General features: G+C 34.7%; 90 protein-coding genes, 2 tRNA genes and 1 pseudogene (1 of these 93 cut by a window edge). 30 read left to right on the plus strand and 63 right to left on the minus strand.

The genetic code is table 11. The annotated features are described in order from the left end of the window. The 8 genes in view from ACYQ3X_RS09580 to pheA are tightly spaced (at most 11 nt apart) and all read right to left on the minus strand, a layout consistent with a single transcriptional unit that may run on beyond the window. Nucleotides 1–2197, minus strand: the 5' end (the start) of a protein-coding gene (locus ACYQ3X_RS09580) for an Eco57I restriction-modification methylase domain-containing protein (protein WP_460181584.1). It extends 2213 nt beyond the left edge of the window; the window shows 2197 of its 4410 coding nt (coding positions 1–2197); the start codon lies at nucleotides 2195–2197; its stop codon lies off the left edge, out of view. A 6-nt stretch (nucleotides 2198–2203) separates the two neighbouring features. Further along, nucleotides 2204–2536 carry a HepT-like ribonuclease domain-containing protein gene (locus ACYQ3X_RS09585; RefSeq protein WP_460181585.1) on the minus strand — a complete coding sequence of 111 codons (333 nt, stop codon included), beginning with the start codon at nucleotides 2534–2536 and terminating at the stop codon, nucleotides 2204–2206. Next, nucleotides 2533–2826 (minus strand): nucleotidyltransferase family protein, encoded by a 294-nt coding sequence (locus ACYQ3X_RS09590; protein WP_460181586.1) that lies wholly within the window; start codon nucleotides 2824–2826, stop codon nucleotides 2533–2535. The genes ACYQ3X_RS09585 and ACYQ3X_RS09590 overlap by 4 nt, the downstream gene beginning before the upstream one ends. 5 nt (nucleotides 2827–2831) lie before the next feature. Beyond that, on the minus strand, nucleotides 2832–6173 hold the full coding sequence (locus tag ACYQ3X_RS09595; RefSeq protein WP_460181587.1) for a helicase-related protein: 3342 nt from the start codon (nucleotides 6171–6173) through the stop codon (nucleotides 2832–2834). 2 nt (nucleotides 6174–6175) lie between these two features. Beyond that, on the minus strand, nucleotides 6176–7027 hold the full coding sequence (locus ACYQ3X_RS09600) for a prephenate dehydrogenase (RefSeq protein WP_460181588.1): 852 nt from the start codon (nucleotides 7025–7027) through the stop codon (nucleotides 6176–6178). Further along, nucleotides 7027–8052, minus strand: a complete 1026-nt coding sequence (aroF, locus tag ACYQ3X_RS09605) for a 3-deoxy-7-phosphoheptulonate synthase (protein ID WP_460181589.1) — start codon at nucleotides 8050–8052, stop codon at nucleotides 7027–7029. Before aroF ends, ACYQ3X_RS09600 begins: the two co-directional genes overlap by 1 nt. 3 nt (nucleotides 8053–8055) lie before the next feature. Further along, the gene (gene hisC / locus ACYQ3X_RS09610; RefSeq protein ID WP_460181590.1) at nucleotides 8056–9165 is read right to left on the minus strand and encodes a histidinol-phosphate transaminase; all 1110 of its coding nucleotides are present in this window, start codon (nucleotides 9163–9165) and stop codon (nucleotides 8056–8058) included. Between the two features lie 11 nt (nucleotides 9166–9176). Next, nucleotides 9177–10250, minus strand: coding sequence for a prephenate dehydratase (gene pheA, locus ACYQ3X_RS09615; RefSeq protein ID WP_460181591.1), 1074 nt, complete (start codon nucleotides 10248–10250; stop codon nucleotides 9177–9179). Nucleotides 10251–10289: 39 nt separating this feature from the next. Between pheA and ACYQ3X_RS09620 the strand changes: the two genes are divergently transcribed. The 9 genes from ACYQ3X_RS09620 (at nucleotide 10290) to ACYQ3X_RS09660 (ending at nucleotide 19433) form a co-directional block, all read left to right on the plus strand. Next, on the plus strand, nucleotides 10290–11402 hold the full coding sequence (locus tag ACYQ3X_RS09620; protein ID WP_460181592.1) for a type III PLP-dependent enzyme: 1113 nt from the start codon (nucleotides 10290–10292) through the stop codon (nucleotides 11400–11402). Nucleotides 11403–11411: 9 nt separating this feature from the next. After that, nucleotides 11412–12248 (plus strand): polyamine aminopropyltransferase, encoded by an 837-nt coding sequence (gene speE / locus ACYQ3X_RS09625; protein ID WP_460181593.1) that lies wholly within the window; start codon nucleotides 11412–11414, stop codon nucleotides 12246–12248. 69 nt (nucleotides 12249–12317) lie between these two features. After that, nucleotides 12318–13364 carry a heat-inducible transcriptional repressor HrcA gene (gene hrcA / locus ACYQ3X_RS09630; RefSeq protein ID WP_460181594.1) on the plus strand — a complete coding sequence of 349 codons (1047 nt, stop codon included), beginning with the start codon at nucleotides 12318–12320 and terminating at the stop codon, nucleotides 13362–13364. 9 nt (nucleotides 13365–13373) lie between these two features. Beyond that, complete coding sequence (gene grpE, locus ACYQ3X_RS09635) at nucleotides 13374–13985, plus strand: nucleotide exchange factor GrpE (protein WP_460181595.1); 612 nt, start codon at nucleotides 13374–13376, stop codon at nucleotides 13983–13985. Between the two features lie 3 nt (nucleotides 13986–13988). Then, nucleotides 13989–15884, plus strand: a complete 1896-nt coding sequence (gene dnaK, locus ACYQ3X_RS09640) for a molecular chaperone DnaK (protein ID WP_460181596.1) — start codon at nucleotides 13989–13991, stop codon at nucleotides 15882–15884. Then, on the plus strand, nucleotides 15881–16978 hold the full coding sequence (gene dnaJ, locus ACYQ3X_RS09645) for a molecular chaperone DnaJ (RefSeq protein WP_460181597.1): 1098 nt from the start codon (nucleotides 15881–15883) through the stop codon (nucleotides 16976–16978). Before dnaK ends, dnaJ begins: the two co-directional genes overlap by 4 nt. Nucleotides 16979–16987: 9 nt before the next feature. Beyond that, nucleotides 16988–17929 (plus strand): metal ABC transporter substrate-binding protein, encoded by a 942-nt coding sequence (locus tag ACYQ3X_RS09650; RefSeq protein ID WP_460181598.1) that lies wholly within the window; start codon nucleotides 16988–16990, stop codon nucleotides 17927–17929. Then, entirely contained in the window at nucleotides 17920–18633 is a 714-nt protein-coding gene (locus ACYQ3X_RS09655; RefSeq protein WP_460181599.1) for a metal ABC transporter ATP-binding protein, read from the plus strand. The genes ACYQ3X_RS09650 and ACYQ3X_RS09655 overlap by 10 nt, the downstream gene beginning before the upstream one ends. Nucleotides 18634–18635: 2 nt before the next feature. Further along, entirely contained in the window at nucleotides 18636–19433 is a 798-nt protein-coding gene (locus ACYQ3X_RS09660; RefSeq protein WP_460181600.1) for a metal ABC transporter permease, read from the plus strand. A 3-nt stretch (nucleotides 19434–19436) separates the two neighbouring features. Here the strand turns inward: ACYQ3X_RS09660 and ACYQ3X_RS09665 are convergent, their stop codons facing one another. Further along, on the minus strand, nucleotides 19437–21845 hold the full coding sequence (locus tag ACYQ3X_RS09665) for a Lon protease family protein (RefSeq protein WP_460181601.1): 2409 nt from the start codon (nucleotides 21843–21845) through the stop codon (nucleotides 19437–19439). A 100-nt stretch (nucleotides 21846–21945) separates the two neighbouring features. Here ACYQ3X_RS09665 and ACYQ3X_RS09670 point away from each other — a divergent pair, with 100 nt between their 5' ends. Together ACYQ3X_RS09670 and ACYQ3X_RS09675 are read left to right on the plus strand one after the other, a co-directional pair. Beyond that, nucleotides 21946–23553, plus strand: coding sequence for a phosphohexomutase domain-containing protein (locus ACYQ3X_RS09670; RefSeq protein WP_460181602.1), 1608 nt, complete (start codon nucleotides 21946–21948; stop codon nucleotides 23551–23553). Then, complete coding sequence (locus ACYQ3X_RS09675) at nucleotides 23544–25109, plus strand: bifunctional aminoglycoside phosphotransferase/ATP-binding protein (protein ID WP_460181603.1); 1566 nt, start codon at nucleotides 23544–23546, stop codon at nucleotides 25107–25109. Before ACYQ3X_RS09670 ends, ACYQ3X_RS09675 begins: the two co-directional genes overlap by 10 nt. On the opposite strand, the gene ACYQ3X_RS09680 is transcribed toward ACYQ3X_RS09675, so the two are convergent. From ACYQ3X_RS09680 to mqnE, 12 genes are all read right to left on the minus strand, one after another. Next, nucleotides 25098–25883: a menaquinone biosynthesis protein gene (locus ACYQ3X_RS09680; protein ID WP_460181604.1), complete on the minus strand. Its 786-nt coding sequence runs from the start codon at nucleotides 25881–25883 to the stop codon at nucleotides 25098–25100. The two genes, ACYQ3X_RS09675 and ACYQ3X_RS09680, sit on opposite strands and share 12 nt — an antisense overlap. After that, nucleotides 25880–28615, minus strand: a complete 2736-nt coding sequence (locus tag ACYQ3X_RS09685; protein WP_460181605.1) for an RtcB family protein — start codon at nucleotides 28613–28615, stop codon at nucleotides 25880–25882. Before ACYQ3X_RS09685 ends, ACYQ3X_RS09680 begins: the two co-directional genes overlap by 4 nt. A gap of 41 nt (nucleotides 28616–28656) precedes the next feature. Next, the gene (locus tag ACYQ3X_RS09690) at nucleotides 28657–29067 is read right to left on the minus strand and encodes an archease (RefSeq protein ID WP_460181606.1); all 411 of its coding nucleotides are present in this window, start codon (nucleotides 29065–29067) and stop codon (nucleotides 28657–28659) included. Then, nucleotides 29064–29480: a HEAT repeat domain-containing protein gene (locus ACYQ3X_RS09695; protein WP_460181607.1), complete on the minus strand. Its 417-nt coding sequence runs from the start codon at nucleotides 29478–29480 to the stop codon at nucleotides 29064–29066. Before ACYQ3X_RS09695 ends, ACYQ3X_RS09690 begins: the two co-directional genes overlap by 4 nt. Continuing rightward, on the minus strand, nucleotides 29477–29872 hold the full coding sequence (locus tag ACYQ3X_RS09700) for a HEPN domain-containing protein (protein WP_460181608.1): 396 nt from the start codon (nucleotides 29870–29872) through the stop codon (nucleotides 29477–29479). Before ACYQ3X_RS09700 ends, ACYQ3X_RS09695 begins: the two co-directional genes overlap by 4 nt. Then, complete coding sequence (locus ACYQ3X_RS09705) at nucleotides 29859–30176, minus strand: nucleotidyltransferase domain-containing protein (RefSeq protein ID WP_460181609.1); 318 nt, start codon at nucleotides 30174–30176, stop codon at nucleotides 29859–29861. Before ACYQ3X_RS09705 ends, ACYQ3X_RS09700 begins: the two co-directional genes overlap by 14 nt. A gap of 4 nt (nucleotides 30177–30180) precedes the next feature. After that, nucleotides 30181–31122 (minus strand): NAD(P)/FAD-dependent oxidoreductase, encoded by a 942-nt coding sequence (locus ACYQ3X_RS09710; protein ID WP_460181610.1) that lies wholly within the window; start codon nucleotides 31120–31122, stop codon nucleotides 30181–30183. Nucleotides 31123–31132: 10 nt separating this feature from the next. Continuing rightward, nucleotides 31133–31681, minus strand: coding sequence for a nucleotidyl transferase AbiEii/AbiGii toxin family protein (locus ACYQ3X_RS09715; RefSeq protein ID WP_460181611.1), 549 nt, complete (start codon nucleotides 31679–31681; stop codon nucleotides 31133–31135). Continuing rightward, nucleotides 31660–31911, minus strand: coding sequence for a hypothetical protein (locus tag ACYQ3X_RS09720; RefSeq protein ID WP_460181612.1), 252 nt, complete (start codon nucleotides 31909–31911; stop codon nucleotides 31660–31662). The genes ACYQ3X_RS09715 and ACYQ3X_RS09720 overlap by 22 nt, the downstream gene beginning before the upstream one ends. Continuing rightward, a complete protein-coding gene (mqnC, locus tag ACYQ3X_RS09725) occupies nucleotides 31901–32953 on the minus strand; it encodes a cyclic dehypoxanthinyl futalosine synthase (protein ID WP_460181613.1) in 1053 nt (350 codons plus the stop codon). Before mqnC ends, ACYQ3X_RS09720 begins: the two co-directional genes overlap by 11 nt. A 64-nt stretch (nucleotides 32954–33017) precedes the next feature. After that, nucleotides 33018–33281: a hypothetical protein gene (locus ACYQ3X_RS09730; protein WP_460181614.1), complete on the minus strand. Its 264-nt coding sequence runs from the start codon at nucleotides 33279–33281 to the stop codon at nucleotides 33018–33020. 10 nt (nucleotides 33282–33291) lie between these two features. Then, on the minus strand, nucleotides 33292–34368 hold the full coding sequence (gene mqnE, locus ACYQ3X_RS09735) for an aminofutalosine synthase MqnE (protein WP_460181615.1): 1077 nt from the start codon (nucleotides 34366–34368) through the stop codon (nucleotides 33292–33294). Nucleotides 34369–34447: 79 nt separating this feature from the next. Here mqnE and accC point away from each other — a divergent pair, with 79 nt between their 5' ends. The 10 genes from accC (at nucleotide 34448) to proB (ending at nucleotide 43767) form a co-directional block, all read left to right on the plus strand. Further along, nucleotides 34448–35863 carry an acetyl-CoA carboxylase biotin carboxylase subunit gene (gene accC / locus ACYQ3X_RS09740; protein WP_460181616.1) on the plus strand — a complete coding sequence of 472 codons (1416 nt, stop codon included), beginning with the start codon at nucleotides 34448–34450 and terminating at the stop codon, nucleotides 35861–35863. 21 nt (nucleotides 35864–35884) lie between these two features. Beyond that, the gene (oadA, locus tag ACYQ3X_RS09745) at nucleotides 35885–37708 is read left to right on the plus strand and encodes a sodium-extruding oxaloacetate decarboxylase subunit alpha (RefSeq protein WP_460181617.1); all 1824 of its coding nucleotides are present in this window, start codon (nucleotides 35885–35887) and stop codon (nucleotides 37706–37708) included. Further along, nucleotides 37708–38364, plus strand: coding sequence for a site-2 protease family protein (locus ACYQ3X_RS09750; RefSeq protein ID WP_460181618.1), 657 nt, complete (start codon nucleotides 37708–37710; stop codon nucleotides 38362–38364). The genes oadA and ACYQ3X_RS09750 overlap by 1 nt, the downstream gene beginning before the upstream one ends. Nucleotides 38365–38373: 9 nt before the next feature. Next, complete coding sequence (gene trpS / locus ACYQ3X_RS09755) at nucleotides 38374–39360, plus strand: tryptophan--tRNA ligase (protein WP_460181619.1); 987 nt, start codon at nucleotides 38374–38376, stop codon at nucleotides 39358–39360. Next, entirely contained in the window at nucleotides 39348–40076 is a 729-nt protein-coding gene (locus ACYQ3X_RS09760; RefSeq protein ID WP_460181620.1) for a HesA/MoeB/ThiF family protein, read from the plus strand. Before trpS ends, ACYQ3X_RS09760 begins: the two co-directional genes overlap by 13 nt. 84 nt (nucleotides 40077–40160) lie before the next feature. Further along, a complete protein-coding gene (hisG, locus tag ACYQ3X_RS09765) occupies nucleotides 40161–41039 on the plus strand; it encodes an ATP phosphoribosyltransferase (RefSeq protein WP_460181621.1) in 879 nt (292 codons plus the stop codon). A 13-nt stretch (nucleotides 41040–41052) separates the two neighbouring features. Continuing rightward, nucleotides 41053–41367, plus strand: a complete 315-nt coding sequence (gene rplU / locus ACYQ3X_RS09770; RefSeq protein WP_460181622.1) for a 50S ribosomal protein L21 — start codon at nucleotides 41053–41055, stop codon at nucleotides 41365–41367. A gap of 1 nt (nucleotide 41368) precedes the next feature. Further along, the gene (gene rpmA / locus ACYQ3X_RS09775; RefSeq protein WP_460181623.1) at nucleotides 41369–41638 is read left to right on the plus strand and encodes a 50S ribosomal protein L27; all 270 of its coding nucleotides are present in this window, start codon (nucleotides 41369–41371) and stop codon (nucleotides 41636–41638) included. 36 nt (nucleotides 41639–41674) lie between these two features. After that, nucleotides 41675–42673: a GTPase ObgE gene (gene obgE / locus ACYQ3X_RS09780; protein WP_460181709.1), complete on the plus strand. Its 999-nt coding sequence runs from the start codon at nucleotides 41675–41677 to the stop codon at nucleotides 42671–42673. After that, the gene (proB, locus tag ACYQ3X_RS09785) at nucleotides 42670–43767 is read left to right on the plus strand and encodes a glutamate 5-kinase (RefSeq protein ID WP_460181624.1); all 1098 of its coding nucleotides are present in this window, start codon (nucleotides 42670–42672) and stop codon (nucleotides 43765–43767) included. The genes obgE and proB overlap by 4 nt, the downstream gene beginning before the upstream one ends. On the opposite strand, the gene ACYQ3X_RS09790 is transcribed toward proB, so the two are convergent. Further along, nucleotides 43754–44830: a DUF763 domain-containing protein gene (locus ACYQ3X_RS09790; protein ID WP_460181625.1), complete on the minus strand. Its 1077-nt coding sequence runs from the start codon at nucleotides 44828–44830 to the stop codon at nucleotides 43754–43756. The two genes, proB and ACYQ3X_RS09790, sit on opposite strands and share 14 nt — an antisense overlap. Nucleotides 44831–45061: 231 nt before the next feature. Here ACYQ3X_RS09790 and ACYQ3X_RS09795 point away from each other — a divergent pair, with 231 nt between their 5' ends. Together ACYQ3X_RS09795 and ACYQ3X_RS09800 are read left to right on the plus strand one after the other, a co-directional pair. Next, complete coding sequence (locus tag ACYQ3X_RS09795) at nucleotides 45062–45172, plus strand: hypothetical protein (RefSeq protein WP_460181626.1); 111 nt, start codon at nucleotides 45062–45064, stop codon at nucleotides 45170–45172. 61 nt (nucleotides 45173–45233) lie between these two features. Beyond that, nucleotides 45234–45307: transfer RNA gene (locus ACYQ3X_RS09800), tRNA-Met, on the plus strand. 4 nt (nucleotides 45308–45311) lie between these two features. On the opposite strand, the gene acsB is transcribed toward ACYQ3X_RS09800, so the two are convergent. From acsB to ACYQ3X_RS09820, 4 genes are read right to left on the minus strand one after another with little or no spacing between them, the layout of a single operon-like run. Beyond that, a complete protein-coding gene (gene acsB, locus ACYQ3X_RS09805) occupies nucleotides 45312–47459 on the minus strand; it encodes an acetyl-CoA decarbonylase/synthase complex subunit alpha/beta (RefSeq protein WP_460181627.1) in 2148 nt (715 codons plus the stop codon). Further along, entirely contained in the window at nucleotides 47456–48799 is a 1344-nt protein-coding gene (gene acsC / locus ACYQ3X_RS09810) for an acetyl-CoA decarbonylase/synthase complex subunit gamma (RefSeq protein ID WP_460181628.1), read from the minus strand. Before acsC ends, acsB begins: the two co-directional genes overlap by 4 nt. After that, nucleotides 48771–49730, minus strand: coding sequence for an acetyl-CoA decarbonylase/synthase complex subunit delta (locus ACYQ3X_RS09815; protein ID WP_460181629.1), 960 nt, complete (start codon nucleotides 49728–49730; stop codon nucleotides 48771–48773). The genes acsC and ACYQ3X_RS09815 overlap by 29 nt, the downstream gene beginning before the upstream one ends. A 9-nt stretch (nucleotides 49731–49739) precedes the next feature. Beyond that, on the minus strand, nucleotides 49740–50522 hold the full coding sequence (locus ACYQ3X_RS09820) for a dihydropteroate synthase (RefSeq protein ID WP_460181630.1): 783 nt from the start codon (nucleotides 50520–50522) through the stop codon (nucleotides 49740–49742). Nucleotides 50523–50927: 405 nt separating this feature from the next. On the opposite strand from ACYQ3X_RS09820, the gene ACYQ3X_RS09825 reads away from it, so the two are divergent. From ACYQ3X_RS09825 to ACYQ3X_RS09835, 3 genes are all read left to right on the plus strand, one after another. Further along, nucleotides 50928–51143, plus strand: coding sequence for a hypothetical protein (locus ACYQ3X_RS09825; protein ID WP_460181631.1), 216 nt, complete (start codon nucleotides 50928–50930; stop codon nucleotides 51141–51143). A gap of 109 nt (nucleotides 51144–51252) precedes the next feature. Beyond that, entirely contained in the window at nucleotides 51253–54654 is a 3402-nt protein-coding gene (dnaE, locus tag ACYQ3X_RS09830; RefSeq protein WP_460181632.1) for a DNA polymerase III subunit alpha, read from the plus strand. Beyond that, the gene (locus ACYQ3X_RS09835; protein WP_460181633.1) at nucleotides 54651–55637 is read left to right on the plus strand and encodes an acetyl-CoA carboxylase carboxyltransferase subunit alpha; all 987 of its coding nucleotides are present in this window, start codon (nucleotides 54651–54653) and stop codon (nucleotides 55635–55637) included. Before dnaE ends, ACYQ3X_RS09835 begins: the two co-directional genes overlap by 4 nt. Here the strand turns inward: ACYQ3X_RS09835 and ACYQ3X_RS09840 are convergent. After that, the gene (locus ACYQ3X_RS09840; RefSeq protein ID WP_460181634.1) at nucleotides 55617–56207 is read right to left on the minus strand and encodes an RNA ligase partner protein; all 591 of its coding nucleotides are present in this window, start codon (nucleotides 56205–56207) and stop codon (nucleotides 55617–55619) included. The genes ACYQ3X_RS09835 and ACYQ3X_RS09840 overlap by 21 nt on opposite strands. Beyond that, the gene (locus tag ACYQ3X_RS09845) at nucleotides 56204–57517 is read right to left on the minus strand and encodes a tetratricopeptide repeat protein (RefSeq protein WP_460181635.1); all 1314 of its coding nucleotides are present in this window, start codon (nucleotides 57515–57517) and stop codon (nucleotides 56204–56206) included. The genes ACYQ3X_RS09840 and ACYQ3X_RS09845 overlap by 4 nt, the downstream gene beginning before the upstream one ends. 107 nt (nucleotides 57518–57624) lie before the next feature. Here ACYQ3X_RS09845 and ACYQ3X_RS09850 point away from each other — a divergent pair. Then, nucleotides 57625–57697, plus strand: a tRNA-Ala gene (locus ACYQ3X_RS09850). Between the two features lie 38 nt (nucleotides 57698–57735). On the opposite strand, the gene ACYQ3X_RS09855 is transcribed toward ACYQ3X_RS09850, so the two are convergent. The 6 genes from ACYQ3X_RS09855 to ACYQ3X_RS09880 form a co-directional block, all read right to left on the minus strand. Further along, entirely contained in the window at nucleotides 57736–58812 is a 1077-nt protein-coding gene (locus ACYQ3X_RS09855; RefSeq protein WP_460181636.1) for a tyrosine-type recombinase/integrase, read from the minus strand. Between the two features lie 109 nt (nucleotides 58813–58921). Beyond that, nucleotides 58922–59119: a helix-turn-helix domain-containing protein gene (locus tag ACYQ3X_RS09860; RefSeq protein ID WP_460181637.1), complete on the minus strand. Its 198-nt coding sequence runs from the start codon at nucleotides 59117–59119 to the stop codon at nucleotides 58922–58924. Between the two features lie 605 nt (nucleotides 59120–59724). Then, nucleotides 59725–60051: a hypothetical protein gene (locus ACYQ3X_RS09865; RefSeq protein ID WP_460181638.1), complete on the minus strand. Its 327-nt coding sequence runs from the start codon at nucleotides 60049–60051 to the stop codon at nucleotides 59725–59727. A 140-nt stretch (nucleotides 60052–60191) separates the two neighbouring features. Continuing rightward, complete coding sequence (locus ACYQ3X_RS09870; RefSeq protein WP_460181639.1) at nucleotides 60192–60461, minus strand: helix-turn-helix domain-containing protein; 270 nt, start codon at nucleotides 60459–60461, stop codon at nucleotides 60192–60194. Further along, a complete protein-coding gene (locus tag ACYQ3X_RS09875) occupies nucleotides 60449–60979 on the minus strand; it encodes a hypothetical protein (protein ID WP_460181640.1) in 531 nt (176 codons plus the stop codon). Before ACYQ3X_RS09875 ends, ACYQ3X_RS09870 begins: the two co-directional genes overlap by 13 nt. After that, nucleotides 60973–63420, minus strand: coding sequence for a bifunctional DNA primase/polymerase (locus ACYQ3X_RS09880; protein ID WP_460181641.1), 2448 nt, complete (start codon nucleotides 63418–63420; stop codon nucleotides 60973–60975). The genes ACYQ3X_RS09875 and ACYQ3X_RS09880 overlap by 7 nt, the downstream gene beginning before the upstream one ends. A gap of 110 nt (nucleotides 63421–63530) precedes the next feature. Here ACYQ3X_RS09880 and ACYQ3X_RS09885 point away from each other — a divergent pair, with 110 nt between their 5' ends. Continuing rightward, complete coding sequence (locus ACYQ3X_RS09885) at nucleotides 63531–64502, plus strand: hypothetical protein (protein ID WP_460181642.1); 972 nt, start codon at nucleotides 63531–63533, stop codon at nucleotides 64500–64502. 750 nt (nucleotides 64503–65252) lie between these two features. Here the strand turns inward: ACYQ3X_RS09885 and ACYQ3X_RS09890 are convergent. The 15 genes and pseudogenes from ACYQ3X_RS09890 to ACYQ3X_RS09960 form a co-directional block, all read right to left on the minus strand. Next, a pseudogene (locus tag ACYQ3X_RS09890) lies at nucleotides 65253–65501 on the minus strand (transposase); the annotation flags it as partial. Nucleotides 65502–65761: 260 nt separating this feature from the next. Beyond that, nucleotides 65762–66649, minus strand: coding sequence for a DNA-methyltransferase (locus ACYQ3X_RS09895; protein ID WP_460181643.1), 888 nt, complete (start codon nucleotides 66647–66649; stop codon nucleotides 65762–65764). Next, a complete protein-coding gene (locus ACYQ3X_RS09900) occupies nucleotides 66633–67226 on the minus strand; it encodes a hypothetical protein (RefSeq protein WP_460181644.1) in 594 nt (197 codons plus the stop codon). Before ACYQ3X_RS09900 ends, ACYQ3X_RS09895 begins: the two co-directional genes overlap by 17 nt. A gap of 412 nt (nucleotides 67227–67638) precedes the next feature. Continuing rightward, nucleotides 67639–67926, minus strand: a complete 288-nt coding sequence (locus ACYQ3X_RS09905; protein ID WP_460181645.1) for a hypothetical protein — start codon at nucleotides 67924–67926, stop codon at nucleotides 67639–67641. A gap of 347 nt (nucleotides 67927–68273) precedes the next feature. Next, nucleotides 68274–69575 (minus strand): DUF512 domain-containing protein, encoded by a 1302-nt coding sequence (locus tag ACYQ3X_RS09910; protein WP_460181646.1) that lies wholly within the window; start codon nucleotides 69573–69575, stop codon nucleotides 68274–68276. Beyond that, nucleotides 69556–70104, minus strand: a complete 549-nt coding sequence (locus ACYQ3X_RS09915) for a CDP-alcohol phosphatidyltransferase family protein (RefSeq protein WP_460181647.1) — start codon at nucleotides 70102–70104, stop codon at nucleotides 69556–69558. The genes ACYQ3X_RS09910 and ACYQ3X_RS09915 overlap by 20 nt, the downstream gene beginning before the upstream one ends. A gap of 10 nt (nucleotides 70105–70114) precedes the next feature. Then, nucleotides 70115–71137 (minus strand): tetratricopeptide repeat protein, encoded by a 1023-nt coding sequence (locus ACYQ3X_RS09920; protein ID WP_460181648.1) that lies wholly within the window; start codon nucleotides 71135–71137, stop codon nucleotides 70115–70117. Continuing rightward, the gene (gene rpe / locus ACYQ3X_RS09925; RefSeq protein WP_460181649.1) at nucleotides 71127–71786 is read right to left on the minus strand and encodes a ribulose-phosphate 3-epimerase; all 660 of its coding nucleotides are present in this window, start codon (nucleotides 71784–71786) and stop codon (nucleotides 71127–71129) included. Before rpe ends, ACYQ3X_RS09920 begins: the two co-directional genes overlap by 11 nt. Continuing rightward, the gene (locus tag ACYQ3X_RS09930) at nucleotides 71783–72280 is read right to left on the minus strand and encodes a PASTA domain-containing protein (protein ID WP_460181650.1); all 498 of its coding nucleotides are present in this window, start codon (nucleotides 72278–72280) and stop codon (nucleotides 71783–71785) included. Before ACYQ3X_RS09930 ends, rpe begins: the two co-directional genes overlap by 4 nt. Further along, complete coding sequence (gene rsmB / locus ACYQ3X_RS09935) at nucleotides 72277–73554, minus strand: 16S rRNA (cytosine(967)-C(5))-methyltransferase RsmB (RefSeq protein WP_460181651.1); 1278 nt, start codon at nucleotides 73552–73554, stop codon at nucleotides 72277–72279. The genes ACYQ3X_RS09930 and rsmB overlap by 4 nt, the downstream gene beginning before the upstream one ends. Beyond that, nucleotides 73524–74066: a DUF116 domain-containing protein gene (locus tag ACYQ3X_RS09940; RefSeq protein WP_460181652.1), complete on the minus strand. Its 543-nt coding sequence runs from the start codon at nucleotides 74064–74066 to the stop codon at nucleotides 73524–73526. Before ACYQ3X_RS09940 ends, rsmB begins: the two co-directional genes overlap by 31 nt. Then, nucleotides 74041–74967, minus strand: coding sequence for a methionyl-tRNA formyltransferase (gene fmt, locus ACYQ3X_RS09945; protein WP_460181653.1), 927 nt, complete (start codon nucleotides 74965–74967; stop codon nucleotides 74041–74043). The genes ACYQ3X_RS09940 and fmt overlap by 26 nt, the downstream gene beginning before the upstream one ends. Nucleotides 74968–74974: 7 nt before the next feature. Further along, nucleotides 74975–75475 (minus strand): peptide deformylase, encoded by a 501-nt coding sequence (gene def, locus ACYQ3X_RS09950; protein WP_460181654.1) that lies wholly within the window; start codon nucleotides 75473–75475, stop codon nucleotides 74975–74977. Nucleotides 75476–75487: 12 nt separating this feature from the next. Continuing rightward, nucleotides 75488–76303: an MlaD family protein gene (locus tag ACYQ3X_RS09955; RefSeq protein WP_460181655.1), complete on the minus strand. Its 816-nt coding sequence runs from the start codon at nucleotides 76301–76303 to the stop codon at nucleotides 75488–75490. A 134-nt stretch (nucleotides 76304–76437) separates the two neighbouring features. Then, the gene (locus ACYQ3X_RS09960; protein ID WP_460181656.1) at nucleotides 76438–76908 is read right to left on the minus strand and encodes a flavodoxin family protein; all 471 of its coding nucleotides are present in this window, start codon (nucleotides 76906–76908) and stop codon (nucleotides 76438–76440) included. 175 nt (nucleotides 76909–77083) lie between these two features. On the opposite strand from ACYQ3X_RS09960, the gene ACYQ3X_RS09965 reads away from it, so the two are divergent. Continuing rightward, on the plus strand, nucleotides 77084–78379 hold the full coding sequence (locus ACYQ3X_RS09965; RefSeq protein WP_460181657.1) for a TIGR02710 family CRISPR-associated CARF protein: 1296 nt from the start codon (nucleotides 77084–77086) through the stop codon (nucleotides 78377–78379). Nucleotides 78380–78573: 194 nt separating this feature from the next. Here the strand turns inward: ACYQ3X_RS09965 and ACYQ3X_RS09970 are convergent, their stop codons facing one another. The 5 genes from ACYQ3X_RS09970 to ACYQ3X_RS09990 all read right to left on the minus strand — a co-directional run bounded on the left by ACYQ3X_RS09970 (nucleotide 78574) and on the right by ACYQ3X_RS09990 (nucleotide 81915). Then, nucleotides 78574–79800 (minus strand): hypothetical protein, encoded by a 1227-nt coding sequence (locus tag ACYQ3X_RS09970; protein ID WP_460181658.1) that lies wholly within the window; start codon nucleotides 79798–79800, stop codon nucleotides 78574–78576. Nucleotides 79801–79805: 5 nt separating this feature from the next. Further along, entirely contained in the window at nucleotides 79806–80645 is an 840-nt protein-coding gene (locus ACYQ3X_RS09975; RefSeq protein ID WP_460181659.1) for a tyrosine-type recombinase/integrase, read from the minus strand. Continuing rightward, nucleotides 80642–81229, minus strand: coding sequence for a hypothetical protein (locus tag ACYQ3X_RS09980; protein WP_460181660.1), 588 nt, complete (start codon nucleotides 81227–81229; stop codon nucleotides 80642–80644). The genes ACYQ3X_RS09975 and ACYQ3X_RS09980 overlap by 4 nt, the downstream gene beginning before the upstream one ends. Next, a complete protein-coding gene (locus tag ACYQ3X_RS09985) occupies nucleotides 81204–81569 on the minus strand; it encodes a hypothetical protein (protein ID WP_460181661.1) in 366 nt (121 codons plus the stop codon). Before ACYQ3X_RS09985 ends, ACYQ3X_RS09980 begins: the two co-directional genes overlap by 26 nt. A gap of 85 nt (nucleotides 81570–81654) precedes the next feature. Next, nucleotides 81655–81915, minus strand: a complete 261-nt coding sequence (locus ACYQ3X_RS09990; RefSeq protein WP_460181662.1) for a hypothetical protein — start codon at nucleotides 81913–81915, stop codon at nucleotides 81655–81657. Between the two features lie 423 nt (nucleotides 81916–82338). On the opposite strand from ACYQ3X_RS09990, the gene ACYQ3X_RS09995 reads away from it, so the two are divergent. After that, nucleotides 82339–82656, plus strand: coding sequence for a hypothetical protein (locus ACYQ3X_RS09995; RefSeq protein ID WP_460181663.1), 318 nt, complete (start codon nucleotides 82339–82341; stop codon nucleotides 82654–82656). A gap of 2 nt (nucleotides 82657–82658) precedes the next feature. Here the strand turns inward: ACYQ3X_RS09995 and ACYQ3X_RS10000 are convergent, their stop codons facing one another. From ACYQ3X_RS10000 to ACYQ3X_RS10040, 9 genes are all read right to left on the minus strand, one after another. After that, nucleotides 82659–82982, minus strand: a complete 324-nt coding sequence (locus tag ACYQ3X_RS10000) for a hypothetical protein (RefSeq protein WP_460181664.1) — start codon at nucleotides 82980–82982, stop codon at nucleotides 82659–82661. 16 nt (nucleotides 82983–82998) lie between these two features. Then, entirely contained in the window at nucleotides 82999–85977 is a 2979-nt protein-coding gene (locus ACYQ3X_RS10005; RefSeq protein ID WP_460181665.1) for a conjugal transfer protein TraG N-terminal domain-containing protein, read from the minus strand. Nucleotide 85978: 1 nt separating this feature from the next. Beyond that, complete coding sequence (locus ACYQ3X_RS10010) at nucleotides 85979–87418, minus strand: conjugal transfer protein TraH (RefSeq protein WP_460181666.1); 1440 nt, start codon at nucleotides 87416–87418, stop codon at nucleotides 85979–85981. 85 nt (nucleotides 87419–87503) lie between these two features. Then, nucleotides 87504–88382: a conjugal transfer protein TraF gene (traF, locus tag ACYQ3X_RS10015; RefSeq protein ID WP_460181667.1), complete on the minus strand. Its 879-nt coding sequence runs from the start codon at nucleotides 88380–88382 to the stop codon at nucleotides 87504–87506. 2 nt (nucleotides 88383–88384) lie between these two features. Next, a complete protein-coding gene (locus tag ACYQ3X_RS10020; RefSeq protein ID WP_460181668.1) occupies nucleotides 88385–89209 on the minus strand; it encodes a hypothetical protein in 825 nt (274 codons plus the stop codon). A gap of 23 nt (nucleotides 89210–89232) precedes the next feature. Next, nucleotides 89233–91533 (minus strand): conjugal transfer protein TraN, encoded by a 2301-nt coding sequence (gene traN / locus ACYQ3X_RS10025; RefSeq protein WP_460181669.1) that lies wholly within the window; start codon nucleotides 91531–91533, stop codon nucleotides 89233–89235. Then, nucleotides 91499–91699 carry a hypothetical protein gene (locus ACYQ3X_RS10030; RefSeq protein WP_460181670.1) on the minus strand — a complete coding sequence of 67 codons (201 nt, stop codon included), beginning with the start codon at nucleotides 91697–91699 and terminating at the stop codon, nucleotides 91499–91501. Before ACYQ3X_RS10030 ends, traN begins: the two co-directional genes overlap by 35 nt. Continuing rightward, complete coding sequence (locus ACYQ3X_RS10035; RefSeq protein WP_460181671.1) at nucleotides 91684–92229, minus strand: hypothetical protein; 546 nt, start codon at nucleotides 92227–92229, stop codon at nucleotides 91684–91686. Before ACYQ3X_RS10035 ends, ACYQ3X_RS10030 begins: the two co-directional genes overlap by 16 nt. 236 nt (nucleotides 92230–92465) lie before the next feature. Continuing rightward, a partial coding sequence (locus ACYQ3X_RS10040) for a hypothetical protein (RefSeq protein ID WP_460181672.1) occupies nucleotides 92466–92680 on the minus strand: 215 nt, incomplete at its 5' end.

A 92680-nucleotide genomic window follows, 5' to 3' on the forward strand; every position in this document is an offset into this window, starting at 1 on the left:
AGTATGCACTCGCTCCTTTTATACCTTTTAAAATTTCAGATAAAGAATATCCTGAAGCTGGTTCTATTAATAAATGAACATGATTTGGCATTATGACTACTGCATGCACTAAATATCTCTGTTTGTCAAATTTGAAAAGACACTCTATCAGTTTTTCGCGCACATCTGGCCTGGCTAAAATGCAAGAACCATACCCACTATCCAACCATTCCTCAAATCGTTTGCCAAATTTTTCATTATACTCCTTCCATTGTTTTTCATTCCATGGTTTAGGATTATGTTTTAACCATATTTGATATTCCTCGTTCCATTGATTAATTTTCTCTTGCGGTATGGAATCTGCAAGACGAAAGGTAACCCAGTAAATAGAATCTGATTTGGTCCAATGGGGAAGATTACGACGAGTAATTTTGAAATCACTGGCAAGAGTGTCTGTGTTACTTTCACAGATAGGAGTGTCTGTGCTACTTATATAAACAGCAAGTAGTTGTCTTAATTTTACTATCTCATGCATCATTCCAATAGGAAAAGCACCAGAACCAACAGCTGGGTCGCAAATTTTAATATCAGCAAGAAGTTTATCAATAAGTTGTGCATTTTTAATTATACTTTCTGGCATTTTATGCTTATATGTCTTTGTTTCTTTTCTTTTATTTATAACTGTTCTTTCATTCTCTAAAATTAAATCAGCATATCTTACAAATATTTCTATATCTTCTCTTTTCCAACCAGGCGTGTTACTTTCACAGGTAGGAATGTCTGTGTTACTTCCACAGACAGGAGTGTCTGTGCTACTTCCACAGACAGGAGTGTCTGTGCTACTTCCACAGACAAGAATGTCTGTGTTACAAAGATATTCAATCAAACTTTCCTGGCACATATAATGGACAATTTCTCTTGGCGTGTAATAAACTCCATATTCTTTATTAAACTTTGTTTCTTCACCTTTTTTACCAGATTTTAGAACTCTTACATATTCATCAAAGTTATCCGGTCTTATGGCATTTAGTTTTTCATAAATTTTTCCAAGAAGCTCAGGATCAAGGGCAACCTCTTTTTCAAGTGGTTCTTCTTCATTCACTGTGAAATTATATCTATCAAAGACATCAAGAATACCATCTCCAATATCATCTTCTTTTGTTCTATTTTTATTTGAGAAAAGCTCATTAGGTAAAAGAATATCAACATTTACCCAGTCAAAATCATTAATAGGGTCAAAAAGTCCACCATTTAAGAAAGGAATTTTGCAATTAAATCTACTGTAATAATGGTCATCCACGCTTCTATCTGTTCTTAATGCTTCATAAAAAAGTGGTTCAAGTATATCGTTGTAAAAGTTTTCATAATCTCCAAATTCTTTGTTAAACAATCTCCTTATAAAGTCTTTTGGACCTGTTCCCCAGGGTTTTCCTTTTTCAACACCGAACCAACCCTTCTTTTGAAGGAAATAGAGAAATACAATTTGACCAAGGAGTTTTTTGGCAAAATCAACGGTATTTATATTTTTATTTTCAAATTCTTTACTTACTTTTTCATCTTTTTTAACAATTTTATCAAGTTCAAGTTTTGTTCTTATGAAGAGGTCTCTATATTTTTCAAAGAATTCTTTTGTTACAACTTCTACATCAAAGGCTTTTTCCAAATCTTCAAGGGTTGGCTTAAAGTCGTCATTTTCAAGTATTGGTATAACTCTTGATTGGGCAGTGTGGCTTTTCTCATTTTTGCCAACTAAGAATGACCATCTTTTAGCGGGCGTAAATTCTTCTTTGGCTTTAATTCCTTCAAAGCGATAATCTAATTTAACAAGGGAAAATCGCCAGTCTTCTAAATCTGGTGATATAAAAGCTACAAGGGCTGCATCTTTCTTTGTAGTAGTTCCAAGGGTTCCTTTTAAATATTCAGCAACGAAATTTCTCTGAGCAGTTCGGGCACGATATAAAGAAGTTTCCTTTCTTAGCTTCACTACTAAAATATCTATCTTTTTACCATCTTTATCTACATATCTACCAATTCTTTCCCAGGATGCAATAAAATCAAGATATCTTTCAGTTATCCCTTGAATTCCGCTTCTTGGTTCAAGAGCTTTATTTCTATCATAAGTTTTTAGTAAATTAGTGATAAATTTAATAAATTTATCTTTATCAAAAGAATTTTCAAATGTTTCAATTATCAAGTTTTTTGCTTGTTCCCTATTCATTTTTGTTTACCTCTTCAAGCATATTTTTATCACTTCATACAACTCTGGTATTTTTTCTTTAATGACTTTCCACAAAACCATGTAATCAACTCCAAAATATTCATGAATCAAAATGTTTCTCATTCCTATAACACTTTTCCATCTGATTTGAGAGTATTTTCTTCTTAACTCTTTTGGAATGTGCTTACTGGCTTCTCCAATGATTTCGAGGCTTCTTACAAATGCTCTTTTCAGTTCCTCATTTACGATAAAACTTTCATAGTCTAAATTTTTACTTTTGCTCATTAAATATTCACATTCAGTTTTTATGTCTATCAGATAATCTCTTATTTCTCTCATATATAAATTACCTCTTGTAAGATAATTTTTCCTATATATGGCTTAAGGGCGGATTTCATAACAAGGTCAACTTTAACTTTTAATTCTTTTGATAGAAAATCTTGAAGTTCAATGAATGACCACAGGTCAGGCACTTCATAAAAATCAACAAGGATATCAAGGTCGCTTTTCTTTTTCTGCTCTCCTCTCACATAAGAGCCAAAGATGCCTATCTCTCTAACTTTATATTTTTCATGAAGCACAGGTTTTAGTTCTCTTATTTTTTCTTTAATCTCTTCAATTTTTGTCATATTTATCACCTTGCTAAATAAAGTGATAGTATAACTTCCCTTTTCCCTTCTGTTATTGCTGAGGTTTCTGCATAATGGCTTTTAAGAAAAGCAGGAGATATTTCTCTCTGAAGAATTCCAATAACCTTTAAGGGATTTTGAATCTCTGTTTCTAATTTATTTAGTTCACTGAGTATCCTCTTAACTGTCTGTTTAGGTAAGGAACCTTCTTCTAAACGGGCTATTACTTTTTTAAGATATTCTTCTTGTTCTTCTGTCAGTTGCTTACTATTCTTTTGTGTTGCTTTTAAATTTTTTAGAAGTTTAACAGAACTACTTCCACCACCTCGTCTACCAGTCGTCTCAATCATTTCCTCTTCCATAGTTGCATTAAAGAAAGCATTTTTATTCTTATCAAGCAATTCATAATAACTTTCAAGGGGTAGCTTTACTCTTTTTTCATCCTGTGTGCTTTCAAGAATTTTTGCCGAAGTGAGAAAATCAAGTTCAACAGTTTTTTCTTCATCTGACAAAAAGAATTTCATAAGCTTTCCTTTTCTGAAAAATGTAAGTAAGGCATCAGTAGTAGCACAGACACTCTTGTCTGTGTTACTTTCACACACAGGAGTGTGTTTTACTTCCACAGGCAGGAATGCCTGTGTTACTTTCACACATGAACATGTGTTACTTTCACAGGCAAGAGTGCCTGTGTTACATCCTGCCTTTGCAGAGCGAGCTTTCTTCGGGAGCCGTTTTATTTTTTCAAAAAGTTCTGGATTTTTATCACGAATATCTTCAATAATTCTTAAGTATTTCAGCTCACTTTCTTCCTCTTCATCTTCCTCAGTGATGATTTTCTTTGAAAGAAGCTTATCAAAGAGTTCATGAGAAGAGACTGGTTCTCCTTCTGTTAAAATGGCTGAATCACCACCAAGCAATGTCAAAAATGCCTCTATTTTTGAGCGAGCAATATTTGTAAGTTCAATTTCAGAATCCGCTTGCCTTGTAGGGAAAAAGTTAAAAATGTAAATTCTATCATGCGGCGTGTCTATCCTGTTAATTCTTCCAACTCTCTGCATCAGCCTTGTAGGATTCCAGGGTATATCATAATTTATTACAATGTTTGACTGATGAAGATTAACTCCCTCTGAGAGAACCTCAGTTGTAACAAGAATTCTATAATCACTCCTCTTATTTCTTGCCCTTGCATCAAAATTTTCTATAACTTTATCTCGGATACTTTCAGAAGAGCTACCATGAAAGAGCAAAGCTATTTCTCCAATTTCGCTGTTTATATGCTTAGTTAAATACTCTGCCGTTTCTTTAGATTCAGTAAAAAGAATTATTTTTTTGTTTTTAAAAATAGGATTATTTTTTAGCTCATAGATTAACCTTTGAATTTTTGGATCTCTTTTTATATTCTCCCACATTGATTTTATTTTTAATAAAATTTCAAGATCATGCATTAAATCGTTTTTAAAATCAGGACTGAAATCTTCACTATTATATCTTTCTGCCTTTCCCTCATCTATTAATCTTTGAATTGCTTCATCATCTCCTTGTTCTAAAAGCTCAAAAATTTTGTTTATGTATCCTTTGCTTATATATACATTCCCATTTTCATATTCTTTGATAAACATCTCGTATGAATGCATAAATCTATCAATGCTTTTTCTAAATGCATAAAAACTACTCTCCAAACGTTTTACAAGAAGCACTTTCATGAAGCCACCCATATTTCTTTGAGACTGCGCTTCAAGTGGAGAAATTGATTTCTTTAAATAAAGTAATGGTTTATAACGAGCATAGTTGAAATCTTGTGTTATGAGTTTAACAGTTTCCATGAAAATTCTATCTTCATCATCATTTAACTGATAATAAAAGGGCTTTGGGTCTTCTACCTCTGGGAATTTAACATTGTTCCTCTTTAAATCCTCTGCAAAATATTTTTCAATTTCACTTCTTGTTCTTCTAACCATTAAATATTTCAAAACTTTATCACGTATTTCTTTTGCATTAATTTTTGTTATCTCAAGAAATTTGTTATAATCTTTCTGCCTGTCAACTTTCTTTAATCTTGCCTCAAGTTTACTAAAGAAATCTTCAAGGTTCGGGACACCAGGGATAGTGCTTTTTCTCGGATTCTGAAAGAGCTTGATCTGGGCAAGAATGTCCGTTGGTGAGTTATTATAAGGGGTTGCTGAAACCAATATAACTCTTTTTCCACGACAAATTTCAGCAATATCTTCATAACTAATTGTTGTTTCATTTCTAAAACGATGTGATTCATCTATAATTATGTTTTTTACAGGATGATCTGTATTTTCATATCTTTCTATAAATGCTTTTGCTTCATCAAGTTTGCCTATTGAACAACATTTAGCAGGTATATGAAAGTCACGAATAATATTTATCCAAGCCCCTGGATTATTTTCATTGAGAAGCGCTGGTGGTGCTATAACAAGTGTTCTTCCATCAAGTTGTCCTGCAAGCATAGTTGCAACATAGGTTTTCCCAAGCCCCACTACATCGGAAATAAAAACCCCTCCATATTCTTCCAGTATCTTTTTAGCATTTAAAATTGCTTGCTCTTGATATTCAAATCTTTTAAAATTTTCTGGCAAATATTTTGTAAAAACCTCATCAACCCTTGATAATTCATCTTTGAAATACTCATAAAGAAATTTAAGATAAAGCTCATAAGGGGTAATAGTTTGATTAAGCCATGTTTTTTCATTTATTGTTTGAATAAATTTTTCATTTACATCAACTGAATCTCTCCATAATTCTTCAAATTTAGTTTTTGCAAATTCATAATCAGCACGGTTCTTTAACTCAACATTAAATTCAAGGTTGTCAACGAGTCCAGATTGAGTAAAATTACTTGAACCTGTAATTACCCTTCCTACATCTCGGTCCCCTTCTCTAAAAGTCATTATGTATAGTTTTGCATGAAGATTTTGAAAAGGATAAGCCCTTATTTGTAATTTCTCTGACTTTATCCATTCAATAAAATTTTTAACTCCCTCTTCAACATTTAGACTATCTTCTGATTCAGCCATCTCATCTTCTATTGCCTTTTCAATGATTCCTTTTGTTTCTGAATGAGAGAGTTGACATAAATTTTGAGGTCTATCTTTTGCGCTTTTAACTAACTCATAGGCTTCTTTATTTATCCCAAGCCCAATAAGAATTCTTATTCTCTCAGTTTTTTCAAGTGCTTTGGATATGGCGTGAAACCCGCTTATATAAAAATAAGCAACCAAACAATCAAAAAATTTGCAGTCTTTTACGATTTGTTCAAATCGGTCTTTGAGGGTCTTACCATCTTCATTTACTATGAATGTAAGGTCAAGACTCCTTTCCATTATTAATCAATCTCTTCTCTTAAATCTTTTGCTTTTTTTATGAATTTTTTGACTCCTTCAATCTCTTTTTTAGAAAGCATCTGCTTAATCTCATCAAGCTTTTTTACGAAAATTTCAAGGCAGTGTAAGATGTTTTTATCATTCATTGTAAAAATATCAGCCCAAAGTTCTGGAGAGCTTTTGGCAATTCTTGTTGTATCTTTAAATCCAGAACCAGCGTATTTTATAAACTCTTTATTTATATCTCCTACGGTATTTACAAGGCAGAATGAGACTAAATGGGGAAGATGACTTATAATGGCATAAATTCTGTCATGCTCATGAGGAGTCATGAATGTAACATGGGCTCCTGTTTTAGTCCATAGTTTCGCAACTTTCTCTACTACAGATTTTTCAGTGTTTTCTGTAAGAGTAATGATGACCTTTGATCCCTCAAAAAGCTTAGCTCTTGCATGCTCAAATCCTGTTCTGTCTGAACCAGCAATAGGATGTGTCCCAACAAAGTAAACTCCTTGTGGCATCAATCTTTCAAGCTTATTAACCACTGCCTCTTTAACACTTCCTACATCAGTAACCACTGTGCCTTTTTTAAGATAAGGAGCCATTTCAGAGGTAATTCTCTCAAATACTCCTATGGGAGTTGCAAGAACAATGAGCTCTGCCTCGCAGACTTCTTTAAGAGAGTCAGTATAGCTATCTATTATGCCAAGCTTAATAGCTTTCTTGAGCCTTTCCTCATTTTTTCCATAACCAATAATTTTGTCTGCTAAGTTTTTTTCTTTTAATGCTAAGGCTAATGAACCTCCAATTAATCCAACTCCAATAATTGAAACAGTTTTAAATCCATCCTCCATTACACTTCCCTGCCAATAGCCTCTGCCACAGCTTTAACTTTTTTCATCATTTCTTTAAACTGCTCTGGAGTCAAGGATTGCTCACCATCAGAGAGAGCTTCCTCTGGATTTGTATGGACTTCAATTAAGAGCATATCAGCACCTGCTGCAACTGCACTAACTGCCATTGGAGCAACAAGCTCACGCTTTCCAACTCCATGACTGGGATCTACTGCCACAGGAAGATGGCTCAAAGACTTCAACAGCGGAACTGCGCTCAAATCAAGAGTATTTCTTGTAGCAGTCTCAAATGTTCTTATACCTCTTTCACAAAGTATGACCTTTTCATTACCTCTTGAAAGAATATACTCTGCTGCCATAAGAAGCTCTTTTATTGTGGCAGACATTCCTCTTTTAAGCAAAACAGGCTTGTCAACTGAACCAACTTCCATAAGAAGCTTAAAATTCTGCATGTTTCTTGTGCCAATTTGAAGAATATCTACATAATCAAGCATAACATCAATATCTCTTGGATCCATTATTTCGCTTATCACAGGAAGACCTGTTCTTTCCTTTGCTTCTTTTAGATATTTAAGCCCTTCAATACCAAGTCCCTGGAAAGAATAAGGAGATGTGCGGGGCTTAAAGGCACCTCCTCTTAAGAAGGTTGCTCCTGAAGCCTTGACTTTTTCAGCAATATCAAGAAGAGTAACTCTGTTTTCAACAGCACATGGACCTGCTGCAACATGAACTCTCTTGCCTCCAATCTTTAGCTCATCAACCTGAATTACTGTGTCAGTCTTTTTGAAGTCCCTGCTTGCCAGTTTGTAGGGTTTAAGAATTCTTACAACATCCTCAACTCCCGGGATAGCTCTTATAGCATTTTCTTCATCTTCTGTTACCTTTGATGTGTCTCCAATTACTCCGATAATTGTTCTTTCTGTTCCCCTTGAGACATGGGGTTTAAGTCCTTTTGCTTCAAGTTTTTTTAAGATTTTTTCAATCTGCTCATCAGTTACATCAGGTCTTAATACAATAATATCCATGCTTTAACCTCCAAAAAATTTTTTAAAATTATCAATAAAAGCCTTATTTTCTTCAGCTAAGCCAATTGTGACTCTTATCTGCCTGGGGCCTACAGCTCTTACAATAACTCCCTGTTTGAGAAGATAGTCAAAAACTTCCTTAGATGAGATAGTCTCTGGCAGTATTATATAAATGAAGTTTGTTTGAGTGGGAAGATATTGAATTTGTTTGATTTTATCAAGCTCAGAATAAAGATATTGTTTACCCTTTTCGTTAATTTCAAGCACTTTTTTTAGATGCTCCTCATCTTTTAATGCAGCTTCAGCAGCAATCTGAGCAATTGTGTTTGTATTAAAAGGTTCTCTTATTCTGTTCATCTCTGTGATGATCTCTTTTTTTGCAATTCCATAACCAATTCTTAAGCTTGCCAATCCATAGGCTTTTGAAAAGGTTCTTAAAATCAATATATCTTTGCCATCTTTAAAATATTTTAAAGTATCAGGATAGTCTGGCTCTGTAACATATTCATAATAGGCTTCATCTACAACAACGAGTATATTTTCTGGAAGAAGTTTCATGAAGCTGTCAAATTCTTCCCTGTAGTTTATTGTGCCTGTTGGATTATTTGGATTGGCTATGAATACAATTTTTGTTCTATCTGTTATTTCATTAAGCATTCCTTCAAGGTGATGCTTCCAATCTTTAAGTGGCACTTCCTTCGCAATTCCACCATGGGCTATTACACTCATTGCATAGACAATAAAAGAAGGAGTAGCCAACACTGCCTCATCACCAGGACCAATATATGTTTTTACAGCAATATCAATAAGTTCATTTGAGCCATTGCCAAGAATGATTTCATCATGTGTAAGATTGATTCCTCTTTTTGAAAATAGTTCACATAAAGCGTTTTTAAGATAATATCCGCTTCCTTCAGGATATCTTGCAAGCTCTGCTGGATTTGATAAAAATTCCATGATGCTTTCTACCACCTTTGGTGAAGGACCAAGAGGATTTTCATTAGAGGCGAGTTTAATACATTGTTTTATGCCGAGCTCTCTTTCAACCTCTTTAATTGGTTTCCCTGGAATATAGGGCTGAATCTTTTGTACATATGGCAATGGTTTAATCATAAAGCCTCCCTTTATTCAAAAATTGGATATGAACCAAGATGCACAAGCTCTATGCAGTAATCCTTTACTTTTTCAAGAGTTTTTTTCACTTCTTCATCTTCTATATGTCCTATGAAGTCAACAAAAAATATGTATTCCCACTTGCGCATTTTTGCTGGTCTGGATTCTATTTTGGTAAGATTTATGCTGGCATCCTTAAAAGGCTTTAAAGCATTATAAAGAGCTCCTGGCTTGTCTTGAAGGGAAAACATTATAGAAGTTTTATCATAACCTGTTTTACCCGGAAAGCTTCTCCCGATTATAAAGAATCTTGTATAGTTATTTTTATAATCTTCAATATGTTTTGCAACAAATTTGAGTCCATAAATCTGTGCTGCAAATTCACTCGCAATAGCTGCAATCTCCTCATTAACATAGGCTTGCCTTGCTGCCTCAGCTGTTGATGCAACATCATACACAGCAATATTGGGCATATTTTTGCTAAGCCATTCTCTGCATTGAGCTCTTGCATGGGGATGGGAGTAAATTTTCTTTATTTTTTCTTTTTGCCCTGTAAGGGAAAGAAGATGAAGTGCTATGGGAATTATTATTTCACCAGAGATTTTTACTGAATACTGCATGAACATATCAAGAGTATAGGTTACAGTTCCTTCATTTGAGTTTTCTATTGGAACAACACCAAATCTGGACAATCCTTTTTCAACGGACTCAAAAATAGATTTAATGCTATCCTGAGGTTCAAACTGAGCAAAGCTACCAAAATACTTTATTGCAGCAAGATGAGTGAATGTTCCCTCTGGACCAAGATAAGCTACTTTCTGTGATTCCTGAAGTGCCAGTGTGGCTGAAACAATTTCCCTGAAAAGAGTTTTTATAACATCATTAGAAAAAGGTCCTTCATTTATTTTTACAACTTTATCAATTATATTTTTTTCTCTTACAGGATCATAAAAGGAAAGTCCCTTAGCTCTTTTTATTTCTGCTATTTCTATAGCAATTTTCGCTCTTTCATTCAAAAGTTTAAGAATTTCTCTGTCAATTCTGTCAATTGCATCCCTGAGATTTTTTAGTCTTTCATTTTCCATTTCTTATTCTATCATAGAATATGATAAAATTTTAAAATTATGAGAAAACAAAATCTTATGGACAGAGTTTTAAACTGGATAGCTTCTCATGATGATGAACCTCCTTATCTTCTTATTGATAGAGAAACTCTGAAAGAAAAAATTTCCCTCATCGGAAAAAGAATAAAAAATTCAAAAGTTTTCTATGCGGTCAAAGCCAATCCAGATGTGGAAGTTCTCAGATATTTAAATAATTTTAATGTGGGCTTTGAAATAGCATCAGAGGGAGAACTGGCAATCCTTAAACAGCTTAATGTAGAGCCTGAGCGAATAATAACAAGCAATCCAGTAAAAACCTTTAAATTTCTTAAAGAGGCAGTGGAATATGGAATTAATTACTATGCTTTTGACTGTCAAGCAGAAGTTGAAAAAATGGCAAAATATGCACCAGGGAAAAAAGTTTATGTAAGATTGTCTGTTCCAAATGAAGGAAGTGAATGGCCACTGAGTAAAAAATTCGGTGTGGAGATGGAAGAAGCTTTGCAGTTACTTATTTATGCAAAACAGAAAGGACTTAATCCTGTAGGCATTACCTTTCATGTGGGTTCCCAATGTAGCAATATATATAACTGGCACACTGCCATAGATAAAGCAAGACAGGTAAAGGAGCTTGCCAAAAAGGCTGGAATTGAAATAAAAATGCTTAATATTGGAGGTGGATATCCTATTGAATACACTAAAAGAGTACCTCCAATAGAAACAATAGAGGCAAAAATCAGCTCACTTCTTGAAGAATATTTTCCTGATACTGAGATTTTTATAGAGCCTGGCAGAGCAGTTGTGGGAGATGCAGGAGTTTTTGTTTCAAGAATTATTGGCAAAGCTCAAAGAGGAGAGGAAAACTGGCTTTACATAGATGTAGGCGTTTTCAATGGATTGATGGAAAGTATAGGAGGCATTAAATATCAGTATGTTGTTGGAAGCAGAGGAGAGCAAAAACATTGGACAATTGCAGGACCAAGCTGTGATAGCTTTGATGTCATAGACAGGGAAGTCTTGCTTCCTGAACCAGATGTGGGAAGTCTTATACTTATTCTTTCTGCTGGAGCATATACCATATCCTATGCTTCAGAATTCAATGGATTTTCCATACCGAAAACATTTTTAATTTAGGAGGATGCTATGATTAAATTTTTTGAGAAGGACCCATATGCACCAATACAGTATGTATATGATGTAGAAAAGGTTCTTTATAAGGCGAAAACTAAGTTTCAGGAAATAATGGTTTTTGAAAATCCTTATTTTGGAAGAATTCTTGTTCTTGATGGTGTTGTTCAGCTTACTGAAAGAGATGAATTTATATATCATGAAATGTTAACACATGTTCTTATGCACTCTCATCCAGAACCAAAAACAGTGGCTGTTATAGGAGGTGGAGACGGTGGCGCAGTAAGAGAAGTTCTCAAGCATGACAGTGTGAAAAAGCTATATTTTATAGAAATTGATGAAGAAGTGATTAATGTTTCAAAGAAATTTTTTCCCACTGTATCCTGCTCCATAGATGATCCAAGAGTAGAAGTAAGATGTATGGACGGAGCAGAGTTTATAAAAGAGATGAATAATGCTCTTGATATTATAATTGTTGACTCTACTGATATAATCGGTTTTGCTAAAAGCCTTTTCACAGTTGAGTTTTTTAAATCAGTAAGAGATGCCCTTACTCAGCATGGAATGTTTGTAACCCTCTCAGAGTCCCTTATCTTTCATAAAGAGCTTGTTTATGAAGTTCAAAACTCAATGAAGCTTATTTTCCCCATTGTTGACCTTTACACAGCTTCTATTGCAACTTATGCTGGAAACTGGTGGAGCTTTTCTGTTGGCTCAAAATCTTTGGATCCAAGGGAGATAAGAAAGCCTGTAAAGGTGCCAACAAAACTTTATACAGAAGATTTACACAGAGCGTGTTTTCTTCCTCGTGATATTTATGCAAAACTTCTTAATAAAGAACTTAACTGGTAAGATATTTGACTTTTTTAAAGTTTTCATGATAATTTTAAATGTTAGCACTTAAAGATGGAGAGTGCTAAAATGAAAGATACAATGCTTGATGAAAGAACTAAAAGAATACTCTGTGCAGTTGTAGAGAGTTACATTGAGAAACCAGAACCTGTTGGTTCCCGTTATATTATGAAAAAATACGGATTTGATGTTTGCTCTGCAACCATAAGAAATATAATGTCCGATTTAGAAGATGCTGGTTTTCTTTTCCAGCCCCATACTTCAGCAGGAAGAGTACCAACAGACAGAGCATATAGATTTTATGTTGACTACATATTTCAGGAAACCATGGTTACCCATTCAGCTGAGATTAAAAAATTCATAGAAGATTTAACGAAAAGATTGAGAAAACTGAAACACAATATGAATTCACTCTTTCTTGAAGCAACTCAGAGTTTATCTCAGGCTACCCACTATTTAGGGCTGGCTGTTTTACCTGCTACTGAAAAAACTGCACTTCACCGGGTGGATTTTATAAAATTTAAAGATGATCTTGTAATTGCCGTTGTTGTAAATGACAAAGGTATTGTTAAAAATAAAATTATAAAAGCTTATCCTGAAATAACTCAGAATGAACTTAACAGTCTTGCTGATTTTGTCAATAGAAACTATCATGGAAAAACTATTGATGAGATAAGAGAAGACCTTCTTACAAGAATAAAAAAAGAAAAAATTTTCTGGGATAAACTGATTGCAAAGATTTTAAAGATGTGTCAGGAAGCATTGTATTTTTCAATAGAAGATGTCTATGTATCAGGATTGTATTACATAATGCATTTACCTGATTTTTCCGATATAGAAAAGCTTAAAGAGGTTGCAAAAACAATTCAGAACAAACATCTTTTGCTCAAGCTCTTTGAAAATATCTCTGAAGATGATGATGTAAAGGTTATAATAGGAGAGGAAAATCCTGTGGAAGAATTCAGAAGCTTCAGTATAATTGCTTCACCATATAAAGAAAAAGATAAGTCACTTGGTGTTATTGCTCTTGTTGGTCCAAAGCGAATGAACTATCAAAGAGCAATCATGTTAGTGAATGCCTTTGCAAGGGTGTTGACAAGAACACTTTCAGATTAGGAGGAGAAAATGGAGGAGATAAGAAAGGAAGAGATGCCTGAAAATAAAGAAACTGAAGAAATTTCTTGTGAAAGCTCAGCCATTGAAGACAAACCAAGGGATATTATTGAAAATCTTCAAAATGAGTTAAATCAGCAAAAAGAAAAGTATTTAAGACTGTATGCTGAGTTTGAGAATTATAAAAAGATGGTTCAAAAAGAAAGAGAGGAAGTGATAAATTATGCCAATGAAAAACTGATTAAGGATCTGCTTCCAGTTATAGATAATTTTGAACTGGCTATTAAACATGCTGGGAGTGAATTGAATTCCCAGTGGCTTGAAAGTATGAAACAGGGTGTTGAAAATGCTTTGAAAGAGTTTTTACGCATATTAGAAAAGTATGGAGTAAAGCAGATGGAAACAGTGGGACAGGCTTTTAATCCTGAACTGCATCATGCAGTCTCTACAGTTGAGACAGTAAACATGGATGATAACATTATTGTAGAAGAATTGCGAAAAGGATATATGTATAAAAATAAACTTTTGAGAGAACCTCTTGTGGCTGTTTCTCGCAAATCTAAGCCCTCAGAAGAGGGTATGCACCCATCGGGTGCTCAAGACACAACAAAAAAGGAGGATTAAACAATGGGAAAAGCAATAGGAATAGACCTTGGCACAACAAACTCTGTTGTTGCAGTAGTTATTGGTGGTGAGCCAGTTGTAATACCAAATCAGGAAGGGCAGAGAACAACACCTTCTGTGGTTGCTTTTACTGATAAAGGTGAAAGATTAGTGGGACAGGTGGCAAAAAGGCAGGCTATAACAAATCCTGAAAATACAATATTTTCCATAAAAAGATTGATGGGAAGAAAATATAACTCTCCAGAAGTTCAGGAGGCAAAAAAAAGACTTCCTTATAAAATTGTTGAAGCTCCAAATGGAGATGCTCATGTGGAAATCATGGGCAAAAGATACTCTCCGCCTGAAATCTCTGCTATGATTCTTCAGAAACTTAAACAGGCTGCTGAGGACTATCTTGGAGAACCTGTTACAGAAGCAGTAATTACAGTGCCTGCCTATTTTGATGATAGCCAGCGTCAGGCAACAAAAGATGCAGGCCGTATTGCAGGATTAAATGTTTTGAGAATTATCAATGAACCAACAGCCGCAGCACTTGCATACGGACTTGACAAGAAAAAAGAAGAAAAAATCGCTGTTTATGACCTTGGCGGTGGAACTTTTGACATCTCCATACTTGAGATAGGAGAAGGTGTAATTGAAGTAAAAGCTACCAATGGAGATACCTATCTTGGTGGTGATGACTTTGATATAAGAATTATGGACTGGCTTATAGAAGAATTTAAAAAACAGGAAGGTATTGATTTAAGAAAAGACAGAATGGCTCTTCAAAGACTTAAAGAAGCTGCTGAAAGAGCAAAAATAGAGCTAAGCTCAGCAATGGAAACAGAGATAAATCTTCCATTTATAACAGCTGATGCATCAGGACCAAAACACCTTCTTATGAAGTTAACCAGAGCCAAACTTGAACAGCTTGTTGATGATTTGATACAGAAAAGCCTTGAACCATGTAAAAAAGCTCTTTCTGATGCTGGACTTTCTCAGCGTCAGATAGATGAAGTAATACTTGTTGGTGGGCAGACAAGAACTCCCAAGGTTCAGAAAGTTGTTCAGGATTTCTTCGGAAAAGAGCCTCACAAAGGTGTAAATCCTGATGAAGTTGTTGCCATAGGAGCTGCAATTCAGGCAGCAATTCTTAAGGGAGAAGTAAAAGAAGTTCTGCTTCTTGATGTTACACCTCTTTCCCTTGGCATTGAAACCCTTGGCGGTGTGTTTACAAAGATTATTGAGCGTAATACAACAATACCAACCAGAAAGTCTCAGATATTTACAACAGCAGCTGATAACCAGACAGCTGTGACAATCAAGGTATATCAGGGCGAAAGAGAAATGGCAGCTGATAACAAGCTTCTTGGAGTATTTGAACTGGTTGGCATTCCTCCTGCACCAAGAGGAGTTCCTCAGATAGAGGTTACCTTTGATATAGATGCAAATGGAATTCTTCATGTTTCTGCAAAAGACCTTGCCACAGGCAAGGAACAGTCAATCAGAATTACTGCTTCAAGCGGTCTTACAGAGGAAGAGATTAAGAGAATGATCAGAGAAGCTGAAGCTCATGCAGAAGAAGACAGACGTAAAAAACAGCTTGCTGAGGCAAGAAATGATGCTGACAACATGATATACACTGTGGAAAAAACATTAAGAGACATGGGGGATAGGGTTTCAGAGGATGAAAAGAAAAGAATACAGGAAGCAATTGAAAAATGCCGTAGAATTAAAGACACAAGCAATGACATAAATGAGATAAAGGCTGCTACAGAAGAGCTTGCCAGAGCTTCACACAGAATAGCAGAAGAGCTTTACAAGCGGGCAGGTACATCACAGGCAGGTAGCCATGCTTCTTCAGGCAGTAAAGAGGAAGATGTAATAGAAGCTGAAGTAGAGGATAAAGATAATAAATGAAGGACTATTACAGTATTCTCGGAGTAAGCCGGGACGCCTCTCAGGAGGAGATAAAAAAGGCGTTCCGGCGTCTTGCAAGACAGTATCATCCTGATTTAAATCCTGGGAATAAAGAGGCTGAGGAAAAGTTTAAAGAGATAAATGAAGCTTATGCATGCCTTAGTGATCCAGTAAAAAGAGCGAACTATGACAGATATGGAACAGCAGAAGGAGTTTCTACAGGATTTGGATACGAGACTTATACAAACTTTACAGACATATTTGAAGATATATTTGAAGGATTTTTCGGTAGCTTTGGATTCAGGAAAAACAGACCTAAAAAAGGTGCTGATTTAAGATATGATATTACAATTACCCTTGAAGAAGCTGCTAAAGGTGTTGAAAAAGAAATTAAATTCTTTCGCTGGGAAATATGTGAAACCTGTAATGGCTCTGGAATAAAGCCAGGCAGTGAGCCAATTATATGCTCATCCTGTGGTGGAACTGGATATATCAGATACAATCAGGGATTTTTCTCAGTATCAAAGACATGTTCAAAGTGTGGGGGAACTGGAAGAATTATTAAAGAGCCATGTCTTGATTGCTCTGGAAATGGTAAAGTAAGGATAGAAAGAGAGTTAAAAATTAAAATTCCTCCTGGTGTTGATACAGGTACTAAATTAAAGGTTACGGAAGAGGGAGAAATTGGAGAATTTGGTGGTCCCCGTGGTGATCTCTATATCTATGTGAATGTTAAAGAGCATGAGTTTTTCAAAAGAGAAGGAATAAATCTTTACTGTTCCATTCCTATTTCATTTGTCAGGGCAGTCTTTGGTGGAGAAGTAGAAGTTCCAACAATTGATGGTAAAGCAAAGATAGAAATACCTCCAGGAACACCTTCTGGGAGAGTTTTTAAACTCAGGGGTAAAGGGCTTCCAAGAGTAGGAGGTACTCATAAAGGAGATCAGATTGTAACAGTTTACATTGATGTTCCAAAGAAACTTAATGAAAGGCAGAGAGAACTTCTTGAAGAGTTTGCAAGAGTCTCAGGAGAAGAAATCAGGAAAACTTCAAAGGGATTAAAAGATAAAATAAAAGACATTTTTTCAATGTAGGATGTGTGTATGAAAAAAAGTTCAAAGTTTAAAGTTCAAAGTTCAAAATTCAAAGTTCAAAATTCAAAGTTCAATTTTATAGTTTTCCTTGTTCTAATCTGCTTTATGATAATTTTTTCATCATGCAGTCAAAAGCCTGAGAAAATCTCAAAATCTATTGTAGTTTATACAAGTCTTTATCCCCTTGCAGAGTTTACAAAATGGATAATTCCAGAGGCTTATGTTGAAAGCTTAATGCCTCAGGGAGTTGATCCACATCATTTTGAGCCTTCTTTAAAGGATATCCAAAAAATGTATAAGGCAGACATGATAATTTATCTTGGAGATACAGATATAGACCGATGGATTGACAAAATAAAAGACGAACTCAATCAAAAGAAAGTAAAAGTAGTAAGACTTCAGGATAGCATTCAGTTTAAAAAATACTCTTCTGGTAATGAAATAGACCCTCACATATGGTTAGACCCTGTTTTAGTAGCAGAAATTATAAAACTCATAAAAAATGCAGCCACAGAGATTGCACCAGAAAAAAAAGAGTTATACGAGAAAAATTTCTTCATTTATGAATCAAAATTAAAAGAGCTTGATAATTCTTATAAGCATGGATTATCAAACTGTACTTTGAAAGATGTGATAATTACCCATGAATTTTTAAATTATCTTACTGTCAGATATGGCTTTAATTCACACTTTATTGTTCATGAACCTGAACAGGAGCCTTCTATGAAGAAAATTAAACAACTCAAAGATTTCATGAAGCAAAACTCAATTGACTACATTGTATCTGAGCCTGAAGGAGAAAGAATAGCAAAAGCTTTATCAGAAGAGACAGGAGTAAAGATATTAAAATTTAATACTTTTCACACACCAGGCACTCAAAATAGGGTTGATTACTTTCAAGCAATGAATGAAAATCTTAAAGTTTTAAAAACTGCATTAAAATGCCAGTAAATGCCATAACATTAACGAGTGTTTATTATTCATTTGAGGGTATTTTTGCTCTTGAAGATATTAACCTTGAGATACCTGAGGGCTGTTATCTTGGAATCATAGGACCAAATGGAGCAGGTAAAACAACTTTGCTGAGGTTAATACTGGGCATAATAAAACCACAAAGAGGTCAGGTATTGATTTATGGACTGACTCCACAAGAGTATTTAAAATCTGAATCCATTGGATATCTACCTCAGAGAATATCTCAGACCATATATGAATTTCCATTTACAGTGGAAGAACTTGTTAGAAGCGGAGATGAAAAATTAAAAAAAGACAATATTGAATGGGCACTGGATGTTTTTAAGATTTCCCATTTAAAAAAGAAATCAATCAGAGAACTTTCTGGAGGACAGCGTCAGAAGGCATTTCTTGCAAGAGCAATTGTTTGCAGACCAAGAATTTTAATGCTTGATGAGCCAACTACAGGTATTGATCCTTATTCAATGGATGAACTGCTTCAGATACTTGAGATTCTTAATCAGGATTTTGGAATTACAATAGTTGTGGTCACTCATGATATAGGAACTTTTGCCCATGAAGCAAAATGTATTCTGTGTCTGAATAGAAGGGTTGTATGTATTGGAGAACCTCAAAAAATCCTGAAAGAGGAATATATGGGTATGTTATATCCTGAACATACTGTTTTCCCACATAAATAAAAATGCTTGAAATCTTTGAATTAGATATAATAAAGAGAGCTTTTTTAGTTATAACTTTTGTAGCTCCACTGGCTCCTGTATTTGGAGTATTTTTACTTCTACGTAGATATGCCTTTTTTGCAGATACACTTGCTCATGTTGGTTTTTTAGCACTGGCATTAAGCCTTTTTTTTAAGATAAATTCCCTTGTTTTGCTTATTTTATTAAGCCTTATTGTCTCTATTTCTGTTGAGAAACTCAGAGCAAAAGACAGACTTCCAGCAGAGGGTTCTCTTTCTTTTTTTCTTTATGCAGGTGTTTCACTATCAGTAGTTTTTATAGCATTATCTGGTAGCACAGGTGCAATAATGAGTATACTTTTTGGAAGTCTTTCCACTGTAACAAAAGGAGATGTTTATCTTATCTTGACAGGGGCTTTAATTTGTGGAGCTTTTCTGCTCAAATATTATAAAAAACTCTTAAATCTTTGCATTGATGAAGAAATTGCTCATGCCTCTGGAATTAATACAACACTGATTAAAATGCTCTTTGCCAGTGTAGTAGCATTATCAATTTCCATATCAATAAAAACAATGGGAGCACTTTTAATTGGTGCTCTTATGATTATTCCTCCTTTAATTGCAATGCAGCTCTGCAAAAGTCTTAAAACTACAGTAATATTCTCAGTTATTCTTTCTGTTTTATCATCCTATGCTGGAATTTTCCTTTCCTTTTACTCAGGAATTCCCCTTGGAGCATCTATATCTACAATTCTAATCTTTTTCTTTCTGCTCTCTGTTATTTTTAAAGCCTTTAAATGATTTTTATTTTTCATTTTTCTTTTCTTCTTCTTTTTCCTTCTTTTTAAGCAACTCTGACATCTCATCAAGCTTTTTCATAACAAGATAGTTTATGGTTCCCTCTGGATATGTTCCATCTTGCTGAAGCTCACCTGCTGGCATATCTGTAAGTATTTCAAGCCCTTCCTCTGCATAATCAATGGCATAAATATGGAAAGCACCTTCTTTAATAGCTTTTTGAATTTCCTCCTTTAGCATGAGATGTTTCATATTTCTTCTTGGAATAATTACTCCATGAGTTCCATCAAGTCCTCTGATTTTACAGAGTTCAAAAAATCCTTCAATTTTCTCATTTATTCCACCAACTGGCTGAACCTCTCCTTTTTGATCCATTGAGCCTGTAACAGCAATATTTTGTTTTAGAGGTATCTCAGCAATGCTACTTAAAAGCGCATAAAGTTCAGCACATGTGGCACTATCACCTTCTATCATTTCATAAAGCTGTTCAAATGTAAGGGAAGCACTCAGGCTTATTGGCTTTTTTATTGCGTATTTACTCCAGAGATAGCTTGAAAGAATCATAACTGCCTTTTCATGAATCTTGCCAGACATCTTAGTTTCCCTTTCAATATTCACTATTCCAGCCTTACCAAGATAGACTCTTGCAGTAATGCGAGAAGGTTTACCAAAGCTGTAATCTCCAAGATCAATAACAGCAAGCCCGTTAATCTGTCCCACTTTTCTACCAGATGTCTCTACAATCAAAACATCCTCAAGAATTAACTCCCTGAGTTTTTCTTCTATGCTTGCTGATCTATAAACTCTCTGCTCAAGTGCTTTGTTGACATGTTCTTCATAAACCTGTGTTTTTCCATCTTTCTTTGCCCAGAAATGTGATTCTCTTATAAGATCTGCAATGCTACTGAATTGAGTTGAAAGCTTTTCCTGATGCTCTGCCAGTCTTGAACCATACTCAACTATTTTTGCAACCGCTGATTTATGGAATGGAAGAAGTCCTTCTTCCTTTTGACAGAGTGAAACAAACTGTGCATATTTTTTTATGTTTTCTTCAGTTCTCGGCATTCTTATATCAAAATCTGCCTTAACTTTAAAAAGTTCCCTGTATTCATCATCATAGTTATAAAGTATGTAATAAAGAAAAGGCGTTCCAGTAAGAATTACCTTGACATTTAATGGAATTGGCTCAGGTCTTAAGGTAGTGGTGGTGATCAGTCTATATTGCTCCCATACATCTTCAATTCTGATTTCTTTACTTCTTAATGCTCTTTTTAAGGCATCATAGGAAAATAGATTTTTAAGGAGTGCCAATGCATCTATTACAAGATATCCTCCATTTGCCCTATGAAGTGAGCCAGGTTTAATCATTGTGAAATCAGTAATTGCCATGCCATACTGAATTTTATATTCAATTCTTCCAAAAAGATTAAGATATGTAGGATTTGGTTCATAAACAACTGGAGCACCTTCTGTCATAGAATTATCCACAAGAACATTTACGCTGTATTTGGCAAAAGAAACTTCTCTCTGAATTTTCATAAAAGGAGGCACTGCAGGCACCTCTTCTTGAATCTTAAAATCCTGAAGATTGTTAAGTATATCTTCCTTGACAGCTTCAAGATAATTTACAATTTTTTCATTGAAAGAGTATTTTTTCTTGAGCTCTTCAATAGGCTGCTCTATTACATCAAGTGCGATCTGACGCTCAAGCCTGATGAGCATATCTTTAACGATTTTTTCAGCTTCTTTAACAGCTCTTACAACATCATCAAGTTTGTCTTGAAGCATTTTACCAAGCTCATCAATTCGTTTTCTTGTATCAGGATCAAGTGCTTGAAACTCTTCCTCTGTAAGAGGCTCGCCATCTCTTTTTACAGGAACAATTATTAGTCCTGCAAGAGCTTTACGAATTGCAAAACCTTTTGATTTTGCTTCCTCTTCTATTGCGGAAAACCATTCTCTCTGCTTTTGCTGAAAATCTTCAAGTATCTTATTTCTCTGTTTATCGTAATCTTTTGACTCAAAGGCTTTCGGAATTTCTACTTTCAATGTATTAACGAGATTTTCCATATCTTTCTGAAATTCTGCTCCTCTGCCTGCAGGTAAACTTACAGCAATAGGAGCATCAGGATTTTTAAAGTTATAAAGATAGCACCAGTCAGGTGGAACAGGCTCATTTTTAACCTTTTCAGAAAGAAGTGTTCTTATTGCACGCATCTTGCCTGTGCCCTGTTCTCCAAGAGCATATATATTAAAACCTTTAGCAGGCAGATTTAAACCAAACTCAAGAGATGCAATTGCTCTGTCCTGCCCGATTGTTCCTTGAAGAGGTGAAAGCTCTTGAGTTGTTTCAAAATCAAATATGTTATGATCACATTTTTTGTAGACTTCTTCTGCCAGAAGCTTCTTTATCATTTTATTTCCTCCTTCATTGTATTTTTCATATTATACCATTAAATTTTGCCTTTAGCGTGCCAAGATATTTATAATTAAATAAAAACTCTGGAGGAACTCTATGAAGGCATCCAGTCTATGGAGAGAGATTCTCAAAGCTACAGGAAATAAAAAAGAGCTTTTGAAAGAGATAGAAAAACTGGCAAGGGAAAATACTGAGCCTGCGGAGATTCATTTCGGCACATCTGGATGGCGTGGAGAGATTGGCTCTGATTTTACAATGCAGAATGTGAGAGTGCTGACAAAAGCTATTATTGAAGCAGTAAAAAGCGAAGAAAGAAATGTTTTAAATGCTATAGGTGTCAACTCTTTCAATGAATTCAAAGAAAGAGGAGTTATTGTTGGACATGACAATAGAATTCTCGGAAAAGAGTTTGCCTTTGAAGTAATAGGATTATTTCAATCAGAAGGAGTTAAATGTTACTATGCCGGTGAGGCATCTACTCCAGAGTTTTCAGCAGGAGTAATTGAACTTAATGCAGCAGCTTCAGTGAATCTTACTCCAAGTCATAATCCAGCAAACTATGGAGGATTGAAACTAAATCCTGCAGATGGAGGACCAGCTCCAGAAGAGCTTACAAAACCAGTGGAAGCTCTTGCAAATGAAATAATGAAAAAAGCTAAAGATGTAAAAAGCATAAAACCAAAAGACATTGAAAAAATAGACCTAACAGAACTTTACATAAATTTTATCAGAAAAAAAGATGTGTTAGATCTGGAAAAAATCAGGAATTTCATAGAAACTGAAAAACCTGTTTGTGCAATTGATCATATGTATGGAACAAGTAGAGGCAAACTTGCAAGAATTCTTTCATTAAAACCAGGCAGTTTTGTATGTTTGAGAAAAAAGGATGATCCGCTTTTTGAAGGAGTTTCTCCAGAACCAAGCGAAACTAATTTAAAGCTTGCTTTATCCTATCTGAAGAAAGATTCCTTAGGATTTGCAGCTATAATTGACCCTGATTCAGACAGAGTTCGTTTTGCAGATCTGAAAAGGCAGATTCCAATGAATTATTTTGGTGCAATGGCATTCCATTATCTATATAATTACAAAGGATTAAGAGGTGTTGTTGCAAAAAGTGTTGGAACAAGTAATTTTGTAAATGCCATTGCAGAAGCTGTAGGAGTTGAAGTTGTTGAAACAAAAGTAGGATTTAAGCATTTTAGACCATATCTTCTGCCAGATTCAACAAAAAAAGCTATTGTAGTATTTGAAGAATCTGACGGCATTTCAGCTCAGAATCATCTACTTGAAAAAGATGCTATTTTTGGTTGTTTGCTTGCCCTTGAGATGTTGTCTACACTCAAAAAAAACCTGAGTGATTATCTTGAAGAGATTGAATCCATTTACGGAAGATATTATTCAGATAGAACAGGCATTGAGATACCACGCGAAAAGTTCGGTCCCCATATAAAAAAACAGACACATGCATTGAAAGATTACTTTAAAGTTGGTGATTTATTTAAAGTAGGAACACTTAATAAAAAAATTATTCACATAACAGACATTGATGGAATTAAAATTGTTTTTGATGACCTATCCTGGATTATGATAAGACCATCGGGAACAGAACCAAAAATTCGTATTTATATAGAAACGAAAAATCTGCAAGAGAAAAACTATCTTCTTGAAGAGGCTAAAAAACTTACAGAGAGAATATGGCAGTGAAAGAAATTCTCTGGGCAGAGGAGCTTAAAAAAGAGGCTTTTCCAAATAAGCCACAGGAACTAAAAATTTTGCAAACTCATATTTCCTATATTTTCATAGCTGATGATTTGGTTTACAAAATTAAAAAGCCTGTAAACTTTGGTTTTCTTGATTTTACAACTATTGAATTAAGAAAACTTTACTCGGAAAAAGAAGTAGAACTTAACAGAAGGCTTTGCCCTGAGATTTATCTTGGAGTTGTGCCTGTTTCTTTAACAGAGGATGGCTATAAAGTTGAGGATGATTCAAATGTTATTGAATATGCAGTAAAGATGAAAAGGCTTCCAGAGGATGGAATGATGCAAAAAATCTTAAAAGATAAAGCCTTAACAGAAAAACACATTGATTTAATTGTGGATTTACTGGTTCCTTTTTACAAGTCAGCTAAAACAGGTAAAGGAGTTGATGAGCACGGTTCTGTTGATACAGTCTACTTTAATACTGAAGAAAACTTCAATCAGACAAAGAGCTTTGTCGGCATTGCCCTAAATAAATGGAGATATAATGAGATTGTCAGTTGGACAAGAAAGTTTATAAAAGAAAACAAGGCAGTCTTTGAAGCCAGAATTAAGGAAAGATTTATCCGTGAAGGGCATGGAGACCTTTACTCAGCCAATATATGCTTTGATGATTTAAAAAAAGTTTACATATTTGACTGCATTGAGTTCAATGAAAGATTCAGATGCGGTGATGTTGCCTCTGATATAGCTTTTTTAAGCATGGATCTGGATTTTCACAGTTACAAAGAGCTTTCAGAATACTTTGTTAAAACCTATGTGAAAAAAGCTGGTGATAAAGATTTGTTAAAACTTCTTAATTTTTATAAATGCTACCGTGCCTATGTGAGAGGAAAAATCGGATGTTTTACTGCAGAGGATAAAGCTTTATCTCAGGAAAGAAGACAGACTGCTTTACAGGAAGCGAGAAAATACTTTGACCTTGCCTATATCTATGCTGATGGTAAACCTAAGGTCTTTGTTGTTTTTGGACTTTCTGGAACAGGAAAATCAACCCTTTCAAAAGCTCTTGCTGAGCAAACTCTTGCAGAATGGATTCCCTCTGACATAGTTCGTAAAAGCCTTGTTGGAATTGCACCAACTGAGCATCATTATGAGCCTTTTGAAAAGGGTATTTACAGCAGAGAATTCACAGAGAAGACTTACATGAAAATGATAGAAATTGCAAGGGAAAATCTCTTAAGTGGCAGGGATGTGATTTTAGATGCCACTTTTCGTGAAAGAGCTTTTAGACAAAAAGTCATAAGAGAGCTTAACTTTGGTGAGATTTACTTTATATGGTGCATTGCAGAAGACAACATTGTTAAGGAAAGATTTATGAAAAGGAAGGAAGCAACTATTTCAGATGCTCGCTGGGAGATATATTTAGCGCAGAAGGAAAAGTTTGAACCTCCCGATGAAATAAAAGGTGAAAGATTGATAGTAGTTGATACCTCTGAGTTTAAAGATTTGACTGAAGCAGTAATTGAGAAGATTTACACTGATTTATTATCTCAATGAATTAATGTATGAGTCAAAGAGTTTTAAACTTTTTTTATGAGTTTCTGTAAGATTATAATCCATGTTTTCTCTCCAGTAAAATATAATTTCATCCTCAGTCATAAATTTTTTTAAGTAGTAGTCTTTTCCCATCTCTTCTGCATACTTTATCCATTGATTCTTTGCATAAAGAAGATTTTCTCTGAATCTGAGATAAATACTGTAAACTTCACTGTCAGGTTTAGTAATCTCTTTTCTCACAATCCATAAGGCAAAAACAAATGGAAGTCCTGTATGCTGATACCATAAATTTGCAAGATCATAAACTTTCTTGTTTTTTAAAATCTTTCTATATCTGAGAGCATCATCACCTATCAATAAAAAGGATTCTGCTGTAAAAGGTGAAGCTGAGATATCATACTCTGGTTTTAATCCAAGAAATTTTTCCAGTATAACTCTTAACAGGAGATGAGAAGTCGCTGACTGATCTGTAAGCAATATCTTTTTGCCATCAAGGGCTTTTAATTCATAATCACTGAAAAAAAGCACACTACCCACATACTCTTTTGAGCTTATGCAGATTCCATCAACATAGTCATATTTCTCCTGATTCAGTAAATACTCCACTGAAGATGAAGGACTAACATCAATCAAATCATTTCTCAATGCCCAGTTAAGCTGAGATGGAACTCCTTTTACAAAATGAATTTCTTCTGTAAGTAATCCCTCCTTTTCAAGAACATAAAATATGGGATAAACATTGGCATACTGAATCCATCCTACTTTTAGCTTCATCCTTTTATAACTCCCATTGGTTTTAATTTTGCAACTTTGCGAGCAATTCCTGCATTATGAACAACATCAACAACATTTGATACATCTTTGTAAGCATCTGGCATCTCCTCTGCCAAGGTCTCCTTACCAGCAGACCTTACAATTATACCTCTTTCAGCAAGTTCTTCCTTGATAGCTCTTCCCTTTGCCTGTTTTATTGCCTGTGTTCTACTGAGAAGCCTTCCAGCTCCATGACAGGTTGATCCAAATGTCTCTTGCAATGCTTTTTCAAGCCCTACAAGGACAAATGAAACTCTTCCCATGTCTCCTGGAATAATAACAGGCTGTCCGCAAGAGGCATAACAATCAGGAAGTTCAGGATGTCCCTTTGGAAAAGCTCTGGTTGCTCCTTTTCTATGAACCACAACTCTTCTTTTTTTGCCATTAACAATGTGAAATTCTTCCTTTGCAATATTGTGTGCTACATCATAAACAACACTCATTGCAAGATCCTTTGGTGAGAGCTTAAAAACTCTCAGAAAAACTTCTCTTGTCCAGTGCATAAGACACTGTCTGTTTGCCCAGGCATAATTAGCTGCTGCTTTCATTGCAGAAAAATATCTTTGTCCTTCTTTGCTAAGGAAAGGAGCACAGGCAAGCTCTCTATCAGGAAGCTCTATTCCGTATTTTTTTGCTACCTGTAACATATCTCTTATATAGTCATCGCATATTTGATGACCAAAACCACGAGAACCACTATGTATCATCACAGTAATCTGATTTTTGAACAATCCCATAGCCTGTGCAATTTCTGGCTCATAAACTTCATCAACATACTGAACCTCAAGAAAGTGATTACCTGAACCAAGAGTTCCTAACTGATCTTTACCACGTTCATAGGCTTTTTTACTTATAACTTCAGGGTCTGCTCCATCAAGGCATCCATGGGATTCAATACGCTTCAGATCATCAGCCTCACCATAACCCTGTTCCACTGCCCATATTGCACCTTTAAGCACAACTTTTTTAAGCTCTTCATAATTAAGCCTAATTTTTCCTGTGGAACCAACACCTGAAGGAATATGAGTATAAAGTAAATCAACAACTTCTCTGATTTTTGGCTCCACTTCCTCTTTTGTAAGATTACTTTTAAGGAGTCTAACGCCACAGTTATGAACAACCACTCCGTTTGCTATAAAGTTGTGAGCTTTATGGCATACACCTATATCGTAGAAATGTGTATAATCTGGAATTATACTTCTTACCTTAACAACCCTTTCCTTTACAAATCCGCCTTTGACACCAAATTCTTTTATAAACTTTCTAAAATCTGGAAATTCTTCAGGAACTCTCATTTTAAGATAGGCATATCCAAAAAGTGCTTGCTCTTTCTTTTTTAAGTCATATTCATAGTTTATTTTCCCTGTATATGCTTTTATGTTTTCCTCTCCAGCAATAGAGAGCCTGTAGGTGACATTTTTCTTTGATTTAATTTTATAAATAATGGAGGAAACTCCGAACTCTTTTAACATGCTCTGTATATCTTTCAGAAAATCTAAAAGGTTTTCCTCAAGCTCTTTTTTCTTTGCCTGTGTAAGATTTATTGGCAGAGGAGTGCATTTTTTAAAGTTTAAAATGCTACCATCAGAACCAAAAAGCCCTGCTAAGAAGTTTCTTTTAATCCATAGAGATGATTTCTTTATCCATTGTGGAATTACATAAGGTGTCTCTATTTTCTTACCAGATGGAACCCCGAGTTTTTGAAGCAAAAGAGCAAATGCCCTTGATGAAACTCTTAATTCAGCAGATACGGATTTTCCTTTATAACTCCCACTTACTGTTTCTATTGAGTATTTTCTTTCTCTAATATACATCACAGAGGAAATACCGAGCTTATCTAAATCTTTTTTCAATTCATTGAGATTATCAACCCTTCCATAAAAACTAATCCCTATTCTCCCCTGCATATTTCCTAAATGTCCGTCTCCGAAGGCAAAACCAATAATACGCGAGAGAATTCCTATATGAGGAGAGCTTAATCTGAGTGGTAAAAATCCTCTATTTTTTAAAAATGAAACTATCTGCTCATCTGTGTCACGGAAACTGTCTTCATCTATTATTACATCCTCTTTTTCTTCATATTCAACTCCTTCAAATGGATAGACAACTACAAAGTCATTCTCATTTATTTTTTCAATAGGCTTGTAACCGTCAACAGTCAAAACTGGATGGTCTTTGCTTCCTTCAATTTTCCGTCCAGTTTCTGTAATAAGTTCATAGGCAATCTCATCTTTATCCTTTTTTCTTTTAGTTACAAGCAAGAGCTCTGAGTTATCATTATGTCCTTCCTCTGAATTAAATATCTTTAATCTCTCCCCTCTGTATTGATTTAAGATATCTTCAATGTTTATCCAGTATCCATGCTCTGTGAGAACTTTTGTTTTAGGGCAAAGGCAGTTAATATCATATCCGACACCACCTGGAGAGATAACTCCTTCTTCTGTATCAAAGGCTGCAACTCCACCGATGGGAAATCCATATCCTGTATGAATATCTGGCATTGCAAGAGATTTTCCTACAATTCCTGGCAGTGTTGCCACATTTGCAACCTGTCTTACTGAGTCAAGTTCAAGTTCCTGCTCAAGGGTTTCATCAACAAAGATAATTCCATCGGTTTTCATCCCCTGGACAAATCCTTTTGGCACTCTAATTCTGTATGGGTCTATTCTTTCTGTTCCTTCTATTTTAGGCATAAGACACCTCCTTTGAAGCAGGCTTTAATTCTATTATATCCTTAAATATCAAAAATTATCTCAGCTATCCATTGAGAGTTTTCCCTTTGAAGAACAAGATTATGATATGTAGCTGCTTTTAAAAGGAGCTTTCTTTCATGTTTTTCTGGATTAAAGTACTCACCCCAAATAGCTGCCTTAAGAGTGTTTTCCTTAATCTCTACTTTTATATCTCTGCCAATAAATCCATAAGCATCAAACTGAAAAATAAGCTCATTGAGAAAGCTTATAAGCATGTCTTCAAGAGTCTCTTCTGACAGTGAAATCTCTCTTTTTTCTTCAGCTTTTACAAGATTTATATCAGTGATGAGGCTATAAAGACCCAATCCTGCATTTACAAAACATTCTTCAACTGTTTTTCCTTCTGCTCTTAGCCCCACATCTGCTGCAACATCAATAATTTTGTAACTCATTTTATGCTTTTTAATGCATCTTCAATGAACTCTTTTACCTGGGGGTCATCTTCTTTATATAAAGCCTCAATTAATGCTGGTCTGGCTTCCTTATCACCGATTATCTCAAGAGCATAAGCAGCATCACCACGAATATTTTTCTCCTTAGATTTTAAAAGCCCAACAATGTCTGGAATGATTTTTTGTAGCACTGCAGGATTCTTTGCCTTCATCTCTTCAATTATTGCAAATGCTCCAACCTTAACTCTTAATCTTTCATCCGCAAGCATCTTTGGTATTAACTTAATCTGCTCAGGCTCGTGCTCAAAAAAGGTTATTATGTTTTCAAGATATCCATTGTCAAGATAGTCAAAAAGCATCTCTTCAAAGGCTTCGCCTTCCCAGTTGCTAAAACTACTACCATTTCCACTCATAGTCTCACCTTATTCAAAATTATTTCTTTTATTTTTAAGCAAATTTTATATGAGTCTTCTGCTTCTTGAAGAGTTGGCTCATAAAATGTGTCTGGATATCTAACCTCAACGGAAAATTCTGTTAACTTTTCCATATCTTCCTCGAGTTCCTTTAATTCAGGAATTAAATCCTCAAGGTCTGAAAGTAATTTAACAAGATCATGCGTTTTACTTATTTCTCTTTCAAAATACACAAGCGCTCCCTTTAAAAATTTTTCTACTGCCTGCTGAGCATGAAAGCAGATCGTATCAGTGGGCGGGTCATAACTTTTTAAATTGTTTTGTATATTTTTAATGTCATTTTCTGCTTTTTGAAACCATCTTTTTACTATAAGGTTTTTACCTTCGCTCATAGAGAATTTTTCCTTTTGAAAAGGCTGTGTTTATAATCGTGCCCTTTACATTTCTAAATTTTTCTTCTTCTTCAGGCGTAAACACAAATACATCAATGGAAAATTTTCGATTTGAAAAAATTCTTCTAACTAATAAATTCCTTCTATAAGGATTTTCATCTGTTTTCATTATAATCACTAAATCTATGTCGCTACCTTCAGTTGCCTCTCCCGTAGCCTGAGAGCCAAAAATAATTATTTTTTCTGGCTCAAAATTCTCAACTATTTTATTTTTTATCTGCTCAATGAGATCCTCTGTTATCATAGTTTCACCCATGCCAATCAGTTTTTATACGGCTTCTTCCTCTTATGTATTTTTCAGCAGAAAGTGCTGCAATAGCTCCCTGAGCACAGGCTATAACAACCTGCCTTGCATGGGGACTTGCCACATCTCCTGCTGCAAAAACACCCTGAATAGTTGTTTGCATGAAATTATCTACCACAATAAAACCTTTTTCATCAAGCTTTAAAGCCTCTCCAAGAAAATCAACCACAGGTTGAGATCCCTGAAGATAGACAAAAACTCCTGAAACTTCAATATTTTTTTCATTACCTTCAAGATCTTTCAATATAATTCCTGTAACAAAATCTGTGCCTGTGATTTCTTTTATTGAATGGGAAGTTAATATCTCAACTTTTGGATTTTGATAAACTGGATGTTCAGGTTCTACCTTTAACTTTGAAGAAGGCGTTATTAAATAGAGTTTATCAGCAAATTCTGTTAAGTAAACTGCCTCTTTCACAGCTTCTTCGCTATCGCCAAGCACTCCGACAGTTTTTCCTCTGAAAAAAGGAGCATCGCATACAGCACAGTAGCTTACACCTCTTCCAAGAAGCTCACCTTCACCTTTAATTGTTGGTTTTCTTCCCATGGAGCCTGTAGCAACAATAACGGTTTTCCCTTTATAGCTACTGTTCATTGTCACAACTTCCTTTATTTCTGATGTTAAATCCACTCCCACAACCTGTTCCTCTTTGTATTCAACTCCAAAAGACAGTGCCTGTGCCCTTATCCTTTCAAGAAGTTCTTTGCCTGGTAGTGGTTTTTCAAGCCCTGGATAGTTTTCAATTAAAGAAGCGTATGCTAAGGCTCCTGCAGTCCTGGATTTATCAAGAATGAGTGTTTTGAGATTTGCCCTTGCTGCATATATTCCGGCTGTGAGTCCTGCAGGACCTCCACCGATTATTACTACATCATAAAGTTCTGTCATTGTGCTCTCCTTATAAAAGTTTTAAAAGAGTTTCCTTCACCCACTGAGGAATCTCTCCATAATCTTCAAAGCTAAGCAATGCTCCAAGATATATTTTATATGATTGCTCTGGAAATTTCAGCTTAAAGTCTGCCTCCACTTTAGCTCTGTCCCACTGATAAATCTTATAGAGAAAGGCAGCATCAAATGGATCCTTTGGATCAACTCTTCTGCCTGCAGAGTATATCTTATTTAAAAAAATATCATAGTCACTTGCTTTTTTTACCCCTTTAAATCTTTCAAGAGGAAGGATATTTTTAAATGGAAAAAATACAAAGGAAACTCTTATGTTTTCAATATAAAAATCAATGTTATCGGAGAATTTCTCTGCAGCCTGAGGCTCAAAGTGTTTTCTCATTTTATAAGACAGTTTATTAAAAGAAAAAGGCTTCTGTCTAAAAAAATCAAGGTCAAAACTTTCCCTATGAGCATATTTGAACATTATTGCAGTTCCACCAGCAAGATAAAAATCTGTAAAAAGGCTCTGAATTTTTTTTGCTAATTCAAGGAGTTTTTCCATCTTTTTATCCAGAATCTTACACCTCTTTTGACCTCAGGATATTTCATCGCAATTTTATAAGTCTCCTCAGGATATAACTTAAAGAGCTCCTCTATTTCATCAAAACTGCCATATTTCAAAACTCGTAGAATTATCATCTCAAGAGGTGCCTCCTCTTTATAGTCCCACAGATATTTTGCAAATCTCTCAGGAATCCTGACCTTTTCAAAATAATTCCACTTAATTCTCATCAAAGAATCTCAGAATTCTGTAATATGTATCCCTCTGGGCAGGTCTGAATCCTGCAGTTTTTATAGCTTCTATTATCTCATCCATACTCACACGATAGCAAACTCCTGCTGCCCTTACAACATTTTCCTCAAGCATTGTTGAACCAAAGTCATTGGCACCAAACCTGAGTGCTACTTGAGCAATTTTTATACCCTGCGTAACCCATGAGGCCTGAATATTTGAGAAATTATCAAGATAAATTCTACTTAATGCAAGAACTTTAAGATATTTCACTGAGCCTGCTGAATGAAGCTCGGGAAATTCTCTTTTAAGCTCTGTATTGGAAGGTTGAAAACTCCATGGAATAAAGGCAGTAAATCCACCGGTTTCATCCTGAAGTGTTCTTAATGCATCTAAGTGTTCAACTATATCCTCTTCTTTTTCAATGCTTCCGAACATCATTGTAGCTGAAGTCTTCATACCAAGAAGATGTGCCTCACGCATTACGTTGAGCCATTCAGAAGATTTAATCTTATTTGGTGATTGAATCTGCCTTACTCTATCACTTAAAATCTCTGCTCCTCCACCAGGAATTGAATCAAGCCCTGCTTCTCTCAGTCTTTCAAGGACTTCCTTTATTGATAAACCTTCTTTTTTGCTTAGAAAGGAAATCTCTGGAGGTGAAAATCCATGAACATGAATTCTGAAATTGCTCTTTATAAATTTAAGCATATCAATGTAAAAATCAATCCCGAGCTCTGGATTCACTCCACCCTGAAGAAGTATTTGAGTACCACTTTTTTCAACAGTTTCCTGAATTTTCTGTGCGATCTCTTCCTTTGTAAGAATATATGCTTCAGGATGTCCTGCTGGTCTCCAGAAAGCGCAGAATTTACAGCGATTAATACAGATGTTTGTATAGTTTATATTTCTGTCAATAACAAAGGTAACAATACCTTCTGGATGAAGTTTCCCCCTTATTTCATCAGCAACTCTTCCCATTTCATAAATGGAAGCTTCTTTAAGCATCTCAACAGCTTCTTTTTTATTAATCCTTACCATAATAAAATAATTAAATTATCAAAATTCTTCTTTCTATTTCTTTTAGTATTTCATCACATTGTTTTTAAGACAATTGATAATTGCCAGCATCAAGATTTTCTTTTTTTAGTTCTTGAAGCTTTTTTTCATATGCCTTCCATTCCATATAGTCATCCCATGATTCAAAATTTTCTTCATTCTGACTTTTTATTAATTTTTCAAAATCTTCAAATCTAATATTATACTTGTTTTCAAAAAGTCTTATTTTCTCTTGCACTCTGTGTATTTCATATAAAAGGCTAACATTATACAATTCTATAATTTTTTCCTTATTAATCAAACTCTTCATTTTACCTCCTTTAATCAAATACTTTCTTAATATTATAGAAACTATCTCTTTCCACAGGGATTTTTCCTGCCTCCCTTATAAGGTGAACAAGTTCCTCAATTGTGATACCTTTTTTTGAGCGAGCACCAGCTGAATGGGCAATCTTTTCTTCAATTATTGTTCCTTCAAGGCAATCAGCACCATAAAGCAGAGCAAGTTGAGCAAGTTTTTCACCAAGCATAATCCAGTAAGCCTTTATGTGCGGAATGTTGTCAAGTACAAGCCTTGACACAGCAATCGTCTTTAAATCATCTATCCCACTTGGATAGGGAACTTTAATATCCGTATTTTCAGGCTGATAACTGAGAGGAATAAAAGCAAGAAATCCTCCTGTTTCATCCTGAAGCTCTCTCAATTTTATCAAATGGTCAACCCTGTCTTCATAGGATTCCACATGACCATAAAGCATGGTGGCATTTGTTTTTATCCCGAGCTTGTGAGCAGTTTTTATTATTTCAAGCCATTTTTCACCAGAAATCTTCTCCGGGCATATTCTATTTCTTACCTCAGGATTGAATATTTCTGCTCCACCACCGGGCATTATATCAACTCCTGCGTGCTTTAGTTTCATAAGGGTTTGCTCTATTGTTAAACCAGATTTTCTTGAAAAATAATCAATTTCAACAGCTGTAAATGCTTTAATTCCAATTAAAGGAAACTCTCTTTTTATTGTTGAAAGCATTTCAAGATAGTATTCAAACTGCCACTCAGGATGAAGTCCTGATACAATATGAACTTCAGTTATGTAGCCTGTGGTCTTCTGAGCTTCCTTAAGCTGATTGATTATGTCATCAATACTTAGTTCAAAAGCACCTTCCTCTCCCTTTGAACGGGAAAAGGCACAGAATCTGCAACGATTAATGCATATATTGGTAGGATTAATGTGCCTGTTTACGATAAAATAAACTCTATCTGAATTAAACTTTCTTGAAACTTCATCTGCCAGTTCACCAAGCTCATGAATTTTATCTGTATTAAAAAGAAATACTGCTTCTTCTCTATTAATTCTTTCTCCCTGTCTGATTTTTCTTTTAATTTCAATAAACATAGAATTATTATACCACTGCTAATTGATTTATTTTAACTTTTCATTTAAAATTTTTATATTTACCTTTGAAAGGCATGCTATGTTTAAAAAAGTTTTAATTGCAAACAGAGGAGAGATTGCATTAAGAATAATCCGTGCCTGTAAAGAACTGGGCATCCGTACTGTTGCCATATATTGTGAACCCGATGCAACGGCAAGATATGTAAAAAAAGCTGATGAAGCCTATCTTGTTACTCCAGGTCCTCTTAGAGGCTACCTCAATATCTACGGAATAGTGGAGCTTGCAAAAAATGTTGGTGCTGATGCAATTCATCCAGGATATGGTTTTCTTGCAGAAAATCCTCAGTTTGCAGAAGCCTGTGCAAAGGCTGGAATAACCTTTATAGGACCAAATCCTGAGGCAATTAGGAAAATGGGGCTTAAAGATGAAGCTCGTAAGATTGCTCAAAAGCTTGGTATTCCTCTATTGCCAGGAACACCCCCTCTAAAAAGCATAGATGAAGCAGTGAGTGCAGCCAGAGAAATCGGTTATCCAGTAATGGTCAAGGCTTGTGCAGGAGGTGGTGGAAGAGGCTTAAGAATCTGTTATGATGAAGAATCGTTACGAAGACAGATAACAATTGCCATGTCAGAGGCAAAAAAAGCCTTTGGTGATGAGAGAGTCTTTATTGAGAAATATCTTGAAAGACCCCATCACATTGAAATACAGATAATGGCTGACAAATACGGAAAAATTATTCATCTTGGAGAAAGGGATTGCTCAATTCAGAGAAGGCATCAAAAACTGATAGAGATAGCTCCATCTCTTTTACTTACAGAAAAAGTAAGATGTCAGATGGCAGAAGCAGCAAAGAGACTTGCCTATGAAGTTGGTTACGATAATGTGGGTACAGTAGAGTTTCTTGTTGATGAAGATCTCAACTACTATTTTCTTGAAATGAACACAAGAATTCAGGTAGAACATACAATTACAGAGGAAATCACAGGAATTGATCTCGTGCAAAATATGATAAAAATTGCCTATGGTGAACCCCTTGAAATAAAGCAATATGAAATAACACTCAATGGATATGCTATACAGTGCAGAATTAATGCTGAAGACCCTCTGAATGATTTTCTTCCTTCCACAGGTACTGTTACTGCCTATTACTCTCCTGGCGGCTTTGGAATTAGAATTGATGGTCATGTAACCGAAGGGTATAATGTACCACCCTATTATGACTCCCTTTTAGCAAAGCTTGTTGCCAGAGGAAGAACATGGGATGAGGCAGTAAGAAGAATGCATCGCGCACTAAGTGAGTATGTAATCAGAGGAGTAAAAACTACTATTCCGCTTTATATAAAAATCATGGAAGATGAAGACTTCAGAAAAGGAAACTTTAGCACAAAATACATTGAAGAAAAACTTAATAGTCTTCTTTATAGTGAAGAAAAAGATCCCTTTGATCTGGCAGTGATACTGTCTGCTGCCATTGTTGCTCATAGCAGAGTTTAAATAAAATTGAGAGGTGTAAAGATGTCAAAATCATCACCTGTTAAAATAATGGATACCACATTCAGGGATGCCCATCAAAGTCTTCATGCCACAAGAATGAAGCTTGAGGATATACTGCCTATTGCTGAGAAGATGGATCAAGTGGGGTTTCACTCCCTTGAAGTATGGGGAGGTGCAACTTTTGATAGTTGTTTGAGATTTTTGAGAGAAGACCCGTGGGAAAGATTAAGAACCATAAGAGCGCTTGTTAAAAATACAAAGCTTCAAATGCTTTTAAGAGGACAGAATATTGTTGGTTACAGACATTATCCTGATGATGTTCTGGAAAAATTTGTTGAAAGAGCTGTAGCAAATGGTATAGATATTTTCAGGATTTTTGATGCTTTAAATGACTTAAGAAATATGGAAAAAGCCATAGAGGCTACATTAAAATATGGTGGAGTTGTTGAAGCTTCCTTTTGTTATACAATAGGACCAATTTACACCATAGATTTCTTTGTTGGACTTGCAAAAAACCTAAGAGACATGGGAGCCCATATAATCTGTATAAAAGACATGGCAGGGCTTCTTGATCCTTACACTGCCTATGAACTTGTAAAAAAACTGAAAGAAGAAATAAATCTACCAATACATCTTCATACCCATGATACAGCAGGCATGGCAGTGGCAACAACAATTAAGGCAATTGAAGCAGGAGTTGATATAGTTGACACCGCAATCTCAACAATGGCTGGAGGAACATCTCAGCCTCCACTTGAGACAATATGTCACATACTTAAAGGAACTGAAAGAGATCCGAAATTTAATATGGAGCTTCTTGACGAGATTGCTGACTATTTTTATGAAACACGGAAAAAATACAAACATCTTGAAAGCGAATATATTGGACCTGATCCAAAAGTAATTGTTTATCAGGTCCCAGGTGGAATGTTGAGCAATCTTGTAAATCAGCTAAGACAACAGAATGCCTTACATAGATTAAAGGAAGTCCTTGAAGAAATTCCCCGTGTAAGAGAAGATTTTGGATATCCTCCTCTGGTTACTCCTTCAAGTCAGATTGTGGGAACTCAGGCAACATTAAATGTGCTTACTGGTGAGAGATATAAAATGGTTACCACAGAAACAAAAAACTACTTTAAAGGACTTTATGGTAAGCCTCCTGCGCCAGTAAATGAGGAAGTAAGAAAAAAAATTCTTGGTGATGAAGAATTTATAACTTGCAGACCTGCAGATCTGCTTGAGCCTGAGTTTGAAAAAGCAAAAGCAGAACTGAAAGATAAGGCTTGTTCTGATGAAGATGTGCTCAGTTACTGCCTCTTCCCCAAGATTTTTCTTGAGTTCCTTGAAGCAAAAGAAAAAGGAATCAAAGAAGAACCTCAGCCCGAGAAAGAAGAGGCAAAACCTGCTCCGAGTCTTGCACCAACAGAATTTGTCATAAATCTTTATGGAGAGTCATATCATGTTAAAGTTGGTGGGAAGGGACATAAAGTTGATGGTAAAAGACCTTATTTTCTCTATGTAAATAATCAACTTGTTGAGGTCATTGTTGAACCCTTACAGGAGATTGTTCCGAGCGAAGAAGGAAAAGTGGAGATTAAGCCTAAAGAATCAGTAAGGCCAAGACCTTCAGAGCCTGGTGATATAGCCTCTCCAATGCCTGGTACTGTAATGAAAATTAAGGTTAAAAAAGGTGACAGAGTCAGTGCTGGAGATACAGTGGTAATAGTTGAGGCAATGAAGATGGAAAACGAAATCCATTCACCAATTGATGGAATAGTTGAAGAAATTTATATAAAAGAGGGTGACATGGTCAACCCAGATGAAGTAATGATAAGGATAAGATAATGGATTTTCCAGGAATTCTAAGGCAGATTATAATTTCAGCACCTGCTATATTGATTGCAATTGTTTTTCATGAGCTTGCTCATGGATGGGTAGCTTACAGGCTTGGTGACAATACAGCAAAGCTTTCAGGACGGCTTACTCTCAACCCTTTATCACATATTGACCCTTTTGGAACGATAATTATGCCATTTATTCTTCTTATTTTTACAAATGGTCAGTGGGTATTTGGATATGCAAAACCTGTTCCTGTAAATCCTTATAATTTCAGCAATCCCCGTGCTGGTATGGCACTTACTGCTGCAGGTGGTCCTGCAGCAAATTTAGTTGTAGCAATAATTTGCACCATTATTCTAAAATGGATTGTTTTACCTTTTATGGGCATAATTCCTGATTATATCTTTGAACCATTAGTTTTAATTCTTAGAGCTACAATAATGATAAACATTGTATTGGCAGCATTTAATCTCATTCCAATACCACCTCTTGATGGTGGAAGAATTCTCATGGGTGTGCTACCTCTAAAATATTCCGAATTTATGGAAAGAATTGAACCATATGGTTCTTTGATTGTAATATTCATGATTATTACAGGTTTAACAACTGTTTTTGTATGGCCTATGGTCAAACTTTTTTTAAACATACTTTCACTTTTTTAGGAGGAATAAATGGATAGAGTATTAAGTGGAATGCAGCCAAGCGGACCACTTCATCTTGGAAATCTTGTTGGAGCTCTTTCAAACTGGGTGAGGCTTCAGGATAAGTATGAATGCTATTTTTTTGTTGCAGACTGGCATGCATTAACAACAGGATATGGAAATCCTTCACAGATAAAGGACTGGACAGTTGACCTTCTTATGAATTTTATTGCAGCAGGTCTTGATCCAGAAAAATCAACCATATTTATTCAGTCACAGGTGCCTCAGCATGCAGAACTTCATATATTTTTAAGTATGATTACTCCTCTTGGCTGGCTTGAAAGAGTCCCTACTTATAAAGAAAAAAAAGAGCAGATTAAAGATAAAGACCTTGATACCTATGGATTTTTAGGCTATCCAGTGCTTCAGACAGCAGACATTATAATTTATCGGGCAAAGTATGTGCCTGTTGGAGTTGATCAGGTTCCTCACCTTGAGATTTCCCGTGAAATTGCAAGAAGATTTAACTATCTATATGGAAAAGAGTTTTTTCCTGAGCCAGAGGCTTTGCTTACAGAATTTCCAAAAGTTCCAGGGACTGATGGAAGAAAGATGTCAAAAAGTTATGGGAATGCTATCTATCTAAGTGATGATGAAAAAACAGTTACAGAAAAAATAAGAACAATGGTTACTGATCCTGCACGAAAAAGAAGAACAGACAAAGGAGACCCTCAGAAATGCCCTGTTTTTGATCTGCATAAGATATTTTCAACAGAGGAAGAAAAAAGGGAAATAGTTGAAGGCTGTATTACAGCAGGTATTGGATGCATTGACTGTAAAAAAGTTCTTATAAAACATGTAATTGATAGTTTAAAACCCATATGGGATAAAAGACAGCATTTAATCAACAATCCTTCTGTGCTTATTGAAATTGCCCGTGAAGGCTCTAAAAAGGCAAAAAAAGTAGCTGAGGAGACTCTCAGAGAAATGAAGGAGCTGATAGGATGGATTTCTTAAGATATAGCCGTCAGATGCTAATTGAGGGATGGGGTGAGGAGGGGCAAAAAAAGCTAAAAAATTCCACTGTGTTTATTGCTGGTGCAGGTGGGCTTGGAAGTCCTGTTTCCATTTATCTTACAGTTGCAGGAGTTGGAAAAATAATCATATGTGACTTTGACAATGTAGAAATTACCAATTTAAACAGGCAAATACTGCACAGCCATACAAGAATTGGAATTAACAAAGCCCTCTCAGCAAAGATTACCTTGACTTCAATAAATCCTGATGTGGAAGTAATTCCTGTTACAGAAAAGATTACAGCTAAGAATGTAGATGCAGTTACAGCAGACTCACATATAATCATGGACTGCATGGATAATCTTGAGACAAGGTATATTCTTAATGAAATAGCAATAAAAAAGGGGATTCCTCTTGTTTTTGGTGCAATCTATGGAATTCAGGGAATGCTAAGTTTTATTCAGCCTCCAGAAACACCATGCCTTAAATGCCTTTTTCCTGAAGCACCACCGAAAGAAACATTTCCTGTGGTAGGTGCAACTCCTGGAGTAATAGGAGCACTTCAGGCTTTGGAAGCAATAAAGTATATAGTGGGAATTGGCAAACCTCTTAAAAATAAGCTTCTTGTATGGGATGGAATGAGAGGAGAGTTTAAAGCCTTCAAAGCACAGAGAGACCCTGCCTGCCCTGTATGTAGTAAAATAATTAAACAGTAATTTCAGGAAAAACAAAAGTTGACGGAATTTCCGTAAAAATTTTAAACTAAAATTTCTAAGTTTACTTCGGAGGTTTAAAGAAAGATGGAAGAAAAACTATTAAAACTCGGATTGCCAAAAGGAAGTCTGCAAGAAACAACGTTGAAATTATTTAAAAAAGCAGGATATAACATACATGTTTCCCATAGATCTTATTATCCATTAATTGATGATGAGGAAGTATCAGCCATGCTTCTTAGAGCCCAGGAAGTGCCAGTTTATGTTGAAAAAGGGTATCTTGATTGCGGACTTACTGGATATGACTGGATTCTTGAACAGAATGTGGATGTAATAGAGGTTGCAGAACTCAGATACGCGAAAGAAGGATTCAGACCAGTCCGGTGGGTTATAGCAGTTCCTGAAGACTCTCCAATAAAAACTATTGAGGATTTGCAGGGTAAAAGAATTGCCACTGAACTTGTAGGATATACGAAAAGATATTTAAAATCAAAAGGAATTAAGGCTGAAGTTTATTTTTCATGGGGTGCAACAGAGGTCAAGCCTCCATATCTTGCTGATGCAATAGTTGATTTAACTGAAACAGGCGCTTCTTTAAAGGCAAATAAATTACGCGTTATTGAAACAATTCTTGAGTCAACTACTCGTTTTATTGCTAATAAGAATGCATGGAAAGACCCCTGGAAAAAGAAAAAAATGCAGGATATAGCAATGCTTCTTCAGGGTGCTTTGCTGGCTGAAGAAAAAGTAGGACTTAAAATGAATGTTCCCAAAGAGTCTCTTAAAAAAGTACTCAGCCTGCTTAATTCTCTACATTCTCCTACAATTTCCCAGCTTTATGATGAAAACTGGTATGCCGTAGAGGTTATAATAAACGAAAAAAGAGTGAGAGAGCTTTTACCAAAGCTTAAAGAAGCAGGTGCTTCAGGATTTGTTGAATATCCATTGAATAAAGTAATTCCATGAGGAGGTGTTTTTCATGTATGCCATTATAGAAACAGGTGGAAAGCAGTTTAAGGTTAAAGCAGGAGATGTATTAAAAATTGAAAAGCTTAATGTTGAGCCAGGAAATGAAGTAATATTTGACAGGGTGTTACTTTTTCAGGGCAATGAAGGAGTTAAAATAGGTTCTCCTTACATTGAAGGATTAAAAGTCAAAGCTGAAGTGATTGAAACTGCAAAGGATAAAAAGGTTTTCGTCTACAGACCTCCATCAAAAAAGGCTATTCATAGACTTAAAGGTCATAGACAGTGGTATACTAAAGTAAGAATAAAAGAAATTATAGGAGGATAAAATGGCACATAAAAAAGGTGTTGGAAGCTCAAGAAATGGAAGAGATAGCCAGGCTAAAAGACTTGGTGTAAAAAGATTTGGCGGACAGTTTGTGAAAGCTGGAAATATCCTTGTTCGTCAAAGGGGAACAAAGTTTCATCCCGGAGCTAATGTAGGCGTAGGCTCTGACTATACTCTTTTTGCATTGATTGATGGAGTTGTTAAATTTGAAAGAAAAGACAAGCAAAGACTGAAAGTAAGCGTTTATCCAGTAACAGAACCTGCCCAATAAATCTCTGGGTGGCTAATGCCACCCTTTTTTAATCCCATGAAATTCATTGACTATGTAAAAATCTATGTGAAAGCCGGTGATGGTGGAAGAGGTTGTGTTAGTTTCCGTAGAGAAAAATATGTTCCCAGAGGAGGACCAGATGGTGGAGATGGAGGTAAGGGAGGAGATGTAATAATTCAGGCTTCAGGTGAACTCCATACACTTCTTGATCATAAATATAAAAAAACTTACAAGGCACAAAAGGGACAACACGGTAAAGGAAGCAATATGAAAGGTAGAGACGGAGAAGACTTAATAATAAAAGTGCCTGTTGGAACAGTTGTAAAAGATGCTGAAACAGAAGAGATAATTGCTGATCTGGATGAGGAAGGTAAACAGACAGTAGTGGCAAAAGGTGGAAAAGGTGGATTTGGTAATGCCCATTTTGCAACTTCCACAAATCAGGCTCCAAGGTATGCTCAGATAGGTGAAAAAGGTGAGGAAAGATGGATAATTCTGGAGCTTAAGCTTCTGGCAGATGTAGGACTTATCGGACTTCCAAATGCTGGAAAATCAACCTTAATTTCCGTTATAAGCTCTGCTCGTCCCAAAATAGCAGATTATCCTTTTACTACCCTTACTCCGGTTCTTGGAGTTGTAAAACATGGTGAATACCAAAGCTTTGTTGTTGCTGATATTCCAGGATTAGTAGAAGGTGCTCATAAAGGTGCAGGACTTGGGCATCAATTTTTAAGGCATGTTGAAAGAACTTATCTGCTTTTACATCTTGTTGATGTATCAGATTTTTTAGAGTCTGATCCAGTGGATGATTTTGAAAAAATTCAGAAAGAACTTGAACTCTACAGTGCTGCTCTCATAAAAAAGCCATTTGCAGTAGTTGGAACAAAGATTGATATTGCCTATAAAGGAGAAAGAATGAACAGGCTTAAAGAATACTGTGAAAAAAAAGGAATTGATTTTTTCCCAGTAAGTGCTGTAAAAAAAGAAGGAATTGACAGCCTTCTTAGATATCTTTCAGAAAGGTTGAAAAGATGAAGATTGTTGTAAAAGTGGGAAGCAATCTTTTAACTGACAAAGCAGGTCGTATTAATCAAAGAAGAATTCTTTATCTTGCAAAGGAGATAGCTGAACTTCATAATAAATCAGTAGAAACTGTAATTGTTTCATCTGGTGCAATTGCATCAGGGATGAGAAAGCTTGGACTTAAAACAAAACCAAGAGAAATAAGAAAAAAACAGGCAACTGCTGCAGTTGGACAGCCTCTTTTGATGTGGATGTATGAAAACTATTTCTTAAAATTTAAAAAACACATAGCTCAGCTTCTTCTTACAAGAGATGACCTTAGCGATAGAGTTAGATATGTAAATGCAAAGAATACGATTCTGACACTTCTTGAGATGGGTGTAATACCAATAATTAATGAGAACGATACAGTAGCAACCGATGAAATAAAATTTGGTGATAATGATCAGCTTGCAGCCCTTGTTTCAGGGCTTATTGAAGCAGATCATTTAATAATTTTATCAGATGTTTTAGGACTATACACTTCAGATCCCAAAAAAAACCCTGATGCCAGATTAATAAAACATGTAAAAGAATTCACAAAAGAACTCACTCAAATAGCAAAACCAACAACTACAGGATATGGAACTGGAGGAATGTATTCAAAGGTAATTGCTGCAAAAAAGGCAACCTCTTTTGGAATTCCTGTTCATATTGTAAGTGGCAGAAAATATGGAAATATTAAAGCAGTTATTGAAGGAAAACAGGTGGGAACATTCTTTGAGCCTGTAAGAGAAAAGGTTACTTCAAGAAAAGGCTGGATTGCCTATGCGACAAGGTCTAAAGGAAATCTTTACATTGATGAAGGTGCTGTAAAAGCTTTACTTAAAGAGGGGAAAAGTCTTCTACCATCAGGGATTAAAAAGGTAGAAGGAGATTTTGATGTGGGAGATGCGGTTTACTGCATTGATGAAAAGGGAGAAAAAATTGCAAAGGGACTGGTTAACTATTCATCCTGTGAAATAAAACTGATAAAAGGCAAGAAAACATCAGAGATTGAAAAAATTCTTGGATATAAATATACAGATGAGGTAATTCACAGGGATAATCTTGTTATAGTTGTGTAATTTTCGCCAATCTTCTTAAGGCTGCAACTTTTTCAGTTCGTTGTATTTTTGCTTCTTCAATTGCTTTCTTTAAAATCTGAATTGTTCTATCATAAAGAGTTATGTTAACAGGATAAGGAGTTCTATCCTTTCCTCCATGAGCAAAGCTAAAACGAGCTGGATCTTTAAAGCTTAAAGGAGTTCCATACAAAAGCTCACAGGTAAGTGCAAGAGCTCTTAAAGTTTTTGCTCCTACTCCTCTTATTTCAAGAAGAGATTCAAAGTCTGAAGGCTGTTTCTCATATGTCTCAAGAAAGATTTTATAAAAACTTTCAGGATTTATATCAGAGAAACTCACTATATGCCTTTTTGGAAGATTAAGTTCTTTAATTTTTTTCATCTCTTTAATAATTTTTTCAGGATTTTCACAGGAAAGAATAGTTGATGCTTTTCTTAAATCTGATGCTTCTTTCGCAGTAAAATTTAATACAGGTATTTTTAAATCGCAGCAAACTGCCTCATGAGGCTCTTCAACAAAACTCTTAAGAGTAAAACTGAGCCAGTGATATCTTCTTGCTACATGGAGTTTTTCATTCATTCCTTGCTGAATAACGCACCAGTGCCCTTCTGAAGTAAAAATTATTGTATGATGATAAAGACTGAATCCATCCTGAACTGCTACATTGTCAACTTTTGCTGAAAGCCTGCTTGCGTATATAAGAGGCTCAGGAGTAAAGCCAGAGTATTCAGCATAATTTATTATTTCCTGCGGAGTTTGTAAAGCTCTTTTTGCCTTGCCTCCTGCAATGAATAATCCAAATTCATGTTCAACTCCTCTTAATGCTTCCTTTAGTGCTCCTGTAACAGTAGTGGTCACACCACTACTGTGCCAGTCAAATCCAAGAACACAGCCAAAACATTGAAACCAGTATGGATCAGAAAGCCTTCGTAAAAGTTCTTCTTTCCCAAGTTCTATTATCATTAGTTCAACTATTGCTCTTGAAAGAGCAACCATTCTTTTAAATAACCAGTGTGGTGCTTTTCCGCTGTGAAGAGGTAGATTTGCTACTCCTGTTTTCTGCATAATTTTATTATAAACCAGTAACTCAATTTTTTCGTCTTGCTCTGGTTACACCTTAGTTCAGAGCATCGTAAAATCAAATTCTGCAGGATGACAGAAAACAACCAGAAATGGTAATATGATAGCTAAAGCATTTTTAGATCAAAAGCTATGGTGCGAAAAAGAATTTTAAAAAACGCAAAGTGTAAATACTGTAAAAGCTCTGTTTTAATATTTTTTTACTGAAGTAGAATCGTGCTCTGCTGTAGTGAGTGCGGAGCAGAATTTAAAGTCTCTGAATATCTTGATGAAATTGATGAAGAAACATGGGAGCTTATATCAAGACGCTCCTGTGATAGGGCATAATTGTGAAGCTCTTTCAGATGTTTGCCAAAAAAATAATGATTTTGATATATTAATATTGTTTGGCGGCGTAGCTCAGTTGGTCAGAGCAGACGGCTCATATCCGTCGTGTCAGGGGTTCGAATCCCTTCGCCGCCATTTTTTATTTTATTATTGGCTCCATTTCCAGAGCAGGATGTCCAACCTTAGATAGATAATCAATCAAGCATTCAATGTCTTCACAAACTGTTTCATCGGCAATTTTCTGCATTAGTTCAGGTATACCTTCTTCTTCTGCTCTTTTCTGAAAGCTTTCTTTTATTCTTTCCTTCAATTCCTTTGGCATCCATACAATTCTTCTTATGCCTCCATCGCCTTTGAGAAACTTTCTTGAAGTTATATAATTAACACCAACTCCCATAAATCCAGGACTTTGCACTCCTCCTCCAATCATTCCTGCAATTGTGGAAAACTTCATTCCAATAGGAGTCATACCACTGTATCCACGATTTACAATTAAAACTCCGTTTGCTTCAGGTGTAACTGCAACAATACATTCAAAACATCCACATGAAGTCATAGGGTTTTCCATGATAGAGTAAAGATTAATTGTTTGTATTTCGCCTCCAGAGTGTTTTTTCACATACTCATCAACTCCACTGTACCTTCCATAGAGATGATCAATCAACTCACCTTTTTCAACAGGCTGATTTCCTCCTGTTGGCTCAATCTCATAGGCTGCCTTTGCATCAAGCCATGTGAATGCTCCACATAACCCGGGCCTTTCAGGAGTAATCACACACACATGTTTAGGTGCAAAGCTCTGGCAGAGAAGACAAGAGTAAAACTCATTCACTTCTTCATCAGTAAGTTGTGCAAGTCTTAAATCTCTGCGCCTGTATTCCTGCCTTGCTTCCTCTCTCAGAGCTAAAACATCTTTTTCATCCACATAAAGCAAAACCTCAACTCTGTCAACGATGCTGCGAAATCTTGCCTTTGTCATACTCATTATTATCAAACCAAGATGCTCAAGGCTGATACCTGCTTCTTTTGCTTTTTTACTTATTCTTATCCAGTTTATATCCCTCTGACCAATGTGCCAGAGTCCTTCAGCCTCATTTATGAATGTATGAATCTGTCGCTCAATAACAGGCTCGAAATCTTTCTGCATCTTTTTGCCTGCCACATTAACAATAATTCCAAGTGGCATTTTTCCGCCCTGTTCATAACGGATACGCCAGTCTGTGCCGATTACTTCAACCTTTTCATCTTCAATCTCTGAAGCCTCCATCATTCTAACCCATTCAAAGGCAGGTGTTTTCTGTCCTCCAAACTCTATGAAACTGTCTTCTTTTCTTACTCTTTCACCTTCAAAAGCAGGACCATAGGAAACAGGAATTGGTGGTTTTTCAACAACTATTTTCAATCCCCTTGTTTCAATTGCTTTTCTAACAACTTTTGAGTAGTCTTTCTCTGAAGTTAAAAGAGGATACTCAGCAATTTCAGGAATTAAAACATCAGGAAGGCTTTGATCAGTTATCACTGGAATTGCCAGCACTGCTGCAGCAACTGCCATAGCAACTGCTTTTTCATCAAGACTTCCAAAAGATATTGCAAAGGCATTGATTCTCTTCCTCACATAATCTATTATTGCATCTTTATCTCCTGCTGTCTGCCCTCCAAAAATCAAAGATGCCCTTACTGCCCAGTCAATAACAAAAACCGTGTGCTCTGTTTTTGTGCCAACCGAAACTACATAAGCTTCAAAGCCATGTCTTTGTCCTGTTTTTAAAAATTCCTCTGCAACAGCACCAATTAGAAAAGTAAGAATTCTTTTTTCCTGAAGTTCTTTAATTATTGAAAGAAGCTTGTCAATTTCAACTTTGCCAAGCAAAACTGCCACTGCAGGGATTCTACCATCAACAAGCTGAACTCCAAGTGTTCTCTGAATTGTATCTCCAAGAAATCCATAAAACTTAATTTCCTGAGATTTATCAATCCCTTCATTGTTTATGTAATTCAGTGATAGAGCAATCTCAGAAAGATAAAGATAGTTCAATGATAATGTTATTGCATCAGTGGATTTGCTAAGTCTTTCTTTTATCCCATAAAAAAATTTTTTGAGTTCAGAGAGACTGTTGATTTTAATTCCTTCAAGAGCATAGATAAGGGGAAGTCCATAGGCTGTATCGGGAAGCTCAAAGGAAAAGCTCTCTGCCTTTTCTGAAAGAGTTTCTTTCAGTTTACCTTCTGTTTCCTTCAATAAATCTTCTAAGCCCTTTTTTGCTACTTCAATTAATTTTTCTATCATTGCCTGTTCCTTACATAATTTCTCAAAAATGCTGGAATTCCACTTGCTTCTTTTGTTCCCACAACAACCTTCCAGCCTGGAAGTTTATCCTCTATGGCAGCTTTAAGCATGGCAACATATCCTGGAATTATCAGTTCCTTATGATTTAATTTTTCTTCAATTCCACTTTCCTTTATAAACTCTGCAATTTTAGTTGCAGAAAACTTGCCTGCTGCCCATGCAGTAAGAACGCTTAAGCCATCACAATCCATTATGGCAAGCCATGTGGGAATTTTACTGTTTTCTATTTCTCCTTTTACAAGAAAATAAGTTAATGCAAAGTTGGTGGTAACTATTATGGGACTGTTTTCATCAGGCTCTCCTACTTTGTATATATCCTGCTTTACCTGCATTGGAACCTGCGGGTCTGAATATATATTCTGTCTTAATGTGAAAAGAACAAGATTTTTCCATCCTGTAATTTCATTCAAAACAACTATTGATGAATATTTAAGAATAGCCAGTGATGCAAGAACAGTTTCATAAAAAGGATCTTTTTCTCTGAGAAGTGTGAAAACAGGATACCCCATGGACTTAATCCTCTTTTTCAATGCTGCCCGTCTTATTAATGTGTTGTCAGTAAGAAGTTCTATGGCTGTATCTGGTTGAGTATCAATCAGTATTTCTTCAAAGCCCAGATTTTGAAGTTTTTCAACCATTGGAATGACTTTTTCTATTCCCTTTGCTGTAACTGTTAAGGGAACATTGTATTTTTTTGCTATACTTACCATTTCATCAATGTTTAATTCACTGGCTCCATAAAGAATTGGTCTTATATTTGAAAAATCTTTTAAAACCAGATCTGCAGAATAAGGATTAAAGGTTCCAAGAATTATGGGTATCTGAGCTTTGTTAATTATTTTTTCAGCCGCTTCTTTAAATCTTGAAGGTTCATTGGATTCATTTTCAAGAAAAATAGCATCAATCTTGAGTATTTCTCCAACTCTTTCTATTTGAGAATTTAAAACTGCCTTCAATTTTTCCTCTATATTTTTGTCAACATCTTTTATTTTTAAAGCAAGCACTGCAGGATTAAAAAACTTTTTTTCATGCCTGAAAAGACACTGTTCCTCGCCTACTTTTATGGATTTATTTTCCAGTCCGAAAACAACTCCCCTTATTGGAGGAGTTGAGGCTTCTTTAAGCTTTGCCTTAACTTCCTCAGATGCCTCAGGACACTGCTCAATGTTTGCCTGACCCTGGGCAACCTTCATTGCAAAGGCAAGGCATGTGGGAAAGCCGCATTTTTTACAGTTTGTCTTTGGAAGAAGTTTAAATATTTCTATTCCTGTAATCGCCATATAAATCCTCAATAAATTTCCTGGTAATTTTTATTGCCTCTGGATGTCTCATTATCAAAAGCTCTGCTCCAGAAAGCAAAAATGAGCAGGCTGTTACTGCCTCCCACATAATAGCCCGTTCATGAAGGCTTCCCCACTCAGGGATGTCTTCCTCAGTTGCTTGCACTTCTTTTGTTTTCCACACATAAAAGCCCACATCAGCAACCATTGGAACACAGAGCATACTATCTCCCTGAAGAAGTCCTGCAATTCTGATTCTTTCCATTACTGAATAGGTATACTCAAATCCATATCCAAGAGCAGAACACATGGGGTCTATGATTATTTTTTCTCTTGGGAATCCTATTTGTGTAATTAAGATATTCAACTGCTTTGCAAGATTTACATCAAGCTCAGACATGGCAATAAGACTGTGACCTCCTGCCATTGCAGAGGCAGCAATGGTTTTATAGTTTCCTTCCTGTGCCTTTCCTATCACACAGTTATATCCCCTTGCAGCATCAGCAACAACAGGTAAAACCTCTGCATCTTTTTCAGTATGATTGCTTCCAAGAATAATCAGGGGCAAATCAATTTCAGAGAGAAGTTTTTTTACTCTATCAGCAGCCTCATCAGGTTTGGAATTCTTGCTGTCTGGATGAGTAGTCATAAGCCTTAAAGCAATTGCTTCTGCACCAATAGACTCACAGAACTTTGCCCATCTAACAGGATTATCCCATACTGAGGAGTAAACCCTAACAAGCTCTTCAGGATAGTCCTCAGGCACATCATCCTGAATTTCAAAGGCAATCAAAGACCTGTGAGGAAAATCTCCTTCAAAAAAATGAAATGGTAGAGCAGATTCTCCACCAAAGAAAGCTTTTTTATCTCTACCAAAAAGTATCTCAGGAATTCTTCCTGAGTATGTTTCCTTAAGTATTGAAAAATTCATTTTTAACTCCTAAATTTCAAGATAGGAATGGGCATAAAGTGTTTTACCTGTGATTACATTAACTGTTTTTACTACCTCAATTACTTCAGAAGGGTTTGCTATTGCAGCTGAAACTCCTTCATATATAAGAAGAGCTAAAAAATATCTGTTAAGAATCGGTCTTATTTCTTTGGGGCATCCATTTGAAAGATTGCTGAGCCCCACAATTGTCTTCATTGGTGGATCATTGAGCTCCTGAAAAAGCTTTATAGCCCGTAGCACTTCCTTTGCCTGATATTGAGAAGTAGATATCTGTAAAACCAGTGGGTCAAGATATATATCTTCTAATGGAATTCCATATTCCGCTGCCTTTTCCATTAGCTGAACAGCTATTTCAACCCTTTCTTCAGCATCTCTTGGAAGCCCTCCTTTACCAGCAGTAAGGGCAATTATTGGAGCATTATATTTTGCTGCAAGTTCAAACATTATGAATCTATCAGGATCAAAGGATGCTGAATTTATAAGAGGTTTTCCCCATTGATTGTTGTGAATCCTGATTCCTGCCTCCATTGCCTTTGGATTTGTTGTATCAAGAGATACAGGAAGTGGCACTGCTTCCTGTATAGTTGTAACCATCCACTCCATAAGAGCCTCTCCGTCATCCTCAGCAGGACCAATGTTTGCCTCTATCATGTGAGCTCCTGCTTTCCACTGCTCAATGGCAATCTGCTGAATTGGCTCTTTATCTTTCTTCAAAATTGCTTCACGAACTCTTTTTGAGATAATAGTTAATCTTTCTCCGATAATCAGCATTATTCCTCCAGCAAAAGATTAATAAAAAATTTTAACACAATTTATAAAAATTTAGGTTGAACTTTTTGAATTTTAAGCTTTAAATCACCCGAAAAGTGGCTGAATTACAAGATTACTATCTCCATTAGAGAATAACGAGAGTTCAAAAAACTTACAAGCTCTTGAAAATAAGAATTTATCGGATTCCAGATGACTTGCATTCATCGCGGGATAACTGGTATGATGATAATAATACACATCGGAATGATTAATTGAACAGCTTTGGCAGCGATTAAATAAATATCTCCTTCAGATGCTCACATAGGAACTCCCTCTGAATAATTAAGCTTAAAGATATTAGATGAATTTCCTCTTAATTTAAATTAAAAAATCATATCAGGCTGCACGCCTGAGAAAGGAGGTTTTATGGAAGAAGAAAACAATTTGTCCGTTAACCTCCGTGTGCTTGTTACATACTTTCCAGAAATCGTTGAATGCCTTCATACTCCTAAACTCGGTGGTAAATGCACAGGATGTGAATTTAAAGATGAATGCAGAGTGATTGCAGTGGTTGGTTTTCTTATGGATAGAGAAATATCGGCATTATCCACAGGCACATCTAATGCAGAACTGATTAATTAAAAATTCTGAAGGGAGGGGACATATCCCCTCCCTTCTCTAACACATTCATAGCTCTATCCTGAGCCTCTGAAATTGACTTAATGGAGGGCAAAATTTTAACATTCATAATATGAGCATTCAGGAGTTTGTCCATCTTCATTTGCATACAGAATATAGCCTTCTTGATGGAGCAATAAAAATTGATGAATTAATTGAACAGGCAAAAAAATACAAAATGCCTGCTGTCGCTATAACTGATCATGGAAATCTTTTTGGAGTTGTGGAGTTTTATAAAAAAGCCACTAAAGCAGGTATAAAACCAATTATAGGCTGCGAGGTATATGTAGCTCCCAAAAGTCGGTTTGACAAAACAAAGATAAATAAAGACCCTGGAATGCCAGAGGAAGCATCATTTCATCTTACTCTTTTAGTAGAAAACGAGGAAGGATACAGAAATCTTACCAGACTTATTAGTTTGGCTTATACTGAAGGGTTTTACTACAAACCAAGAATTGATATGGAACTTTTAAGCTCTCATCATAAAGGACTCATTGCTCTTTCTGGATGTCTTAAAGGGGAAATCCCGTACAACATTGTCTATGGAAACATTGAAAGGGCTGAAAAAATAGCAAAAAAATTAAAAGAGCTATTTGGTAAGAATTTTTTCCTTGAAATCCAGTCAAACAGCCTTGCTGAGCAGGAAATTGCAAATAGAGGATTAATAGAAATCTCAAAAAAATTCAACATTCCTCTTGTTGCAACCAATGACTGTCACTATCTTCACAGGTCAGATGCAAGGGCACATGAGATCCTGCTTTGCATTCAGACAGGCAAAACCATAAAAGATGAAAAAAGACTTAAGTTTCAGACAGATGAGTTTTATTTTAAATCTCCAGAAGAGATGTATTCAGCATTTATGGAAATTCCAGAAGCACTAAAAAATACTCTTGAGATTTCCTCAAGATGTAACTTCCATTTTAAACTTGGCGAATACAAACTTCCAAAATACCATGTTCCCGATGGATATTCAGCAGAAGAATATTTAAAACGACTTGCTCAGGAAGGATTAAAAGAGAGATTTAATGGCAATGTTCCTGAAAACTATATAAATCGTCTTGAAGAAGAGCTCAAAGTTATAACAGATATGGGGTTTGTTTCATACTTTCTTATTGTATGGGATTTTATAAACTATGCAAGAAGAAAAAAAATTCCTGTTGGACCAGGAAGAGGTTCAGCAGCAGGAAGCCTTGTTGCATATGCACTCAAGATTACTGATATAGATCCTATAAAATACGGACTGCTTTTTGAAAGATTTTTAAATCCTGAAAGAATAACAATGCCTGATATTGATGTTGATTTTTGCAAAGACAGAAGAGAGGAAGTAATTAAATATGTTACAGAAAAATATGGAAAAGATAAAGTTGCCCACATTATAACTTTTGGCACAATGGCAGCAAGAGCAGTTGTAAGAGATGTGGGAAGAGCGTTAAACATTCCATATGGTGAGGTAGATAAAATTGCAAAAATGATACCCTTCGCATGTCCATCTTTACAGCAGGCTTTAAATCTGGAGCCAAGACTTAAGGAACTTTACGACAAATATGAAACTGTGAAAGAATTGATTGACATTGCTTTAAGACTGGAAGGACTTGTAAGACATGCCTCTCAACATGCAGCAGGAGTTGTCATCTCTCCAGAGCCTCTTGAGGATATGATGCCTCTTTATAAAAATCCTGGTGAAGAAACTGTAATAACTCAGTTTGATATGAAAGCTCTGGAAGATATTGGATTACTTAAATTTGACTTTTTAGGTCTTAAAACTCTTACTGTTATTGATGATACGATAAAATATGTTAAAGCCCAGGGTAAAGAGTTGAGTTTAGAAAATATTCCTCTCAATGATGCTGAAACCTATCAACTTCTTTGCTCAGGACAGACAACAGGAGTATTCCAGCTTGAAAGCAGAGGCATGAGAGAATTACTCAAGAGAATGGAGCCTCAGAGATTTGAAGACCTCATTGCTCTTGTAGCATTATACAGACCAGGACCCCTTGGTAGTGGTATGGTGGATGATTTTATAAAAAGGAAAAAGGGAGTGATTCCCATTGAGTATGACCTACCAGAGCTTAAAGAAATACTTGATGAAACTTATGGAGTAATTCTTTATCAAGAGCAGGTTATGAAAATTGCCAATAAAATTGCTGGTTTCACAATGGGACAGGCAGATGTTTTAAGAAAAGCAATGGGTAAAAAAATTCCAGAGCTGCTGATGAGTCTTAAGGAAGAGTTTGTTCAGGGTGCCCAAAGAAATGGAATTCCTCAGGATAAAGCAGAAGCTTTATTTAATATAATGGCAGCTTTTGCTGAATATGGCTTTAATAAATCTCATTCTGCTGCTTATGCTTATTTAGCATATATTACAGCCTACTTAAAACTGCACTATCCTAAGGAATTTTTTGCAGCAAACCTTTCAAATGAAATGGGAGACACAAACAAAATTGTGAAATTTATTAATGAATGCAAAGCCTGGGGAATAGAAATAAAAGGACCTGACATAAATGAAAGCGATAGAGTCTTTACTGTAAGGGAAAATTCTATAAGATTTGGGCTTGAAGCTGTCAAAGGTGTTGGAGGCTCTGCTTTACAATGTATTCTTAATGAAAGAAAAAAGAAAAAATTTACCTCAATGACGGATTTCCTCAGCAGAGTTGACACAAGAAAAGTTAATAAAAAAGTTATAGAATCTCTTATTAAAGCAGGAGCATTTGATTCTCTTTATCCTCAATACAATGCCAATCAGGCAAGAGCTATAGCAATGCATGAACTTTTATCCTTTAAAGGCAATAAACTACCGGGTGGATTATTTTTAACTGAGCACAACATAGAGCCATGGGATAATGATACAGTATTAACTGAGGAAAAGGCTGCACTTGGTTTTTATCTTACTGGACATCCTATGAAGCCACTTAGAACTGTTTTGAATAAGATGGGAATCTGTACAATTGCTGATATTTTTGATACAGCAGAAGATATTACTGAAACTGAGCAGGAGCAGGAAATAAAAATAGCAGGCATTGTGGAAGAAGTGAAAAGTAAAGCAAAGGAAAAAGGAGTAACTGCTTACATAACAATAGAAGATGAAACTGGCAGAGTTGAAGTTGTAATTTATCCTGAACTTTTTAAAAAGTGTAGCAGTATTTTAACAGAAAAAAACTCAATTATCATTAAGGGCATCGTATTTAAATCTCCTGATTCAACAAGATTTCTTGCAAGACAGATAGAGGATCTGAAAAATGAGGATTTAAAAATAAAGTATGAACTAAGCATTGATTGCTCAGACACAGAGAAAGCTTACAAAACTTTGAAAGAAATAAGACAATGTCTTGAAGAAACCCGTAATGGAGAAGGCAAAGTATACATATGTTTAAATCTTCCTGATTATCATGTTATAATTTCAAGTTCCTTGGGACCATGCCTTGATTTTGAAACAAAAATACAAAAAATTGAAAATTGTCAGGTGAGGATACTATGACTTATTATCTTGACTTTGAAAAGCCCATTCAGGAGTTAGAAACAAAAATTGAAGAACTGAAAAAGCTCTCAGATGGCAGTGATATTGATCTTACTCAGGAGATAAAAAGGCTTAATAAGAAATTAAAAGAGTTAAAAGCTGAAGTCTACTCAAATCTTAATGCATGGCAGAAGACACAGATTGCAAGACATCCTGAAAGACCTTATACTCTTGACTATATTTCAATGATTTTTGAGGATTTTATTGAGCTGCATGGAGACCGTCGTTTTGGAGATGATCCTGCTGTAGTAGCAGGATTTGGAAAAATTGATGGAAATTCATATGCAGTTATAGGGCATCAGAAAGGTAGAACAATAAAAGAAAGAATTTACCGAAACTTTGGGCAGGCTCATCCAGAAGGATACAGAAAAGCATTAAGAGTCATGAAGCTGGCAGAGAGATTTTCCATACCTGTTATTACAATGATTGATACTCCAGGTGCTTTTCCAGGTATAGGTGCTGAAGAAAGAGGTCAAGCTGAGGCAATTGCAACAAATCTTATGAAGATGTCTCTGCTTAAAATACCTTTGATTGGAATTGTCATAGGTGAAGGTGGAAGTGGAGGAGCTCTTGCAATAAGTGTTTGTGATAAAATTTTTATGCTTGAACATTCTGTTTATTCAGTTATTTCTCCTGAAGGATGTGCAGCAATCCTTTGGAAAAAGAATTCTGATGTGGGAGTGGAAGACTACATGAGAGCAGCTGAAGAACTTAAACTTACAGCCCAGGATTTGAAGAAATTCGGGATTATTGATGACATAATTCCTGAACCACCGGGTGGAGCTCACAGGGAACCACAGGAAACAGGTAAAAGAATTAAAAATAAAATAATCAGCACTGCAACTGAACTTGGTAAAATACCAATAGAGGAACTTCTTAAAAAAAGATATGAAAAATTTAGAAAAATTGGAAATTTCTGGAGTTCATTGCGTGGCAGAAAGTAAAAACTCTTTAAATTTTTCCGGTACAATCCATTCAATTCCGAGTTTATCAGCCCATTTAATTAAACCCTGATCACCTGTTACCAGTGTTGCTTTAAGCTCCATGGACAGAAAAATCAGATCCACATCTTCTTTGCTGTCAATTATACCTTCACGAAGTGCTTCCCTGTATTTTTTCCTTAAATCCTTAATAACTTCATCAGGCTCTTTTTGAGTGGCATTTCTTACAGCATTCTCTGCAACTCTCAAGCCTTTGTTTATCCTTTGCCTCATTTCTTCAACAAGCTCATAAAAAAATATTGCAGGGCAAACACTTCTGTGTTTATCAGGAGATTTGATTCTGATTAAAAAATAAAAATCTTCTGGAATTTTTTTTTCATCTAAAAAATACATTAACTCCTTAAAAACAGTAGAAGGAATATAAAATTCAAGATTTTTAGCTTTTTTAGCTATTTTTATAAATTCTAAGACTGCCTGTTCAGGACTTTCACCAAAAAAATTTCTGATATCAGGATTAACAAAAACGCTTGTATCAAGAACTATCTTTCGTTTTCTACAAAAAAAATCAATCATTTCAGAATTTCACAGCCTCTCAGGTCAACCTCAAAACTATTCCACATGCCACAAACTGGACATCTTCCTGTCCATTCTTCAAATGTGGAATGACATTCTCTGCATAAGTAAGACAGGGTTGATACTTTTGTTTCAGGGCAAAGTTCTCTAAATTCAGAAACAGCTTTCATAATCTGATTTCTTCTCAGATAAAGATATCCCTTTATGCAATGTAGCTTTGGAGTTGAGCATATAGCTGGATCAATAGAAGATAAAATTTCTATAGCATCATCAATCATTTCCAGACGATAGTAAAGTCTGCCAAGGAGAAATTTAAGCTCCACATCATCAGGCTTTTCATTTATTGCTTTAAGATAAAATTGAATCAGTCTTTTAGGATCTCCTATACTAATAAGTAAGTCTTCAAGCCTTATGAGCAAAAGCTTTGATTTTAAATCTTCATATGATTTTCTGAGAAAATCAATTGCTTCCTCAACTCCTTCTTTTGAAAGAATAACCTCTGTCATTCCAAGATAGGCAGGAACAAAATCTGGATAAGTCTTAATAAGGCTTGAAAAAACTCTTTCAGCCTGTTCAATTTCACCTGATTCAATGTTTACCCTTCCATATTCATATGTATATCCTGCAAGCTTTTTTTCCTCTTCTGCTCTTTTATATTCAGGAACAAGTTTTAGAATCTTTTTCTGAATGCTGATCAGTTCTTCCCATTTTTCAAGCCGTTCCAGAATATTTCTCATCTTGTAATGCGCCAGAGGACTATCTGGTTCAAGATTCATGATCTGTTCAATATATTTAAGAGCAAGTTCATTTTCATTCATTTTTTCCATGACATTTTCAAGAGAAAAAAGAGGAACAATATTTTTAGGATCAAGTTCATAAGCTTTTTTATAATATTTAAGTGCAGTTTTATAGTCTTCTTCCTTCATTGAGAGGTCTCCAAGCCTTATGAGAGCATCTACATGCTCAGGTTCTTCTTTTAAAATCTCCTGTAACGCTTCTTTTGCTTCTTGAACTTTGTCCTTCATGATAGCATTAAGTGCCTTTGCATAGTAGTCCTTTATTTTTTCTTCTTTTTTTTGCTTTTTCTGCAACTGAAATTTAGTTATTAGGTTGCTTGTATCTCTAATAAAAAAGACAATAAAAACAAAAAATGCTCCAAAACTTAAAGAAAGAAGCATTAATCCTATTTTGGGCATTTCATAGGATGCGCCAAATGGTACTTTAAGAATTACCATTTCTTTATTTTCCATGGCAAAAAGTCCGATAATTGTGAGAAAGACAAGCAATAGAAAAATCAAAAACTTTGACATTTCAAATACCTCTCGCTTGTGCAGTTTCTTAATTATACCTTAAAAAAGCAAGAAAAATTAATAGTAATTGACAAAATGACATGCCTATGTGTTATTTTTAAAAAATCGGGGCTGTAGCTCAGTTGGGAGAGCGCTTGAATGGCATTCAAGAGGTCGGGGGTTCGACTCCCCTCAGCTCCATCAAGAATTATCAAGGGTTTGCACCACATGATACAATCCTAAAAATTCCAGACTGTGTCAGTTTTTGTGCCACTAACTTTTTTTGTTGTTAAAAACAAACGATTCAGACATGTTACTGCTTTATTTTTGTGTTCTGGTGCTAAGTGTGAGTATCTTAAGGTCATCTTTAGGTCTTTATGCCCTAATAACTCTTTAACAGTTGTAAGGTCAACTCCACTCATAACAAGATGACTTGCAAATGTATGTCTCAAGTCATGAAAGTGGAAGTCTTTAATTCCAGCTTTTTTACAAGCACTGTTGAAAGCTCTTTTTACATCAAAGTATCTGTTGTTTGTTTCAGGATTAACAAAGACATAATCAAGCCCTATCTTTCTTTCAACAAACAGTTTTCTAAAAAGAGACAACAAAGCCTCATTCATAGGAACGTCTCTTCTTTCAAAGTTTTTTGTTTTCTCAACATGGATGTATCCACTCTTAAGGTCAATATTGTCCCACTTTAAAGACAAAATCTCTTCTTTCCTCATTCCTGTATTTAATGCAGTAAAGACAATTGGATAAAGATGTTTGTCACAACAAGAAAGCAATTTATGAATTTCCTCTTCTGAAAGGTATCTAAGTCTTCTGTTGTTTTCTTTGAGAAACTTAACCTTTCTAACTCTCTTTAAAACCTCTTCCTCAATCATGTTCCATTCAACTGCTTTTGTAAACATGTGCTTAAGACAAGCAAGCTTCCTGTTAATGGTTGCTGGCTTTTTGCCTTGTTTAATAAGCTCAACCTGGAATTGCTCAACAAGCTGTGTTGTAAATCTTCTTAAAATAAGATTACCAAATTTTTCTTTTAATTCACAGATAAGGTAAAGTTTGTTTCTTTTAAAAGACCTCTGGATAGAAGCCCATTCTGAATACTTATCACATAGTTCCTGAAAGGTATGATTCTTAATAACAATCTTTTCAGGATACTTTCCTTCTGCAACCTCAGCTTTTCTTTTAGCTAAGAGTTTTATTGCTTCATTGATATTCTTAGTCTTTGCACTTTCTCTTACAATTTTTCCTGTAGGGTCTGCATACCTTATCCAGTAAACATTACCTCTTTTAAAAATGCCTCTTGTTTTCATACTTATCCCTCCCCTTAAAAGAAGATTAATTTAATGATGCCCAGAAGGCATACAATGATTAAAAGATAAGCCATAATATTACAGGCTTTTACAATTGCTGTATTCTCTTTCATTCTATCACCCCCTTTCCTCTGTATTTTTCATAAAGACAGTCAAGAAGTTTCTTTAAGACACTGCTTGCTTTTCTCTTTCCAGTTTCAAGATAAGTAACATACCTAACTGTAACTCCAATCATCTTGGCAAACTCTTTCTGTGTCATTCTTAAATCTTTCCTAAACTTTCTAATTGTCTCCTTGTTCCAGTCCATATCCTCTCCTTGTTGCTTTTTATACAATTATATAGAACACTGTTCATTTTTGTCAAGTGCTTAAATAAATATAAGTAACAAAACCTATCCAGCAGTAATAAAAGAGAAAGAGGTAACTTGATTAACAATCAAGAAAAAGCCTTGTAAGTGATTGATTTTTAAAGGGTAAAAGTTGACTGTGTTAGTAATTGTGTCAATGAATTCTTTTTATAAAAGCAATAAGCTTTGTTTATAAGAAAAGCTAACAATTGGATACTTGAGGTTTTGTTTAAAAAATGAAGAATGTTAGAAAAGTCTGGTGAGGACATGATGGACAACACAGGCATGTGATACGATTGCCTATCCTTCATTTCCCCCCCCAGAAAAAAAAATACCCTTCAAACCATTGTCATTACTTGAAAACGTTCCAGAATTCATTCTAATGCCCTTATTTTTAATTTTTGTTTTAGACCTATTTTAGGTATAGGTCAGGTTAAAAAAACTCAAAATAAAGGCATTTAAATGAATGTTTTTTTTGATGGTATAGAGAGGGTTTATAGAGTTCATAGAGTTTATAGAGTTAAGAGTTGACAGATGCTTGAAGAAACTTCCAAAATTAAGAAGTCTTAGAGAGCTTTCTTATACTTTCTAACATAACTGACAAGATTATTGAAGGTTCTAATAAGATTTGGTTTTGTATTGTTGGTTTTATAGAATAAAGAGCTAACAGAGATAAGTAAAGCTCTCTGTAATCTCTTTCTGTTTTCTGATATAAAATCTAAATAGCTGTAATTGTCATAGAACAGTCTCTGTAAGTTTTCAGGTAAACATTTGTCAACAAACTTCATAATGAGCTTATGTTGTTTACTAAAGGGCTTCATAGAGTAAAGATAGAGGACAACTTGTGCTTTCTTCTTTTTAGACAAGTCTGTAAATCTAACTTTCTTTTTCATAAAGCATCCTTTCTTTTTTAGTATCACTGCAAAAAATTGTTGTTCTTTTTCTTTTGGTTCACTAAGCTTTTATGTGTTACTTTGTTCTGTTGTTTAAAAACACTAAAACAAATGTTACTTTTTTATATGGTTTAATTTTCTTAAATCTTAAAGCTTATGTTTTTTTCAAGCCATTTAGAAAGCTCAGACTTTCTAAACTTCAAATACTTGCCTGTTTTAATGTAAGGTATTTCATTGTTGCTGACTTTGGAGTAAAGCCATGTCTTTTTGCACTTCAGAAACTCACATGCTTGATTGAAGTCAAGTATCTCATCATCTTTGCTCTGGCTTTTAAGAAGAGGAATAAGCTCTTTGACTATCTCCTTAGCAAGGGCTTTAATCTCCTCTTCTTTAAAAGTTAGTTCTGGCAATTTCTCACCTCCTTTCTAAAAATGTGGAGTTCTGTATGTTTGCAATAAGTGCATTGAATGGATGTTTTCCGTGAGTTTGGTTTCAGAATAATCCAGCTATCAGCACCACAGACAACACATTTTCTATTCAGAGATATGCCTTTGCTTTTGCTAACTATCTCATCATAGGAAGGTTTATGTTCTGCTTCAGAAAAAGAATGTTTTTCTTCAACAGGTTCTGGTTCCTCTTCTTTACCAAAAACAGGAGTTGGTTCTGGGACAAGTCTTTTTCTAAGCACATTCTGGTAATAGTAGGATGGTGCTTTGCATGTTTTGCAATGAAAGATAAGTTTGTAATCCTCTGTTACTTCTAAAAAGATGTCAGGCTTAGGGCAAACTTTGTTATGATTTCCGTATTCATCCCTGAACATGTTGAGGATATCTTGCTTAACTAAGCCTGCTTTCTCAATTAGAGATTTGAACTGTGCCATATCTTTCTTTTTTGCCTTTAGTTGATCACCAACAGACTCTATTACCATATTTCAAAATCCTCCTCTTCATTTTCTTTTTGTTTTAAAAAATTGTTCTTTTTGTTGTCAGTGTCGTCAGGATTGGAATTTTCCTTATTTTTCAATGAGTTATGGCTGACAAGAGATTGATTGTTGTTGTCAGCTGTTGTCAGGTTGTTGTCATTTGTTGTCAGGCTGACAACATTTGTTGTCATGCTGACATTTGTTGACATGCTGTCGTCATGCAAAAAATTATTGATTTTATTAGAAAAATGACAAGATGACAACACTGACAAGAAATTAGGTAATTTTTTAAAACAAAAAAGTCTAAAGTTTTCGTTTCTGGAAAACTGGGTTTTTATCCCCAGGGTTTCCAAGTCGGTTAAATATGACCTTATTTTTCTCCCTAAGGCGTTTGGAGTCTTAGGCAATTGTTTAAGCTGAAACTGATTTTTTGAATGCTTCTCATGAAGTTTTTCCAAAAAGTTTGTAGCTGAGATTTCCCAGCTATCTCTATCCTTTAATTGTTCTATGATCAAACTGATTACTGGGTCGTCAAAAACAACTTCAAGGGTTGCTTTTTCTCGGTTATTTTTTAATAACTCGCTAAATTGAACTCCTGAGACTGGAAAGTTTTTAATTTTACCAACGTTCTGAACAAAACTTGCTAAATCAGTTAAGTCGTAATCTTCATCTTCAAATTCATTCAAAGTTTCTTGAACTGCTCTAATCAACCAGCCTAAAAGCAAAGGTTGGATTTGTTTGAACTCTTTCTCTAACACATACTGAGGAATTATTCTTTCAGGTTGAAGCAATTCAATTGTTAACATCCTCCTTCTTAAATCTCTTCTTTCTGCAATAAGGGAGATTCCGTTAAGGATGATCGGGTTTTTCACAAAATACTGAACTACTTCATTATCCGTGTAAAGCCTTCTCCTTGCAAGAGCTGAGCCAGTTGATATTCTGCATAAACAGTCCGACATAGATGAAGTGATATGGCTTATATTATCAAAGGCAAGCACGAGATTTGACAAGCTCAGGCATAGAATATCAACCTCGTCATGTGGGAGAGGTTTTATAGGTGTTAGGGTTGGATCTATGAGGCACTTTAAGATTTTGGAAACACTTGTTTTTCCAAGACCTTCTCTTTCCCCTGTAACATTCAAAATAGGCTGTTCATTTTGGAGCTTAAAAAGATTGACCAACCATGCCAAACAAAGGATCAAATTTTCCTCTGATGTGTTAATTATCCTTTTAAGAAAATACCAACTATTACTGTCTGCGTTCAGGTCAGGTTCTGGTAAAAGTAAGAACCCCACTGGTTCAACAAATTTAAGTTTAGGAGCCCCGATCTCAATTTTATCCTTCCAGATTCTAACAACTTGGTTGTTACCCAGATAAAGTTCTTTGAAATCGCAACTTTCCCCTATCCTGATGTAAGTATTGTATTTCTTTTGATTTAACTGTGCCAGACCAGCCAGATGCTCCACAGCCATTGAAATTGCAGTTGGATAAGCAAGTATTCCAGCCCTGAGGGCAATTCCTTGCAAGAGTTTTCTAAACTCGGAAGAAGCAATTTTTAAGTTTTTATTAGAACCATTACAGAGAATTGTGATAAATTCTTCATTATTTTGGTTTAACCAGAGTTCAAAACCTTGCATGAGTTCTAAAAGTTTCTTTGCACAGTTGATACGCTCTCTATCTTCTTTTTCTTTCTCCTCTAATCCTACAGCTCTTAAAATATCTTCCTTTTTACATCCAGCCCAACATTTTAATTTAATTTCGTTGCCTTCCTGCCAAATGTCCAGAGATGGCTCGGTATCGTCGTGGGCTGGACAAATTGCTCTAAAAACCTCTATCCCATTGTTTGTCCAAATCTTTTTAACCTCAAAATGTTTCAAGAATTCGTCCAAAGGCACATTAAGATTTACCACTCTTCCAGTTTTTGCTGAGCTCAAAAATTTTGGATTTTGCAAAGAGAGGATTTTCCTCTTAAAATCCTCTGGAATGGTTTTAAGCTCCTCTGATTTCATGAAAGAATACTGATGCTCATTGATTTTTGAAGGCGGCGTTAGAACCAAAGCATGGTCATTTTTTATATCAAAACCGAGTTCCTGACGCTGCATTGTTTTGATTTCAGGATCATACTTGAACCAGAAGTGATAGCCACGGGCTGTTTTTACCACTACACTGGCGTATTCCATAAGCTCATCAAAATTATAAAATTTGTTGAATTGATCAGGTTCGTCCACATCAACAACAGTTATACCAGATATCTTTCCTGTCACTATTGCAATATTTGAGTTATGGTTAAAAGTATGTTCAACAAGCTCAGTGTGCAAATATTTAAAAGACAGCTCTTTCCATGGAATAGCTGGTTTTTTTGAATTCGGAGCCACAGGCACGACTGAAAAGCCAGCCCTTAGAAAACATCGAGCTGTGCTTATGAGATTACAGTTTTGCCCCCTCATAGCTTAACCTCCCTTTTTTTCTTTTATTTTAATTTTTCTTACGTGTTATTGCTTTTTTCAAGTGACATGTGCTATAATAAGAAAAATAACACTTTATTAAGGAGACAAAAATGAAAGATTTATTAAAGGTTTTTTGGTATCCAGAGGAAGGTTTAATTTTAGTAAAAAGCAAGATTTTTCAAAGCATTGACCAGTTCAGGTCTTTCATTAAAAGATGGATACTTCCAGAGATTGGTTATCCAGAAAGCACATGTTTGACTGGGAAAATTAAGGATGCTTATTATGCATGGAATTTAAAAGACAGTAAAGCTTATGTAAACAATCTTATTCTGTTAACAGTAATGTTCATGTTTCTTAGAAAGGATAAATATAAAGAAAACATGAAAGCTTTGAACGAGTATTACAAATCTAAACTAACTATAGAGGGCAAGATATTTTTTAATATTCATTTTGAAAAAGATGAGGATTTTGATGTCCTGAGGGTTCTTGCTCTTTTGATTAAGCAACACTACCTGATAGGCATTCTCAGGAAAACCAACAAGAGAATAACCTCAGAACAGCTTTTATCTTCTGTTCATTCTTTTAAATCTTTAAATCTTGCAAGCCTTTTCTCAAAACACATAGCAAGATATAGAACAGAGTTTAATGAAATGGCAAGAAAACTAACCAATTATCTTATCAGCAGACAAGCTTTAAACAATAATCTTGAACTTATTAGTCTTGATAGGTTTGTTGATGTTGTGGTTGAGATTTTTGAAAGGCTTGAAGAGCCACCATTAGATAAGGTTAATTTTTATAAAGAAGGTAAAAGACAGTGTCTTATCTGTGGTGTTAGATTTACTCCTAAGAAAGGAACATGGTCTTTATACTGTCCTCAATGCAGAAGACATCATCCAACTATAAAAAAGAGATTAGAAAGGCTTTTCAGAAAGATTAATGAATTACCTGATGATGTAAGAATAGTTGTTAAAAAGCTTAAGGAAGAGAAAGATACAAATGAAAGAGATGAGCTGTATGAAGAGCTAAAACAACTTATGCCTGAGCTTTTCTCTTTACAAAGAAAACACAAATCTAAGTCTTAACGCTTACCTTTAACTTCTATTAAAATTTCCTATATAAGCTATAAACAACTCCTATTTTACTGTCTGTTTTATGACATTTCAAAAAGAAAAGATATTGTTTAATAATTAGCAAAAAATGGCTATTTAAGACCTCTTCCCTGTCACGGAAGTGGACTACCCTTTTTGAGATTACATTGCCAAACAAGAATTCATGCTGGTTTCTAAAAAGGGCTATTTCAAAAATTGCACACTTTTTAAGCAGTGAATAACCTGACTTTCAACCATTTTTTCCTGTGTCACTGTGCAGTAATTGTGTCACTTACTACTAAAAAACAACACATACTGTCAAAAAATTAGACAGGTGCAAACCCTTGACTTCTCTAACAAAAGGTAACATGAGATAACATTAAAAAATGTATTTTTCTGAATGGCATTCAAGAGGTCGGGGGTTCGACTCCCCTCAGCTCCATCAAGAATTATCAAGGATTCATGCCATCTTCTTTTTCAGAACAACATTTGAAAGTTTCTTGATTTAATGATGTAAGAATAAAAAGCTGCTGCTTTTGTAGAATGAAAAAAATGAATAGGGGAAAATTTTATTAATTGATGACAATGAGATGGACTTAAAAATAACAAAGGAACTAAAAAGCTGGTTACACAGTTATTCAAAATTATGGCTGGCTTGGCACAATTAAACTTTTAAGATATTCCAAGCCAGATATAGTTCTCCTTGATCTAAATATGCCTGCTCTTTCAGGAGATTAGGTTATGTCAAGATCTCTGTGTAAATTCCTTTAAAGGGCGTATTCTCCATTGTTCATTGAGTCTGCTCATCACTGCATAGACTATCCTCTCTATACTTACTGTATTGTTAAAACAGCTTATCGGTCTTGTCCTTCTTCGCACCTCCCTGGATGCCCTCTCTATTACATTCGTTGTCCTAAACTTCATCCACATCGCAGAAGGTGTGTAATAAAAGTTCAATAATTCCTCTAAATCCTTCTCTATACACCTCACTGCCTTTGGATAAAGTCCCCTACACCTTTCTTAAAAAGTTAATTTAATTAACCCCCCTGGAGGATACACCCTTTTTTCTCAATTTCAAGGGATTAAATTTACACAGACGATTTTACATTTGGTTTAGATCAATTTTTCACTTCGCCTTTTCGTCTACTTTTATATAGTCAGGAGAACAGGGGCATCCTTTATGTATTCCTTTGCGTTGATATGCTTTTGCTCTTTTGTATTGATAACTTCTTTTTTGTGATTTTTTCATAATTTTATTTTGATTCAAAAAGTTTTAAAATTGACTGTAGTTCTAAATTGTTATTTTTCTTCCCATATTTTCCAGTAAATTCTCCTTTTTGTTTTCGTTCTTTAAAAGTTTTAACTACAATATGCTTTGCCATTTCCTCTTTGGCAAATTTTTCTTCATTTTGGTAATTCTTGAGCCTATCTCCAGCAAATTTACAATATTCTTCTGATATATCTATCCCAATAAAATCATAACCTAATATTTTTGCGGCAACTAAAGTAGTCCCACTTCCACAATAAGGATCCAATACGATACCTTTTTTCTTCCCGTCCATAACAGAGTAAATACATCGGACAGGTAATTCAAGAGGGAATGGTGCGGGATGAGGATTTTTTCTTTCTGGTGGAAATCTCCAAATAGAAGTTAATAATGCATGTTGGGGCTTTAATTCTTCACCTATTACATGATTCCCTTTTGGTTTATAGAGCCAATAAATTCTTTCTTCAACTTGCCAAAACCTCCAGCCTCTTATATTTGCAGCAATCATTCTGTCCCAAATTATTTCTTGTCTTATCACCCATTTCGTTTTTCTTAGCCAATCCATAGGATGTAACAATTTCCCCCTTTCCCATCTAATTTTATGATTATAGAAAAAGGACCCCCCCGGTTTAGTTATTCTGAAAATTTCATCCAAAACAGCAATTTGATTTTGTTGATATAAATCCTCAGGTAATTTATCCGAGGCACCCAAGTATTTTACATTAGCTACTAACCATCCCTTTTTATTCTCTCCCTTATTGTACGGCGGCGAGGTAACACCAACATCTACAATTTCGGTTGGTAAGGATTTTAAAACACATAAAGCATCTCCACAAATTATTTTGTTTAAGTAATCTTTAATCATTTTTTGCATTGTTTAATAAAAATTCATAAAAACCATTAGCTATATACTTTCTATATCTGTATAATTCATTTTTACTTAGAAGAAAAACAATTTTTAATTCTTTACATTTAATAAAATTTCTATAATCAAAAGTTGCGCTTCTTAAAAACTGCCCCTTTATACTCTTACTACCCCTCAATTTAGTTTGCCATCTTTCAATTTGCATTTTTAAATTTTCTACAAAATCTGGGCAATTAAATGGGAATTCAATTATATAAATGAGCTTTCCATCAATGAAACCACTAACCAACATATTTAAATCTTTTTCTTTAATGTCTTTTTCTAATCTATTAGGCGTATAATCAGTAAAATTTCCACCGCCATTTAATTTTGCTGGAGAGGTTTTTCTTTCACCCCTGCTATGCTTTTTAAATTCTTCCGTATCAACATTTTTTGGTTTTGCTTCGCATTTTATTGTTCGGCCTGGAATAAAAGTATCATGTCTAAAACCATTGTATCCAATTTTACCTATTTTATGCTGATATCCTGCTAATGTAACAGTAATAAATTCTCTTATGGTGGAAGAATTTTTATCATTGATATACATTGTCAATAAATCTACCAGTATTCCTATAAGTGTATCTTTCTACTTTCCATGCAAATAATTACTTAATTCCTGATGAGAACCAGTAGAATAAATTTTTATAACATTTGCTAATTCTTGATTCATAATATTTATTTTATCATAAAATAGCACCTCTTAAAGTGCTTTAATACACCTTTCCATAATCCGTAACAATATTTCCCGATAATACTGTTTTTACTTCTGCGAGAGGTTTTTTTGACTGACAGTGTTGTCCAATCAGTTTTTTAAGCCTTTTTTACAGGCTTATTCAGCGTTCGAATAGATATTTTAGCAAACCTATCCTTTACCCTCTGTAAGAGTTTTTGTGGCAGTATAATAAAAATTGACGCCTATCATACCAGCATAAAAGATGAAGATACAAACAGGGTAAGGTTTAATGCAAAATTTTACAAACAGACACAATTTTCTTGACAAGTTTCCTCTCTATATCATCTATACAATCCCCTCCAGAGATAAATAAACTAAGAAGGTTCTCTATATAGTCACTTTCACTGTATTTGCCACTGTTCTTCTTTATCTTGAGATTCTTAGCTATAAGCTTTAGTATCTTCATTGCCTTCATTGTCTCTAATGCCAGAGGTAACCTTGCAAAAGATGTGACCACCTCTTTGGATTTCTCAATAATCAGTTTAAATGGCAGTATGCCTTGTGCTATACTCATTTTAAGCACTTCTTTGCTGAGTTTGATAATATATTATGCTTGCTTAATCCTTTGTTGCAAGCCATTTCCCTATGGAGGCGCTATTTTGACTATGGATTTAGGACTTGACAAGTCTCTGTAAAGGGAGATGTTTTTCAGCTATACAGGAAAATATCTATCCATATTAAAAAAGTTGTCAATTGAATCAAAGTCAGTAGCCCCCACCCCCACAGAGAGCCCTGAGCTTTAAGTAGGCTCGGGGCTTGATAATAGTTTCCTTTACACAGGAAGACAGGGATAGACTTATTCGGCTTGAAGTTAAAGTTGATAGTCTGCAACAACTGATATATACTGCTTTATAAGTAAAATTAAGATTTTAAAGAAATACATATAGCTTTGATTGCCTTTAAAAGAGATTCGGGCTCTGTATCAATTTTAAAAGCTTTAATTTGTAAAATTTTTTCAATATCACTGATTGTTAAGTTGTCAATGAACATCTCTTCAGAATCTTTCATTGTAACATCAGGAATAAGAAGTAAATCTCCAGGTTCTACATATGAAGCTAATCCTTTAATTATGTCATTGCCAGTTAAAAGTCCTGTTACTGTTACTGTTTCTCCAAACATGCTATTTTTTAAAGGATAAACATCAATGGGAATGTTTTTTTTCTTAAGTCTTTCAATAAATTCATAAAGATATGGATAAAAAGATATCCCTGTAAAACTGACAAATCTTTTTTTTAAATTCATTGATGGTATCTCCAGTTTTGTTGCTTTGTACATGAACAACGGAACCATTCCAACACCGTTTTCAATCTGAGGAAGGTCATCATAGAAACTCAGAGGAGGAAAAGGTTTTTCAGCTTTAATGTAAAATTCATCGGCAAGATAAACAAAGTTAACTCCATGTTTTTTTCTGAATCGTTTCTGAAATTTTTCAACAACTTTTATTACTTCTTCAGCTTTGCCTTTTGTTACAGGAGTAAGTCCATTTTTGTGATATTTTGTAAGTCCTACAGGAACAATGGCTACTGAAGATACATATGGATAAAGTTTGTAAAGATCTAAGATTGATTTTTCAAGTATTTCTCCATCATTGAACCCTGGACAAACTACTATCTGAGTATGCATTCTGATTTTCATCTTTGCAAGTTTTTTTAGCTCCATCATAACTGGTGGAGCTTCAAAATTTCCTAAAAGAGTGTTTCTTATCTCAGGGTCTGTGGCATGAACAGAGATATAAAGAGGGCTCAGTCTTAGTTTTTTTATTCTTTCATAGTCTTTCTGGGTGAGATTTGTCAGTGTAATATAGTTTCCATAAAGAAAGCTTGCTCTGTAGTCTTCATCCTTAACATACAAAGATTTTCTCAATCCCTTTGGAAGCTGTTCAACAAAACAAAACAAACATTTATTTACGCATCTTTTTATTCTAAAAGGCTCTACTTGTATTCCAAGGGCCTTTGTTTTTTTCTTAATATTAAAACTTATTATTTTGCCATCTCTTTCAGCTGTAATTTTGAGAAAATCTTCATCAGCATAGAACATTAAATCAATAGCATCCTTAATAGAATGCCTGTTTATTGAAAGTATTATATCTCCTTCTTTTAATCCTGCTTTTTGAGCAGGCGTTTCAGGATGTATGTATTCAATTCTAACTCCTGATTTTGCCATTTTTAAATCTTATCAATGTGTATTGAAATAGTGATGCAATTGCAAGAAAACTTACAAAAAAATATCCAGACTCAGGTATTAAGGGAATATCAAAGTTTGTGGAAAGAAGAATATAGCCAAATATAATTACCTGTGATGCATTGCTTATTTTCCCAAGCAGTGTTGGTTTTGTTATTTCCTTTTTTCTTAAATAAATTTCTAACCATCCAGTGGCTACAAGAGCATCTCTTATGAAAACCAGTATTATGAACCATTTTGGTGCAAGTTCATTAATGTAAAAAGTTATCATTATACTCAAAAGAAGCAGTTTATCTGCCAGAGGGTCAAGAAATACTCCAAGCTTTGATATCTGATTAAATTTTCTTGCGATGATTCCATCAAGGCTGTCTGTTAAACCTGCAACAATTACAATTTTTAATGCTGCTGAGTAGTCCTTTGAATTCATTGCAATAATAAAAAATGGGACAAGAACTATGCGGAAAAAACTCAGTATATTGGGAATTGTTATTATCCTTGCATTTATCATCATAAATTATACTCTATGGAATATTATAAGGCAAAGAATAGTTACCATTAAGTAAACCTTGAGCATATTTTTTCTCAAGTGCAAAATCGTGATTTTGAGCTTCATGAATTGCTTCATTGAAATATTTTATTGCCATTTTCTTTCTTTTGTTTAGATAATGAAGCATTCCTCTTTGAAGTTTACAATATATAAGTCCTCTGGGATCATTACATTTTTTGAAGTTTTTTTCAGCTTTTTTAATATATTTAAGAGCTGTTTTATATTGCTTCCTTAAAATATATATCATTGCCATACTCCAAAGTGTATAGGATGAGCTTACAATATCACCGATTTTACTGTAAATATTTAACGCTTTTGTGAAATTTTCTTTAGCATTTTTAAAGTCATTTATCATTCTGTAAGCATTGCCTATACCACAAAAAGAATATGCCATGCCAAATCTATCTCCAATTTTATTAAATATTTCATTTGCCATTTTGTAGTATTTCATTGAATCTTCATGATTCCCATAAACTCTTGAGCTTCCACCAAGTCCGCAGTAAACATATCCAAGACTCTGTTTGTCCCTGAGTTTCTTAAATTGCAATAGTGCTTGATTAAAAGACTGTAATGATTTTTTTATTCTTCCTCCAAATCTCCATACACTGCCTTCAGTCCATAGGGTAAAGGCAATTCCTTTTTTATCATTAAGATTTTCATAAATGTTTCGTGCAACTCTTACAATTTTTAAAGCATCTTTCCATTGGCCTGTTGCTTTTTTTGTAATTGCAAGTCCAGTTAAGGCATCTGCTTTAGCAACTCTATCATATAAAATATCCGAAATTTCTAAGACTTCATTATAAAGAAGTTCTGCTTTTTTAAAGTTTCCCATAATTCTGTTCAGGTCTGCAAGCACTATTAAACAATCAACAGAAAGTGTAACATCCTTGTTTTTAATCGCTGTTTTATAAATTTTCCGCCATAACTGGAAAGATTCTTTAAAATAACCCTTCAGCCGTAATTGTTCTGCTTTTTCAATAATTTTTTTAATTTCCATATAACTGTTTTCTCAGGTCTTCCATAAATATTTTGTAATCTTTTTGTCCAAAAAATGCTGAACCAATTACAAGAATATCCGCTCCTGCCTGAACGATCTCTTTTGCATTTTCAAGCTTTACTCCTCCATCCACTTCAATCATTGCTGAACATCCACGAGATAAAACCATTTTTTTAGCTCTGTTAATTTTGTCAATTGAAGAAGGAATAAATTGTTGACCACCAAAACCTGGATTAACAGACATAATTAGAATTAAGTCAATATCCTGAAGGATTTCTTCAATTGAAGTAAGTGAAGTTGCAGGGTTTAAAGACACTCCAGCTCTAATTCCATGTTCTTTTATCTGCCATACTGTTCTGTGCAGATGCATACATGCTTCAACATGAACTGTAAGAATGTCTGCACCTGCTTTAACAAAATCCTCAATATATTTTTCAGGTTTTTCAATCATTAGATGAACATCAAGGGGAAGTGCTGTTGCTTTCTTTACTGCTTCCACTACTACAGGACCAATCGTTATATTAGGAACAAAGCATCCATCCATAACATCAATATGAATCATATCTGCACCAGCTTTCTCTGCAAGGTTAATCTCTTCAGCAAGTCTTCCAAAATCTGCAGATAGTATTGATGGAGCTATGAGAGTCATTTTTCTTCCTCCTTTTCTCCAAGACTTATGATTAACTTCACTGCTTTTCCTCCTTCCTGTGGCTCAGGTGACTGGGCTATAACAGTATTTTCAGGATAGTGCTCTGAATGAATTTTTATAACTTTTTCTATAGGAATACCTTTCTCATTTAAAACTTTTTCAGCTTCTTCATAGCTTAGTCCTCTTACATCAGGAAAAACAGTAAACCTTAACCCCTTACTCATTATTACTCCAATTTCTCTTCCCTTTTTTATCTTTGTTCCTGCTGGTGGAGTCTGCCTTGAAACTGTTCCTGTAGGCATTTCTGAATATTCTTCTCCATCAATTCGGATGTAAAGCCCCTTTTCCTTAAGTATTTGATTTGCCTGAACAATGTCTTTCCCCCTTAAGTCAGGAACTTCTACAGTTCCTCCTGAAACAAAGAGTGTCAAAGAAAGATAACCTGCCAAAAAACCTGCAAATATTGCTCCTGCTATGTATAAAACTTTATTCATTTAATTCTTAAAAGTTTAGCAATGAAAAATCCATCCATTCTGTCTCGGTGAGGATATGTTCTTAACTTTTTTATACTACTAAATTTGTCATGTTTCTGTAAAAAGCTTTCAATTACTTCTTCTCCTTCTTCAGGCTCTGTTGAACAAACAGAGTATAAAAGAATACCTTTTTTGGCTAAAAATTGCGAGACCTTTTCAATCATGAGTTTTTGAATTTTTGAAAGCCTTTTAATTTCTTCCTCCCTTACTCTATATCTTATATCAGGATTTCTTCTGATTACTCCTGTAGAAGAACAGGGTGCATCAAGAATGATTCTGTCAAAGGAGTATTTAAACTCTATTTGATTAATGTCTGCAAGCTGGGGCTTTATTTTTACATAAGGGAGGAATTTTTTCACTCTGTTGATATTTTCCTGCAAAATTTTAAATCTTGCCCTGTTGTTTTCAATACATACTATTTCTCCTTTTTTCATTAATGCTGCTGTAAGAAGTGTCTTACCTCCAGGGCTTGCACAGGCATCAAGAATTCTTGCACCTTCAAAGGACTCTAAAAGAAAACAAACAAGCTGGGATGCTTCATCCTGAACAATCCAGAAAAATGGAGCACATTTAAGAGTTTGTCTTATCTCATATCCTTCTCCATCTATTTTTAATCCTGATAAAACAGCTTCTGAAAGTTCTACTTTAAAGCCCTTTTCTGTTAAATAATCTGCTACAGATGCTCTTTCTTCAGGCTTGACAGCAATTGTAAATGGTGGTTTTTCATTGTTTGCTTTAAGAAGAGACTCTATAGATGAGAATCTTTTAATCCATCTTTTGATAAGCCACTCAGGATGGGAGTATTTTATTGAAAGTGGTAGATTGCTGTTAAAAATTTCTTCAAGGCTTTTGCCAGAGTATTTTTTTATGAAATTTCTCAATATGGCATTTACAACTGCAGGTTTTCCATTAAAACTTTTTTCAACATTTACAGCCTCAAAAGTTACAGCATATTCTGGAATTTTCATAAATAGCATTTGATAAACTGCTGCTCTTAGATTGTTTACTGTAAAAGGAGAAAGCCTTTTTCTATCTTTAAAAAAACCTTCAAGTAAAAGATCTATCAGATATAGATTTCTTAATGTGCCATATAAAACTTCTATGAGGAAGGCTCTATCAGACTTATGAAAGGATGAAAAAACTTCGTCAGTAAGCAGGGACTTCAAAGATTTTTTTTTATACAATACATTGTTTAAAATTGCAACTACTGTTTTTCTTGGTGATTTATAAACCATTTAATTGCTTCCTCAACTTTCTTAAGATTTACTGTGGTGTCAATACATGGACCGAATGGTCTTTCATTTAAAATTCCGATAACAGGGATGGGATAAGTATCAACTATTCCACTTGAGAGGTCTCTCTCACAAGCAACTGCAACAATTGCATCTGGTCTAATCTCTTTTACTACTTTTCTTGCAATTGTTCCTCCGGTAGCAATGGCAATTGATATATTGTAAGTGTCTGCAAGTTCAATTAAGTCTTTTACTTTGCAATTGCCACACCTACGACATTTATAAACATCAAACGTGAGTCTAACATCACATTTTGAGTTCTGAATGCAGTGAGGAAGCAGAAGAAGTATTTTTTTTGGATTTACGCTATCATGCATAACAAGAAGATTATTAAGTTTTACAATGTATGCCTGAAACTCAGCCTTTTTAGATTTTAAAAATGCTCCCACAAGCATTAAAACAGGATAAAGGACCTTAAGAACAAAACCTCTAAGAAAATGAATCCACTCCTTCATTTATTTTTCTTCCTGAAAGAAATTCTTTTGCTGTCATTACTTTTTTACCTTCAGGTTGAATAAGAAGAATTCTTAGTAAACCATTGCCAGTTCCAACAATTAATTCATTCTTTGCCTTAACAACACTGCCTGCAGGAGCAACTCCTTCTAATACTTCTGCTTTAATTATTTTTAGTCTCTCATTTTTTAAAAAACTGTATGCACATGGCCATGGATAGGTTCCTCTTATAAGATTAAATATTTCCCGTGCTGAAAGATTCCATTTAATTTTTCCATCTTCTTTTCTAAGCTGAGGCGCATAGCTTGGCTCACCCTTTTGAGGCTCTGGCTTAATCTCTTTTTTTCTCATTTTTTCAATTGTCTCAATAATTAATTCAGCTCCAACTGTAGAAAGTTTATGCGCAAGTGTCTGGGCATTGTCTTCATCTTCTATAGGAACTTCTCTCTGTAGAAGCACAGGACCTGTATCAACTCCTTCATCAATAAGCATTGTTGTCACGCCAGTTATCTTTTCTCCTTTTATCAATGCCCACTGCACTGGTGCTGCTCCTCTGTATTTTGGAAGCAGTGAAGCATGCAAGTTTATGCAGCCATATTTTGGTATTTCAAGAATTTCCTTTGGAAGAATTTTTCCATATGCCACAACCACTCCAAATTCAGGATTTAATTCCTTTAACTTCTTTATGAAGCTTTCATCTCTCAGTTTTTCTGGCTGTGCCAGATTAAGCCCGAATTCCAGAGCAATTTTCTTAATCTCACAGGGTTGAATAATCTTTCCTCTTCCCTTTGGTTTATCAGGTTGTGTTACAACAAGAACTATTTTTTCTTTTTTTGAAACTAAAGCCTTAAGCGTTGGAACTGCAAACTCTGGAGTACCAAAAAAAATTATCCCAGCTGGCATGATAGAGTTATTTCTTTGCTTTTAAGTATTTTCTTCTGAAAAGTTCTCTCTTAAGAGGAGTTATTCTATCAATAATAAGAATACCATTAAGATGGTCAATTTCATGTTGAAGTGCTCTTGCAAGAAGTCCTGTTGCTTCAATTTCTATGGTTTTACCTTTTCTGTCCAGCCCTCTCACAAAAATTTTTTCATTTCTTTTAAGCCTTGTTATAAAACCTGGCAAACTCAAACATCCTTCTTCAGAGAGAATTTCTCCCTCTGAATTTATTATCTCTGGATTGATTAAAACAATAAGTGAATGATTTTCCTCCCTTAAAGAGGTATCAACAACAATAAGCCTTTTTAAAACTCCAACCTGTGGAGCAGCCAAACCAATACCATTTGAATTATACATGGTTTCAATCATATCATCTATCAATTTTTGTAAATCTCCATCAATATCAGTGACTAACTCAGCTTTCCTTTTTAATACCTGATCGGGATATTTTTTTATCTCAAGTATTGCCATAAGAAATTATAACTAAAATATGCTGAATTTGAAAAATTTTTTTGGATCTTTTTTAATTTCCTCAATAAGTTCTTTAAGCTCCTTTATGCTTTGCTTTAAATCTTCTGCTACTGTTTTATCCTTAATGAGCATTTTAAGTGTTCCCTGAGATTCTTCAATATCTTTTAAAAGATTTTCAAGTTTTTGAGAACTTTTAAGAAGGCTTTCATATAACGTAGGATCATTTATCATTTTCCCAAGTGTTCCCTGTTTTGAAGATATTTTATTGGAAGCTTCATCAAAGTTTTTGAGTGCATTTGACAGTCTTTGATAAAACTCCTTATCCCTTGAAAGCATCCCGATGCTTCCATCTCTTATTTCTTCCACTGTTTTTTTAAGTTCTAAAACCGTTGAGTTTAGATTATTATAAAGTGAAGGATCAGTGATTAATTTTGGAATTGTTCCTTCAGATTTATCAACTTTTGTTATCAGGAAATCAATTTTCTGAATCAATCCTTCAATTTTATTCATTGTTGAAGCTGCAACTCCTATTATTTCCCTTACTTCTATCTGAGGATATCCTAACATGCCTTTTGATATGTCAAAGTTTTCTTGAGACTCACCTGGAAATATCTCAATATATTTATCGCCAAGAAGTCCTATTGTTTGGACAGTGGCTCTTGCGTCAGATTTCAAATAACTTAGAACATTTTTATCTATTAAAACTTTTACCATAGTTCCGTGCTCTTTACTGAGCTTTATTTCTTTGACCTCTCCCACATCAACTCCTGCTACTCTTACAGGTGCGCCTTTACGCAGTCCTTTCACATCAGATATGTAAATTTTCATCAGAACTCTCTCCTGAAAAAAGGATTGTATCCCGCCTGAAAAAACTATTACAAAAAAAATGATAAGCAGTGAAATTGTTATAACAATGCCTACCTTTAAAGATGCCCACCTGAGCTGTTTTTTTCTGTCAAACATTATAATCTTTTTAGAACTTCTGCATATTTATTAACCATCTCCGATATTTCTCTTTCAATTCTCTCATCAGGCTTTCCAATTGAAACAGGTCCATAATGTCCCAGCCTTGTAAAACCCAAACATATACATCCATGTATCAAAAATGCCTTGAGAATATCAAGACATACTGTTTCTCCGCCTCCACCAATCATTCCAGTGGAAGTGAATGCTGCTACAAGTTTTCCCTCAATCTTTCTGTAGTATTTAACAGATTCATCAATGAATTTTTTAACTTCTGCTGCCATTGTTCCAAAATAATTTGGTGAGCCAATTATAAAGCCATCATATTCTGGCAGACTGTCAACACTTGCTTCTTCAACTTTTTTTAAATCAACATTTATACCTTTATCAGCAAGTCCCTGAGCAATCATTTTTGCCATCTTCTCTGTATTTCCTGTTCTTGAATAATAAAGCACTAAAACTTTTTTCATCTTTCCACCTCCATCAGTTTATTTTTTTCATTTTATCATAGTATCCATAAAATTACTATAGAAAATATTTCCCTGAAGTTACACTCTTTATTTGACTGTAAGGAAATCATGAGATTGTGTGGTTTTGTTCAGTCTTTTGATATAATTTTTTATAAACAGATGAGGAGGAGGGAAAATGAAAACAATAGGAATTTTCACTGTTGGTGGTAGCCCTATGCCCATTATAAATTCCATAAAGGAGAATAATTTTGACTTCATCTACTTTATTTGCTCTACTGGAACATATGAAGTGGCATCAGAAAGGCTCGTTGATGGTAAGCCTTTGAAAGAAGATGATAAAATTATTGCAAAGGAGTGCAATCTTTCAAAGGAAAACTATGAAAAAATACTTCTTCCTGTGGACATAATAGATGACTTAGATGAGACTTTCAAAAAGCTTGAAGAAAATTTGCTTCCAAGAATAAAGGAAATGAATTCTTCAGATGTCAAAGTCATTGCAAACTACACAGGCGGAACAAAGACAATGAGTGCAGCAGTTGTCCTTTTGAGTATTCTTCAGGATGGATGGGAGCTTCAATTTAATTCAGCACAAAGAACAAATCTTATTAAAATTGACAGCGGAGACTATCCTACATCAATAAATAAGATAAATCTCCTTTACAGGATTGACAGAAAATACTTTGATGCTTTAATGCAGAAGTATTATTACGAAGAAATCATTGAAAGAGCCAAAAATTACCTTAAAACTCCTCTGCCAGTAGAAATTAAAACAGAGATTACAAAGATAAAGGACATACTTAACGTCTTTGTTTTATGGGATAAATTTCACCATGAGTCTGCTTTCAAGGTGCTTGAAGAAATAATGAAAGCCATCCCTGAGAATAGTTCCATTCATGATGCTATAATTCCCTATTATCTCTGGCTTAAGCAAATTCTTGGGAAGAAGAAACCGTTTCATGGATATGAGAAAGTTATTGACCTTGTTATGAATGCTGAAAGAAGAGCTAAACAAGATAAGTTTGATGACTCTATTGCCAGATATTACAGAGCCATTGAAATGATAGCACAGCTCAGGTTAAACAGTTATGGAATAGATAATTCAAACATAAAATGTAATGAACTGCCTACACTTCCTGAAAAGGCTGTAGAATTTTTGAAAACAGAGTGTGAAAAGAATAGCGAAAATGGAACTGTTAAGCTTGCTCTTATAAAGAGTTATGAACTACTCGCTAAGATGGATGATTCTTTAGGGCAACTTTATCTGGAAAGAAAAAACGAACTTCTTAACTGCCTTAGATTGAGAAATAGCTCCATACTTGCCCATGGATTGGAGCCCATACTTAAAGAAAAGTTTGAACAAGTAAGAAACACATTTAAAACCTTCATAATTGATGCTTTAAAAATTGCAGGAGTAAAAAATCTTGAATCATCAATACAGTTTCCAAAAAGCCTTGCGGATATAGGTTTTTAGCTAACTTTCACAAACTCTTGATTTTTACTGGCGGGGTGGACGGGACTTGAACCCGCGGCCTCTTGCGTGACAGGCAATGTTGTATACCTAAAGTCTTTGATTTTTCTATGTTTTATATTCTCAAAATCACCATTTTTAGACTATTTTTTAAAAATTTTTCCCACATTTTTCCCACAGCTAAAACCAAAAAGATTTTACAGGTCGGTGATGTTATATTTATTAACCAGGAAAGAAATTTTTTGATAGTTTTGAGAACAACTGAATTCAGATGCAACAAAATAAGGGCAGTCTTTGTCTTTATTTTGTTGCATCTGAAACTCAAAACATTTGTTTTCGTGTGGACAGTTGAAACATTCAGTTTTTTTTCTTAGTTCTTCGTCTTTTATAAACATTGAGCAAAGATAATCACATGCACCAAAATTTTCGCAATGACTACAATCTGGATTTATTTGATTTTGGATTTCCATCTGTATAAAATTTTTAATTTGATTTTTAATGCTCTTTTTATCGTAAAGTTGTAAAATTTTAAGCTGTTTTTTACATTCAGCTATTTCCTGTGTGAGTTCTTTTATAGTTTTTTCTCTTTCTTCCTGAAATATAGACAACTCATTTGATGATATTTGCGATAAAGATAAAAGCGATGCAATCCGGTTTTCTTTTTTTACAATCTTTAACTCAAGCAATCTTTTAGTGATATGCTTAACAATAATTTGTCTTGCAATCTCTCCTGTTGGTGTAGTCATATCTATCTCATTTGCTAATGTATATGCAAAGCGTAACAGCTTTTCTCTTGTGTAATTACAACCATTAATAAAATCTCTATTGAGAGTTTTGTTGACTTCAAGTGTTTTTTTTATAAAGGTTACTACTTTTTCTTCTGAAAACCAGATGCTTTTCACTAACCTCAGGTATCCTTCTATAACTGCTTCTGTAAAGTTAAATTGATTTTCACCATATATGATCTTGTTAAAAATTACTTCTGCACCTGAGTTCCACAAAAGATATCCGCACCAAAAATAAGACATTGCTAATGCATGTAAAATATCATTTATGTCAACATCTTTACTTACTGCTACAACATTGCTTTCTGATTTAAATGAATTATTATAATTAGTAGTAATAAATGCTTTAAGGTGTTTATATTGTTTTTGAAGATTGGTCAGATAATAATTAATCTCTTTATCTGTTATTACTTTTAAATCTTTTAAATATTCAAGAAAACCTTGATCATGATATTTTATATAAGGAACATCATCTTTGCGAACTGCTCTAATTATTTTTGGTTCACTGCTAAAAAGTGACAATTTTTTTTCATTCAACACTTCTGTTTTATAAAAAAATGGAAGTCTGCTTGATAAAAGCCTTACTACTTCAGGGTAGTTGTTTTCCAGATATTCTTGTAATTTTATAGGTTCATGCATCGCTATTATATTTTTAACTTTTCTATAGCTTCTTTAGCAAGTTTTGGTTTAACCTTCGCATATCGCATCGTAGTGTTTAAAGACCTGTGCCCACAAATTTCTGCAATAACCCTTATGTCAACCCCCTGGGCAAGTAATTCTGTTGCACATGAATGTCTTAACCAGTGAGGAGATATCTCATCAAAACCTACTCTTTGAGCGATTTTTTTCAATCTGTAATAAAGAGTATGATATGTGTAAGGAAAAAGCCTTTCTTCTTTGCTTGAATACTTAATTTGAAGGTATTCCATATATCTTGATAGTTCATTTTTAATAACATCAACAGGAATAACCCTTTCATAACCTCCCTTACCTCTAATGTGGATAAAAACGCTTTCTTTATCGCAAAGAATATCTTTTCTCTTTAAATTAAGCAATTCAGATGCTCTCATGCCTGTAATAAAAAGCATTTTAACCATGATTTCTTCTTCTATATCTTTACAGGCATCTATAAGCTTTTGAATAGATGCTTTATTGAGATATGCTGGCACTTTCTGTCGCACTTTAGGTCTGAGTATTTTTAAGTCTTCAAGAGAAATGTTTGAAATTTTATATGCTTTCTTTAAAAACTCAAAAAAACATGAAATTGCAGATAGTGCTACACAAACAGAAGAACTAAGATTTTGGTTCTCATATAGATATGACTTGTATTTTAGGACATCATTAAAATCTATTTCATCAACTTTTTTATCACCAATAATAGCTAAAAAACGATTCATTGCAACTGTGTATGTCTTAACAGTTGCACCTGAGTATATTCCAGTTAGATATTCCTTAAATTTTTCTATTGCACTGCTTAGTTTCATAACGAAAACCTCTCCTTTAAATACTCAATTTTAAGCGCAGCTCTTAGATATGCGTAAGAACACACTTTAGACAACGACACCGTTTTATCGTAAAAAATAGTTTCCACGGGTTTATAGTTTTGAAGTTTAATTTCATAATGCACCTTCATTTGTTTCGGACAAAATGAACAAACATTTTCTACAATTTGCCCATTTTGATTTACGCCATACACATGAAATTCTTCTCTGCCACCCATTACTGTTGCTGTTCCAACTCTAAGTATGCCATTTTTTATTATGTTTTTCACCCGACACTCTCCGTAAAACATTGGATCTCCATATAAATGTTCAATTACTGCAAGCAATACAGGATTTATAGCATACAAAAGCCATCCAGTATAAACATTAATGACACCTATCGTGATAATTAATACTTTGTTAGTTTCAGGCTCTTTGTATTTCTTTTCAAAATCAAAACCTTTTATCACAGCATGTGTAGAAACCATTGTAGTTGTAAAAACAACTGTAAGAATTACATGCCAAATTAAAAATTTTTTTAAAAAATTTTTTATATTTTTTTTAGTCTTGCCAACAAATATGTTCATAACGCTTTAAAAGTTTTTCAAAATATTTTTGAAGAGATGGAATTATTTTATCACAAACTACGCTGTCTTTTGACATTAGTTCTCCACATGTTTCGCAAAGCATCTCTCTTACATACCATTTCTGTTCCATTTGCGCTTTTATATATTTATCATGAAAAAGAGGTAGAAAATAAACTAAAACATATATCTCTTGTCCAGGTCGTAAATGAATTAAACAAACATCGCAAAAGCGTTTAAGGTTGCACTCCACAGGAAAACGAACCCTGGAAATGAAACGCCCTCCATCTTCAAGAATTTGCTTGATTTGTTCTTGTGTTAAAAATTCTTTAAGTTCCTGCAATGTTTTAGCCCCCTTTTTTTGGTAAATTTTTGTGTTATTTATAAAATATGACAACAAAAGTAACCAAACAAAAAAAGCCAGAGGATTACTCCTCTGGCTTTTTGTTAGCCTGTTCCCACAAAAAATAAAATTCGCTAATTACAAGTTTCAACAATGTTTTTCTTTGGTTTTCATATTCGGGCGTAGGTTTTAAAAATACAGTGTCTTTTGCAACAAACACTTTGCCATACTGTGTTAGAATTTGTTTTAACAAAGCAATTTTTTCTCCGATGTCATTAACTTCATTAGCTTCAAACTGAAATTTTAAATAAATTCCTGTTTCATGTTGGATTGAACATCCTATCATTTTTTTACCTCCCTACTAATTTACTTTACTAATTCAGAAATTAAAATAAAAATCACAAAAAAGATAATGAAACCTAATAGCGTCACTCCCCATCCAGCTATAACAGCAAAACTTAAAAGATCATTCATAAACATAATTACACCTCCTTTATTTTGATTGTTTTGATATTATTGGCATGAATTAAAACAAACTATTTTCTTTAAATGAAGAACAGATTATGGTATGGATAGATTGATTTGTGGCATTTGTGGCGTTAATTTTGCCATACCTCTCTAAAGGAGAGTCACCTATTGGTGAGAAAACCTAATATTAATTTAAAAAAAATATCAAAAAATGTCAATCTTAGTGATAGCGTTTGATTTTCGGTTACCAAATTAAGTAATATTTATGGAACAACAGAAAAAGAAGAAAGGAGCAAAAAAAATGAATGAGATTTTATCTTTTTTCACATCGGATTTAGGAATTTTAGTTATTCTTACGGTGATAAACTTTTTTATTTTGACCTGGTATGAAAAAGAATCACAAAAACTTGTTCCACCTGCTCCTACTGGTAAAGCTGAATCATCAACAGATTTTTTTAGCTTTTCAACTGAAAAAAATATTTTTGGTTTCAGTTCTGATATTGATCTTCATAAAGTCTTAGAAGAAGAACAGAGAATAGAAGAAAATGAATTAAAGGAAAGCATATGGAAAATAGGAAGTCTTGATTTATCTGATGACATGACATACAAAAGAAAATAAATTCACGACAGCACTATTTTTAATGCTTCTTTTGTTTTTTCTGCTGGAATTGCATCTGCTTTACTAAGATAAATTTCAGGATTTTGAAAATGCTCTACAAGTTTGTCAACAGGAGTTTTAATTACAATACTTACCACATCTGCCTGTGTTGCAATTACTTTTGTATCATCTCCCTGAAGAATTAGTTTACCCTCAGCTATTACAAGCTCGTGATAAAGTTCTTCCTTATCTTTATATCTACCATGTTTAATTTCAATGGTTTCTTTTCTGTTTATATAAAGAATCTCTATTGTTATATCTAAGTTAAATATTTTTAGTTTTACCATGCTTTTCTCTCCTTTTTTATAATTTTAAATCTTCAGGTTTTGTTGCAAAAGTCTGATCTACACTTCTTATCATTTGATACTGTATTGTATCTTTACTTTTACCTTGAGGGTCTAAAGCTGCATCACTAACTCTACTTGATGGTGATTCTTTTGTTATTTGTTGGAACAAGGAATATATTTCATTAGCTCCCTGTATAAACATCTGAGTCTTTTGATAAGATGTAAGATTTTTATTAGAATACAAATCTTTATAAGCCTCTTGTAGCTTTATTTGAAGTTTACTTGCATCAACATTATCTGCTCCTCTTATTTCGCCTGATTCAGAAAACTGAACGCCTAATGCTGCTAAAACCTTAAAGCCAAGTGGACTTGAAACTTTTAAACCAAGTGACGATATTTTTTGTAAATTTGCACCTAAGTTTCCAAATGATTGTAAAGCATCTGCAACTTGCTTTGTAATAGCCTGCCCTGCTGTCATGTTATACCACATTTGCCCACCATAGAACCGATGAAAACCTTTTGAATCCCCTGATGCAACTGCATATACTATATCGTTTCCAGTAGACCAGTTTTGCCCTAAATGGTGATTCACATTTCCATGATATATATCTGTTGAACGCCCATATACAGCCTTAGTAATATCAAGCACTTCTCTTGATGCTCCATGTGCACCTTTAGCAAGTGTTATGTTTCCATATTCATCCATTGCCATTGTTACTCTATCGCCTGCTTTAAATCTTGTTTTGTAACCAAGCGATGCCATTTGTTGATTCAAAAATTCTGCAGATGTTTTATCCAGAGTCCATGTTTCTTCTGCATGATGTCTTAGATGTGCAAGATATACACCAAGAAAATCATCTTTACTTTTTGCATATCCTGCTGCATGAGCAAATTGATATGTCATTTCAAATTTTGCTGTTTCGTTTAGTATTTTATTTGCCTCTGTAAAAGCAATCTGTTGTTTACCAACTGTTTCTGATGCATTAGCATAACCAGTTACACTGGTTGCATCTTTTTCACCCATAAAGTATCCCATTTCTGTTGCTGCCTCCATAATAGATATTCCTCTTAATTCTGCATATTCTTTTAAAGCAGAACTAAGATGTGTATAATTGCGTGTAGCAATTAGATTGGCAAGTTTTTCTACACCACCATACTTATTTGCTACAGATGCAAAAGCTTCTGCTTCTGCAACCGCTCTTTGTGTATTTACCAAGCCTGTTTGAAATGCTCTGTCTTGATTGCCAAACCCTATTCCACTACCAATAGTTTGTGATAATAAATTTGTTTTACTGTCTATTATATTTTCTAATCCATGCTTTTTTATTGCTTTGGATGCTGCTAAGCCATCTGTATAACCCATTTGTTGTGAGCCTATATCAGCTTGTAAAAGTTTTGCATAACTCATCTGTTGTGCTAACCCTTGCTGAAATGCAAGTGCATGCAGTTTTGCTTGTCCTTGTGCATTATATGCATACTCTACTTGCCCAAAACTCAGACCTGTTTGAGATGCAATCTTCTGTGTTTCTGCAGATGTAGCAACTTCAGAATGTATTGGCGTCGTCATAACAGGAGTAGCCATCATACTTGCTATGTTTGCCATAGTTATTTCTCCACCTTTTATTAGCATGTATGCAAGTCCAGGCGTAGAAATGGCAAGATAACCCATTACAGCAGGAAAGTAATCCATATTTTGAAAAATAGTATTTAAGCTACTGTAAGTTAATGCACCAATTTGTCCAGATTGTGCTATTGCAGCATTTACCTTTGCTATTGCAGCAATGTTCCCTATACCATTTATCGTAGCAAGAACAGGGTCCCACATATAAACCCATGCCATAGATATAAAAACATTTCTAATCGCTTTTGCTCCACCAAACATAATAATTAGAAAGAAAATTGGAATAAATGCTACCATAATTGCTTCAAAGGCATTTTTCATAAGTGGAATTGTCTCTTTTGCATAAATACCAAGAGTCTTACCCATTTGCTTAGATTCTTCTATATTTCTCCCTGCTTCGTATTTGTATGCAAAGTTTTGTAAAGCATCAGGGCTATCACTTAAAAACGCATCAACTCCATCTAAAAAAGCATAAAGCATTCCTGCTTGTCCTATCATATCGCTTAAAGAAACTGCACCAGCCGAAAGCAAACTGCCAAATGCATCAGAAAGTGCCTGTGCATCTGTTGGAGGAATTCCAAATGCAATTAAACTGGTTGGATCACTACCATAAGCAACTAAATTATTGTATCGTGGTTTAATTTCATTCACAAAAAATGTTGCACAATCATATGTCTGTCCATTGTAACTAATAAATAGATTTGCAAAATCACTATTAGAACTTATATCAAAACAATTTATTAAAGAATTACACTCCAGTATGTTCTTTTTGATTTTCTGGAAATCCATATATCCTATGTTTGGCACTATACATTGTTTCATAAAAGGAAGTAAATAGTTGTAGTATTCTTGTATGTCTGCTTTACTTACAGTTTTTAAGTCAAACTTGGAGATATACGAAACTATATCAAAAAAACCACCATAACCTGTTTTGTTGTAATCAAGATTAATACTGCTCCATGCATTTTTAGCCATTGCTCCAGGATTATAAACATTAACAGTGCCTGTGTGAAAAACATTTTGTGCAGTGTTTGTCAAAAAGTAAGATGCAGATGAAAGAAAACTATGTGCATACGCAGGCAACATAGGAACATCGCTTACAACATAGGTCTGTTGATATTTTGTATCAATTATATTTACATTAGCTCTTAAACCAAAACATATTGCAGAAATAAAAAATATCATACCCATTCTTTTAAGTAAAGATTCAAACTGTTGTTTTGCAATTAAAGCAAGAACGCTTGCAACAACAGTAAAAAACGCAGCAAGTCTTAATAGAGACTCAAAGCCTGAGTCTCCAAGAATCATCACAATACCTTTATAGACTTGACTTAAAAATTCTATTCCACCAACAGTATATACATCTAATGTCATATTACTTTGCTCCTAATGGATTTTTACCAAAAACAACTGCACCTTTACCAAATACTTGCCCTATTGTAGGGTCTATTTGTGCTCTAATTGCTTTGTAGTTTTCAAATGCTTGCTGAATGGTAATAAACCTTTCGTTTACTCTTTTAAGTTTTTCATATAAAGCAGTCTCTCCCTGATTCATCATATCCTGGTATTGCTTTATAGTTTGTGCTACCTCATCTGTTACATTACTACCAAGTGCTGCACCTATATAGCCTTTCATTGATTCAATGAGATAAGCTACGCTTACAAGTGCAAGATACTCTGACATTGTGTTAACAATTCTTTTTGCATCAGCATCTGATACATTCTTTTTTAACAACACTGCAAAACTTATCATGTCCAACAGTTGAGGAACCATTTTTGAGTACGCATTCAATTCTTCTGAGTAAGAAACAGTGCCTTGTTCTGCAAGAGAATCAACAGCCATATTTAATTTGCTTGCAAATTTAGGAATAAGCCCTGTAACATTTGCAGTATAAGTTGTTATTCCTGAACATCTCTGACCATACTCAAGGTTAGAGCAGCTATAAAGCATAACAGTTCCACCATACAAAATGTCTTCAAGAGACTTTGTAAGAGGTGTAAAAATTTTTACTTTTATGTTTTTCTCACTACAAGGGTCTCCACCACATGCATTACTCATTTTTAAAGACGGATTGTATGAAACAGGATTTCCATTGTTGTCCACTAAATAAATATCAAGCACCCCAAAGAAACTTGCAAATAAATCCTGCATCTCTCTGTCTGAAAGCCCTACTTGACTTAAAACACCATAAGGAATTGTTCTGTAGAAATCCGAAAGCTTAATGTAGTCAAGCACTTTTTTTAGCGCTTCCTCAAAAGGTTTGCCTGTCTGCTGCACTACTTCTTCAACTTTGTTCAGTCCAAGTGAATCAGAAATGGCTTGCCCAATTGGTGCTCCAAGTTGAGTGCCAATAAATTTACCAAGCTCACATGGGCTTCTTCCAAGTTGTTGTAACATTCTTGCCCACTCATTCAGTTTTTGAAATGCTTCTCCAATGCCAGGCAAAGAATATACCAATCCAATCATAATACCCCATGCAAGAGATGCACCTGCTTGACTAAGCATTTGTCCAAACATATCAAGATTTAGCAAACTTAAAAGTCCTGCGTCAAAATCCATTCCAGAACAACTCAGTGATGCTTGAGGTGCTCGGAAATTTACGATAGGTCTTCCAAGTAAATCATTTTTTAGTCTAAAGGAAAGAGAGCCAAAACTTAAAGTAGTAGTCGTAGGAGATTTATAAAGCCCAGGACCTTGAACATAAACGCCACTTACAATATTATCAAGCACTGAGTCAATATCTGCTGCAATTGGATTAATTAGAATAAGCACAGATAAAAAGGAAACTAAAAATATTCTTACTATCTTAAGCATATTTAACACCTCTATAAATAAAAGTTCTCTATGTATAAATAAAAATTTTCTAATTTATGTGGAGTATAGGGTAACCTTATCTGTCTTAGTTTCCATAGCGTGGATTTAAGTCTTTTTCTTTAATTATTTCTGCTTGAATAAGCATACCTATAAGTTGTTGTTCTATGAGGTCTAAAGAAGTAAAGCCTACTCCAAGACCTGCGATCTGAGTTTGCCCATTGTGATGTATAACTGCAAGCAAAGTTGGCACTGCAGTTATGTTGTATTTTTCAAATAAAGATGGATTATATGTTGATGGAAACGGTAGATCAGGGTCTTGTTGCCCATCAACAGAAACTGCTCTTATTGGAATGTGATATTTTTCTGAAATTATTCTTAAAACATTTTTTTGAAGTTTACACTCAGGACAACCATACTTGTAAAAGTAAATTATACCAATCTTGTCTCTTGCAGATAACAGTATTTTTTCTATTGCTTTCTCTCTTGCGCTTAAAAAAGCAAGAGATGCTGCAGGATTTTCTGAATATCCTGCAATAGGATATACCTCAGAACCAAACTTAATATAGGCATCTCTAAGAGTATATCCAAGCTTTTTTAAGTGTTCAAAGTATTTATACTGCCAGAGCAAATATGCTCTGGCAGTATCTTCATTTGGATTTAAAAGAAACTGTTTTACTGGTTCTGGCGCATTTTCAACGACAGGAAACTCAAAATCTTTTTTCTTTTTTTGTTCTGTTTTTTCTTGTTTTGTTTCCCGTTTTGTCTCTTGCTCCTGCTTTAAAGCAGGGTCTTCGTAAAAAAACCAGCCTCTTTGTGGCTTATCTCCATGATATGCCTCCGCATGAACAAATTTTACTCTTGCGAAAAACATTATCATTATTAAAAGCAAGAAAACACCAATTATGATAATCGTATTGCGGATTAAAATCAGTAATTGTCTTTTAAAATCTCTCTTTACTTCCATTTTTACTTTTCAGATTTCTCAAAATTTTCAAAAACACATTCAGGAACAACTGTGACATCCGAACTTTGATTCGTATTTATTTTGTTCGCTACATCTTCTTCAATCATATTAGCTCCAACTCCACCTGCTACACCCTGAACTGCTGCACTCATAGCACCAATGCCAACAGTTGTTGCAGCTTGAGAAACACCTGTGATAACTGGAGAAACAACAGGAGCCACAACGGGTGCTGCAAAAGAAAGAACAAATAACGGCACTCCAAACAAAACTGTTAAAATTGATGGTTTTTCCTGTTTGTTAACATCTAAAGTTTCAAGTGCAATTTGTTTTTCTTTAGCAAAATCTCTTGTGATAATAGAACGACACATCATTTTATATGTGAAAGGAATGTCAAAAAAATAGTCTATATTTGGACTGTTGGTTGAACTATTAGTTGTGATTTTATATCTTCCAGCATTTAGGATTTTCTCTTTATTGTTTTCTATTTCTATTTCTGATTTTTTAAAAATAACTTCACAGCATTCAGGTTTAATTTCTTCATCACAACTACAAATCAAAGTAGCATCTTCTAATAGTTTTGTGTTATTTAACTTATTTTGATATATTTTTATGGTTCTAACAGTTACACTACCTCTTTCGGAAGAAAATATCCTTGTGATTAAGGATTGATTCAATCCTTGATAATTTTCAATTAGAACCTTATCTTGCATTTCTGAATTTTTAGCAAACTCAAGCAAATCTGAAGGAGTTTTTATTGTTTTTGTTTCGGCAAATAAAGGTGATGTAATTAACAACAATGAAAGAAAAATTGATAAAAATCTTTTCATTACTTTCCTCCTTTTTATTTTATTTACATTCCCATTCTATTTCTAATTGTTTGGTTTAGACTATTCTCGTCTATTTTACCTTTCATTTTAGCTTTTATTTCTTCTATAAATTCTGAAAAATCCATACTATCAAAATCAAGTTTACTTAAATCATCAAAAGTCAAATTTGTGCATTGTGCATTATTATAATCACCCCATGAGTAACCAAGTTGTTTGTATGCTTGTTCAACAAGTATTCTGGCAAATTTAGAGTTATAACAACAATATCTATAACCTGTGCGTAAGCATTTTTTTATGATTCCAAGGTCTAATTTCCATGTGCATTTGCTATCTACATAGTGACATAATCTATTTGATATCAAAGAGTATTCTTTGTATTGATTGTATTTTATTGCGCATTTTTCATTACTGCACGTAGAACACTTTTTAATAGAAGTAACTATGTCTATAACAAACCCAATTGTAAACTGAACAATCGGATCTCCAAAAAAGTTTAAAATTTTACTTGCTTGCTCTGCAGTTAATCCTACTGTTTGAGCAATTTTTAACCCTATTGCATTAAAACATCCTCTTACTCCTGTAGTGCTTAATTCGCCAACCTGACTCCCCTCCGTGTCATAAAAAGTTATTTTATCTCCACTATCAAAAGGAGTTGTCCCTGAAAAATTTAGTGCTGTTTTAAAAAGGCTATTTGCACACCCCAGAGCTTGATTAATAGCAGAGCCTCCACCTATTAAAGAAAATAATTGACTTCCAAGATAAGAAAGTGCAAACCCCATTGCTTTACTCAATAAGTAGTCTCCAAGGCTCATTTGATCAAATAACCACCACAACCCTGATTCGCATCTGTAAGACTCACCAGACCATACATGTTTGAGTTCGTTTGCTGCTTGTGCATATGCCATAGCTTTGTAAAAGTCTGCAGCAAACTCCATCCCTTCAAGTCTTACATCTCTGATAGGATATACTCCATCATTACACCTAAGAACTTCTTCATACTGAGCACACTCCGTTGTTTCTTTTTGCTTTGGGCACTCATAGTTTACTATGTATTTTTTACATTCTGCTTTCCTTGAATCGTCCACATCTATATCATATTCAACACATTCAAGATCATCTATATTTGAAGAAGAAAGCCTGTTACACTGAAGTCCTTCCCCAAAATTGCAGTCTTGGAAACTGTTTTGATAACAATTGAAAGTTTCTGCTATTTTTACAACTGGAACCGAAACAGTTCCTGCACCCATTCCATGAAACCCTATTTTATATACACATCCTCCACCTGAACAATCGTATCCATCGTATGTAACAGACAATGTAACACAAGAACCTTCCCAATGTGGATGAACATATCCTATTACTGTTCCCGGTGGAGTATTTACAGGTATATTAACCCAGAGATCGCCGCATTGCCCTTCACATCCCGTTGCAAAAGCATGAATGTTTACAGTGTTATTTCCTTGCCCTCTTACCTCTGCATATCCCCAGTCGCATGCATTCCAACCACCAAGCCAATTAAAAGTTCCACCATTTCTTACAAATGCACCGATTCCATAGCTACCTTCATCTGAACATCCATTTGCAGGATTACATAAATTAACTTCTCCTGTTTTTATGCACAACGGATTATCTTTTGCGTTTTGTGCATCTGCGCTGCTTTGGCATCCATAAGGATTACAGGATTTTAAATATGAAACTGTTTGCATGTTTCTACTTACAACACAAGATTTTGCTTCATAAGCAGTGGATACAACTGTTGCCTGTTGCTTGCAGGTTTTTACTTTATTGCACACCTGAGTTTTCCCATCTGGGCATACAAGTGTGCCCGTATAAGACTTACAAATTTTTCGCACCTCTGATGGACAGGAAAAAGTGTAAACACCGAGCTTTACTCCACTTTTAGAACTGCTTAGTATTTGTTCCGAACAATTACCCGATGCAGGATCGCAATCAATGGGAGGCAACATATTAGCTCTATCGGGTATATCAGAATATTTAACATATTGCTTTAGCGTGCATCTATCAAAAAGGTCTCCACAATCATTCGCAATGCAACTCCAATTATAATTATCCGCAGAGCAGCCAGGTCTGTTTATGTCTATATAAATTCTACAACTTACAGTGCCACCATTTTTCTCCACATCAATCCATTCTGAACATTGATTTTTATACTCACAATACTTATTACCTACCTGTGCAAGAATTGTATCAGGATCAAACTGTCCTGAACATTTGTATGTAAAGTCTTTTCTCCACCAATCTCTGCATATTTGTTCCCCACCAACAGTTTTACAAGCATAACCATCTACTTTTGTATTTATCAATGCACATCTCCCATTTTGTGTTGGGTCTGAAGGACAGGTGTTCTCTATTTGTTTCAACTATCTCTGCATAAACATTCTTTGGCTCTAATAATTTTATAAAAGGCAAAAGCAAATTGTTATCTGTTAAAAAAATTGCCAGGACAATTATTGCTATTGCTTTACGCATGATGATGCCTCCTTACAGGCATTAACGCAGTCATACATCGTAGAATATGTTGCATTGTTATGGGAACAAACAAAAGACGGACAGGCATTTTGACAGCTGCTTTGAGAAAAAAACACATCTCCTGTTACAGGGCATTGATAATACGAACAATTCTGCAAACATGTGTTAAAATCAGAATAAACACTGCTTTCATAAGTGCATTTATAATTTGTATTGCATGTAGCAGTTCTGTAACAGGATGTGGTGCACTGATCCTGTGTATCATACTGAACTCCATTTAAAGAGCACTGCCATTTGGTGACTGTTGTGCTGTTGGTTACACATGCCTGTCCTTTAGTGCAGGTTGGAGGATTGCCTGAACAGGCAGAACCACCTGAGAGAGGACAGATGTAATTCCCTATAAAATATAATGTACCAGACCTAGGGTTTGCACACGAAGGGGGATATACTATATTTCCCGACGCCACAGCTACAGGACAACCATATATTCCAGCACTTGAATAACCTGAAACTTGACACGATGTATACAAACGGGTTACAAACCTTACTGATCCCCAATTATCAACATAAATATCCAAGCTGTTATTACTTGTAGCATAAATATATAAACCTACTCTATAGGGACGACTACCAAGATACACACTTGTAGGATTTAAAATTGAACAATTAGATAACAAATATAAAAAACTACAACCACAATTCCCGCAAAATGCCATATAATTTTGACCAGCTATAAAAGATAGTTCATCCCAACATACTGCATAATCTAACCCCCCGACAATGAAACACTTGGTGCATTACACTGTGCCGTCTGCAAACATGCACCATTACACTGATTTAAATCACTGTAAACCTGTCCTGTAACAGGGCACTGATATTGAGTGATAGGAACTTGCTGTGAAGAGCAGGTTCCTGTTTGTGTGCATGTATTGTTTATACATGGGTAATTTCCTAATGGACAAGTTTGAAAAGGTGAGCACA

The sequence above is a fragment of the Thermodesulfovibrio sp. TK110 genome, assembly GCF_054658355.1.

Coding starts and splice junctions, on each gene's coding strand:
- ACYQ3X_RS09585 (WP_460181585.1), bottom strand. CDS start 2,536: ATGAGAGAAATAAGAGATTATCTGATAGACATAAAAACTGAATGTGAA.
- ACYQ3X_RS09590 (WP_460181586.1), bottom strand. CDS start 2,826: ATGACAAAAATTGAAGAGATTAAAGAAAAAATAAGAGAACTAAAACCT.
- ACYQ3X_RS09595 (WP_460181587.1), bottom strand. CDS start 6,173: ATGGAAAGGAGTCTTGACCTTACATTCATAGTAAATGAAGATGGTAAG.
- ACYQ3X_RS09600 (WP_460181588.1), bottom strand. CDS start 7,027: ATGGAGGATGGATTTAAAACTGTTTCAATTATTGGAGTTGGATTAATT.
- aroF (WP_460181589.1), bottom strand. CDS start 8,052: ATGGATATTATTGTATTAAGACCTGATGTAACTGATGAGCAGATTGAA.
- hisC (WP_460181590.1), bottom strand. CDS start 9,165: ATGATTAAACCATTGCCATATGTACAAAAGATTCAGCCCTATATTCCA.
- pheA (WP_460181591.1), bottom strand. CDS start 10,250: ATGGAAAATGAAAGACTAAAAAATCTCAGGGATGCAATTGACAGAATT.
- ACYQ3X_RS09620 (WP_460181592.1), top strand. CDS start 10,290: ATGAGAAAACAAAATCTTATGGACAGAGTTTTAAACTGGATAGCTTCT.
- speE (WP_460181593.1), top strand. CDS start 11,412: ATGATTAAATTTTTTGAGAAGGACCCATATGCACCAATACAGTATGTA.
- hrcA (WP_460181594.1), top strand. CDS start 12,318: ATGAAAGATACAATGCTTGATGAAAGAACTAAAAGAATACTCTGTGCA.
- grpE (WP_460181595.1), top strand. CDS start 13,374: ATGGAGGAGATAAGAAAGGAAGAGATGCCTGAAAATAAAGAAACTGAA.
- dnaK (WP_460181596.1), top strand. CDS start 13,989: ATGGGAAAAGCAATAGGAATAGACCTTGGCACAACAAACTCTGTTGTT.
- dnaJ (WP_460181597.1), top strand. CDS start 15,881: ATGAAGGACTATTACAGTATTCTCGGAGTAAGCCGGGACGCCTCTCAG.
- ACYQ3X_RS09650 (WP_460181598.1), top strand. CDS start 16,988: ATGAAAAAAAGTTCAAAGTTTAAAGTTCAAAGTTCAAAATTCAAAGTT.
- ACYQ3X_RS09655 (WP_460181599.1), top strand. CDS start 17,920: ATGCCAGTAAATGCCATAACATTAACGAGTGTTTATTATTCATTTGAG.
- ACYQ3X_RS09660 (WP_460181600.1), top strand. CDS start 18,636: ATGCTTGAAATCTTTGAATTAGATATAATAAAGAGAGCTTTTTTAGTT.
- ACYQ3X_RS09665 (WP_460181601.1), bottom strand. CDS start 21,845: ATGATAAAGAAGCTTCTGGCAGAAGAAGTCTACAAAAAATGTGATCAT.
- ACYQ3X_RS09670 (WP_460181602.1), top strand. CDS start 21,946: ATGAAGGCATCCAGTCTATGGAGAGAGATTCTCAAAGCTACAGGAAAT.
- ACYQ3X_RS09675 (WP_460181603.1), top strand. CDS start 23,544: ATGGCAGTGAAAGAAATTCTCTGGGCAGAGGAGCTTAAAAAAGAGGCT.
- ACYQ3X_RS09680 (WP_460181604.1), bottom strand. CDS start 25,883: ATGAAGCTAAAAGTAGGATGGATTCAGTATGCCAATGTTTATCCCATA.
- ACYQ3X_RS09685 (WP_460181605.1), bottom strand. CDS start 28,615: ATGCCTAAAATAGAAGGAACAGAAAGAATAGACCCATACAGAATTAGA.
- ACYQ3X_RS09690 (WP_460181606.1), bottom strand. CDS start 29,067: ATGAGTTACAAAATTATTGATGTTGCAGCAGATGTGGGGCTAAGAGCA.
- ACYQ3X_RS09695 (WP_460181607.1), bottom strand. CDS start 29,480: ATGAGTGGAAATGGTAGTAGTTTTAGCAACTGGGAAGGCGAAGCCTTT.
- ACYQ3X_RS09700 (WP_460181608.1), bottom strand. CDS start 29,872: ATGAGCGAAGGTAAAAACCTTATAGTAAAAAGATGGTTTCAAAAAGCA.
- ACYQ3X_RS09705 (WP_460181609.1), bottom strand. CDS start 30,176: ATGATAACAGAGGATCTCATTGAGCAGATAAAAAATAAAATAGTTGAG.
- ACYQ3X_RS09710 (WP_460181610.1), bottom strand. CDS start 31,122: ATGACAGAACTTTATGATGTAGTAATAATCGGTGGAGGTCCTGCAGGA.
- ACYQ3X_RS09715 (WP_460181611.1), bottom strand. CDS start 31,681: ATGGAAAAACTCCTTGAATTAGCAAAAAAAATTCAGAGCCTTTTTACA.
- ACYQ3X_RS09720 (WP_460181612.1), bottom strand. CDS start 31,911: ATGAGAATTAAGTGGAATTATTTTGAAAAGGTCAGGATTCCTGAGAGA.
- mqnC (WP_460181613.1), bottom strand. CDS start 32,953: ATGGTAAGGATTAATAAAAAAGAAGCTGTTGAGATGCTTAAAGAAGCT.
- ACYQ3X_RS09730 (WP_460181614.1), bottom strand. CDS start 33,281: ATGAAGAGTTTGATTAATAAGGAAAAAATTATAGAATTGTATAATGTT.
- mqnE (WP_460181615.1), bottom strand. CDS start 34,368: ATGTTTATTGAAATTAAAAGAAAAATCAGACAGGGAGAAAGAATTAAT.
- accC (WP_460181616.1), top strand. CDS start 34,448: ATGTTTAAAAAAGTTTTAATTGCAAACAGAGGAGAGATTGCATTAAGA.
- oadA (WP_460181617.1), top strand. CDS start 35,885: ATGTCAAAATCATCACCTGTTAAAATAATGGATACCACATTCAGGGAT.
- ACYQ3X_RS09750 (WP_460181618.1), top strand. CDS start 37,708: ATGGATTTTCCAGGAATTCTAAGGCAGATTATAATTTCAGCACCTGCT.
- trpS (WP_460181619.1), top strand. CDS start 38,374: ATGGATAGAGTATTAAGTGGAATGCAGCCAAGCGGACCACTTCATCTT.
- ACYQ3X_RS09760 (WP_460181620.1), top strand. CDS start 39,348: ATGGATTTCTTAAGATATAGCCGTCAGATGCTAATTGAGGGATGGGGT.
- hisG (WP_460181621.1), top strand. CDS start 40,161: ATGGAAGAAAAACTATTAAAACTCGGATTGCCAAAAGGAAGTCTGCAA.
- rplU (WP_460181622.1), top strand. CDS start 41,053: ATGTATGCCATTATAGAAACAGGTGGAAAGCAGTTTAAGGTTAAAGCA.
- rpmA (WP_460181623.1), top strand. CDS start 41,369: ATGGCACATAAAAAAGGTGTTGGAAGCTCAAGAAATGGAAGAGATAGC.
- obgE (WP_460181709.1), top strand. CDS start 41,675: ATGAAATTCATTGACTATGTAAAAATCTATGTGAAAGCCGGTGATGGT.
- proB (WP_460181624.1), top strand. CDS start 42,670: ATGAAGATTGTTGTAAAAGTGGGAAGCAATCTTTTAACTGACAAAGCA.
- ACYQ3X_RS09790 (WP_460181625.1), bottom strand. CDS start 44,830: ATGCAGAAAACAGGAGTAGCAAATCTACCTCTTCACAGCGGAAAAGCA.
- acsB (WP_460181627.1), bottom strand. CDS start 47,459: ATGATAGAAAAATTAATTGAAGTAGCAAAAAAGGGCTTAGAAGATTTA.
- acsC (WP_460181628.1), bottom strand. CDS start 48,799: ATGGCGATTACAGGAATAGAAATATTTAAACTTCTTCCAAAGACAAAC.
- ACYQ3X_RS09815 (WP_460181629.1), bottom strand. CDS start 49,730: ATGAATTTTTCAATACTTAAGGAAACATACTCAGGAAGAATTCCTGAG.
- ACYQ3X_RS09820 (WP_460181630.1), bottom strand. CDS start 50,522: ATGCTGATTATCGGAGAAAGATTAACTATTATCTCAAAAAGAGTTCGT.
- ACYQ3X_RS09825 (WP_460181631.1), top strand. CDS start 50,928: ATGGAAGAAGAAAACAATTTGTCCGTTAACCTCCGTGTGCTTGTTACA.
- dnaE (WP_460181632.1), top strand. CDS start 51,253: ATGAGCATTCAGGAGTTTGTCCATCTTCATTTGCATACAGAATATAGC.
- ACYQ3X_RS09835 (WP_460181633.1), top strand. CDS start 54,651: ATGACTTATTATCTTGACTTTGAAAAGCCCATTCAGGAGTTAGAAACA.
- ACYQ3X_RS09840 (WP_460181634.1), bottom strand. CDS start 56,207: ATGATTGATTTTTTTTGTAGAAAACGAAAGATAGTTCTTGATACAAGC.
- ACYQ3X_RS09845 (WP_460181635.1), bottom strand. CDS start 57,517: ATGTCAAAGTTTTTGATTTTTCTATTGCTTGTCTTTCTCACAATTATC.
- ACYQ3X_RS09855 (WP_460181636.1), bottom strand. CDS start 58,812: ATGAAAACAAGAGGCATTTTTAAAAGAGGTAATGTTTACTGGATAAGG.
- ACYQ3X_RS09860 (WP_460181637.1), bottom strand. CDS start 59,119: ATGGACTGGAACAAGGAGACAATTAGAAAGTTTAGGAAAGATTTAAGA.
- ACYQ3X_RS09865 (WP_460181638.1), bottom strand. CDS start 60,051: ATGAAAAAGAAAGTTAGATTTACAGACTTGTCTAAAAAGAAGAAAGCA.
- ACYQ3X_RS09875 (WP_460181640.1), bottom strand. CDS start 60,979: ATGGTAATAGAGTCTGTTGGTGATCAACTAAAGGCAAAAAAGAAAGAT.
- ACYQ3X_RS09880 (WP_460181641.1), bottom strand. CDS start 63,420: ATGAGGGGGCAAAACTGTAATCTCATAAGCACAGCTCGATGTTTTCTA.
- ACYQ3X_RS09885 (WP_460181642.1), top strand. CDS start 63,531: ATGAAAGATTTATTAAAGGTTTTTTGGTATCCAGAGGAAGGTTTAATT.
- ACYQ3X_RS09895 (WP_460181643.1), bottom strand. CDS start 66,649: ATGCAAAAAATGATTAAAGATTACTTAAACAAAATAATTTGTGGAGAT.
- ACYQ3X_RS09900 (WP_460181644.1), bottom strand. CDS start 67,226: ATGTATATCAATGATAAAAATTCTTCCACCATAAGAGAATTTATTACT.
- ACYQ3X_RS09905 (WP_460181645.1), bottom strand. CDS start 67,926: ATGAGTATAGCACAAGGCATACTGCCATTTAAACTGATTATTGAGAAA.
- ACYQ3X_RS09910 (WP_460181646.1), bottom strand. CDS start 69,575: ATGGCAAAATCAGGAGTTAGAATTGAATACATACATCCTGAAACGCCT.
- ACYQ3X_RS09915 (WP_460181647.1), bottom strand. CDS start 70,104: ATGATGATAAATGCAAGGATAATAACAATTCCCAATATACTGAGTTTT.
- ACYQ3X_RS09920 (WP_460181648.1), bottom strand. CDS start 71,137: ATGGAAATTAAAAAAATTATTGAAAAAGCAGAACAATTACGGCTGAAG.
- rpe (WP_460181649.1), bottom strand. CDS start 71,786: ATGACTCTCATAGCTCCATCAATACTATCTGCAGATTTTGGAAGACTT.
- ACYQ3X_RS09930 (WP_460181650.1), bottom strand. CDS start 72,280: ATGAATAAAGTTTTATACATAGCAGGAGCAATATTTGCAGGTTTTTTG.
- rsmB (WP_460181651.1), bottom strand. CDS start 73,554: ATGGTTTATAAATCACCAAGAAAAACAGTAGTTGCAATTTTAAACAAT.
- ACYQ3X_RS09940 (WP_460181652.1), bottom strand. CDS start 74,066: ATGAAGGAGTGGATTCATTTTCTTAGAGGTTTTGTTCTTAAGGTCCTT.
- fmt (WP_460181653.1), bottom strand. CDS start 74,967: ATGCCAGCTGGGATAATTTTTTTTGGTACTCCAGAGTTTGCAGTTCCA.
- def (WP_460181654.1), bottom strand. CDS start 75,475: ATGGCAATACTTGAGATAAAAAAATATCCCGATCAGGTATTAAAAAGG.
- ACYQ3X_RS09955 (WP_460181655.1), bottom strand. CDS start 76,303: ATGAAAATTTACATATCTGATGTGAAAGGACTGCGTAAAGGCGCACCT.
- ACYQ3X_RS09960 (WP_460181656.1), bottom strand. CDS start 76,908: ATGAAAAAAGTTTTAGTGCTTTATTATTCAAGAACAGGAAATACAGAG.
- ACYQ3X_RS09965 (WP_460181657.1), top strand. CDS start 77,084: ATGAAAACAATAGGAATTTTCACTGTTGGTGGTAGCCCTATGCCCATT.
- ACYQ3X_RS09970 (WP_460181658.1), bottom strand. CDS start 79,800: ATGCATGAACCTATAAAATTACAAGAATATCTGGAAAACAACTACCCT.
- ACYQ3X_RS09975 (WP_460181659.1), bottom strand. CDS start 80,645: ATGAAACTAAGCAGTGCAATAGAAAAATTTAAGGAATATCTAACTGGA.
- ACYQ3X_RS09980 (WP_460181660.1), bottom strand. CDS start 81,229: ATGAACATATTTGTTGGCAAGACTAAAAAAAATATAAAAAATTTTTTA.
- ACYQ3X_RS09990 (WP_460181662.1), bottom strand. CDS start 81,915: ATGATAGGATGTTCAATCCAACATGAAACAGGAATTTATTTAAAATTT.
- ACYQ3X_RS09995 (WP_460181663.1), top strand. CDS start 82,339: ATGAATGAGATTTTATCTTTTTTCACATCGGATTTAGGAATTTTAGTT.
- ACYQ3X_RS10000 (WP_460181664.1), bottom strand. CDS start 82,982: ATGGTAAAACTAAAAATATTTAACTTAGATATAACAATAGAGATTCTT.
- ACYQ3X_RS10005 (WP_460181665.1), bottom strand. CDS start 85,977: ATGACATTAGATGTATATACTGTTGGTGGAATAGAATTTTTAAGTCAA.
- ACYQ3X_RS10010 (WP_460181666.1), bottom strand. CDS start 87,418: ATGCTTAAGATAGTAAGAATATTTTTAGTTTCCTTTTTATCTGTGCTT.
- traF (WP_460181667.1), bottom strand. CDS start 88,382: ATGGAAGTAAAGAGAGATTTTAAAAGACAATTACTGATTTTAATCCGC.
- ACYQ3X_RS10020 (WP_460181668.1), bottom strand. CDS start 89,209: ATGAAAAGATTTTTATCAATTTTTCTTTCATTGTTGTTAATTACATCA.
- ACYQ3X_RS10030 (WP_460181670.1), bottom strand. CDS start 91,699: ATGCGTAAAGCAATAGCAATAATTGTCCTGGCAATTTTTTTAACAGAT.